This window comes from Enterococcus sp. DIV0436a (assembly GCF_051711605.1).
In the GTDB taxonomy this organism is placed as follows: Bacteria; Bacillota; Bacilli; order Lactobacillales; family Enterococcaceae; genus Enterococcus_B; species Enterococcus_B faecium.
On the sequence record NZ_JBIONA010000001.1, the window covers coordinates 2,022,843 to 2,138,185 of the forward strand.

Annotated in this window: 131 protein-coding genes, 2 tRNA genes, 3 pseudogenes and 1 other annotated feature (2 of these 137 cut by a window edge); of the genes and pseudogenes, 19 read left to right on the forward strand and 117 right to left on the reverse strand. The window is 37.2% G+C overall.

Annotated features, from left to right (window positions below; genetic code table 11):
- Both IGL15_RS09890 and IGL15_RS09895 read left to right on the forward strand, forming a co-directional pair.
- Positions 1-146: the final stretch of an aminopeptidase gene (locus IGL15_RS09890; protein WP_002286469.1), read on the forward strand. 1,087 nt of this gene lie to the left of the window's left edge; only the last 146 of its 1,233 coding nucleotides appear in the window; its start codon lies beyond the left edge, outside the window; its stop codon occupies positions 144-146.
- A gap of 382 nt (positions 147-528) precedes the next feature.
- A pseudogene (locus IGL15_RS09895) lies at positions 529-642 on the forward strand (tyrosine-type recombinase/integrase); the annotation flags it as partial.
- A gap of 45 nt (positions 643-687) precedes the next feature.
- Here IGL15_RS09895 and IGL15_RS09900 read toward each other — a convergent pair.
- Positions 688-761: transfer RNA gene (locus IGL15_RS09900), tRNA-Arg, on the reverse strand.
- A 153-nt stretch (positions 762-914) separates the two neighbouring features.
- On the opposite strand from IGL15_RS09900, the gene IGL15_RS09905 reads away from it, so the two are divergent.
- Complete coding sequence (locus IGL15_RS09905) at positions 915-1,079, forward strand: hypothetical protein (RefSeq protein ID WP_002286676.1); 165 nt, start codon at positions 915-917, stop codon at positions 1,077-1,079.
- A 70-nt stretch (positions 1,080-1,149) separates the two neighbouring features.
- On the opposite strand, the gene IGL15_RS09910 is transcribed toward IGL15_RS09905, so the two are convergent.
- The 11 genes from IGL15_RS09910 to sfsA form a co-directional block, all read right to left on the reverse strand.
- Entirely contained in the window at positions 1,150-2,331 is a 1,182-nt protein-coding gene (locus tag IGL15_RS09910; RefSeq protein WP_104765413.1) for a GNAT family N-acetyltransferase, read from the reverse strand.
- 122 nt (positions 2,332-2,453) lie between these two features.
- Entirely contained in the window at positions 2,454-2,867 is a 414-nt protein-coding gene (locus tag IGL15_RS09915) for a DUF3284 domain-containing protein (RefSeq protein WP_002286592.1), read from the reverse strand.
- Entirely contained in the window at positions 2,867-3,049 is a 183-nt protein-coding gene (locus IGL15_RS09920) for a DUF3188 domain-containing protein (RefSeq protein ID WP_002286596.1), read from the reverse strand. Before IGL15_RS09920 ends, IGL15_RS09915 begins: the two co-directional genes overlap by 1 nt.
- A 30-nt stretch (positions 3,050-3,079) precedes the next feature.
- Positions 3,080-3,301, reverse strand: a complete 222-nt coding sequence (locus IGL15_RS09925) for a hypothetical protein (RefSeq protein WP_002286598.1) — start codon at positions 3,299-3,301, stop codon at positions 3,080-3,082.
- Between the two features lie 67 nt (positions 3,302-3,368).
- Entirely contained in the window at positions 3,369-4,829 is a 1,461-nt protein-coding gene (locus tag IGL15_RS09930) for a PTS sugar transporter subunit IIC (RefSeq protein ID WP_002286601.1), read from the reverse strand.
- A gap of 107 nt (positions 4,830-4,936) precedes the next feature.
- A complete protein-coding gene (locus IGL15_RS09935; RefSeq protein WP_002286604.1) occupies positions 4,937-5,257 on the reverse strand; it encodes a PTS lactose/cellobiose transporter subunit IIA in 321 nt (106 codons plus the stop codon).
- A gap of 29 nt (positions 5,258-5,286) precedes the next feature.
- Positions 5,287-5,604 carry a PTS sugar transporter subunit IIB gene (locus IGL15_RS09940; RefSeq protein WP_002286606.1) on the reverse strand — a complete coding sequence of 106 codons (318 nt, stop codon included), beginning with the start codon at positions 5,602-5,604 and terminating at the stop codon, positions 5,287-5,289.
- A 151-nt stretch (positions 5,605-5,755) separates the two neighbouring features.
- The gene (locus IGL15_RS09945; protein ID WP_002326050.1) at positions 5,756-8,458 is read right to left on the reverse strand and encodes a sigma 54-interacting transcriptional regulator; all 2,703 of its coding nucleotides are present in this window, start codon (positions 8,456-8,458) and stop codon (positions 5,756-5,758) included.
- Between the two features lie 62 nt (positions 8,459-8,520).
- Complete coding sequence (locus IGL15_RS09950) at positions 8,521-9,798, reverse strand: DEAD/DEAH box helicase (RefSeq protein ID WP_104765412.1); 1,278 nt, start codon at positions 9,796-9,798, stop codon at positions 8,521-8,523.
- Complete coding sequence (locus IGL15_RS09955; protein ID WP_002286612.1) at positions 9,798-10,811, reverse strand: Gfo/Idh/MocA family protein; 1,014 nt, start codon at positions 10,809-10,811, stop codon at positions 9,798-9,800. Before IGL15_RS09955 ends, IGL15_RS09950 begins: the two co-directional genes overlap by 1 nt.
- A 15-nt stretch (positions 10,812-10,826) precedes the next feature.
- Complete coding sequence (gene sfsA, locus IGL15_RS09960) at positions 10,827-11,555, reverse strand: DNA/RNA nuclease SfsA (protein WP_104765411.1); 729 nt, start codon at positions 11,553-11,555, stop codon at positions 10,827-10,829.
- Between the two features lie 164 nt (positions 11,556-11,719).
- On the opposite strand from sfsA, the gene IGL15_RS09965 reads away from it, so the two are divergent.
- The 3 genes from IGL15_RS09965 (at position 11,720) to zwf (ending at position 14,431) form a co-directional block, all read left to right on the forward strand.
- Positions 11,720-12,061, forward strand: coding sequence for a DUF4828 domain-containing protein (locus IGL15_RS09965; RefSeq protein ID WP_002294538.1), 342 nt, complete (start codon positions 11,720-11,722; stop codon positions 12,059-12,061).
- Positions 12,062-12,242: 181 nt separating this feature from the next.
- Entirely contained in the window at positions 12,243-12,890 is a 648-nt protein-coding gene (locus IGL15_RS09970) for a metal-dependent transcriptional regulator (protein WP_002286616.1), read from the forward strand.
- Between the two features lie 14 nt (positions 12,891-12,904).
- Positions 12,905-14,431 carry a glucose-6-phosphate dehydrogenase gene (zwf, locus tag IGL15_RS09975; protein WP_002286618.1) on the forward strand — a complete coding sequence of 509 codons (1,527 nt, stop codon included), beginning with the start codon at positions 12,905-12,907 and terminating at the stop codon, positions 14,429-14,431.
- Between the two features lie 48 nt (positions 14,432-14,479).
- Here zwf and ileS read toward each other — a convergent pair whose 3' ends face one another.
- The 17 genes from ileS to IGL15_RS10060 form a co-directional block, all read right to left on the reverse strand.
- Positions 14,480-17,278 carry an isoleucine--tRNA ligase gene (gene ileS / locus IGL15_RS09980; RefSeq protein WP_104765410.1) on the reverse strand — a complete coding sequence of 933 codons (2,799 nt, stop codon included), beginning with the start codon at positions 17,276-17,278 and terminating at the stop codon, positions 14,480-14,482.
- A 261-nt stretch (positions 17,279-17,539) separates the two neighbouring features.
- The gene (locus IGL15_RS09985; RefSeq protein WP_002286622.1) at positions 17,540-18,247 is read right to left on the reverse strand and encodes a DivIVA domain-containing protein; all 708 of its coding nucleotides are present in this window, start codon (positions 18,245-18,247) and stop codon (positions 17,540-17,542) included.
- Positions 18,248-18,267: 20 nt separating this feature from the next.
- Positions 18,268-19,050 (reverse strand): RNA-binding protein, encoded by a 783-nt coding sequence (locus tag IGL15_RS09990; RefSeq protein WP_002286624.1) that lies wholly within the window; start codon positions 19,048-19,050, stop codon positions 18,268-18,270.
- Positions 19,051-19,098: 48 nt separating this feature from the next.
- A complete protein-coding gene (locus IGL15_RS09995) occupies positions 19,099-19,377 on the reverse strand; it encodes a YggT family protein (protein ID WP_033582058.1) in 279 nt (92 codons plus the stop codon).
- A gap of 23 nt (positions 19,378-19,400) precedes the next feature.
- A complete protein-coding gene (locus IGL15_RS10000; RefSeq protein WP_002286627.1) occupies positions 19,401-20,000 on the reverse strand; it encodes a cell division protein SepF in 600 nt (199 codons plus the stop codon).
- 13 nt (positions 20,001-20,013) lie between these two features.
- Positions 20,014-20,691, reverse strand: a complete 678-nt coding sequence (locus IGL15_RS10005) for a YggS family pyridoxal phosphate-dependent enzyme (protein ID WP_002324421.1) — start codon at positions 20,689-20,691, stop codon at positions 20,014-20,016.
- Between the two features lie 16 nt (positions 20,692-20,707).
- Positions 20,708-21,949: a cell division protein FtsZ gene (gene ftsZ / locus IGL15_RS10010; protein WP_002286629.1), complete on the reverse strand. Its 1,242-nt coding sequence runs from the start codon at positions 21,947-21,949 to the stop codon at positions 20,708-20,710.
- A 22-nt stretch (positions 21,950-21,971) separates the two neighbouring features.
- Positions 21,972-23,297, reverse strand: coding sequence for a cell division protein FtsA (gene ftsA, locus IGL15_RS10015; protein ID WP_002286631.1), 1,326 nt, complete (start codon positions 23,295-23,297; stop codon positions 21,972-21,974).
- A 155-nt stretch (positions 23,298-23,452) separates the two neighbouring features.
- Complete coding sequence (locus IGL15_RS10020; RefSeq protein WP_073981140.1) at positions 23,453-24,673, reverse strand: cell division protein FtsQ/DivIB; 1,221 nt, start codon at positions 24,671-24,673, stop codon at positions 23,453-23,455.
- 14 nt (positions 24,674-24,687) lie between these two features.
- Positions 24,688-25,776 carry an undecaprenyldiphospho-muramoylpentapeptide beta-N-acetylglucosaminyltransferase gene (gene murG, locus IGL15_RS10025; RefSeq protein WP_086324890.1) on the reverse strand — a complete coding sequence of 363 codons (1,089 nt, stop codon included), beginning with the start codon at positions 25,774-25,776 and terminating at the stop codon, positions 24,688-24,690.
- A gap of 25 nt (positions 25,777-25,801) precedes the next feature.
- Positions 25,802-27,163 (reverse strand): UDP-N-acetylmuramoyl-L-alanine--D-glutamate ligase, encoded by a 1,362-nt coding sequence (gene murD / locus IGL15_RS10030; protein WP_002325464.1) that lies wholly within the window; start codon positions 27,161-27,163, stop codon positions 25,802-25,804.
- Positions 27,164-27,176: 13 nt separating this feature from the next.
- Positions 27,177-28,139, reverse strand: coding sequence for a phospho-N-acetylmuramoyl-pentapeptide-transferase (gene mraY / locus IGL15_RS10035; protein WP_002286639.1), 963 nt, complete (start codon positions 28,137-28,139; stop codon positions 27,177-27,179).
- Between the two features lie 25 nt (positions 28,140-28,164).
- Complete coding sequence (locus IGL15_RS10040) at positions 28,165-30,357, reverse strand: penicillin-binding transpeptidase domain-containing protein (protein ID WP_002286640.1); 2,193 nt, start codon at positions 30,355-30,357, stop codon at positions 28,165-28,167.
- A complete protein-coding gene (gene ftsL / locus IGL15_RS10045; RefSeq protein ID WP_002294542.1) occupies positions 30,358-30,759 on the reverse strand; it encodes a cell division protein FtsL in 402 nt (133 codons plus the stop codon). It abuts the gene before it with no gap.
- Between the two features lie 4 nt (positions 30,760-30,763).
- Entirely contained in the window at positions 30,764-31,723 is a 960-nt protein-coding gene (rsmH, locus tag IGL15_RS10050; RefSeq protein WP_002286642.1) for a 16S rRNA (cytosine(1402)-N(4))-methyltransferase RsmH, read from the reverse strand.
- A 20-nt stretch (positions 31,724-31,743) separates the two neighbouring features.
- A complete protein-coding gene (gene mraZ, locus IGL15_RS10055) occupies positions 31,744-32,175 on the reverse strand; it encodes a division/cell wall cluster transcriptional repressor MraZ (RefSeq protein ID WP_049142243.1) in 432 nt (143 codons plus the stop codon).
- 169 nt (positions 32,176-32,344) lie between these two features.
- Complete coding sequence (locus tag IGL15_RS10060) at positions 32,345-32,713, reverse strand: DUF3397 domain-containing protein (protein ID WP_002286647.1); 369 nt, start codon at positions 32,711-32,713, stop codon at positions 32,345-32,347.
- A gap of 170 nt (positions 32,714-32,883) precedes the next feature.
- On the opposite strand from IGL15_RS10060, the gene IGL15_RS10065 reads away from it, so the two are divergent.
- Positions 32,884-33,840, forward strand: a complete 957-nt coding sequence (locus IGL15_RS10065; protein WP_002286649.1) for a magnesium transporter CorA family protein — start codon at positions 32,884-32,886, stop codon at positions 33,838-33,840.
- Positions 33,841-33,912: 72 nt separating this feature from the next.
- Positions 33,913-34,029 carry a DUF4044 domain-containing protein gene (locus tag IGL15_RS10070; protein WP_002291876.1) on the forward strand — a complete coding sequence of 39 codons (117 nt, stop codon included), beginning with the start codon at positions 33,913-33,915 and terminating at the stop codon, positions 34,027-34,029.
- Between the two features lie 54 nt (positions 34,030-34,083).
- Here IGL15_RS10070 and recN read toward each other — a convergent pair whose 3' ends face one another.
- The 17 genes from recN to IGL15_RS10155 form a co-directional block, all read right to left on the reverse strand.
- Entirely contained in the window at positions 34,084-35,766 is a 1,683-nt protein-coding gene (gene recN, locus IGL15_RS10075) for a DNA repair protein RecN (protein ID WP_002286651.1), read from the reverse strand.
- 17 nt (positions 35,767-35,783) lie between these two features.
- Positions 35,784-36,233 carry an arginine repressor gene (locus IGL15_RS10080; protein ID WP_002286653.1) on the reverse strand — a complete coding sequence of 150 codons (450 nt, stop codon included), beginning with the start codon at positions 36,231-36,233 and terminating at the stop codon, positions 35,784-35,786.
- Positions 36,234-36,339: 106 nt separating this feature from the next.
- A complete protein-coding gene (locus IGL15_RS10085; protein ID WP_002286655.1) occupies positions 36,340-37,158 on the reverse strand; it encodes a TlyA family RNA methyltransferase in 819 nt (272 codons plus the stop codon).
- Between the two features lie 8 nt (positions 37,159-37,166).
- Positions 37,167-38,057 carry a polyprenyl synthetase family protein gene (locus IGL15_RS10090; RefSeq protein WP_010728499.1) on the reverse strand — a complete coding sequence of 297 codons (891 nt, stop codon included), beginning with the start codon at positions 38,055-38,057 and terminating at the stop codon, positions 37,167-37,169.
- Between the two features lies 1 nt (position 38,058).
- On the reverse strand, positions 38,059-38,283 hold the full coding sequence (locus IGL15_RS10095) for an exodeoxyribonuclease VII small subunit (RefSeq protein ID WP_002286657.1): 225 nt from the start codon (positions 38,281-38,283) through the stop codon (positions 38,059-38,061).
- Between the two features lie 4 nt (positions 38,284-38,287).
- Complete coding sequence (gene xseA, locus IGL15_RS10100; RefSeq protein ID WP_002301369.1) at positions 38,288-39,625, reverse strand: exodeoxyribonuclease VII large subunit; 1,338 nt, start codon at positions 39,623-39,625, stop codon at positions 38,288-38,290.
- On the reverse strand, positions 39,626-40,480 hold the full coding sequence (locus IGL15_RS10105) for a bifunctional methylenetetrahydrofolate dehydrogenase/methenyltetrahydrofolate cyclohydrolase (protein ID WP_010728500.1): 855 nt from the start codon (positions 40,478-40,480) through the stop codon (positions 39,626-39,628).
- A 96-nt stretch (positions 40,481-40,576) separates the two neighbouring features.
- Positions 40,577-41,026 carry a transcription antitermination factor NusB gene (gene nusB, locus IGL15_RS10110; protein WP_002286662.1) on the reverse strand — a complete coding sequence of 150 codons (450 nt, stop codon included), beginning with the start codon at positions 41,024-41,026 and terminating at the stop codon, positions 40,577-40,579.
- The gene (locus IGL15_RS10115; protein WP_002286664.1) at positions 41,019-41,444 is read right to left on the reverse strand and encodes an Asp23/Gls24 family envelope stress response protein; all 426 of its coding nucleotides are present in this window, start codon (positions 41,442-41,444) and stop codon (positions 41,019-41,021) included. Before IGL15_RS10115 ends, nusB begins: the two co-directional genes overlap by 8 nt.
- A 246-nt stretch (positions 41,445-41,690) precedes the next feature.
- Entirely contained in the window at positions 41,691-42,755 is a 1,065-nt protein-coding gene (locus IGL15_RS10120) for a M24 family metallopeptidase (protein ID WP_010728501.1), read from the reverse strand.
- Positions 42,756-42,926: 171 nt separating this feature from the next.
- A complete protein-coding gene (locus IGL15_RS10125; RefSeq protein WP_002286666.1) occupies positions 42,927-43,172 on the reverse strand; it encodes a GlsB/YeaQ/YmgE family stress response membrane protein in 246 nt (81 codons plus the stop codon).
- Between the two features lie 138 nt (positions 43,173-43,310).
- The gene (locus IGL15_RS10130) at positions 43,311-43,685 is read right to left on the reverse strand and encodes a DUF956 family protein (RefSeq protein ID WP_002286668.1); all 375 of its coding nucleotides are present in this window, start codon (positions 43,683-43,685) and stop codon (positions 43,311-43,313) included.
- Positions 43,686-43,767: 82 nt separating this feature from the next.
- The gene (locus tag IGL15_RS10135) at positions 43,768-44,682 is read right to left on the reverse strand and encodes a PTS system mannose/fructose/sorbose family transporter subunit IID (RefSeq protein ID WP_002298010.1); all 915 of its coding nucleotides are present in this window, start codon (positions 44,680-44,682) and stop codon (positions 43,768-43,770) included.
- A 20-nt stretch (positions 44,683-44,702) separates the two neighbouring features.
- Positions 44,703-45,506: a PTS mannose/fructose/sorbose transporter subunit IIC gene (locus tag IGL15_RS10140; RefSeq protein WP_002294546.1), complete on the reverse strand. Its 804-nt coding sequence runs from the start codon at positions 45,504-45,506 to the stop codon at positions 44,703-44,705.
- Positions 45,507-45,538: 32 nt separating this feature from the next.
- Positions 45,539-46,528: a mannose/fructose/sorbose PTS transporter subunit IIB gene (locus IGL15_RS10145; RefSeq protein ID WP_002289456.1), complete on the reverse strand. Its 990-nt coding sequence runs from the start codon at positions 46,526-46,528 to the stop codon at positions 45,539-45,541.
- A 102-nt stretch (positions 46,529-46,630) separates the two neighbouring features.
- Positions 46,631-47,122, reverse strand: a complete 492-nt coding sequence (locus IGL15_RS10150) for a mannose/fructose/sorbose PTS transporter subunit IIB (RefSeq protein ID WP_002289455.1) — start codon at positions 47,120-47,122, stop codon at positions 46,631-46,633.
- A gap of 190 nt (positions 47,123-47,312) precedes the next feature.
- Positions 47,313-50,120, reverse strand: coding sequence for a sigma 54-interacting transcriptional regulator (locus IGL15_RS10155; protein WP_029744269.1), 2,808 nt, complete (start codon positions 50,118-50,120; stop codon positions 47,313-47,315).
- A gap of 680 nt (positions 50,121-50,800) precedes the next feature.
- Between IGL15_RS10155 and IGL15_RS10160 the strand changes: the two genes are divergently transcribed.
- Together IGL15_RS10160 and IGL15_RS10165 are read left to right on the forward strand one after the other, a co-directional pair.
- The gene (locus tag IGL15_RS10160) at positions 50,801-51,445 is read left to right on the forward strand and encodes an SHOCT domain-containing protein (RefSeq protein WP_016631324.1); all 645 of its coding nucleotides are present in this window, start codon (positions 50,801-50,803) and stop codon (positions 51,443-51,445) included.
- A 94-nt stretch (positions 51,446-51,539) separates the two neighbouring features.
- Positions 51,540-51,843: pseudogene (locus IGL15_RS10165) on the forward strand (DUF5960 family protein).
- A 34-nt stretch (positions 51,844-51,877) separates the two neighbouring features.
- On the opposite strand, the gene IGL15_RS10170 reads toward IGL15_RS10165, so the two are convergent.
- The 50 genes from IGL15_RS10170 to IGL15_RS10415 all read right to left on the reverse strand — a co-directional run bounded on the left by IGL15_RS10170 (position 51,878) and on the right by IGL15_RS10415 (position 87,269).
- On the reverse strand, positions 51,878-52,249 hold the full coding sequence (locus tag IGL15_RS10170; protein ID WP_002286473.1) for a hypothetical protein: 372 nt from the start codon (positions 52,247-52,249) through the stop codon (positions 51,878-51,880).
- A gap of 1 nt (position 52,250) precedes the next feature.
- The gene (locus tag IGL15_RS10175; RefSeq protein ID WP_002296902.1) at positions 52,251-52,652 is read right to left on the reverse strand and encodes a hypothetical protein; all 402 of its coding nucleotides are present in this window, start codon (positions 52,650-52,652) and stop codon (positions 52,251-52,253) included.
- 13 nt (positions 52,653-52,665) lie between these two features.
- Positions 52,666-53,073, reverse strand: coding sequence for a DUF6941 family protein (locus IGL15_RS10180; RefSeq protein ID WP_002302104.1), 408 nt, complete (start codon positions 53,071-53,073; stop codon positions 52,666-52,668).
- 301 nt (positions 53,074-53,374) lie between these two features.
- Positions 53,375-54,391, reverse strand: coding sequence for a peptidoglycan recognition protein family protein (locus IGL15_RS10185; RefSeq protein ID WP_104761921.1), 1,017 nt, complete (start codon positions 54,389-54,391; stop codon positions 53,375-53,377).
- A gap of 11 nt (positions 54,392-54,402) precedes the next feature.
- Entirely contained in the window at positions 54,403-54,666 is a 264-nt protein-coding gene (locus IGL15_RS10190; RefSeq protein WP_002325376.1) for a holin, read from the reverse strand.
- 15 nt (positions 54,667-54,681) lie between these two features.
- Positions 54,682-54,909 (reverse strand): hemolysin XhlA family protein, encoded by a 228-nt coding sequence (locus tag IGL15_RS10195; RefSeq protein ID WP_063285921.1) that lies wholly within the window; start codon positions 54,907-54,909, stop codon positions 54,682-54,684.
- A 67-nt stretch (positions 54,910-54,976) separates the two neighbouring features.
- Positions 54,977-58,663, reverse strand: a complete 3,687-nt coding sequence (locus IGL15_RS10200; protein ID WP_105173266.1) for a BppU family phage baseplate upper protein — start codon at positions 58,661-58,663, stop codon at positions 54,977-54,979.
- A complete protein-coding gene (locus IGL15_RS10205; protein WP_105173265.1) occupies positions 58,663-59,421 on the reverse strand; it encodes a hypothetical protein in 759 nt (252 codons plus the stop codon). The genes IGL15_RS10200 and IGL15_RS10205 overlap by 1 nt, the downstream gene beginning before the upstream one ends.
- Positions 59,422-59,433: 12 nt before the next feature.
- Positions 59,434-61,173 carry a BppU family phage baseplate upper protein gene (locus tag IGL15_RS10210; protein WP_105173264.1) on the reverse strand — a complete coding sequence of 580 codons (1,740 nt, stop codon included), beginning with the start codon at positions 61,171-61,173 and terminating at the stop codon, positions 59,434-59,436.
- A gap of 12 nt (positions 61,174-61,185) precedes the next feature.
- A complete protein-coding gene (locus IGL15_RS10215; RefSeq protein WP_105173263.1) occupies positions 61,186-63,948 on the reverse strand; it encodes a phage tail spike protein in 2,763 nt (920 codons plus the stop codon).
- Positions 63,945-64,685 (reverse strand): tail protein, encoded by a 741-nt coding sequence (locus tag IGL15_RS10220; protein ID WP_002349898.1) that lies wholly within the window; start codon positions 64,683-64,685, stop codon positions 63,945-63,947. The genes IGL15_RS10215 and IGL15_RS10220 overlap by 4 nt, the downstream gene beginning before the upstream one ends.
- Positions 64,675-67,464: a phage tail protein gene (locus IGL15_RS10225; RefSeq protein ID WP_104770622.1), complete on the reverse strand. Its 2,790-nt coding sequence runs from the start codon at positions 67,462-67,464 to the stop codon at positions 64,675-64,677. The genes IGL15_RS10220 and IGL15_RS10225 overlap by 11 nt, the downstream gene beginning before the upstream one ends.
- Positions 67,465-67,705: 241 nt before the next feature.
- Positions 67,706-68,047 carry a phage tail assembly chaperone G gene (gene gpG, locus IGL15_RS10230; protein ID WP_104807054.1) on the reverse strand — a complete coding sequence of 114 codons (342 nt, stop codon included), beginning with the start codon at positions 68,045-68,047 and terminating at the stop codon, positions 67,706-67,708.
- Positions 68,047-68,655 (reverse strand): major tail protein, encoded by a 609-nt coding sequence (locus IGL15_RS10235; RefSeq protein ID WP_081202093.1) that lies wholly within the window; start codon positions 68,653-68,655, stop codon positions 68,047-68,049. Before IGL15_RS10235 ends, gpG begins: the two co-directional genes overlap by 1 nt.
- Positions 68,656-69,033: a phage tail terminator family protein gene (locus tag IGL15_RS10240; protein ID WP_081202091.1), complete on the reverse strand. Its 378-nt coding sequence runs from the start codon at positions 69,031-69,033 to the stop codon at positions 68,656-68,658.
- A gap of 1 nt (position 69,034) precedes the next feature.
- The gene (locus tag IGL15_RS10245) at positions 69,035-69,430 is read right to left on the reverse strand and encodes an HK97 gp10 family phage protein (protein ID WP_081202089.1); all 396 of its coding nucleotides are present in this window, start codon (positions 69,428-69,430) and stop codon (positions 69,035-69,037) included.
- Positions 69,423-69,794: a hypothetical protein gene (locus IGL15_RS10250; RefSeq protein ID WP_081202087.1), complete on the reverse strand. Its 372-nt coding sequence runs from the start codon at positions 69,792-69,794 to the stop codon at positions 69,423-69,425. The genes IGL15_RS10245 and IGL15_RS10250 overlap by 8 nt, the downstream gene beginning before the upstream one ends.
- The gene (locus IGL15_RS10255) at positions 69,794-70,135 is read right to left on the reverse strand and encodes a hypothetical protein (protein ID WP_002298050.1); all 342 of its coding nucleotides are present in this window, start codon (positions 70,133-70,135) and stop codon (positions 69,794-69,796) included. Before IGL15_RS10255 ends, IGL15_RS10250 begins: the two co-directional genes overlap by 1 nt.
- Positions 70,136-70,146: 11 nt before the next feature.
- On the reverse strand, positions 70,147-70,362 hold the full coding sequence (locus tag IGL15_RS10260; protein ID WP_002311614.1) for a hypothetical protein: 216 nt from the start codon (positions 70,360-70,362) through the stop codon (positions 70,147-70,149).
- Positions 70,363-70,384: 22 nt separating this feature from the next.
- Positions 70,385-71,275, reverse strand: a complete 891-nt coding sequence (locus IGL15_RS10265; RefSeq protein WP_002312521.1) for an SU10 major capsid protein — start codon at positions 71,273-71,275, stop codon at positions 70,385-70,387.
- Between the two features lie 14 nt (positions 71,276-71,289).
- Positions 71,290-71,913 (reverse strand): DUF4355 domain-containing protein, encoded by a 624-nt coding sequence (locus tag IGL15_RS10270; protein WP_179293594.1) that lies wholly within the window; start codon positions 71,911-71,913, stop codon positions 71,290-71,292.
- 126 nt (positions 71,914-72,039) lie between these two features.
- Entirely contained in the window at positions 72,040-72,357 is a 318-nt protein-coding gene (locus tag IGL15_RS10275; RefSeq protein WP_096637974.1) for a hypothetical protein, read from the reverse strand.
- A gap of 1 nt (position 72,358) precedes the next feature.
- Positions 72,359-73,411, reverse strand: coding sequence for a minor capsid protein (locus tag IGL15_RS10280; protein WP_179293592.1), 1,053 nt, complete (start codon positions 73,409-73,411; stop codon positions 72,359-72,361).
- Positions 73,329-74,858: a phage portal protein gene (locus tag IGL15_RS10285; RefSeq protein ID WP_096637975.1), complete on the reverse strand. Its 1,530-nt coding sequence runs from the start codon at positions 74,856-74,858 to the stop codon at positions 73,329-73,331. The genes IGL15_RS10280 and IGL15_RS10285 overlap by 83 nt, the downstream gene beginning before the upstream one ends.
- 11 nt (positions 74,859-74,869) lie before the next feature.
- Entirely contained in the window at positions 74,870-76,285 is a 1,416-nt protein-coding gene (locus IGL15_RS10290) for a phage terminase large subunit (RefSeq protein ID WP_002317767.1), read from the reverse strand.
- A complete protein-coding gene (gene terS / locus IGL15_RS10295; protein WP_240185691.1) occupies positions 76,278-76,961 on the reverse strand; it encodes a phage terminase small subunit in 684 nt (227 codons plus the stop codon). Before terS ends, IGL15_RS10290 begins: the two co-directional genes overlap by 8 nt.
- Positions 76,962-77,582: 621 nt before the next feature.
- Complete coding sequence (locus IGL15_RS10300; RefSeq protein WP_002318885.1) at positions 77,583-77,999, reverse strand: ArpU family phage packaging/lysis transcriptional regulator; 417 nt, start codon at positions 77,997-77,999, stop codon at positions 77,583-77,585.
- Between the two features lie 75 nt (positions 78,000-78,074).
- Entirely contained in the window at positions 78,075-78,371 is a 297-nt protein-coding gene (locus IGL15_RS10305) for a hypothetical protein (RefSeq protein WP_104878824.1), read from the reverse strand.
- Complete coding sequence (locus IGL15_RS10310; protein WP_129153434.1) at positions 78,368-78,571, reverse strand: toxin PIN; 204 nt, start codon at positions 78,569-78,571, stop codon at positions 78,368-78,370. Before IGL15_RS10310 ends, IGL15_RS10305 begins: the two co-directional genes overlap by 4 nt.
- A gap of 6 nt (positions 78,572-78,577) precedes the next feature.
- The gene (locus IGL15_RS10315; protein ID WP_002304474.1) at positions 78,578-78,808 is read right to left on the reverse strand and encodes a hypothetical protein; all 231 of its coding nucleotides are present in this window, start codon (positions 78,806-78,808) and stop codon (positions 78,578-78,580) included.
- The gene (locus IGL15_RS10320) at positions 78,805-78,999 is read right to left on the reverse strand and encodes a hypothetical protein (RefSeq protein ID WP_438767512.1); all 195 of its coding nucleotides are present in this window, start codon (positions 78,997-78,999) and stop codon (positions 78,805-78,807) included. The genes IGL15_RS10315 and IGL15_RS10320 overlap by 4 nt, the downstream gene beginning before the upstream one ends.
- Positions 78,990-79,187, reverse strand: a complete 198-nt coding sequence (locus IGL15_RS10325; RefSeq protein WP_438767515.1) for a hypothetical protein — start codon at positions 79,185-79,187, stop codon at positions 78,990-78,992. The genes IGL15_RS10320 and IGL15_RS10325 overlap by 10 nt, the downstream gene beginning before the upstream one ends.
- 1 nt (position 79,188) lies before the next feature.
- Positions 79,189-79,572: a YopX family protein gene (locus IGL15_RS10330; protein WP_438767517.1), complete on the reverse strand. Its 384-nt coding sequence runs from the start codon at positions 79,570-79,572 to the stop codon at positions 79,189-79,191.
- A complete protein-coding gene (locus tag IGL15_RS10335) occupies positions 79,569-79,880 on the reverse strand; it encodes a MazG-like family protein (RefSeq protein WP_104889539.1) in 312 nt (103 codons plus the stop codon). Before IGL15_RS10335 ends, IGL15_RS10330 begins: the two co-directional genes overlap by 4 nt.
- A gap of 176 nt (positions 79,881-80,056) precedes the next feature.
- Complete coding sequence (locus IGL15_RS10340) at positions 80,057-80,371, reverse strand: DUF1140 family protein (RefSeq protein WP_438767520.1); 315 nt, start codon at positions 80,369-80,371, stop codon at positions 80,057-80,059.
- Between the two features lie 17 nt (positions 80,372-80,388).
- Positions 80,389-80,892, reverse strand: a complete 504-nt coding sequence (locus IGL15_RS10345; protein WP_438767523.1) for a hypothetical protein — start codon at positions 80,890-80,892, stop codon at positions 80,389-80,391.
- A complete protein-coding gene (locus tag IGL15_RS10350; protein ID WP_123835977.1) occupies positions 80,892-81,182 on the reverse strand; it encodes a hypothetical protein in 291 nt (96 codons plus the stop codon). Before IGL15_RS10350 ends, IGL15_RS10345 begins: the two co-directional genes overlap by 1 nt.
- Complete coding sequence (locus IGL15_RS10355; RefSeq protein WP_438767525.1) at positions 81,176-81,487, reverse strand: hypothetical protein; 312 nt, start codon at positions 81,485-81,487, stop codon at positions 81,176-81,178. The genes IGL15_RS10350 and IGL15_RS10355 overlap by 7 nt, the downstream gene beginning before the upstream one ends.
- Positions 81,484-81,645, reverse strand: coding sequence for an antitoxin (locus IGL15_RS10360; RefSeq protein WP_002296606.1), 162 nt, complete (start codon positions 81,643-81,645; stop codon positions 81,484-81,486). Before IGL15_RS10360 ends, IGL15_RS10355 begins: the two co-directional genes overlap by 4 nt.
- A gap of 14 nt (positions 81,646-81,659) precedes the next feature.
- Complete coding sequence (locus tag IGL15_RS10365; protein ID WP_002321420.1) at positions 81,660-82,019, reverse strand: DUF1064 domain-containing protein; 360 nt, start codon at positions 82,017-82,019, stop codon at positions 81,660-81,662.
- The gene (locus IGL15_RS10370; protein WP_002323910.1) at positions 82,016-82,867 is read right to left on the reverse strand and encodes an ATP-binding protein; all 852 of its coding nucleotides are present in this window, start codon (positions 82,865-82,867) and stop codon (positions 82,016-82,018) included. Before IGL15_RS10370 ends, IGL15_RS10365 begins: the two co-directional genes overlap by 4 nt.
- Before the next feature lie 16 nt (positions 82,868-82,883).
- The gene (locus IGL15_RS10375; RefSeq protein ID WP_284612500.1) at positions 82,884-83,717 is read right to left on the reverse strand and encodes a phage replisome organizer N-terminal domain-containing protein; all 834 of its coding nucleotides are present in this window, start codon (positions 83,715-83,717) and stop codon (positions 82,884-82,886) included.
- Positions 83,718-83,723: 6 nt separating this feature from the next.
- Positions 83,724-84,410 carry a putative HNHc nuclease gene (locus IGL15_RS10380; RefSeq protein WP_002301524.1) on the reverse strand — a complete coding sequence of 229 codons (687 nt, stop codon included), beginning with the start codon at positions 84,408-84,410 and terminating at the stop codon, positions 83,724-83,726.
- A gap of 5 nt (positions 84,411-84,415) precedes the next feature.
- The gene (locus IGL15_RS10385) at positions 84,416-85,150 is read right to left on the reverse strand and encodes a DUF1071 domain-containing protein (RefSeq protein ID WP_002301525.1); all 735 of its coding nucleotides are present in this window, start codon (positions 85,148-85,150) and stop codon (positions 84,416-84,418) included.
- Positions 85,143-85,484, reverse strand: coding sequence for a hypothetical protein (locus IGL15_RS10390; protein ID WP_002301526.1), 342 nt, complete (start codon positions 85,482-85,484; stop codon positions 85,143-85,145). The genes IGL15_RS10385 and IGL15_RS10390 overlap by 8 nt, the downstream gene beginning before the upstream one ends.
- Before the next feature lie 58 nt (positions 85,485-85,542).
- Positions 85,543-85,671 carry a hypothetical protein gene (locus IGL15_RS10395; protein ID WP_002301527.1) on the reverse strand — a complete coding sequence of 43 codons (129 nt, stop codon included), beginning with the start codon at positions 85,669-85,671 and terminating at the stop codon, positions 85,543-85,545.
- A gap of 138 nt (positions 85,672-85,809) precedes the next feature.
- Entirely contained in the window at positions 85,810-85,998 is a 189-nt protein-coding gene (locus IGL15_RS10400) for a hypothetical protein (protein ID WP_113832130.1), read from the reverse strand.
- A gap of 20 nt (positions 85,999-86,018) precedes the next feature.
- Entirely contained in the window at positions 86,019-86,303 is a 285-nt protein-coding gene (locus IGL15_RS10405; protein ID WP_002332091.1) for a hypothetical protein, read from the reverse strand.
- Positions 86,281-86,493, reverse strand: a complete 213-nt coding sequence (locus tag IGL15_RS10410; protein ID WP_002301531.1) for a helix-turn-helix domain-containing protein — start codon at positions 86,491-86,493, stop codon at positions 86,281-86,283. Before IGL15_RS10410 ends, IGL15_RS10405 begins: the two co-directional genes overlap by 23 nt.
- A gap of 2 nt (positions 86,494-86,495) precedes the next feature.
- Positions 86,496-87,269, reverse strand: coding sequence for a phage antirepressor KilAC domain-containing protein (locus tag IGL15_RS10415; protein WP_113832131.1), 774 nt, complete (start codon positions 87,267-87,269; stop codon positions 86,496-86,498).
- 77 nt (positions 87,270-87,346) lie between these two features.
- Between IGL15_RS10415 and IGL15_RS10420 the strand changes: the two genes are divergently transcribed.
- The 5 genes from IGL15_RS10420 to IGL15_RS10440 all read left to right on the forward strand — a co-directional run bounded on the left by IGL15_RS10420 (position 87,347) and on the right by IGL15_RS10440 (position 90,685).
- The gene (locus IGL15_RS10420) at positions 87,347-87,763 is read left to right on the forward strand and encodes a hypothetical protein (RefSeq protein ID WP_077940702.1); all 417 of its coding nucleotides are present in this window, start codon (positions 87,347-87,349) and stop codon (positions 87,761-87,763) included.
- Between the two features lie 626 nt (positions 87,764-88,389).
- Entirely contained in the window at positions 88,390-88,737 is a 348-nt protein-coding gene (locus IGL15_RS10425; protein WP_010731227.1) for a helix-turn-helix domain-containing protein, read from the forward strand.
- A 27-nt stretch (positions 88,738-88,764) separates the two neighbouring features.
- Positions 88,765-89,160 (forward strand): ImmA/IrrE family metallo-endopeptidase, encoded by a 396-nt coding sequence (locus tag IGL15_RS10430; protein WP_029744310.1) that lies wholly within the window; start codon positions 88,765-88,767, stop codon positions 89,158-89,160.
- Positions 89,161-89,213: 53 nt separating this feature from the next.
- A complete protein-coding gene (locus IGL15_RS10435; protein ID WP_113832132.1) occupies positions 89,214-89,525 on the forward strand; it encodes a hypothetical protein in 312 nt (103 codons plus the stop codon).
- An 11-nt stretch (positions 89,526-89,536) separates the two neighbouring features.
- The gene (locus IGL15_RS10440; RefSeq protein ID WP_010721843.1) at positions 89,537-90,685 is read left to right on the forward strand and encodes a site-specific integrase; all 1,149 of its coding nucleotides are present in this window, start codon (positions 89,537-89,539) and stop codon (positions 90,683-90,685) included.
- A 92-nt stretch (positions 90,686-90,777) separates the two neighbouring features.
- Here IGL15_RS10440 and rpmA read toward each other — a convergent pair whose 3' ends face one another.
- From rpmA to rplU, 3 genes are read right to left on the reverse strand one after another with little or no spacing between them, the layout of a single operon-like run.
- On the reverse strand, positions 90,778-91,071 hold the full coding sequence (gene rpmA, locus IGL15_RS10445; RefSeq protein WP_002289452.1) for a 50S ribosomal protein L27: 294 nt from the start codon (positions 91,069-91,071) through the stop codon (positions 90,778-90,780).
- 12 nt (positions 91,072-91,083) lie between these two features.
- Positions 91,084-91,428, reverse strand: a complete 345-nt coding sequence (locus tag IGL15_RS10450; RefSeq protein WP_002289451.1) for a ribosomal-processing cysteine protease Prp — start codon at positions 91,426-91,428, stop codon at positions 91,084-91,086.
- Positions 91,429-91,454: 26 nt separating this feature from the next.
- Positions 91,455-91,763 (reverse strand): 50S ribosomal protein L21, encoded by a 309-nt coding sequence (gene rplU / locus IGL15_RS10455; protein ID WP_002289450.1) that lies wholly within the window; start codon positions 91,761-91,763, stop codon positions 91,455-91,457.
- A gap of 19 nt (positions 91,764-91,782) precedes the next feature.
- Positions 91,783-91,859, reverse strand: a sequence feature (ribosomal protein L21 leader region).
- A 185-nt stretch (positions 91,860-92,044) separates the two neighbouring features.
- Here rplU and IGL15_RS10460 point away from each other — a divergent pair.
- Positions 92,045-92,686, forward strand: a complete 642-nt coding sequence (locus tag IGL15_RS10460) for a uracil-DNA glycosylase (RefSeq protein ID WP_002391666.1) — start codon at positions 92,045-92,047, stop codon at positions 92,684-92,686.
- Positions 92,687-92,747: 61 nt separating this feature from the next.
- Here IGL15_RS10460 and IGL15_RS10465 read toward each other — a convergent pair whose 3' ends face one another.
- The 5 genes from IGL15_RS10465 to IGL15_RS10485 all read right to left on the reverse strand — a co-directional run bounded on the left by IGL15_RS10465 (position 92,748) and on the right by IGL15_RS10485 (position 96,731).
- Positions 92,748-94,379, reverse strand: coding sequence for a SulP family inorganic anion transporter (locus IGL15_RS10465; protein WP_104765211.1), 1,632 nt, complete (start codon positions 94,377-94,379; stop codon positions 92,748-92,750).
- 122 nt (positions 94,380-94,501) lie between these two features.
- Entirely contained in the window at positions 94,502-94,861 is a 360-nt protein-coding gene (locus tag IGL15_RS10470; protein WP_002317606.1) for a DUF1304 domain-containing protein, read from the reverse strand.
- A 158-nt stretch (positions 94,862-95,019) separates the two neighbouring features.
- Positions 95,020-95,093: transfer RNA gene (locus IGL15_RS10475), tRNA-Arg, on the reverse strand.
- 308 nt (positions 95,094-95,401) lie between these two features.
- Complete coding sequence (locus IGL15_RS10480) at positions 95,402-96,085, reverse strand: O-methyltransferase (protein WP_002288107.1); 684 nt, start codon at positions 96,083-96,085, stop codon at positions 95,402-95,404.
- Positions 96,086-96,212: 127 nt separating this feature from the next.
- Entirely contained in the window at positions 96,213-96,731 is a 519-nt protein-coding gene (locus tag IGL15_RS10485; protein ID WP_002299609.1) for a signal peptidase I, read from the reverse strand.
- 211 nt (positions 96,732-96,942) lie between these two features.
- On the opposite strand from IGL15_RS10485, the pseudogene IGL15_RS10490 reads away from it, so the two are divergent.
- Positions 96,943-98,787: pseudogene (locus IGL15_RS10490) on the forward strand (hypothetical protein).
- A 44-nt stretch (positions 98,788-98,831) separates the two neighbouring features.
- Here the strand turns inward: IGL15_RS10490 and IGL15_RS10495 are convergent.
- From IGL15_RS10495 to IGL15_RS10545, 11 genes are all read right to left on the reverse strand, one after another.
- A complete protein-coding gene (locus tag IGL15_RS10495; protein WP_002288102.1) occupies positions 98,832-99,836 on the reverse strand; it encodes a lipoate--protein ligase in 1,005 nt (334 codons plus the stop codon).
- A gap of 10 nt (positions 99,837-99,846) precedes the next feature.
- Positions 99,847-100,587, reverse strand: a complete 741-nt coding sequence (locus IGL15_RS10500) for an MBL fold metallo-hydrolase (RefSeq protein ID WP_002299607.1) — start codon at positions 100,585-100,587, stop codon at positions 99,847-99,849.
- Positions 100,588-100,656: 69 nt separating this feature from the next.
- Positions 100,657-101,460 (reverse strand): DUF975 family protein, encoded by an 804-nt coding sequence (locus IGL15_RS10505; RefSeq protein WP_002288098.1) that lies wholly within the window; start codon positions 101,458-101,460, stop codon positions 100,657-100,659.
- Positions 101,460-102,542, reverse strand: a complete 1,083-nt coding sequence (locus tag IGL15_RS10510) for a M42 family metallopeptidase (RefSeq protein ID WP_104765212.1) — start codon at positions 102,540-102,542, stop codon at positions 101,460-101,462. Before IGL15_RS10510 ends, IGL15_RS10505 begins: the two co-directional genes overlap by 1 nt.
- A 140-nt stretch (positions 102,543-102,682) precedes the next feature.
- Positions 102,683-103,951: a D-alanyl-lipoteichoic acid biosynthesis protein DltD gene (dltD, locus tag IGL15_RS10515; protein ID WP_002288094.1), complete on the reverse strand. Its 1,269-nt coding sequence runs from the start codon at positions 103,949-103,951 to the stop codon at positions 102,683-102,685.
- 2 nt (positions 103,952-103,953) lie between these two features.
- Complete coding sequence (gene dltC / locus IGL15_RS10520) at positions 103,954-104,187, reverse strand: D-alanine--poly(phosphoribitol) ligase subunit DltC (protein WP_002288092.1); 234 nt, start codon at positions 104,185-104,187, stop codon at positions 103,954-103,956.
- 44 nt (positions 104,188-104,231) lie between these two features.
- Positions 104,232-105,437, reverse strand: a complete 1,206-nt coding sequence (gene dltB, locus IGL15_RS10525; RefSeq protein WP_002288090.1) for a D-alanyl-lipoteichoic acid biosynthesis protein DltB — start codon at positions 105,435-105,437, stop codon at positions 104,232-104,234.
- Entirely contained in the window at positions 105,434-106,948 is a 1,515-nt protein-coding gene (dltA, locus tag IGL15_RS10530; RefSeq protein ID WP_002317605.1) for a D-alanine--poly(phosphoribitol) ligase subunit DltA, read from the reverse strand. The genes dltB and dltA overlap by 4 nt, the downstream gene beginning before the upstream one ends.
- Positions 106,949-106,958: 10 nt before the next feature.
- Complete coding sequence (locus IGL15_RS10535; protein WP_002288113.1) at positions 106,959-107,108, reverse strand: teichoic acid D-Ala incorporation-associated protein DltX; 150 nt, start codon at positions 107,106-107,108, stop codon at positions 106,959-106,961.
- 280 nt (positions 107,109-107,388) lie between these two features.
- The gene (locus IGL15_RS10540) at positions 107,389-109,431 is read right to left on the reverse strand and encodes an ABC transporter permease (RefSeq protein WP_104765213.1); all 2,043 of its coding nucleotides are present in this window, start codon (positions 109,429-109,431) and stop codon (positions 107,389-107,391) included.
- Entirely contained in the window at positions 109,421-110,188 is a 768-nt protein-coding gene (locus IGL15_RS10545; RefSeq protein ID WP_002304285.1) for an ABC transporter ATP-binding protein, read from the reverse strand. Before IGL15_RS10545 ends, IGL15_RS10540 begins: the two co-directional genes overlap by 11 nt.
- A gap of 325 nt (positions 110,189-110,513) precedes the next feature.
- Between IGL15_RS10545 and nrdD the strand changes: the two genes are divergently transcribed.
- Together nrdD and nrdG are read left to right on the forward strand one after the other, a co-directional pair.
- Entirely contained in the window at positions 110,514-112,703 is a 2,190-nt protein-coding gene (gene nrdD, locus IGL15_RS10550) for an anaerobic ribonucleoside-triphosphate reductase (RefSeq protein ID WP_002288083.1), read from the forward strand.
- 562 nt (positions 112,704-113,265) lie between these two features.
- Positions 113,266-113,868: an anaerobic ribonucleoside-triphosphate reductase activating protein gene (gene nrdG, locus IGL15_RS10555; protein WP_002288081.1), complete on the forward strand. Its 603-nt coding sequence runs from the start codon at positions 113,266-113,268 to the stop codon at positions 113,866-113,868.
- Positions 113,869-113,921: 53 nt separating this feature from the next.
- Here the strand turns inward: nrdG and dinB are convergent, their stop codons facing one another.
- Both dinB and rsmI read right to left on the reverse strand, forming a co-directional pair.
- Entirely contained in the window at positions 113,922-115,043 is a 1,122-nt protein-coding gene (gene dinB, locus IGL15_RS10560; protein WP_002294035.1) for a DNA polymerase IV, read from the reverse strand.
- A gap of 108 nt (positions 115,044-115,151) precedes the next feature.
- Positions 115,152-115,343, reverse strand: the final stretch of a protein-coding gene (gene rsmI, locus IGL15_RS10565; RefSeq protein WP_002298874.1) for a 16S rRNA (cytidine(1402)-2'-O)-methyltransferase. The gene runs 681 nt beyond the window's last position; only the last 192 of its 873 coding nucleotides appear in the window; the start codon falls outside the window, past its right edge — the gene reads right to left on this strand; it ends in the stop codon at positions 115,152-115,154.

Below are 115,343 nucleotides of genomic sequence, written 5' to 3' on the forward strand. Positions count from 1 at the left end.
TGTCCGATGAAGAATTAGCAGAAGCTGGATTGAATAGAAGTCAAACCCACGTAGATTTCATGGTAGGATCTGACAAGATGGATATCGACGGAATCCGTGAAGATGGCTCTACAGTACCGATTTTCCGAAATGGCGATTGGGCTTGAGTATACTTTCGCACACATGCAAAAAATAATATAAAGCATAGAATAAAGGATCTAAGCTATTGGCTTAGATCCTTTATTTCGCTAAACAACCCCACCGTTTTTTTATATGGTACTTTGAAAAGGAAAGTTGTAAGTATTAACCCATCAGCTATTACTAAAAATAATAAAAAGTCATCTCCAGTTCATTCCCATTGGCTTTACGTAAAGCTTCAAGTTATACCGCTAGAGTTAAGAACGATATATCTTTCGTTGGATAGGACTGGTATAAGCCAATCGAAATCGTTTAATTCGAATCTATTGAAGTATGAAAATCAACTACACCGTCGACCTAGTAAGTTTTTCTTTAGTAATCAATTTTTCCCTATTTTCTCTTCGACTGTTTATTGATGGACTAAGACATACGCATGCATCTATTTTACTTTATCAAGGAGTAAATATACTTAGCGTATCGAAACGTTTAGGACATAGCAGTTTAGAAACTACAATGTCTACTTATACAAAATAACCCCCTGTACCGCAAAGGATACAGGGGTTATTTGTACGTTCCTGACTGGAATTGAACCAGCGACCTATCGCTTAGGAGGCGATTGCTCTATCCTACTGAGCTACAGGAACAATTTCAATAAATCAATTGTAGCTTGTTTGTTTTTTACTTGCAAGCTTATCTGCTAAAAAAATCAGCTTATAAGTTAGGCAAAACGTTTCCACTAGTCCTTAACAGATGATAAACTAGAGGTAGAATGAAATAATGTAGGGAGGTTCTTTCCAATGAATGATAAGCCAAAAGAAAAAGTATACGCAGAACGCTTAGATTCATCTAAAAAAAATCGGGAAAAGATTACGAAAGAAGCAATCCAAGACCACAAAAAAGAAAACCCTAAAACAAAAGAAAACAAAAAATTCAAATTTACGAAAAAAGAGGATTTACTTTAACATTTTCCTTCAAATGCCAAATGAAAAACAAAAGGGTGGTGACAAAAATATTGTCATCACCCGTTTTTTATCAAAAATAGTCATTAAGAATTGGCTGTTGCTGTGGCAAGATTGAGCTTAACGTTTCTTCATATTCTTTTGTCACCTGTATTCTTTCTTGGAATACCAACTCTTCCACTTTACGATACCCTAATAATAGCTGCGTGATATGTTGGATACTTCCTCGAACGATTGGGAGTTTTGTTTGTTCTACTTTTGAGAGATGATTTTTTCCATTTTCGATTGTTACTTCCACGATTCCTTCATTCCATTTCGCATAATGATCTTCTTTTATTTGTAGGGCAAATGCAGCTTGTCTCTTTTTAAATGGATAATTTTCCAAAAACAAAGAAATATCTACGATCCTCGCCATCATATAAGGTGTGATCATTACAGAAGCAAATGGATTTTCTAATAGATAATTTTGATCATTACCGCCGTAGCCGCATGAATATTCAAATGTTTCAAAAGCACCATTGTGAGAACTTACGAAGCGAACAAGGCTGCAAAAAGCATCATGATCCAAAAATCCCCACTCCGCAATAATAAAGGAAGACGTTGCAAGCTGATAAACGATATATCCCGTTGCTTCCTCATTATCATCAAAATGCAAAGCAAACTGGTAATCGCCTTTTTGCTTGAATTTATACGTATACCACCAGTCTTCGCGCTTCAGACCAGCTCGTTGGTTTTCCGGCATCTGTTCATAAATTCTTCTGATTGCAGCTTTTGCATCTTCAAAATCCATACGCTTTATTTTTCCAGATTTTTTTTTGATAAACGGCACATCACGACTGTTTAGTTGATAACTGATTTTATCAAATGATTGTTCATAGCCATAGCGCCGATAGAAGGGATAGGAGAATGGCGCCAGATAAGATAAGCTTACTTTACGATCACGGCAATCTTCAAGGATCTTTTCCATGATCTGATTGATCCCGCCTTGTCCCCTTGCTTCTGGATAAGAAGCAACATAGCCAATGCCGGCCATTAGGTACTCTTGTCCGTAAAAATTCACTGGAAAAGGGGTCGCCATGACTTGACTTGTTAGCCGATCCTCCTCATCAAAAAATCCGTAATTCCAAGAATTCTCCGCAAGTGTACGAAAACGTTCTCGCCTTTCAGGTGTATCTGCCCCATTAAATGCATAAGTGGCTAAATCAAACATTTCCTCAATCGAAGATACACCTAGCTCTCTTACTTTGTTTGTCATTTTGCTGCCCCTTCCTACAAAAAAGCTAGTGAGGATTCGCAGGAAAGATCTATCTTCCTATGAAAAATTCCTTCTAGCTTACTTCATTTTTCAATAACTAAATAGTACCATGTTTCATTGATTTAATACGTTGCTTCGATCATATCTAGCATTTTTTTGAAACGTCTCCGTTTAAAATACATCAAGATTGTTCCTAAAAGCATATCATTCAACTTTTGAAGCATGCCATAAGACTCCATTTTTTCTGTGTAATGAACCTCACAGGTCGAATCGTCCAATGGTTTGATTTGATAATGAACGACGAATTCATTCTTCGTTGTCGATGTACGAAACTTATAAGACTGGTTTTCAATGACTTCTTCGATTTTTATGCGAGCCCGGTTATTTTGCGAGAATTGTTTGACGTACTCCAAATTTTTCAGCTGTTTTCTAGTTACTGATTTGCCGGTCGCTTTACGTACATCGAAAAGGACAGAGTCCATAACTTTATCGTAAAAAAACGATGCTGGAATATTTAATTTTTTCGTGATTTCCATTAGTTATTTTTCTCCTTTGCTTCTTCTCTTTTTTTCCCCTTCATGAAGAAATAGATTCCTAATCCTGTTAGAAAAAGACCTGTGACCATACTATACAAATCATACCTTTGCGAATGTGGATTCAAACTATACAACACGATCAAAGAACCAATACTACATAAAAATAAACCGTTTTTTATCATCTCAACCATCCTATCTTTTTAAACCATTTTCTAAACAGCTGTTGATTGAAAATAAAGGACTGTTCCCCAAGGCTGTGCTTTGATTAGTTCCTTTGCTTTTTTAGCCGCAACTTCCGGATCTTCTGCACTTGTTTCAAAGAACAGCTTGATTCCTTGTTTTTCTTTAAATGTAAAAGTCATTCCTTCTTCATTGTATCCTTCTAACAATTCTTTGATTTCATCTTGTTGCATTGCACTGGCAATTGTAATCATTTCAGTTCCTCCTCGAAAATTCATTATGAGGAACGAAACTTAAAGCGTCCCGCTCCTCACGTTCATCTTATTGTTGTTCGCCTGCGGCAGGGTCCATTTTGTTTGCAGAGATGACAAATGGTGCCCAAATCAAGAAAGTCACGACCATACATACTAATGTTACGATCGGTGCCCGCCAATCCGCTCCTGTTGCTAAGAATGACAATAAGAACGGCGGTACTACCCATGTGACTTGCTGCGATACCGGAGCGACTAGGCCAAGATAAGTAGCTGTCCATCCAATTGCTGTTGCTACTACTGGAGCAATCAAGAATGGGATAAACATGATTGCATTCAATACGATTGGCAGACCAAACATCACTGGTTCGTTGATATTGAAGATACCAGGCCCAATGGATAATTTAGCTACTGTTAGATAATCTGCACGTTTAGAGAAAATCAAGATAGCTATCAGTAAGACGATCGTTCCGCCTGATCCGCCAAACCATGCAAAAGCATCGAACGATCCGCGGACCCACATATAAGCTTTTCCATCTTCGATTGCATCTAACACGGCTGGTGTACCAGTTTTTCCGTTATAACCTTTTTGGAAAATATCAATATTGATTAGTTGTGCTTGTCCCCAGATTCCCTCTAGCACTGGTGCCAATACATTTGGTCCATGAATACCAAAGAACCAGAATACTTGAACAAATACTGTGACGATCAATACTGCTCCCAACCCTTGAGATAATCCTAGGAATGGTTCTGCAATATATTTTTGCACCAAATCAATGATCAGTTGCCCATCAGCTACACGACCTACGATATAATTGATAATAGCAATGACGTATAAAGCGATCGTCGCTGGTAAAATGGCTGCAAATGCTTTAGATACTGCTGGTGGTACTGAATCAGGCATTTTGATCGTAATGTTGGCAAGCATCAATTTACAAAAAATAATGACTGAAATAGCTCCCATGATCATAACTGTAAAATAAGCGTTTCCATTCAAATGATCTAGTTTTAGCCAACCCCATAATCCAACTGACAGTGTGCCATCTGCAATCGTTGCACCAATCTCAGAACTATTGATTGCATCTGCGACATTTGAAGGAACATTCACATCTAATGCTGCTGATAATGCTGGACCAAAGGAAATACCTTGAATCAAGGTAGCTAAACCAACGATCCCCCCAGCTAGATCATTTACTCCATAAGCTCGGGCAAGATTATACCCCCAAGAAAAGGCAAAGATCAATCCGGCGATTGCTAGTGTACCGTTCCAGACAAAACCATTGATTCCGATGATGACATTCAATACGGCAAAGATTCCTTTGTCTGCTGCTAAACTGTCAGCATAGGTACTGTTAAACTGTTGCGGTAAATCACGAATAATTGCATTGATCATTACAGCGACTGATCCCGCCATTGTTGCGGGCAGTGTGCCGATAAAAGCATCACGCAAAGCAACTAAATGTTTTTGCGCTCCGATTTTTGCGGCAACCGGCAGGATGTATTTCTCCATCCAACTTGATAGTCCGTTCATTTTTTACTTCCTCCTATAAGTTTTTTATATAAAGAGAGTTCTCCTTATAACAAAATAAAAAATCCGTTCAAAAATTTTTCTTCTTCCGTTCAAAAAAGAAGTTGTATTTATTCGCTGTATACGCGACGATAAAGTTCGATGATTTCTTTTGCTAAATCAGTAAACGCAATAGATGTCATTAAGTGATCTTGACTGTGAACAGTCAATAATGTCACTTGCATATGATTTCCTTGTGCTTCTTGTGTCAACATGTCTGTTTGTGCATGATGCGCTTGTATAAGTGATTCTTCTGCATCAGCGATTTTCCTATCCGCTAACTCAAAATCACCGATTTTAGCAGCCGCAATCGCTTCCATTGCATCGCTCTTTGCATTACCGCCAAACATGATTAACCCCATGATGGCTTCTAGATTTTGTTGATCTTCCACGTTGTTATACCCCCAACTGCATACTTGATTTATTTCATTAGATTTTCTGCTTGTGCAAGAACTTTTTCTCCGTTCATCATGCCATAGTCTTGCATATTGATGACATCTAATGGAATACCTTTAGGCGCAAGTTTTTGTTCAAATTGAGCTTTCATGAAACGTACTTGAGGACCTAATAATAATACATCGACATTCTTAGATTCTAAATTATTATCTGCATCTGAGGCAGAGACCGCAAAAATATCGGCTTCCATCCCTTTTTCTTCTGCTGCTTTTTGCATTTTTGTGACCAATAAACTCGTACTCATCCCTGCTGAACAAACTAACATGATTGTTTTTTTTGCCATTTTTAACACTCCTTTTATTTTTTTACACTTTTATATAACGCAAGAAGCATGCCAATAAAAAAAAGAGCCGAAATAGCGTTTTCATGCTTTTTAGCTCTTTTTTATAGTGCGCACACAGATGTTTAGTGTGTAAACAGTATGATTAGTGTGTTCATTTTTTTATTTTATTTTCAAGAAACATTTGTGTAAGAAATGCGATATCATCTTCTGGAATTTTTACCTGATATTTTCGTTCTAGTGCCATCAAGTTTGCCCGAACGATATCCATTTCCAAACGATAAATTTTTGAGAAAATAGACAGTTTCTCAAATTGCCGATGGCTTTCTTGTTTGATCAATCCGTCTAACATGAAGGCTAAATGGATAACGATTCCAGTATCTACTCCAGGTTCCACGATAATCGACAAATCGGTCTGGATCTGCTGAACTGTCTTTTGCAATGAACGGATCAGTTCATCAATAGAAAAGACATCGCTTAATGATCCAGCAAGTGAATCGACAATTTTAGCTGTCGGGATCTCATCATCAGCTATACGCTTTAAAATATTTAGTTTTTCATCATCAAAAACGTCATAGGCTGAAAAAAATGGGATATTTTGATAATCAACATCAACTGTTCCCGCAATTGCTTTGATCTCATATTCTTCCAATAAGGCATCGATGTGTTTTTTGAATGATTCACGTTCTAAAAACTGCATCTGGATCAGTTCTACCTTATTTTGATTAATCACTGGCATAATACGCTGATATAATTTGGCAGCTACTCCTTCACCAGTAAAGCATGTCACGATTACGGCTTTTTTACGCTGTAAAGTTTCAGACTTTTCCGCTTTGAACTGATCACGTACGATCGATTCAAAGGAAAGCTGGATATTTTGATAAATATCTTCTAAGCTTCTTCCAACACTTGCCATCCGTATCGCTTCTATCACAATCATGGTACTTGTCATCGTGATAGCTTTCGTCCGAATGCCAGTCTCTTCATAAATCAAATCACTGAAGGTGTTTAATGATCCCATATCTGTTAACAAGAGTAGGCCATTCGTCAAATGCTCTTGATAGTTTTTGACATATTGTAACACTTCTTCATACATTGTTTGAACTTCCATAACCAGTGGCATATTAAAAGCTTTCCCTACTTTTGTTCCTAATAGTTCTTGTGCCATCTCCAACATGCTTGAAGCAGTCTGTCTGCCGTGCATCAATACGAGAACATCTACTTTGTTTTCTTTAACAGGCTCACTTTCTCCTAGATTGATAGAAAGAAACATACTAATAAAGCCGATTTCATCAAAAGGAATCTCAACTTGTTCTTCTTCTTCAATGATCGTTGAAAGATCGATTGCTACCTGGAATTCCCTCTTAAAATTTTTTCGTACGTTATTCAAATCTGGATGGACGATCATATGACCTTCTCTCACACGATCCAATGTACTTTGCAAATGCAAAGCAAAAGCAAAACGAGCTTTTTCATTATAAATACGGTCTAACCGTTTTTCAGCCACATCATACAATTGATTGGTTAACCGCCAGATTTCATCTGGCAAAAGATCTTTGGGAATCGAACTTTTAGTCAATTCTTTGACATATGTCTGGAAATAAGCATCCACATCTTTTGAAATGAGGGTCTCTAGATCAATGTTCTCCACACCGGTTTCGGAAAGAGAAGTGACTTTTTCCTCAATATCGTTATAGACCTGCATGTTTCGTTCTGGATCTTGTGACCAGACAACATCAGCAAATCCTGGTTCAAATGTCAAATACTGACTTTTGCTGTCCATGAATCGGTCGAGACGTTCCGGTATTTCCTTGATTTTCAGTAATCCTTTTTGTACTTGAAGGGAAAGTTCTTCTTTTCGAATGATTAGCTTTTTCTCATGATGAGTACGGTAATGTAAAAAAGATTTTGCACAGACTAGTTTCAAGTCTCGTTTCACTTGACCGATATTTCCTTCCGCATCATAAAGCATGAAGGCAAGAATCGCTTCTTTTTCGATATCGATACGTTGATTCAAACGATTCGCTTCTTGTTTGATAAAAAGAGAGATGATTTCATAACGCTCATCCAGTGAACGTGAAGCAAGATTCGGCAAGGTGATTGCCATAGGAATCCGTCGATTGAACGTAGATAAGAAACTTTCTGAAGATTCAGTCGTCGCCCCAATGATCTGAACAGATGCTTCATGTACTTGTGCACTTTCTCCAAGCGGACGGTAAATACCTTTATCAATGAAAGTAAACAGCATTTCCTGCCCTTCCGGCGGTAAACGGTGGATCTCATCTAAAAACAATATACCGCCGTCTGCTTTGGCTATTAGACCGGGACTATCTTGAGCTGCTCCTGTGTAAGCCCCTTTTTTGATCCCAAAGATGTGTCCAAAGAGCAGTTGCGGATTTTGAGCATAATCCGCACAATTGAAAGAAACAAATGGCGCATCTGCAGAAAGCATCTCTGAATCGATTGCAAAATGATACATACATTCAGCAAACATCGACTTCCCTGTACCAGTTTCTCCAAAAATAATCGTATGCAACCCCCGCGGTGGATAAAGAATCGCAGCTTTTGCCTGCTGTATGCTGACTTTTAAAGAATCATTTTCTCCAACGAGTGTTTCAAAAGTCACTTGCGTAGAAGAGTCGACATGCACTTCATCAGATTTTGACTTTTCCGTTGGCAAAGAGTAAACGACTGGTCGGCCAGCGGTTTTTACAATATGATGGGCCTTGTATAGTTCACTTAAATATCGGCTTGCATTGCTTCGATCGATAGTTAAGCGCTCAGCTACATCACTTGCTGTCAATCCTTGTTGGTTTTCTGTCAATAGCTGCAAGATCTCTTCTTGACGTTCTTTCACATAACCCCTCCTCTGGCAACCAATTTTGTTCCCGTTTTCATAATCATAGCATAAAAAGGCGCTTATTTGCGCCTTGCTCCTTTATTTCTCTCTTTTTTTGATTTATTTTTAACTTTTTTTCTTATTTTTTCTTTGTTATATTCTGGGTTCTGCTCCTTTCCAGAAAAAGTTTTCGCATACTTTTTATTTACTGCAGGAGCTGCATCTTCTTTGGTTGGCTGCTCATTTTGCAGCTTACCTCCGTATAAAAAAATCTCTTCAAGTGTTATATTTGATGGACGTAAAAGCCGTTTTAAATCTCTTAGATTATTATCTTGTACGAGTGTAATTACTATTCCTTCATTACCCATTCGACCAGTTCTTCCCGAACGATGCAAATAAGCTTCTTCACTTAACGGAACTTCTGCATTCACTACATAAGGAAGACCTGTAATATCTAAACCTCTAGCCGCCACATCTGTGGTCAAAAGTGCTCTGACCATTTTCTTTTTGAATTGTTCTAGCGCTGCTTTTCGGAGTAGCTTGTTCTGATCAGAGGCCAGACTTCCTACCGGTACACCTCTATACAGCAATTTTTCTTCCATCACGCCTAATTCAGTCAGTTGATTAAAGAAAATCAGACCATGAAAATCTTCTATATGCGTGAGACGTCTCAAATAGTCATCTTTCTTTCGTATCGGTACACGTAAAAAGTAATGTCTCAGTCCTTTTCGAGAATCGTCCTCTGCTGTCACGTCAATTGTCTCAAACGTTTTCCCAGTGATTTTTTCAATGCTTTCAAGGGAACGATCTGCTGTCGCTGAAAAAAAGGCTAGCTGATACTCTGTTGGAGCTTGATGAAGAATTTGATCAATGATTTGGCTGTTCCCAGCGTCAAATAGCTGGTCTGCTTCATCAAATACCATTGTTTTCACTTGATGTGCTTTTATTTTTTTTGCTTTCATCAATTCCAATATTCTTCCTGGTGTACCAATCAAGATTTCTGGTTTTTTCTTCAACCCCTCAATCTGACGTTTGACGTTGGCTCCGCCCACCAAAGATTGGACTTTCAACTCTTTGTCTTTTCCCCATTCACGTGCAACATCTGCTACTTGAATAGCTAGTTCTTGAGAAGAAGCAAAAATGACCAACGCACTTGCTTCACCTGGTTCCACGTTTAGTAGTAGAGGCCAAAGATAAGCCAGTGTTTTACCTGAACCTGTAGGAGAAACCGCTACTATACTTTGTTTATTACTTAGTGGCTGAAAAACTGCTCGTTGAATAAGAGAAGGTGAGATAAACCCTTTATCCTCATATTTTTTCTGCCAATTTTCGGGAAATACTTGTACAAATTCGTTCATTAAAAATCTTCCTCATTATCTGCATCGAATTTGATGCCGCCATTTTTTCTTAAATCATAAATCACTTGGTTCACATTTCTAGCTAGCTCGATCCACTCTTCATACAACAATCCCCAAGCTGGATCTTTCGGATGAGCCATGACATTGGCAAAATCCTCTGCTTCATCTGCCATTGGATTTTCTGCAGCTGTTACCGCCAAATCAATGATTTCTTTATGCGCGCGATCATGAAATTGTGCTTGTTCAATTGCATTGACTCCATTCATCACTAGCGTTCCTGAGTCAAAATAAATCTCTGACGGTAAATAAGAATCACCGATTTTACCTGGCTGGATCGATACATCAAAATTCTCATAACGTAAGATCCCCCATCCAAGACCATCTACACCAGTAGAAATCTTTCTTGGGAAATAATGGACTTCTTTTGGCATTCCAAACCAAGCAACAGCTGCATATACAAGGTAAACACCTAAATCCATCAATGCACCACCTGAGAAATGAGTCGAGAAGATATTCGGTTCTTCTCCATCTAATACTTGGTCATAGCGCGAAGAATATTTCATATAGCTGAAATTTGCACCGATTATCTCGTCTTTTAATGGTAAGTAATCGGCAATCTTTTTAAAACCTGATTCATGGATATTTCTTGCTGCTTCAAAAAAATACACATTGTGTTCATTTGCCAAATGGATGATTTCATCCATTTCTTTTGGCGTCGAAAAAGCTGGCTTTTCAACTATCACATTTTTTCCTGCCAAAATTGCTTGCTTAGCTTGACTAAAGTGAAGACTATTCGGAGAAGCAATATAAATGGTGTCCATATGAGTAATATTGAAAAAAGTCTTCAAATCTGTTGCGAATTCGATATCCCCTTCATAATGAGAACCAAATTCCTGTGCTTTTTCCAAATGTCTAGAATATACCGCTGTCAATTCATATTTTTTTGTGCTTAAAGCTGCTTGGACAAATTGATGAGTAATCCAATTTGTTCCGATAATACCTAAGTTGATCATTATTTTACCTTCTTTCTATTGTATAGGATCTTCAAAAGGGATATCTACATCAAATGGAATGGCCTGCTTGACAGTTACCTCATCTGCCGATACTTGACAATTATAGGCGAGGATTTGAACTCCGCTTTGCTGCGCATGTCGAACCATATCAGCTAGTGCTGGTTGCATTTCTTCATGGATCGTTGCCAGATGAAGATGTTCGAATTGAGCAATAAACAAGACATAAGCGGCATAACCATCTTGTGCGGCATACGTTAATTCTCCTATATGTTTCAATCCTCTGAGTGTGGGCGCATCAGGAAAAGCACCAATCGCTTTATTTTCAAGTGTCATACCTTTGACTTCAACAAATGCTTTTTGTCCGACCACCGTCTCTAAATAAATATCAAATTTGGAGTGAAGATAAGTTACTTCACGCTTGTATACCGTAAATGGACCAGTTAATCCTGGTAAAAGGATCGTGCCGTCTAAAATACCATCAATTGCCAGCCGATTAGGCAATTGACTATCGATATTAAACCAGTCACCCTTCTTTTTTACAGCAATCAGATCATAGGCGGTTTTCCGTTTAGGTCCAGGAACAAATACAATAGCCACTTCAGCGCCTGGTATCAGGACCTCTTTTCCTCTACCTGTATTTTTGACATGCGCAATAATTATTTCTCCGTCTTTTTTCATACAATGTGCTATAAACCGATTCGGGCGGTCAATAAAAAAAGCTATTTCCACTTGCTGATACTTCAAATTATGTCACCTTTCTTCCTACTATGTATCCTATCATAATTTGTAGAAAAACAGTAAAAAAACCAGTCGAAAGTCTTAGAGAAATTTTAGCTTTTATTCGGTACAATGAAATAAAGAAGAAAGAATATGTCTATGCGATTATTTTCTCATAAAGGAGTGATTTGGTGATAAAAAAAATGATCTATTTTCTTGGTTCACTCATTACCGTTCTCTCAAGTTTTATTTACTTGAAAAAGAAAAAACAAGCGGAAAAGTCAGAAGGACTCTCAAAGTATCAAGGTACATGGTTCTTTAGTGATAGCCAGCAAAAACAACAATTACAGATTACATCTGATTACACGTTTTTGATCAACGGTCAGTCTCTTGGCACATCTGTGGTAGAAATAGATGAATATCGTTTAGTCGTACGTGATCAGTATGGTTTTTATCTTATCTTTTCTTATCCCGAACAAACTCTTTATGACGAATCTGCAGACACTTCATATAAGTTGTTATCTGAAAAATAGATCCTTCCCAATGTATATATATCCTTTATAAACGAAAGAATGAGTCTTCTCTATCATCTTTCGTTTTTTGTTGTAAAAACGTCTAAAAATCCTTTGTTTTTTATTTAGAAAAATAGTCAATTAACGTTTTTTTTGTTACACTTACTAATGATGGTTTTTTACCATGAAAGGATGATCGAATATGACACCAAATCGAGAAGATTATTTGAAAATCATTTTAGAACTAGGTGGAGATACAACGAAAGTCAACAATAAACAAATCGTATCTAGTCTAGATGTCTCAGCTGCATCTGTCAGTGAAATGATTTCTAAACTTGTGAAAGAAGAGCTTGTAGAACATTCCCCTTATCAAGGTGTACAATTGACTGCAAGCGGACTGCAAAAAGCTAGCAGTCTGATTCGCAAACATCGCTTATGGGAAGTTTTTTTAGTTGAACATTTAGACTATAGCTGGAATGAAGTCCATGATGATGCTGAAGTATTGGAACATGTGACTTCGGAACATCTTGCAGATCATTTAGAAAACTATTTGAATCATCCTGAACATTGTCCTCATGGAGGATCGATTCCTAAAAAAGAGGAAGTTGTCCATGAAGAACGCCGACAAACATTGGAGTCCTATCCTGTCGGTACAAAAGTGCGTATCGCACGAGTGCTTGATGAAAAAGAATTGTTGGATTACTTAGTCACTATTGACCTGAATATCAACGAAGAATATGAGATCGTTGACATCGCAGCTTATGAAGGACCGATCACTATCCAAAATGATAGAAAGAAAATCCCCGTCAGCTTCAAGGCGGCCAGCACGATTTTTGTCGATAAAATATAAAGGAGTGTATCCACATGTCTAATGAAAAAAATGTATTGTTTACGATATTCGGCGGTACAGGTGACCTAGCCCAGCGTAAATTGTACCCGTCTTTGTTCCGCCTTTACAGAAAAGGAAATTTAGGCGAGCATTTTGCTGTAATCGGAACCGCTCGCCGTCCCTGGAGCGATGAGCACTACCGTGAAGTTGTCAAAGAAACAATCCGTGCATTGAATCCTTCAGATGAAGAAGCAACTACCTTTGCAAGCCATTTTTACTATCAATCCCATGATGTAAATGATTCAACGCATTATCAGACATTAAAAGAATTGTCTGACCGATTAGATGGACACTATCAATTAAACGGTAATCGTGTCTATTATTTGGCTATGGCACCTCAATTTTTTGGAACGATCGTTTCTCATTTGAAATCACAAAATATTATGACAAAAAATGGCTTCAATCGTTTGATCATAGAAAAACCGTTCGGTTCTGATTACCAGTCTGCTTTTGAATTGAACCAGCAAATCAGAGAAGTATTCCCAGAACAAGATATTTTTAGGATTGATCATTATTTAGGAAAAGAAATGATCCAAAATATCTCAGCTATCCGTTTTGCCAATAATATTTTTGAGGCTCAATGGAACAATCGCTATATCGACAATATCCAAATTACTTTTGGCGAAAACCTCGGTGTAGAAGATCGCGGGGGCTACTACGATCATAGTGGCGCACTTAAAGACATGGTGCAAAATCATATTTTACAGGTTGTAGCATTACTTGCAATGGAACCGCCAGTAGCATTTTCCGAAAAAGAAATCCGTACAGAAAAGATCAAAGCATTGAAAGCTATCCGCATTTATAACGAAGAAGAAGTGTTAGAAAACTTCGTTCGCGGGCAATATGCTCAAGGTGAATTGGATGGTGTACAATTCAAGGGCTATCGCGAAGAAGACAAAGTGGATGCTCAATCAGAGACTGAAACATTCGTCGCAGGCAAATTCACTATCGATAACTTCCGTTGGTCAGGTGTTCCTTTCTATGTACGTACAGGCAAACGTTTGACTGAAAAAGGGACTCGGATCAACATCGTATTCAAACAAGTTCCTGTTAATGTATTCAAAACATCTGTCGATGAACCATGTGACGATACGACACTTCCACCTAATGTTCTAACGATCTATATTCAGCCAACTGAAGGATTTTCTTTATCCTTGAATGGGAAAGAAGTAGGGCAAGGATTTGAAACGGAACCAATCAAATTGGAATTTAGAAATAGTGCAGAAATGGTTGAAAATAGCCCAGAAGCTTACGAAAAATTACTATTAGATGCGTTGAATGGTGATGGAACGAACTTCTCTCATTGGGAAGAAGTCGCTCAATCTTGGCATATCGTGGATGTCATTCGAAAAGCTTGGGACCAAACACAACCGGATTTTCCCAACTACAAAGCTGGATCAATGGGACCTAAAGCAGCTTTCGAACTACTTGAAAAAGACGGATTCGAATGGATCTGGCAACCAGATAACTGGTATCGTGAACGTGGAAAATTAAACGATTGATAACAAAAGGGGGTGTGACAAAGAACATGTCACACCCCCTTTTCCCTTTTACTTTTCTTCGAATCCTTCAGCTACAGCTTCAGGATAGAAGTCTTCAACGATTTTTGCACAACGACCGCATAGATGAGGAAGTTTTTCGTCTACTCCTACATCTTTACGAACTTGGCGACAGCGATCGCAAGTTTCCCCGTCTGCTTTTTCCACTGTAATAGCAACATCATCAAATACCATAGCGTTATCTGGCACTTGTTCATCTGCTGCCATAACTTCAAAGTAGTCTGATGAAACGATCAATAATTGTGCAATATCTGCATCCAAAGCTTTTAACATTTCACGAACTTGTTGTTTTGGATAAACAGTTAGTTTTGCTTCCAAAGATTTACCAATCAATTTGCTGTTTCTTGCTTCTTCCAATGCTTTTAAGACATTATCACGGAAGTCCATGAAAGCAGTCCAGGTATCCATCAATTCTTCTTGGTTTGCAAACTCTTCATAACCAGGAAACTCGCTTAACTGAACGTACTCCTCTTCTTCTTTCAGGAATGACCAGATTTCTTCTGCTGTATGCGGAATGATAGGAGTCAATAATTTTGTCAAAGCTACAGCTGTTTGATAGAAAACAGTTTGCATGCAACGACGTTGATAATCATCTTCTGCTTCAATATAAACTACATCTTTAGCAAAATCCAGGTAGAATGACGATAGATCAACCGTCAAGAAGTTCATAACTGTACGATAAATATGCATGAAGTTATATTTGTCGTACCCTTCTTCTCGGATTTCTTTGATTACTTGGTTCAATCGAACGGTCATATATTTGTCTACAGAACGTAAATCATTGTACGAAACAGTATCTTTTTTAGGATCGAAATCTTCTGTATTCGCTAATAAGAAACGCATCGTATTTCTGATTTTACGATATACTTCTGCCACTTGACTTAAGATATCCATAGAAACACGAACATCTGCTTCATAATCTACACTAGATACCCATAAGCGAAGGATATCTGCACCAAATTGTTTGATCACTTTTTCTGGTGCAATGATGTTTCCTAAAGATTTACTCATCTTACGGCCTTCACCATCTAAAGCAAATCCTTGAGAAATAACTGATTTGTATGGTGCTACACCATTGATAGCCACACTAGTCGTGATACTTGAGTTGAACCAGCCACGATATTGGTCTGATCCTTCTAAGTACATATCTGCTGGGAATGATAATTCTGGTCGTTGACGTAAAACAGCTTCATGAGAAGAACCAGAATCAAACCAGACATCCATGATATCTTTTTCTTTTGTAAATTCGCCATTAGGAGAACCTGGGTGGGTAAATCCTTCAGGAAGAAGTTCTTTCGCTTCTTTTTCAAACCAGATAATTGATCCATGTTCAGCAAATAATTTTGCCACATGTTCGATTGTTTCTGGTGTGATGATTGCTTCTCCATTTTCAGCATAGAAAATCGGAAGTGGTACTCCCCATGCACGCTGACGGGAAATTACCCAATCGCCGCGGTCACGGATCATATTATACAAACGTGTTTTACCCCATGGGATAACCCACTCTACTTTTTCTACTTCATCCAAAATATTCTGACGGAATTTATCGATAGATGCAAACCATTGTGGAGTTGCCCGATAGATCACAGGCTTTTTCGTCCGCCAATCGTGAGGATAACTATGAGTAAAGAAATCTAGCTTCAGCAAAGCTCCTTTTTCTTTTAATAGATCAGTGATCATAGGATTTGCTTTGTCATAAAAGATTCCTTCAAATCCAGGTGCTTCTTCTGTAAACAATCCTTTTGAGTCTACAGGTGACACTACAGATAGTTTATATTTGCTACCAGCGATATAGTCATCTTCCCCATGTCCTGGAGCAGTATGGACTAATCCAGTACCAGCGTCTAAAGTAACATGATCGCCTAAAATCACAAGTGATTCACGTTCATAGAATGGATGACTTGCAGTCATATATTCCATTTCTTGTCCAGCAAATTCTTTTAGAACTGTTACATTTTCCCAACCGATTTCTGATTGGACTGTTTCTAGCAAATCTTTCGCTACGACAAACTTACGGCCATCGGCTTCCACCAATACATACGTAAATTTTGGATTTACAGCAATACCTTGGTTTGCTGGCAATGTCCATGGTGTTGTCGTCCAAATGACAAAAGCTGTATCTTCATCAAGAATATCTTTGCCGTCTTTGACATTGAAAGCTACAAAAATAGATGGAGATTTTACATCTTTATATTCAATTTCAGCTTCCGCTAAAGAAGACTCACTTGACGGAGACCAGTAAATTGGTTTCAATCCTTTGTAAATATAGCCTTTTTCAGCCATTTTACCAAATACGCGTACTTGTGCAGCTTCATAAGAAGGATCTAATGTAATATAAGGATGTTCCCAATCTCCTGCAACTCCTAGGCGTTTGAAATCTGCTCGTTGCTTATCTACTTGGGAAAGTGCATATTCACGACATTTTTCCAAGTATTCTGCCATGGACATTTCTTTACGTTTCACGCCTTTATTAGCCAATACTTGTTCAATCGGCAATCCATGTGTATCCCATCCTGGAACATATGGTGCACGATAGCCAGACATTGATTTTGAACGAATGATAATGTCTTTACTGATTTTATTCAATGAATGTCCTAAATGGATATTACCATTGGCATATGGAGGTCCATCATGAAGAACAAAGCTAGGTTTTCCTTCGTTCAACTCTTGTCTTTTTTGGTAGATTCGATTTTCTTCCCATTCTTTTTGCCACTCGCCTTCTCGGTTTGGCAAATTACCACGCATAGGGAATTTTGTTTTTCCTAATTGCAAGGTTTCTTTCATTTTCATTCAACCATACACTCCTTTATTTGTTTTCCGGACACAAAAAAGCATGTTCAGCCGCAAGGGACGAACATGCCGTGGTACCACCCAAATTTAGTTGCATCTATCTAGTGCAAACTCTCTGTGACCAATAACGAGGTCAGCCGCTGCTTCTTACTCTAATTTCGGAAAAGCAGGTCTCAAGTAGAGGATCTTTCACCATGCAGTGTCTTACCGAACTTCCACTCTCATCGGCTCGCTTTAAGAATAACAAAGTGCTTTTCTGTTCTACTCGTTTTCATTTTCACCAGGCACGATCGAGATATCAATAGCCTGTGTATCAAATGCCGTCATAGGTGCTTCTATGACTCCTGTGTCTGAGTTTACATCAGTATCATTTTCATTGTCAAGCTGTTTTGCTAAAACTTCTTTGATCACTTCATGGCTGTCAGTCACGTAGCTGGAGAATGGTTGTAAAATTTCATCCCATTCCGGACTTTTCACTTGTTCTAATTGAGACTCAAGCATCAAGCTGATACGTTGATGGAATACTCGTGTTTTTTTCTTAAGATCTTCAGTTTCTGTCGCAAGCTGTCTTGCTTTTTCTGTTGCATCTGTCAAGATTTTTCTTGCTTTTTCTTCTGCATCAGTTGTTAATTGATGTGCACGTTTTTCAGCGTTCGCAACTAACTCATCTGCTTTGTTTTGTGCAGAAGTAACGATCACTTCGGATTCCTTGCTTGCACTTGTTTTTACTTTATCAGCCGTATCTTGAGCTACGATGATTGATTGGTTCAAAGCATCTTTTAATTCATTGAAGTACTCAAGTTTTTCTTCAGAATGTTTGACTGCTTTTTCTAATTCTCGATTTCTTTGAGTCAATTCCTCATAGTCACGAACAACTAAATCTAAGAAATCATCTACTTCGTCTTGATTATATCCCCGCATTTTTGTCGGGAATGTCTTATTTTGGATATCTAATGGAGTTAAAGCCATGAGTAAACCACCTTTTTATTTTATTTACGTAATACACCGAACAGTACCCTGTACTTTTCTTTTTTCGTCTTCCCCTCAAGTTCTTGGATCTGGACTCTGCCATAACCTCTGACTGAAATAATATCTAATAGTTCAAGTACAAAATCAGGTCTTGTATTTTCTGTCCAGTTCACTTTTACTTTACCAGCTTCGATCAGCTGCTTGGACCGCTGTCTGGAAATATTATAAATCTCAGAGATCACACTGTCTAGTCGCATGGAACTAACTGTTCCTCTTTCTTGTGTCCAGCTATCTTTCGGCATAATCATTTCTGTGTATTTGATTGGTTCCAAGCGTACAGCAACCTTTCCAATCTTTGTTACTTGTGCAGCAACAAAATGATCCACCTCATTTGCAATAAATACTTGCCAGCGATCACCGTCCGAGATGATATCGCCAAAGTAAGAGCGTTTGATCCCCGTTCCCACTAAAGTTCCAAGGATTTTCCCATGACTTAGGCTGGCAAATTTGCTAGGATAATGGATTTCATACAATGCTGTTTCAAAATCTTCCTCTACAGGTTCGTAATAATCGGGGAAAATCAAACATCTTTTTCTTTCTGCCTGTTCATATCCGCCATAAAACATGAAACGCAAATCACTGCTTTGTCGAATCAGTGTTTCTAAAATATAGGATTGTCTTGGGTCAAGAAATTCGGTCAGATAGGGTGCATATTGTCCTTGAACTTGTTCAATCCAATCGCCTACCGAATCGATAAATGTACGTTCATCTGCCCGAAAGTGCTGGTATACATTTGCATCCAAAATTTTCCCCTCCTATCTATTCTGAGAATAAAGATTTTGTTGCTTCAATCAATAAACTAAATGGACAGTTATCCATATAACGATCTGTGCTAAACCTTGTACGGCTAAGTTCAAGATCAGGATTGCCCCTAAAATTGTGAAATCCAAGGGTCCAATCCTCAAAGGCAGACGATCGAACAAACTGATATACGGTTCGCAGATCTTAGCTAATAATCGTCCTAGCCCTGATTGATACCCGCCTGGAAACCAAGAGAGCAATGCATATACCATCAAGATAATGCTATAGAAATAGGCTGCCCGTTGAAGTAAATGAAGTAATAGTGCAATAGTATAAATCGTAGTTCCTCCTCTTACAGATCAAACAAATTCGCATCTGCAAAAGATTGAGCGGTTGAACTGTCAATCTCCATCCCAGTCGGTGTACAAAGAAAAATCTCATCTCCAACACGTTTGATATCTCCATCTAGTGCATAAACTGTTCCTGTTAGAAAATCAACGATTCTTCTCGCTTGTTTTTCTTCTACTAAATGAAAATTCACTAAGGTTGCTTCTCCAGCAATGATTCGTTTAGCAATCGCCATAGCTTCAGAATAAGCTCTTGGTTCCATTACAGTGATTTTTCCAGCAAGATTTGCTTTAGGTTGTGTAGAGGTTCTTGAAGCTGTTCTTTCTTTCGCTACAGTTTTTGTAGGTGATTGATGTAGTTCAATTACTTTTTTCTTTTCAGCCGGCTGAATACTTTCATGCGTTACAGGACGTGAAGTCGCCGTTTTTTGTTTTTCATGAGTATTCGCAGCAGATACAGAATGAGTTGATTGATTCTGTGTTGTATTTTTTTTAGTTGGCTGTACAGCCTTTTTTGTTGTTTCAGGATAATCTTGGTATTCGTACTCTTCCTCATCAGCTAATCCGAAAAAATTAGCAATTGCTCCTCTGTTTAAAAGCGGCATTTTTGTTCCTCCTTTATTCGTCTTTGAATAGCGCTGTTCCTACACGGATAAATGTTGCACCTTCTTCAATCGCAATTTGAAAGTCTTGACTCATCCCCATACTTAATTCACTACATGGTGCATGGGCATAACCTTTTGCTTGAACAAGATCACGCAATTCTTTCAGCGTACCAAACACTTTATGGATTTGCTCATCAGAAGCTTCTTTAGGCGCCATAGTCATTAACCCAACAACCTTGATTTTTGTGCAGGCAGCTAAAGATTCCACAAACGGTAAAAGCTCATCTGGTGAAATTCCATGTTTTGATTCCTCACCAGAAACATTTACTTCAATAAAACAGGATAATTCTTTCTCTAACCGCTTCTGGATTTCTTCTGCTAATCTTAAACTGTCCAACGCATGAAAGTAATCAATTTCATTTACAATCAATTTTACCTTTCTGCGCTGTAAATTACCAATTAAATGCCACTTTATTTCAGGAAAATCAAATAAATCTTGTTTCTTTTGTAATAGTTTATCTACTCGGTTTTCTGCACAATTCATAACGCCAGCTCTAACCAATTCTTCAGCTTGAGCGGATTCAACAGATTTTGTTACAGCTACTAATGTAACTTCTTTCGGATCACGATGAACAAGAGCACACGAATCCTGAATTTCTTGCTTGATTTTCTGCAAGTTGTCAGCAATCATGTGCTCTTCCTCTCCTTTATTTTTTACGACGGAAAAACGGTGGCGTATTTAATTCATCATCGCCATGAGATTTTGTTTCTTCGCGGTTGAATGTATCAAATTCTTTTTTTTCGATATTGTCAAAATTGGAATCATCAACTCTAGGACGAACATTTTGTTCACGTCTGATATCCCAATCGCCAAAACTGTTTTCTTCTTCTGAAGAAGTTGGTTTAGCTTGATCCATATCTAATACAGTCTTTTGAGCAGGTGATTGCATTTGTGCTTGTCTAGCTGGTCGGCTAGACTTGCGTTCCTTTTTTGATTCATCGATACCTGTTGCGATGACCGTCACACGGATTTCATCGCCCATTTCTTCATTGATAGATGTACCTAGAATGATATTTACATCGCCAGTTGCTGCATTTGCTACGATATCTGAAGCATCTTGTGCTTCGAACAATGTCATATCCAAACCGCCTGTGATGTTAAGAAGTACTTGTTCAGCTCCATCAATAGATGTTTCAAGCAATGGAGAGGAGATTGCTTTTTTCGTTGCTTCTACTACGCGATCTTCTCCACTAGCCACACCGATCCCCATCAATGCTGTACCTTGGTTTTCCATCACTGTTTTCACGTCAGCAAAGTCAAGGTTAACGTAACCTGGCGCTGTGATCAAATCAGAGATACCTTGTACACCTTGTCGTAAAACATTATCTGCTTCACGGAAAGCTTCAAGCATCGGTGTCTTTTTATCTACAACTTCTAATAAACGGTTATTTGAGATAATTAATAATGTATCCACATTTTCTTTCAAACGAGCGATACCTTCTGCAGCAAAACGGCCACGTTTCGGTCCTTCAAAAGTGAATGGACGTGTCACGACACCAACAGTCAATGCGCCCAATTCTTTCGCGATACCTGCAACGATTGGTGCAGCACCTGTACCGGTTCCTCCACCCATTCCTGCAGTGATGAAAATCATATCTGCACCGTCTAAAGCTTCGCGTAAGGATTGTTCACTTTCTTCTGCCGCTTTTTGTCCAACTTCTGGCTGAGAACCAGCACCTAAACCACGAGTATATTTGGGGCCTAATTGGATAACTGTTTCAGCTTTTGAATTTTTTAATGCTTGCACGTCTGTGTTGGCTGTAATGAATTCAACACCTTTAACGTTTTCTTCAATCATTCGGTTTACAGCATTTCCACCGCCACCACCGACTCCGATGACTTTGATTACTGCGCCGTCATTGATATTATTATCAATTGAGAATTCCATATCTTATTCCTCCCAGGATGAATTAATCAAAAATATTTGTAAAGAAACCCTTGATTTTATTTTTTACATTTTCTCCGGACTCTTTTGGTTCCGGCTCATCGTAGATTGTTTCTTCAGGTGCTTCATAGCTCTCATATGTGTTTGTTGTTTCTTGTTCAACTACCATTTGACGAGCTGCTGAGGTTTCACCCGTAACAGCAATTTTTGCCAATTGATACACTTCACTCAAGTTTGCTGAATAATCCACGATACTTATTACATTTGTAAATACCGGGTTTCTCAGCCCCATGTGATTTGGAACATACAATTTTACATTTACGCCGAAGATTTCTTGTGCCAAGTCCACAACACCAGGAAGACTAGCAGCTCCGCCTGTCAATACGACGCCACCTGGCAACTCTAATGCTTCGATTTGGTCCAATGCATCTTTTGCTTTGTTGAAAATCTGTTCCATTCGAGCTGAAATAATTTCTGACAAGTAGCGTTCATCGACTTTCACTGGTTCTGACTGACCAATCACATCTACTGGAAATTCTTCATCTGGTGATGTCCGTTCTGGGTATGCATCACCGTAGTTTATTTTCAACGCTTCTGCATTGTTAAATGACGTATTTAATACAATAGAGATATCTTTAGTGACAAATTCGCCACCTTCTTGGTCAAGATTGGTAAACTTCAATTGCTTATCATGCATAACAGCCGTTGTTGTTTGGCCGCCACCCATATCAATGACGATCGTACCAAAATCTTTTTCTCCGTCAGAAAGAATTGATTCAGTCAGCGCTAAAGGAGTAATCACCATTTCATTGACGATTAATCCGGCATTTTCCACGCATTTACGTATGTTATGGATGATCGTTTTAGGTCCTGTAAACAACAGACCGTACATTTCTAATCTTACGCCGATCATTCCACGAGGATCTTTGATTCCCTCGAACCCATCGACAGTAAAATCTTGTGGCAATATTGACACGATTTGACGTTCAGGAGGTATTGAACGAACAAGGGCAGCTGAAGCCACATTTCTGACATCTTCATCGGTGATTTCCTTTGAATCTCCGTTAACTGCAATCATTCCCTGGCAATTTTCTACTTCAAGCATGTTTGCTGGCAAACCGACACTTACGCCTTTGATCTGGATACCTGCTTTTTCTTCTGCTTGTCGTACTGCTCGTTGTATCGCTTGGACCGTTTTATCGATATCAACGATAATGCCTCGGTTAATCCCTTCTGATTTTGCGTTTCCTACTCCAATAATATTCATTTGGCTGTCGATATATTCAGCCACGACAACTTTAACAGATGTCGTTCCAATATCAAGGCCTACATACATTCCTGTTTTTGCCATGAATGGGATTCCCTCCTACTTACTATTCCATATACAAGCGAACAACTAGCGTCCGTTTTAAAATATACTTATTAATAGATATATTCACTGCTTCCAATTCTACCATAAATTACTGGTTTTTAGAAAGTACATTCTTACTTTTTAAAGTTGTTTTATCAATTTTCATTTAAACTTGACGGAGTTGTACTTGGATTATCTTCTATTTGACTTGTTTCACTTGAATCATTTGAATCAGATGATCCGTTTGTGTTAGACGATCCAGGTGTTTGTGCTTCTTGCGTTTCTGCCTCTTCACTTGATTCGTTTGTTTGATCCGCATTTTCTTCACTTTCAGTTGTTTCTTCCGATTGGCCCGATTCTTCCGTTTCTTGAGTGCTACCGTAAGGATGCGAGAAGATACCAACTTCCATGTCGATCACACCTTTTTCATCCATATCTTTGGCTACTTGCGAATAATATTTCATTTGGTTCGCAAGATTATTGATATTTACAATAACTTGATTGCCGTCATTCATATTCAATTGGATCAGATTTTTATTGCTTGCTCTTGGCGTGTACTTGATTTCAGAAATTGCTTTTTGTAATTCTGATGATAACTGATTGTATTGCTTTGTTAGTTCTTTGATTTTTGCAGAGTCTTTGAACTCTTCCAAGATAGGGAGATTTTTTGTAGGATTTGCTACTTTTTCATCTAATACTGTTCCATTTTCAATCACTGGATAGTATTGATTGTTTTTTGCGATCAAAGCAATCTCTTTATATTCTGTTACATCCAAATCGAATTCATTCATTCCTTTGAAATGTATATTTGCTGTTTCGATTCTTGGCTGTGCTTTTTTAAGGCGATCGATATAAGTAGATCGATGAAAATACTGTCCCCAAACATTTTCTCCTAATGACAATTTTGTATCAGAGATGATTTCTTGGCTGTTGACTGTCTTATTGCCTGATACTGCAACTGCTTGTAATTTGCTATAAGGAGAAACATAATAGATCAAAAAAATCAGCGGTATACCCAATACAGTGATGATCAAAGCTAACCGACGAAATAGTACTTTGTGCCGTTGACTTTTTAAATTGGGCAGCCGGTTCAAAAAAGAACCGTTATATGGCCCACCGTTTTTCTTTTGCTTGATCTCTTCAAAAAATTCGATTTTTTTCTCGGACTGGCTTTCTTCTTGCTGTTCCTCTTGAACCGTTTTTTCTTCTTCAGAATCTGAAAGGGGTGTATCTAATGTTATGTCTTCTTTTTTTGGCTCTTGGTTTTTCATCTCTTGTTCTGCCAGATATTTTCGGTTAGCCTTTTGCCAAGGAGTCAAATTGTTTTCATCAGAAGACGGATGAGACAATTTTTTTGGTTCTTTTTTCTTACTCACTAAGACCACCGCCTTTATTTTTTGATTATTTGTTTTACTAAGTCATAAAGACGTTTTGAAGCATCAGGGATTCCTTGTTCTTTAGAAGCTCGGCACATTTGCTTTTGCAATTCTTCATCACCTATGATTTCATTGATTGTCTGACTTAGTGATTCACCTGTTAGTTCATTATCTGCAATCATTTTTGCTGCTCCTGCGTGAACAAGACTCATTGCATTTTTAGTCTGATGATCATTCGTAACATATGGGCTGGGAACCAACACTGCCGGTAACCCCAGAGCTGTGAATTCTGCGATCGAAGTTGCACCAGCACGCCCCACCAGCAGATCACTGGAAGCCATGACCTCTGCCATATTTTTGATATAAGGCTGGACACTAATATTTTGTATTTCAGGATTTATTTTATTTAGGATCTCTTCATAATATCTATCTCCTGAAGCATACAAAACTTGGTAAGAAGAAGGAATATATTCACTTAAAAAAACTGATACTGCTTGATTGATTTTAAGTGCTCCTTGACTACCGCCAAAAATCAAGACTGTTTTCTTTTCTGGATCCAAACCAAATGTTTTCAAAATATCTGATTTTTTAGTATCTGCTACTTCTTGTGCTCGAGGATTACCTACAAGAACTGCTTTGTTTTCAGGAAAAAAGGAAGCCGCATCTTTAAATGAAAGAGCGATCCGATCCACATATCGGCTTAAAAATTTATTGGTAACACCTGGTACACTGTTTTGTTCATGGATAATTGTTGGAATACCCATTTTGGCTGCAGCGTACACTACCGCTCCGGAAACATATCCTCCAGTACCGATAACGATATCTGGTTGAAAATCACTGAGGATTTTTTTTGCTTGACGGATACTCTTAAGAAACAATCGGACCGTCTTGATGTTATGCATGGAAATTTTTCGTTTAAATCCTTGAATCTCCAAGGTATGGAAAGGCATTCCTGTATCAGGGACGATTTTGTTTTCTAGACCTCGTTTTGCTCCCACATACATGAATTCAGCATTCGGTTCTTGAGTCTTTACATAATTGACAAAGGCAAGAGCTGGATAAATATGTCCCCCTGTTCCTCCGCCTGTAACCAAAATTTTCATTTTTTATCGCTCGCTTCTACTTTTTCTATTTTAATCGGTTCACAGCTTCCATGAATCTGTTTCCTCTAGTTTCAAAATTTGGGTATTGATCCCAGCTGGCATTCGCTGGTGATAATAAAACTACATCACCATCTGTACTGTTTTCTAATGCTAAAGGAACTGCTTGTTCTACAGAATCGGCTGTTACTATTGTCTCGATGCCTGCTTTTTTTCCAGCATCCATCAACTTTTCTTTTGTTTGGCCAAATACGACCATTGCTTTGATTCCTTTTAATGAAGGAATTAATTCATCAAATGTATTTCCTCTGTCTAATCCGCCAGCCAATAACACGACCTTAGACGTTTCAAATCCACTTAGAGCCATTTTAGTCGCTAAAATATTGGTTGCTTTTGAATCATTATAAAATTTTCTGCCTTGGATTTCTCCTACATATTGCGTACGATGTGGTACGCCATGGAATAAATTCAACGTTTCTCGTATAGCTTCATTTGATATACCATACAATTTTGCTACAGAAATAGCAGCTAGTGCATTTTCTACATTATGCTTACCTGGTACGCCAAGTTCAGATATTTCCATTATTTTTTCTTTTTTATAGTATATTGAGTAATCGTCAGCATACACACCGTCTTCCAACACTTCTTTTGTCGAGAAAGGCAGTACGCGTGCTTTTGTTCTTTGCGCTAATTCTTGTAGTTCTGACTGATTCCAGTTAAGGATCAGATAATCTTTTTCTGTCATGTTTTTTTGAAGGTTCCATTTAGCTTTGACATATTCTTTTCTTGTACCATGATAATCAATATGTGCTTCATAGATATTGGTAATCACCGCTATATGAGGGCGGAAATCTGTGATTCCCATGAGTTGAAAACTAGATAACTCCATCACGATTTTATCTTCTGGTTTCGCTTCTTGCGCGACACCACTTGCTGGATACCCAATATTTCCTGCTAAACGTGCAATTCCTTGATCTGCTCCTGCATTCAGTAGTAGTCCTGTCATCGTTGTTGTCGTTGTTTTTCCGTTCGTTCCTGTAATCCCAATAATTGGGCATTCCGCTACTTCGTAAGCTAGCTCAACTTCCGTAATTACCGGAATACCCATTTCTTGGGCTTTTGCTACTAAAGGATGACTGTAGGGAATCCCTGGATTTTTGACCATCAATGAAAATTCTTCATCCAACAATTCGATTGGATGACTGCCTGTTATTACTTTTATCCCTAAAGAAAGCAGCTCTTGTGCTTCCGGATTTTCGTCAAAAGGTTTTCCATCATTAACGGTGACAAGTGCGCCCAATTCATGTAATAATTTGGCCGCACTTACTCCGCTTTTTGCGAGTCCTAAGACAAGCACTTTCTTATTTTCATATGTTGATATTTTTTTCATTTCCCGTCATCTCCTACCAAACGATCCATAATGTGATCAACGAAGTCACAATGCTGATCAACCAAAAAACTGTATCAATCTTCCACTCCGACCATCCGCACATTTCAAAGTGATGATGAATTGGAGACATTTTAAAAATTCGTTTTCCTGTAAGCTTAAAGGAAGTAACTTGAAGCATCACACTTGCTGTTTCCATAACATAGATCAAACCAATCAAAAGCAATGTCCATTCTTGGTTTAGCATTATAGAAATTGCCGCTAAAAGTCCGCCCAACGCTAATGAACCGACATCTCCCATAAAAATCTTGGCAGGTTTTCTGTTGTAGACGAAGAAACCCAGTAAACCTCCTAAAACACTTAAGCAAATGATTAATACATCATACTGATGCTGATGCCAAGCAATTAGACCGTAAGCTGCAAAAGAGATACTTCCTAAGCCAGCAACTAATCCATCGATGCCATCTGTCAGGTTTACCGCATTTGAAAATCCAACAAGCCAGAAGAGAGCGAAAATACCATAAATGATTCCTAAAGGTAGATCTAGTCCGAAGAAATTCAATACACCTGGATAACCTTCAGAACGGTAAACAAGATAAAAGATGATTCCCCCTAGAATCTGTCCAATCAATTTCTGCTTCGAGTTCAGTCCCATGTTTCTTTTCTTGAATATTTTTATAAAATCATCAAGAAAGCCGATTACTCCGTATAACGCTAATACAAAAAGCAAGATGAAAAGAGTAGGAGTTAGCTGTTTTTGCCAAGCTCCAACCCAAATTCCTGTCAAAATAGAGCCGATCAGAAACACTAAGCCGCCCATTGTAGGAGTTCCGGCTTTGCTATTGTGCCACTTTGGTCCCTCCTCACGAATCGCCTGACCTTGCTTTTTCATTTGAAAGTAACCAATAAATAGCGGCATTGCGGCAATTGTCATTGCACAACTGCTGACAATGGGAATCAATGCTTGTGTCCATTCCATGCTCTTTTCTCTCCTATTTCTCTTCTTATTCTTCTAAAGTAAAACTAAGTTTGTCTTCAGTGATTTTTTCATATGGAGCAAGTTCTTGTTTGACACAATAACCATCTCCATCAAAACTAACTTCAATACCAAGGATTTTCCCCAGCTTCATGATATCTGCTTTTGACCATCCTGTTACGTCAGGCATCAGCTTATCACCACCAGTGTATAGGATCAGTTTTTCTCCAGAGATCAACTGATCACCGTTGGCAGTAGATTGTTTTTGTACTTTTTTACCATTACCGATCACTACAGGTTGCAGTCCACTTTTTTGAGCATCAGCTGCTGCAACGTCCGCTTCAAGATTACGATAATCGGCTACGGATACTTTTTCTGTTTTTGTTTCTGTATCTGAATCTTCTTCAGTTTCTTTAAAATCCATTGCCCGTTTCATCAATGGATTTGCGATTTTAGCCAAGGCCATTCGATCATATGTCTTAGGGTGTTTCATTGTTAGATACAAGACATAGTCTGGATCTTCAGAAGGAACCATCTCCACAATCGAATACAGGTAGGCTGTATCTCCTGTTTGATATCCCCCTGTATCAGAAGCGATTTGGGCTGTTCCGGTTTTTGCCGATACATTGTATCCAGGTACACTATATACACCATAAGCACTACCGTAGTTTTCGCTTTCGACAACATCTCTCATATATTCACGGACTTTTTCTGTTGTTTCTTTTGAAAAAGGTTGCCCTAGAACTTCTGTTTGAGTTGTTCGCTCTTCTCCAGTTTGGGGATCCACCACTTTGCTGATATATCGAGGTTGAATCATTGTACCGTTATTCGCAATAGAAGTGAAAGCTTTCATCATTTGGAAATTCGTCACACCTACCGCTTGTCCATAAGCACTCATTGCTCGGTCGACAATATTTGATGTAGGTAAAGCACCGTTTACTTCATCATCTAATCCAGAATGAGTACTTTGTCCAAATCCCAGTTTTTGTAAATAGTTATACCATCGTCCGCCTAATCGCTGTTCCAGTATGACCATCCCGACGTTACTTGACCATGAAAGAGCTTGACGCATGGTCAGCACACCTTTTTCACCAAAGTCATGGTCATTGATCGTAGCATCTTCTACTTGGATTTTTCCAGATTGGAAGGTTTCATTCTCGTTGAATTCTCCTTCTTCGATAGCAGCTGCAGTAGTGAAAACTTTCATGGTTGATCCTGGTTCATAACTATCTTGTACCAAGAAATTACGCCAGATAGCATCTTTTCCAGTCAATCCTTCCATTGTTTCAGGATTGAAAGTAGGTCGTTGTCCCATTGCCAAGATTTCTCCGGTTTTTGCTTTCATCAGGACTGCTGTCAATTCTTCTGGCTGATATTCTTCATTTACTTGATCCATCAGTGTTTCTAAATAACTTTGTAGTCTGCTGTCTAAAGTCGTGTAGATATCTTGTCCGTCGACAGCTTTTTCTTCTTCTGCCACTGTACCTGGCAGAGGATTTTGAAAATTATCTTTTTGATAAATAATCTTACCATCTTTACCGCTCAAGATATCATTGTAAGCAGACTCCAAACCTAGTTTACCAACTAAGCCATTCTCATCTTTGTCTGGAACTGCGTATCCAATAAAATGAGAAGAAAAGACGCCATTTGGATACATCCGAGCCTGATGGTCGACAAAGTAAAGACCAGCGACACCTTCTTTTTTCATGTCCGCTTCGATGTTTTGCTTGGTTTCTTGGGAGATATTTTTCCCATAGCTACCAAATTCAACTTGATACAGCTCTTTTTTTGCGCCGTCTTCTAAAATATTCAGTGCATCTTTTTTGTCTATAGAAAGATTCTTATGCAGGATTTCTGCTATTTTATCAAAATTCTTTTCTTCAACATACAGTTTTTTATCCCCAGAGGTATATGTTTTTGAGAGTATCGCTTTAATTGAATAAGAGGAGGCATCTTCTGCGAGCGCCACACCGTTACGATCATAAATCGTTCCTCTTTTTGCTTTTACTACTTCACTTCCTTGGTACAACTGTTTTGTTTTTTCAGCTAATGAGGTACCAGCAACATGACCTCCAATAACGATATACGAGAAACGGACGGCAAATAAAAAGAACAATCCAATACTCGTAGCAAATAAAATGATACCTACTTTTTTGCGATTGTTCATCGGATTTAGATTTTTCTTTTCCATAAACCGCCGAATTTTATTTTTAAGACTCATTTACTTCACTTTCCTTAAATTGTCGTCATTAATAGACAATCCTTTTTCTTCTGCGATTTGTTTAATCCGTTCAGTACGAGAAAGTTCGTTTTTTTCTTGTTCTAAACTCGTTTTTTCTTGCTTTTTATCATTGATTTCTGTTTGTATTGACGTGATTTCTTTTTCAGCTCCGCTGATATTTGTGCGCAGCATAACTGTTAAAACACATAAAGCAACAATAGCAATCGCCACGCTTGCCACAGCAATTTTTTCCAAAGCAGAAATCTGCTTTAATCGTTTTGCCGGTGATTGTGGAAGAATGATTTCTTGATTCGAAGAAGAATCAGGCATTTGTTGTTCCGGCTGATCCACCAATTCAGGTAAATCATATTCGTAATCTTGCATTTTCTTTAATTCTGCCATCATTCTACTCCTCTTTCATTCTTATTTTTTCTGCAATACGTAACTTTGCACTGCGTGATCGATTGTTTTCTGTTAGCTCTTCCTCTGAAGGAAGGATTGGTTTACGAGTAATGACTTTCAGTTCTGGTTGGAATTCGTCAGGTATGACAGGAAGTCCCGGTGGTAGATCTTGTACCGTACTATATTCTTTAAACATACTTTTGACAATTCTGTCTTCCAATGAATGGAATGTGATTACGCTGATTCTTCCATTGACTTTCAATAACCGGATTGCCTGTTCTAAAGAGGCCTCTTCGGCACCGAGTTCGTCATTTACTGCAATCCGCACAGCTTGAAAAATTCTTTTTGCAGGATGCCCGCCTTTTCTTCTTGCGGGAGCTGGGATGACTTGTTTAATGATTTCGACAAGCTCACCAGTTGTTTGGATTGGTTTTGTTTTTCGTACTCGTTCGATTTCACGAGCAATTTGTTTGGAAAATTTCTCCTCGCCATAGCGGAAGAAAATCTTTACTAATTCATGGTAGGAATATTCATTAATTACGTGATAAGCGGATAAAGGAGCTGACTGATCCATGCGCATATCCAACGGTGCATCTTGATGATAACTAAATCCACGTTCTGCTTCATCTAGCTGAGGAGAGGAAACCCCTAGATCATACAAAATGCCGTCTACCTTATCTACATGTTCACTCAAGCGTTCTTCTAATTCTCTGAAATTCGCTTTGATAAATGTGACCATACCTTGTTCGACATAAGAAGCTAAACGCAGCTTGGCGTGATCGATTGCTTTTTGATCTTGGTCAAACGCATACAGATGCCCTTTAGAACTTAGTTGGCTTAATAAATATTCACTATGTCCGGCACCGCCGAGTGTACAGTCTACATAAACGCCATCCGGTTTGATGTTCAATCCATCTACCGTTTCTTTCAACATGACTGTATAGTGTTGAAATGTTTCAGTCATTAGTCAGCCTCTTCCTATTCTTATAGTCCGAAATCAATCATACTTTCAGCAATTTCGTCAAAGTTATCTTCTGCTGCTGCAGAAAAATCTTGCCATCGTGTCTCATCCCAAATTTCAATTCGGTTAGATACACCGATGACTACGCAACCTTTTGTCAAAGCTGCATAATTTCTTAACGTGCTGGGTATATTGATTCGTCCTTGTTTATCAAGTTCGCATTCAGTGGCAGCCGAATAGAAGAATCGCACAAAAGTACGTGCGTCTTTTTTAGCCAACGGCATTTCGTTCAGTTTAGCTTCCAGATTTTCCCATTCGCTCATCGGATAGCCGAAAAGACAGCCATCCAATCCGCGTGTCAGAACAAACTTTTCGCCAAGTTCTTCACGAAGTTTTGAGGGCACGATTAAACGTCCTTTTGCATCAATATTATGTTGGAATTCACCCATCAACATTGAAAGCCCCCCATTCCTCCACTAACTAAAATTAGTCTACCACAATCCCCCACTTTCTACCACCTTTTCTGGGAAATCCGGGAACAACTTTTTTTATTCATAAACATTTTTTTTAAAATCAAGCTGCAAAAAGCCTTTTAAAAGACTTTTTACAGCTTTTCTATTTTTTTCATAGGTAAGAAAGTATGTTCACAATGATCAAGACAGCGTACAAGACGATTGTCAACAGAAAAACCAAACGCCAAGTCATCTTGAAATAACGCGGATAAATAATTTCTTCATAATAATATGCTTGGAAAACAGCAATACAAATTCCCATTAGCAAAACAGAAATAAAGAAAAACGGTAAGATAGAAATTGTCCCTGTATTTCTAGACAATGCATGCATACCGCCCCACAAAAAAGGAATCGCCAAATCAGGGGCTTTTATTTTAAAACGACGATTTAACGAAAATAATTTTACAAGAAATTGGCAACCAAACAAAACGATTACCGGGTAAATATACCAAAACAAGATAAGTGGTGTGAATGTGCCCATGAACGTAAACTCCTTTTTTATCGTTGCTTCAAGTATACTGTATATACTTTACACAACTGTTTCATTTTATTTAAATTTATGCAGTTATATTCTATATCTTACAAACACATTCCATGTATTCCAATTCCCTATCCGTTATAATAAAAGAAACAGGCAACAGGAGGAAAATCATGATCAAATATTTTACATTAGATAATGAGAAACTGCGTAATACCGGAAAGGAAACTGACCAAACGATCTGGTATTGTGTAGAACGTCCTAATCAAGAAGAGATTCATCAGCTGACACATCAATTTGAAATTCCGTCAGATTACATCACTTCCATATTGGACGATGCAGAAAATTCCCGTACAGAAGAATTCAATCAATCAAAGTTGACAAAGCCAGCGTTATTATTGTTACAATATCCTTTTGCTAAAACAAGTCCTAGCGGTTATTTTCAAGTGGATACATACCCGCTCTCTATTATTTTGACGCCCAAAAAGAAGCTTATCACAATTACGAATCATGAACCACTGTTTTTAAAGAAAGTCTTTAGCCAGACCTTTCCAAAAAGTGATATTTCGCCTAATCTCAATATCTTCTTTCAATTCATTTGGCAGGTCACACTCTCTTACAACAGTTATTTAGCTACGCTTCAATCTCAATGCGATACTTTGGAAGCCAAACTTCAAGTATCCACTGAAAACAAACAACTTTATCAAATCATGGATATCCAAAAAAGCCTCGTTTATTTCAGAGAAGCGACTTCTGCTAATTTAGATGCATTGAAAGAACTAGCGCAAAATAAACTTTTCCAAGAAAATCATGCTTTGAAAAATCATTTACGTGATGTATTGGTGGAAACAGAGCAGGCAATGACTACTTCTCGCATTCAATTAAAACTAGTAGAACAAATGAATCAGACTTTTTCAGCAATCGTATCGAATAATCTGAATAATATTATGAAAATTTTAACTTCTTTAACGATTATTTTAACTATACCGACAATCGTCGGCAGTATCTATGGAATGAACATTAAGTTACCTATTGCTGAAAGGGATGATGCCTTTATATGGCTAGTTCTATTAACATTATTTATTTGTATCGTAACTACCTATTATTTAAAAAAAGGGAAGTTTTTATAAAAAAGCCCTCTTGTGGAAATGGAAAAAAGATTGTACACTTGAATCAACTAATTAATGACGAGGTTGAAAACAATGCGTGAAAAAAAACAAACAAGTACTTTTGCTAAAGTAACAAAATTTGTCATTTGGACAATGCTGATTTTAACGATTGGATCTGTTGTATTGACTGCTGTAATGAGTGTCATGTAAAAATAAAATATAGCTATCAGCTGCTGAAAAGGACCTGAACCACTGCGAGGTGGCTCAGGTCCTTTTTGCGAGTTTCAATAGTTCTTTTGCATGTTCGAGTGTGAGTTTTGTAATCTCACTTCCAGCCAGCATACGTGCAATTTCTTCTTCTCTTTCTTTTGTTTTCAACTCTGAAACAGAAGTTTGCGTACGTCCATCAATCACTGCTTTCACAATATAATATTGATAGTCGGCGACTGCAGCAACTTGAGGCAGATGAGTGATGCACAAAACTTGAGAGTATTTCGATATTTGAGAAATTTTATCTGCGATGGCTTGTGCAACTCTTCCGCTCACACCTGTATCCACTTCATCAAAAATAATACTTGTCACACCTTGCTCAGAAGAAAAAATAGTTTTCAAAGCAAGCAACATCCGAGACAGTTCGCCACCAGAAGCGACTTTCACCAAAGGCTTCAGTGGCTCTCCTGGATTGGTCGTAATGTAAAATTCGATTTGGTCAAATCCATCATGATTCAATTGTCTATTTTCTTCTTTTAAGAAACGTACCTCAAACTCAGTGTTTTCCATATACAGACTTTTCAATTCATGCAGAATGGATTTTTCCAATTCTTTTGCGATTTTTTTACGCGCTTCATGAAGATCTGCGGCTTGTTGCTGAAGTAGAAGCTCTTTTTGCTCTAGTTCCTCTTTCATTTTGTCCAATTGACCTTCTGAAAAATCAGAAGAAGCTAGCTCTTCGGTGATTTCGTCATAGTAAGCCAATATTGACTCAATGGATTCGCCGTATTTACGTTTCAACTGTCGGATTAATTCTAAACGTTGCGTCACTTCTTCTAAACGACTCTCATCTAACTCCAATAAATCAATCTGACGACTCATATCGCCGATTGCATCTTGCAGCAAATAGTAAGCACTTTGGATATTTTCATAAATTGCTTCATACTCCACATCTAGATGGGCGATCCCTTGCAGTTCTGAAACGGCCAAGCCAACACCATCTACACTGTTTTGTTCATTATTCGTCAGTGCTCCGTAACCTGCAGCTAATCCATCAGCAATTTTTTGATAATTGCTAAGTTTTTCTCTTTCTTCTTTTAATTTCTCTTCTTCTCCGACTTGCAAATCAGCAGCAGCTATTTCTTCTTGCTGGAAATGGAGCATATCTATTCTCTGAACATAGGATTTTTCATTTTGCTGCACTTTTCGTACCCTTTTTTCCAGCTCACGATAAGAGATATATTCTTGCTGATAACTCTTTTTCTTCTGTTGGAAAGCTACATCTCCAAAACGATCCAATAAAGCAAGATGTGATTCAGGCTGGAGCAGTTCCTGATGTTCGTTTTGTCCTTGGATATCTACTAAATAACTGCCGATTCTTCTTAAATTAGCTAATGTGATGATATGACCATTCACTCGACAAACATTTTTTCCAGTTAAGGACATATCCCGTCGAACAATCAGATTGTCCTCATCTGTTTCGATCCCTAATTCAACCATCAGTTCAGAGAATCCTTCTTGTTTTGGTAGTTCAAACAACCCTTCAAGCACACATTTTTCTGCTCCTTGACGTATATAATCGCTTGAACCTCTTCCTCCTGCTAACAGACCTAAAGCATCGATAATAATGGATTTACCCGCACCAGTCTCTCCGGTCAGCGCGGTCATTCCTTCGTGAAAAGAAAGCCGCAATTCCGGAATAATCGCAAAGTTAGTAATACTGATTTCTTGTAGCATCACATTCGCTCCTCAACTTAAAGGTAATGCAGGAAGTCTTTCTTCAATAAAACTGCCTGGTCTTCAGTTCGTGTAATCATCAAAACATTATCGTCATCATTGATAATCGAAAATAATTCTTTCTTGTAACGTTTATCAATCAAATTTGCTGCTGCCGAAGCATTTCCCGGCAATGTTTTCAAAATAACAAATTTTTCCATTTGGTCAACTGCCACGAAAGCGTCTTTTAATAGTTTTTCCAATTTAGTATTTACATCTTCGTTTGTTTCAGCTGGTATGCTATAACGGTAGCCGCCATCTGAAGCCGGTACCTTGATCAGTTTCAGTTCCTTTATATCTCTGGAAATCGTAGCTTGAGTAACAGATATTCCTTTGCTTTTCAGGATTTCAACAAATTCTTCCTGCTTTCGGATATCTTGCTCACTCAACAATCGAGTAATCAAACGATGCCGATCTTTTTTTCTCATTACGTCTTCGCTCCTTAGCATATTCTTCTTAATCAATGATAGCTTATTTCCTTGGTATAATAAAGAAGAATCCGCATACTTCTCACTTGATTTTCACAGTTACAATTTATTTATGGTCAAACTGTTCGTGTGCATTTGAAACCACTTCTGCCATATTAATAGCTGAATTGATTGTTCCGCTTTCGGGTACTTTCCTCAAGTGAGCCAAGAACTCGATATTTCCTTCTCCCCCCGTGATCGGAGAATAACTTAATTCCAGCACATCATATCCACCTTGTGCCGCAAATGACAAAATGTCTTCTAAAACTTTTTGATGGGTCTGAGGGTCACGAACAATTCCGTTTTTCCCTACAGCTTCTCTGCCTGCTTCGAATTGGGGTTTGATTAAGGCAATCACTTCTCCCTCTTCTTTTAAAATAGCATGTAATGGAGGCAGCATCAGTTTTAGTGAAATAAAAGAAACATCGATAACAGCAACTTCTGGAATTCCTAAGGTAAAGTCTTCGGGTTTTGCATAACGAAAATTCACTCTTTCCATTACGACGACTCTAGGATCTTGTCTTATTTTCCAAGCTAGCTGATTGTAGCCAACGTCTAAAGCATAACTCATTTTTGCGCCATTTTGCAAAGCTGCATCAGTAAATCCGCCAGTGGAAGCACCAATATCTAACAATGTTTTTCCTTCAACAGATAGATCAAATGCTTTGAGTGCTTTTTCTAATTTTAATCCACCCCGAGAAACATAAGGAAGTTTTTTACCTTTGACTCTTAATTCACTACTCACTGGAATTTTTTCTCCCGGTTTATCAAACCGCTCGTTTTTTTCGTTGTAAATCAAACCAGCCATAACTGAACGTTTGGCTTGTTCTCTTGTTTCAAATAATCCTTGTTTGACCGCTAATACATCTACGCGTTCTTTTTCCATTCTTTCCCTCATTTCTCCACATCAAATTGCTTGATCATCTGGCGCATCAGCCCGCCATCAAAAGAAAAAACGTCCTCTTCTAATTTGTCTATGATCTTGTTGGCGGATAACAGCTCAATCTCCAACGCCTCACGTGTCTTTTCTAGGCCTAATAAACGCGGGTAAGTATTTTTTTCCATACGTTCATCTTTACCAGCTGTTTTCCCTAATGTTTTCGTTGTACCAATCACATCGAGTAGATCATCTCTTATCTGAAAAGCTAAACCTAAATGTTCGGCTAATCGTTGAAGTAGCAATAAGATTTCTTCAGGTTGCTTCGCTAATATGCCACCAGCCAGCAAGGCATAACGAATCAAATGCCCTGTCTTTCTTTCATGAATAAATGCTAATTCTTCTAAAGAAAGCTTTTTCGATTCGCCCTCGATATCTGCAGCTTGCCCAGCAACCATACCTTGTGATCCCGCACAAACAGCTAATTGCTGAAGCAGCAGAAGCTTAGGAGAATTACCTAAGTGTGCCATACTGATTAGCTGGAATGCTCCTGTAAGCAAACCATCTCCGGCCAATATAGCTAATGCTTCGCCGAATACTTTATGATTGGTAGGTTTTCCTCTACGAAGATCATCATTGTCCATCGCAGGCAAATCATCGTGGATCAAGGAATACGTATGCACCATTTCTAAAGCAGCTGCTACTTGATAGACGGGAACATCAATAGGCTCATCAAAGGAAGCAACGGCCGTTAAAAGTAATAAGGGACGTATTCTTTTCCCGCCTGCTTTCACTGAATAACTCATCGCATCATAGAGTCCACTATCCGTTGTATGCTCATCTAAAAAAGACAAGATTTCTTTTTCTACAGCAGGTAGATGAATAGCTGAAAAGTCAGTTAATCTCATCTCAGCTTTCCTCGTTTCCGTCAAAATCAACTTCTTCATTTGATTCTGTCATCATTTTCGTCAAGGTCTCTTCTGCTTTAGCTAATGTATCTTGGCAATGTTTGCTTAATTCCATTCCTCGTTTAAACGAATCTAGAGCTGATTCTAATGGAACGTCTCCTTGTTCTAACTGCATGACAATTTTTTCTAATTCTTGCAGTGACTCTTCAAAAGTTGGATTTTCCATATTTTTATTCTCCTTTGTCTATCTCTTGTACTTGTCCTTTAACGATTCCATCTTGATAATGGATCGTCAGCAAATCCCCTTGATGAATCTCGGAGACACTTTTTACTACTTGATCATTTAACGTCGTATAGCTGTAGCCTCTTCCCATGATTTTCAATGGACTCAACAAATCAAGAGATTGAACAGCTTGAGCAAAACGCTGCTGCTGTTGTTTCATATATTGTTGGATTTTCTCTTCTAAGCGTTTTTCTAGATAAGCAGTTTCTTGGCGAGCTGCTTTAACTCGATAAAGCGGAGCCACTTGTTCCAATTGGTGGCTTAATGCGATCGTTTGTTTTTCTTTCGCATGATAAATTTGCTGTGTAGCTTGATATAATCGCTGTTTCAACTGGTCTAATTTGATGGTCTGACCTTCATACAATCTTTCAGGCTGCCGAAATACATAGGAACGTCGAGCACGCTCGAACCGTTCTTGTTTGCGCTGGATCTGGCGTACAAACGCCTGCTGCAATCTAGCTTGCCGTTCTTGAATGCGCATCAACTCTTCTGACAAAACAGGAACAGCTAATTCTGCAGCTGCTGTTGGAGTGGCAGCCCGAACATCTGCTACTAAATCAGCGATCGTGGTATCTGTTTCATGTCCTACAGATGAAATCACCGGCGTATTAGCTTGATAAATCGCCCGAGCAACCCGCTCTTCATTAAACGGCCATAAATCCTCAATCGAACCACCCCCACGACCGATGATCATTGTATCGAAATTGCCCATCTCTTCTACTCTCTGGATATTCCTGACAACATTGTCCGCTGCTTGGTTTCCTTGTACAACTGTTGGGAACAAAACCAATTGGACAATTGGATATCTTCTTTTCACCGTCGTGATGATATCGCGGATAACCGCTCCGCTTGGACTGGTAAGGACCGCGATTCGCTTTGGGAAACGTGGCAGCATTTTTTTAGGCCCTTGAAAAAGGCCTTCCTTCATCAGCTTTTCTTTTCGTTCTTCCAATTCTTGATATAAAGCACCTATTCCATCAGGCTCCATGTGCTCTACATAGATTTGATAAGAACCTCCCGCTTCATATAATGAAATACGCCCAACAACAAGGACTTTCATTCCCTCTTTTGGCTGGAAGCGTAATTTTTGGAATGCTCCTTTGAACATAATAGCAGATATTTTTGCATGGTCATCTTTTAAGCTGAAATATTGATGGGCATTGGCGCGTAAACGGAAATTCGAGATTTCGCCTGTTAAATATACGCGTTCTAAATAAGGATCGGCATCAAATTTACGTTTCAAATACCTCGTTAATGTAGTGACAGTTAAATATTCTTGTGCCATCTATTCACCTGCTCCAAAAGCTTCGGCAGATTTTACGGTTTGATACATCAGCATCGTGATGGTCATTGGCCCTACGCCCTTTGGCACAGGGGTGATCCAGCCTGCAACAGGCTCCACTTCATCAAATTTCACATCACCGATCAGCTTACCGTTAGTATCACGGTTCATCCCTACATCGATCACTACAGCACCTGGTTTTACGAATTCTTTTGTGACAAAATGTCCACGTCCTATCGCTACGACTAAGATATCTGCTTCTTGTGCTAGTTCAGCCAGATTTTCGGTTTTAGAGTGAGCCACAGTAACAGTTGCATCTGCCATCAAGAGTAGCTGAGCCATCGGTTTACCGACGATATTGCTTCGTCCGATAACTACTGCTCGTTTACCCGCCGGATCGATAGAATAAGCTTCAAACATTTTCATGATGCCGTATGGAGTACAAGGAATCTTGTCCGGTTTCCCCGCAAGGAGTCTGCCTAAATTCATCGGATGAAAGCCGTCTACGTCTTTTTCAGGGCGGATAGCTAACAGGATCTTTTCTTCATCTATATGCTTTGGCAATGGTAATTGGACCAATATACCATGAAAACTAGGATCTTGATTGTATTTTTCAATTTCTGCAAGTAGTTCGTCTTCAGAAATCGTCTCAGGATAACGCTCTACCAATGAATGGATTCCGATTTCTTTTGCTACACGTTCTTTATTTCTTACATAGATTTGGCTGGCTGGATTTTCCCCTACCAATAAAACGACTAATCCGGGATGGATACCATTATCTTTCAATTTTTGGATTTTTTCAGCAATCTCTGCCTGCATTTTTTCAGCTAATTCTTTTCCGTTAATCAATTCTGCCATCTAACCACTCCCAGATATTTTTTGTGTTTTCATTCTACCATAGAATTTTCCCGATTTATAACAGGTTTATGATGATTCATAGAAAAAAGCTAGGACTTACGCCCCAGCTTCTAATTCTTTCAATACATTGGATAAAACACCGTTGACGAATTTACGTGAACGGTCATCACTAAATGTTTTTGCCAACTCGATTGCTTCATTTAAAGCAACAGCCGCTGGTACATCTGTCACATAAGTCATTTCAAAAATCGCGATACGCAAGATCACCAAATCCATTTTTGAGATCCGATTGATGTGCCAATTGTTTTTCAAATGTTTTTCAATCACTTTATCCAATTCATCTTTTTTTGCACAGACACCGCCAACTAGCGTATCAAGATAAACAGGAACAAACTCTGATTCATCTTCGTTGATCATGTCGCGGTGGTCTAATTCGATTGCGTTGAAAATCGCATCTTCTTTTGTTAGGTCTGCATTGAAGTCTAATGGAAATAAAGCCTGCAATGCCATTTCCCGAATCTCGTGTCTTGATAATTCTTTATTCATTCTCTTCCTCTTCGTCTTCAAAAAGTTCTTCGATTGTTGGTTGTTCTAATTTTTCAGGAACAACAGCTACTACATGGATATTGACTTCAGATAAATCGATATCCGTCATGAAAAGGACTTGCTGGCTGACCCGTTCCTGCATTTCCATTGCTACTTTAGGAACTGAAACACCATATTCTAGATAACAGTAAAGATCTACTTTCAAGCCATCTTCCTCGTTTGCTAAGTAAACACCTTTTCCGTGAGCTGCACGTCCTAATAATTCAGTGACATTGCTGGCAAAAGTTCCGCGCATTCCGTATACGCCTTCTACTTTAGAAGCTGCAATCCCGATAATTACTTCGATGACTTCAGGAGCGATCACGATCTCTCCTAAATCTTGGTTTGCGTTTAAAATCAAATTTTTTTCATCTGCCATTTATTTATTCCTCCCTTTGCCTAAGCACGAGATACATCCGAATTCTCTATGATGCGGCTATAGTGATCACGTGGTAAGAAAACTGCTGCCGATCAGCTGCAAACTGCTATGAATTGGAGAAAACACCCAACTTTATTATCTCTTACAGCTTAAAAGTTCTTCTATAGTGTATCATTAAATCGAGTGATTTTCTATAACAAAGTCTGTGAACACTGATTTTTACGCTTACTTCTTCTATTGATGAAACTATAAGATGATCAATTCTTTTGGTGAACGAGTCAACACACGATTTCCATCTTCTGTGATCAACAAGTCATCCTCAATACGTACTCCACCGATTCCTGGTAAGTAGATCCCTGGTTCATCAGTGATCACATTTCCTGGTACAAATTGCTTTTCTGCACGAGAAGAAACGTTTGGTCCTTCGTGGATCTCTAAACCGATCCCATGTCCTGTAGAATGTCCAAATGCTTCCCCGTAACCATGTTTTGAAATATAATCTCTAGCAACTGCGTCTAATTGGACACCAGTCATTCCTGGTTTTGCAGCATCAATAACTGCTAATTGAGCATCTAAGACTATTTGATAAATTTCTTTTAATTTTTCCCCAGGATCACCAATAGCGAATGTACGTGTCATATCGGAAACGTACCCTTCGTAATAGCAGCCAAAGTCCAATGTGATCAAGTCGCCTTGTTCGATGATTTTTTTGCTTGCTACACCATGCGGCATAGCCGAACGCAATCCGCTAGCAACGATCGTATCAAAAGAAACACCTGAAGCGCCAAGAGAACGCATATAAAAGTCTAGTTGATTTGCGACTTCAATCTCAGTCATGCCCGGTTGGATCATTTTCAGGATGTGATCATATGCCATATCCGCAATATGACATGCTTTTTCGATAATAGCGATTTCTTCTTCATCTTTCACTTCTCTGAGTTCTTCGATCATCTGTGAAACAGGTACTAATTCCGCATCGATGATTTCTTCTAAAACCGAATATTCTAAAAATGAGACTGTTGTTTCCTCAAAAGCTAATGAGTGCAGTTCTTCTTTGCTTACTAAGTTTGCTACCTCATCAAAAATAGGTCCGACATTTTTAATAATTTCAAACCCTTGAGCCTGCGCTGTCGCCTGCTCGGTATAACGAAAATCAGTAATAAAAAATGCTTTTTCCAAAGTAATAACAGCTAATCCTGTCGTACCTGTAAAGTTCGTTAAGTAACGAAGATTGTACGGACTGGTAACCAAAAATGAATCCAAATTTTCTTCTTGCATTTTTTTGCGCAATTTTTCTACACGTAGCATCATAATGAAACTCCCTCTTTCTTTGCACGCTTTTTTCCATTATAGCAAACTTTTCTTCGTACACGACAGTTAAATAAAAATTTCCGGAAAACTTCTTTTTATTTTAAATAAATAAAGCCAAAAAGGAGTCACAGTCTCGCTGCAACTCCTTTTAGTTTACTATTTTGTAAAAACTTATGATCGTTTTCCAAAGAAAAATGAGACAACTGCTACCAAAATCACTGCGCCTAAAATAGATGGAATAAGTGCCATACCTGCAGCTTTTGGTCCCCATTCGCCGAAAATCGCTTGTCCAATACTTGAACCGACTAGTCCAGCAATGATATTCGTTACACAGCCCATCGAATTTCCTTTACTGGTGATCGCACCTGCAATTGCTCCGATCACGGCTCCAACAATCAATGTCCATAACCAACTCATAATATAACCTTCTTCTTTGCTAATCAATTTTAGCATATGGGATTTAAAGGGGACAAATAATTGGTTTTGCTATTTCATATTTTCTTCTGCAAAGTAAAAAAATAAAGAAAACCTCCTCTTAGAAGTTTTCTTTATTTTTTACTTGCGTTTAAACATACTACGAATACCACGTTTCACTACATCAAAGAAACTCAATGATTGTACCATTCTATCTTCATCTACATATTCTCTGATCGCACGAAGCACTTTTTTAGGTTCTTTGGAAGAAAATGTGTATGTACCATTTTTTTTCGTTTGAATGGCATATCGAGGAATCCATTTTCCCTTTAGCATGACTGATGCTAGTACATAATCCACTTCTTCCCATGGAATTTGGATATATTTGCGTCTATCTCGCGCATGGTAAAACTCAAAACCATTATCACCTATCATGATTTGCCCGTAATCTGTCAGACCCGTAAACGAAGTAGCATCAATTACCAAGTCTACTTTTGTATTGATTGATTGAACCATTTTCTCCCTCCAGATATTTGTTTATGAACAGTATACTATATAAAAAAAGCTCGGGACAACGCCCGAGCTATATTTTTATGGATTATAAAAGTCCGATGACGTGTCCAACAACACCGACTACGAATAAACCAAGGATGATAACGATTGGAGAAACCTTTTTCTTAAGCAACCACATACATAACAATGTTAATCCTAATGCAGCTAAACCAGGAATCAATTGGTCTAAGTTGTCTTGTAATGTTGTTACCTTTTCAGGAGAAAGGGCTAAGCCATTATTAACTTGTTCAAATGCACTCTTGATTCCTTCACCACCTGAAGGCAATTTATCCCATTCGATGTAAGCACCTTTATCTAATTTTACAGTTGATACAACTGGTAAGAATTTGATTGATACCCATCTTTGTACCAGGGCAGCTAATACGAACATCCCTAAAATTGAAGCACCTTTTGTTACGTCTTGTAACAATCCGCCAGAAAGGTCATCAGTAATTTTAGAACCAGCTCTGTAGCCAAATTCTTGTGTATACCACATGAATGCCCAACGAATAATGTTCCAACCTAAGAAGAAGATGATTGGTCCAAGGATATTTCCTCCCATAGCTAATGAAGCACCTAGTGCACCTAGCATTGGACGTACTGTAAACCAGAACACTGGATCACCAACACCAGCTAAAGGACCCATCATACCTACTTTAACCCCTTGAATCGCTACATCATCAACAGGCGCACCATTCGCACGTTCTTCTTCCAGTGCCAATGTAACCCCTAAAATTGGAGAAGCAATGTATGGGTGTGTATTAAAGAATTCCAAGTGACGTTTTAATGCTGCAGAACGTTCTTCTTTTGTTTTGTATAATTTTTTGATTGCTGGAATCATAGAAAATGCCCAGCCACCGTTTTGCATACGTTCGTAGTTCCATGAACCTTGAATGAAGGTAGAGCGCCACGCAACAGCTAAACGATCTTTTTTTGATAATTTGATTTTTTCTTCTGCCATTTTATTTTCCTCCTTCAAGATTAATAGTCATTCAAAATGTCGCCTAAAGGGTCACCAGAGTTGCTTCCGCCTCCATTATTTGATGAACCACCCATTTTAGAAAGGTTCAAGTAAATAAGAGCTAATGCAACACCTAAAGCACCTAGAGCAATCAATGTTAATTGAGAAATTGCAGCTACAACGAAACCAATAACGAAGAATGGCCATACTTCTTTTGTAGCCATCATGTTGATTACCAAAGCGTAACCTACAGCTACGACCATTCCCCCACCGATAGCCATACCATCTGTTAACCATGCTGGCATTGATTCAAGGAATGATTGCACAGTTTGTGCTGGGATAAATAGCAACGCTGCTGCTGGGACCGCGATACGAACCCCTTGTAAACATACAGCAATGATGTGCCACATTTCAACCTTACGGATGTTTCCTTCTTCAGCAGCCGCATCCATCAAATGAACGATTGGAACAGCGATTGTACGTACGATCATTGTTAAGAACAACCCTGCAACAGCCAAAGGAACGGCAATCGCGATCGCAGAAGGAACACCTTTAACACCTTGTCCACCTAAAACTAAAATAATTGCTGATGCTACTGATGCTAATGCAGCATCTGGTGCTACAGCGGCACCGATATTTGCCCAACCTAAAGCGATCATCTGAAGCGTACCGCCAAGTACGATACCAGCTTCGAGGTTACCGGTAACTAAACCGATCAATGTACATGCCACTAGTGGTTGATGAAATTGAAATTCATCAAGAATACCTTCCATACCAGCTAGAAAGGCAACTAATACGACTAAAATTATTGAAATAATAGACATGATAAGCCTCCTATAAATTTTAATATTATTTATTACGCTTTTGCTAATTCAGCTTTTGCTTTTTTCAAAATATCATCCATGTTATCGCGTGAATCATTAGGTACTTTACGTACATCGAATTTCACACCTTTTTGTTCAAGCTTCTCAAACGCTTCAACGTCTTCTTGTCCCATAGACAATACTTTACTTACAACGACTTTACCAACCGAATGCGCCATTGACCCAACATTTAATTCTTTGATGTCTACGCCACCTTCAACAGCTGTCAATACGTCTTCAGGATTTTCAAATAAAAGCAATGCTTTGGTATTTCCAAAACGAGGGTCTTTTGCTACTTCGATCATTTTGCTAATAGGAATAACATTTGCTTTTACACCTGGAGGAGCAGCTTGTTCGATTAGTCTCTTACGCAGATCATCCTTTGATACTGCATCTGAAACAACGATAATACGGTTTGGTTGCACTGCTTTTGTCCAAGCTGTCGCAACTTGTCCATGTAACAGACGTGAGTCAACACGTGCTAATACATATTTGATTTTCCCATCTCCGACCACAGTTCCTTCTGGAAGTGCTCCTTTAGGTTGTGCGTCTTCAACTGCTGCTTTCGGTGCTTCTGCCGGTTCTAATTCTTCCGGTTTTACTTTTACACCGTCTTTTGCTGTTTCAATGATGTGTGCTGCAATTTCATGAGCAGATTCCATTGAAAAGCGTGATGCGTAGGCTTCAATCAACATTGGTAAATTCAAACCGCTGACGATTGCCCATTTATCTTTGTGCTCTTCGAATAATGTGTTTGATTGATTGAACGGTGTTCCGCCCCATAAATCAACTAAGAATAACACTTCGTCTTGATTATCAAAAGAAGCAACCGCTTCTTCCAATTTGGCTCTCAAGTCATCTGGACCTTCACTTGGTTTCAAAATCACGGCTTTGACGTTTTCTTGTTCGCCAAAGATCATTGAACCGGATTGTAAGATTCCTTCAGCAAATTGTCCATGACTTGCTAGGATAATCCCTACCATATTTATACCTCCTATTTACTTTTGTTGTAACAAATTCAAAAATATTAATAATTGCTAACCATTACAACAGAATTATTTGACCTTTTCCAACAACCATTCTTGCTACACCTTTTTGATTTTCGCTAGTAGTTCCATCAAAAGGATTTTCCTGTCAGCAGGTACTTTTCGAATCTCTAACTCCACTTCTTGACTGTTCAAGTAACGAAAGGAATCAATATCTTGTTGATTTACTGAAACAAAATTGGTAATCATTGATTTGCCTTCAGTAAAACTCATACCGCCGATATTCAACGACTTCAACTGTACACCGCAGCGGACAACCGCTTCAACATCTTGGGGATTGGTGAATAAAAGCATCACTTTTGCTCGTGATAATAATCCACTATGATAGATTTGAATCATTTTCTGCACGGTTATTACATTTGCTGTGATCCCCGGCGGTGCAGCTTCTTTTAGTAGAAACTTTCTCAATTTATCTTGAGCGACTACATCGCTGATCACAATGATACGTTCAACACCTGTTTGCTTCGACCAAACTGTTGCGACTTGCCCGTGGATTAAACGATCATCTATACGTGCCAATCGAATATCCATCTGCAAAACTCCTTCTTCCTCACTACTTCACAGAAACCCCTATCATTTCTGTGTGAACAACCACCTCCTAGCACACACTACTATAAGCAAAAAGCGTGCCAACTTTTTTACGATACACTAATTGAATTTAAAGGATTCTTAACCAATACACAAAAACGATACACTATAAAAGTGTATCGTTTTTGTGTATTCATGGCACAGTGTATTCTTTTTTATCTAACTGATTATGGACTAGACGTAGCAGATAATACATTTCTTCTATCGGCACTTTTACTTTTATCTGATCTTCCAACAGAACAACTGAGGCTGCCAATTGGCTATAAAGAGGATCATTCGTTGTATTTGTCAATTCGTTTTCTTCCACAGTCAATGGTTCATTCCGAATAATACGTTCGATCATTCCTGCTGTGTGCATCACTAGGTTGATTTTGAATCCATATTCTTCATCGCCGATTCCCATCGTCTGAGAGATTTGTGTAGAAAATTGCCACATTGGATCGATTAACTTACTACCATTAATAAAGATGAAGTTATCAGAGATAAACTCAACACACGTATTTTTAGCTGACTCTTCATCTAGGGAGATGAATTCAGTTTCCTCCAATTCTGATTCCATCAGCAACTGATCCAAAATGACTTCGATATTTTGATCAATAAAACGTTCTAAAGGAATAAATGGGGCTTGGATATTCAAATCAGTAATCCCAGTAGTAGCTATGATCTGATATTCTTTTTGGATAACTGGCAGTTCTTCTTTCACTTCCACAATCGACAAAGCTAGAACTTCTAATTCTGTTTCTTGACGCTTGTTTACCGCTCGTTCGATCAATTCTTTGATTCTTTGTGCTGTACCTTCGCCAGATGCGCAGATAGCCAAAACAGCTTTTTTCTTATGAATAGGTTTTGCTTCCTGAACAGATTCTACAGAAGATATTTCTGCGTAACCTCGAAAATTTTTCAATGATTCATGCAACATATCTAGATCTGTCCCTAATACTGAGACCTTTCGTACAGTTTCCAAAACTAGAGAAGTTGTTACCATATCAACAGTACGTACTGGAATCCCAGTGTCTCTTTGAATTTGCGAATTAAACGACGCAAGGGAACCCATATCTACTAAGAGTATGACCCCGCTTCCTTCATCTACTTCTTGTACATTGCGTTCAATTCGGTCCAATGCTGTTTTCGGATCCATATCCAAAGGCATGTCTACTGCTCGTACGTTCTCAGCATCTAACAACTGTTGGACAACTTGGACCATACTGCTTGCTGTGCTGTTTCCGTGAGCTGCAACGACTACACCGATTCTGCCACTTGCTTGATTTGCCCGTAACGAGACGAGTAGAACGGTCAAGTAATAGTCTTCACTTTCTGGAATCTCCACTTGAAAATACGTTTCGATATAACTACGCACTTCTTTCGCAACAGCATATTCATCTGGAAAATCAAAAGCCATCTCACGGATGTTATCATTCGTATGCCGTTCTTCTCCTAAGTTGATTTTTTTCAAAAAAGAACTGATATGCAAGCTCATAGCATAAATAAAGTTTTGCTGAAACTCATATGGTAAAGATCTTTTGACCATTACATAAATCTGATTGGTCACTTCTATGATTTTCGGATCTACAAATTCTGCTAATTTGCTGTCTGCATTAAAAGAAAAACCATGGTCTTTATAGAAAGACTTCAGATGGATGTTGATATCTGTAGAAATGAAATGATTGATTGCTTCTTGATCCAAACCATCCGACTTCAGTAAAGCTGCTTTATCTCCGATGATATCATATAGATTATAAGGTAACTCATAGGAGTCCGATTGGATTTTCATGATCGTATCATTTGGTGCTACAGTTATCTTTGGCTCCAATATTTTAGAAAGCTCTGCCATTGCACTGCGGTTGCTTGCTAATTGAATCAATCCGCTACGAATCCCTTCTGTCAAATCATCGATTGTGATCGAGATTTCGGGTGATTGCATATGATTTAGAAATCCTCGTGCACATACTAACTGGATATTTGACTTCAATTGTCCTATATTTCCATAGGTCACACTGCCAATCAATGCTTTTGCTACATCTTCTGTCAAAGAAATCTTTCGCTGCGTGCGGTTTGCTTCGTGGGCAATCATGATTTTTACTAAATCGACTTTCTCATTTGCAGGACGTTTTTCAAAAGCCGGAAGTTTGATATTGATCGGGATACGCCGAACAAAAGTTTCTAATAGAGAAGAACCTGGGTCTTCTGTGGTCGCACCTACGATCCGTACATTTGCTTCATGGGATTTCGTTGTTTCCCCAAGACGACTGTAAGTTCCATGATCCATAAAGTAAAAGATCATTTCTTGACCTTCAGGCGGCAACCGGTGAATCTCATCCAAAAACAGCATACCGCCATCCGCTTGATCGATAATCCCCATTTTTTCTTCATCTGCGCCTGTAAAAGCACCTTTTGCGTACCCAAATAAATGACTCATCAAAAGCTCAGGATTATTGGCATAATCAGCACAATTGAAAACAATCAGTTCCGTTTCCTCATCTATTACATGATGCGCTTTTGCAAAATGATACATCGCGTGTGCAAAATAAGTCTTTCCTGATCCGGTAGGTCCTGTAATCAAACAATTTAATCCTCTTGGCGGATACAAAATCGCAGCTTTTGCCTGTTCCACTGAATTTTTCATGCTGCCGTTAGCTCCAATGATTTTTGCAAAGATATCCTTAGTATCTATTTGGAGTGTATTTTTTTCTTCAGAGACCGGCGTTTCTTTGTAACTGACTACATGTTTTGTAACTGGCTTTACGTGCGTAACAAGTGTTTGATATATGTAACGTACTGGTCGTCCGTCTGTCTTTATCAGTTTCCCTTCGCGCACTAGCTGATTCAGATCTTTACTGCTATTTGTTCGCTGAATCCCTAACACTTCAGCAATTTCCTGTGTTGTTACTCCTTGATCATATTCTGCCTTTGTTAAATGAGCGGTTTTTTCTTTGACATACATATAAATTCGGTCAATGCGTTTTGCCAATGGTATCGCTCCTTTTCTATAGACTGTTGTACTTAGGCTTCAAAACATAATACTATGTATTTATTTCTGTTTCGTCAACTATTTACCTGATTTTGTTTTGTTGATAACACGCGGATAGATAGAAATGTTCAATTTAAAAGAACGAAAAATCCCGATACGATTTTTATAATGGAAACAAGAAAAAGAACACTGTTTACCATATAATTATTTCACTGATAGCAAACAATATAGCTTCCATCAATTGAAAACGATAGTTATCAAAACATTCTGATTCCAAATTGGCAAAAAAATATTAAGTGTAAAAAGACAAAGTAAACTTCGTAGCCTCCACTACAACTTTTATTTTTATAAACAAAAAAAGGCTGTGACAAAAGTCTTGTCACAACCTCTTTAATCACAAGATTCAATTAAGCTTCTTGAGCTACTGGATAAACAGACACTTCAAATATACCTTTTTCTGGTATATTCTGAACAATGCTGGCAGCTTGAGATCACTAGATTTCTAATATTATCTATAATGTGCAATTTCCTATTATTTCTCAAAAGTATGGTCAAAGTATGGTCATTTTTTATGTCAAATTTTCATAACTTCTTTTATATAATATTTTCCTCTGATATGATAAGAATGTGAATATTATATAGAAGGAAGGTTCATGTATATGGGGTTATTCGGTAACAAAGAAAAAAAACTAGCTAAGAAAAAAGAAAAAGAAATAAAGAAGGCTGAACAAGCAAAAATTTTTAACTATTTTAAAGATAATAGTAACTTGATCATTGAAGATTTCTACTTTGATGATATCCATAAAAAAGCTTTTATAAAGAAGTCTATATTAAAAAATAGAGAGCAGTGTGTATTCAACTATAATGACTTAATCAGTTATACACCGATTTTTGAAGGATCAAAAATAAAAAAACATCATGGAATAACTAGAGCAGTTGTTGGTGGTGTACTAGCAGGTCCTATTGGAGCTTTAGTTGGCGCCGGTACTGGTGGCAAAGAATTTGAATCTGTAAAACAATTAGGTGTTATGGTTCATCTTGCTGATAACTCATCAGTTAAATATTTAATCATTAACAGCGAAACTAAACTAGATTCTATTGTAGGAAGAGCCTCTATGGATATATATAATAAACTTGTTGCGAAATTAGAATGGATAGTAAAAGAAAAAGAAGGAGTTCCGACTAACACCTCAGAAAGTCAAGCAGATGAAATAAGAAAATATAAAGAACTATTGGATGATGGAATCATTACAGAAGAAGAATTTAATAAAAAGAAACAAGAATTATTAGAAATATAATATCAATCAAAAAGATGAGCATTTAATTTAGCTCATCTTTTTCTATTTACAATGCAAACGTTTGTTCGTATACTCTTTTTGAGGTGAACTTTATATGTTGATGGAAGGAAAAACACAATTATGGTTTAAATTTGACCCTTCGAATAGATTTATCAAAGATTTTTATAAGGTGTGGGATTCAGAAGTTTTCTTTTTAGCAATCGAAGATAGCTTATTAATCAATCTCTACTATTCTAATAAGAACTACTTTAAAATTCCTGCTGCGAAAACTAGAATGAAGAAAGACGTATATTTTTTTGTTTGATATCGTGACTGACGTGCCAGACGCTCGAAGCAATCATCGGCGTTATGACTATATAAAGTATACTTTCGTTGATCCAGAAAGGTATAAAGATTAAATAAAAAATAACAAACAAACTCGCTTGAAATTCATTAGGTGAGTTTGTTTATTATTTTTTCTGCTTCTCGATTCATCAGCGCCATATCTGTTTTCGTAATGGTTTCATTAGGAATATAGTCAGCACATTTTCTTTTCTCTAACATTCTATACCCACTATTATGTATTCCTAAGGTATTCAATTCCTTAACTGTTGAAAACAAATTCCAAACGGTTTGGTGGCTTCCTTTTCCGCTACTTCCATTATAAATAATATCATAATTTTCTTTCAAATACTCATCAGATTTTTTAAAAGCACTGTAGTATGCTCTTGAAACAGCAGTTCTTCTATAAGATTCTTTAGAATTATATTTATCATCTGATTCAATTTGTTTGGAAATAGATAAATATTCATTAAAGTCAAACATTTTATTCCCCCAAAGTTGCTACTACAGATTTCCCCATATATTTATAGTCAGATAATACATTATCGAGAGTATCCAAAACATCGTAATCTGAGGAAAACAATTCAGATGTTGTTTTGATAACAAAGAAATACAAGTTTAAATCTTCATCATATTTTATATTGATTTCAGCTTTTCTTTTTAAAACCGTATTTATCACATCAAAAATTTTGCCATCATTACTTGAAATTGTGTTAATCTCATTTTTTGTAGTAATTACAAGTTGATTATCATTTTTAGTTTTCGGAGTAGAACTTGCATCCACAACAACTGGAGATGCTAGAATTACCGATGCGCAAGCAAAAATCGCAGCAAAATTTATTAAGCTACCACTCCGATGTGTATTTGATGGTACTATATCAAGCATCCGTATCGTCTCCTTAATTTTTTTCCACTGGTTTGTTGACCTTGATATCAAAGATTTGCCTTCCAATCTCAGTTCCATTAAATTTAACAACAGCATAATGCTCTCCTGCTTCTTCAACCAAGACATTTCTGGCGTTTATATTAAAGTTTATATCGTTAACTTGAGGAGGCAAGTTTACCGATACTTCACCCGTAGAAAAAATTTGTTTTTCATTCTTGTTTAAAACTTCAATTTCTACTATTTTTATCTTTTCTGTATCCTCTATCTCAGACACCACAGCTGTTACAGAAAATGATAAAGCAGTAGGAATTAAAGGCGCATTAATAGAAAGAGCTGGATTAATTACTTTATTAATAACATTAGTGCCAAATTGCTGACTTTCTACATCTTCTGAAATTATTAATTGTACTCTATAAGACATTGATTTCTCCTAATTTTTACATTTATTTAATAAATTTATGTTTCACTTTTGCTAGTCAATTTAGTTTAACAATAGTAACAAAGCTTTGTCAACGGAAATATTAGCTAATTTTGTAAGCATATTTATAAGTATATTTGTAAGCATATCTGACATTTAATCAGTAGTAAAAGTGCCTCTATATAAGGAACAAACTGTTTTTTTACTATCTAAATTCGTATACAGTTTTATTAACAAATTAGCTAACAATATTAGCAACTATATCGAAAACTATATGTACTACCCCTCATCGAGGGGCTATTTTTTATCGTTGTGGAATATTTAAATACCAACGTTTATCATGAAAATCTTGTGCTCCGCCTTTAGTGTTCCCTTCTGGATCATTCGTTGCACGCATCATGACATAGACTTTCTTATTAGGAAAATTACGCATATTGAAAGATACATGATAACCAACATTTCCAGAAGTATTATAAGTTTGATTTACATCTGGTCTATATATTCCATCAGCTTTTACTCGTGCTAGCTCTTTTCCAGTATTGTAATCCATAATGAAGATATACTCGTATTTATAGTTAGCGATGTGCCAACCAGCCACATGTAAGTTTGCGTTTTCGATTTCTCCGAACTGATCAATGTGGGCGTAGTTCGTTCCATCTGTCAAGGTAGGATTTGCCGCACCTGCTCTAGTTGGATCAATGACTGGTTTATCATCTGAAGTTGTCGGATTTTCATCGGTAAATCCATGAGCTAAATCATAAGCAAGCTTTTCTTTGCTAACTCCCATTTGCGATAAGTAACCATATGGATCGGTGTGATTCCCCCAAACATAATTTGTTACCCACAAATGAGAAATGATTCCTTTTGTAAATAAAGAAGTTCCTTGATCAAGAGTCAATGGAATTCCATATTTTTTTGCACTATCTCTTGTATATTCAATGTAAGCTCGATAGTTTTTCTCAAACAATGCTTTATCATATGTGCGCTGTAATTCAATCTGTACAGGCGCATAAGGGTTGGCGTTACCAGCACCCCACGAAACATATCCTTGCTCACCCACACGGTAAACAATCCCACCGTCACCAATAACATCTGTAGTATAAGGATTACTTCCGTTATAATTATTTTTCATGTTGGCGGCTACGTTTCTTGCAGGTGCATCTATCCCAGTTTCATGTAAAATAATTTTGTTTGGGATTGCTAATCTTGAATCCCCTTGATTTGGAGCTAGATTATATTCATCGTTAATAGTATAGGCAAATGCGTTTACTGGCAACAAAAAAAGAGCCACAACGGCTCCTACAAAAATTTTCTTTTTCATGTTTTTTCCTCCTACTTTTTTAATTTAGTTTGTGTATAAATACCACTTGCAATGCCTCCAGCAACAATTCCAGATAGTGCTAATTGCTGCCATGATCCCAGCTCGGGATATGTCACTGCCAAAACAACTGCAAACAAAACCCCCACAAGACAAGCAGCTGGTGCTAACCATTGTGAGGGAATTAGTTTTGGCTTCTTCATTACTTCAACTAAAATCATTACTATTGGACTTATGATTACGCCCGTTCCAATAATTTCATTAATTGCTTTTTCCATAATCTCACCTCCTTTCTAAATTTTGAACAGTACTTTCACAATATAAGCAATGAAAAGCCCAGCTACGGATCGCCATAACCAAGTTTGGTTATCTTGCATTTTTTTAATATCCTGCTGATTAGTTTCAGAAATATTCAATGCTTTTAAAGCTGCATCCTTCACTTCTCGAAGTCCGTCTGTATTTGCTTCGATTTTGGCTAGTCGCTGAAGAATTTCTCGGATCAATTGTTCATCTTTTTCCATGTTTTAGCACTCACTCCTTTTTCATTACAAAATAAAAACATACTCGTTTGAGTATGCTTCTTCGTCCTTAAATTTCTTCAATTGTCCCAAACAACATTTTGACTTCTTGAATCTTATCAGATGAACCTATTTCAACTTTGAACTCCAACGTGTCACCGGTATTCAATTCCGCTATATATTTCAGCGGAGTGTTATTTTGAAATTTCAGTGTAGCTGTTGCGCCTGTGCTATCTCTGAACCCACCAACTGCCGCGCACGCTTCTTCGTCCGCTTTTTCACCGTTTTTGTACGGTTTGACATAAATATAACCTGTTTTGTCGTTACCGCGCATTTTAATAGAGAAATCGAATAACAGTTTACATTGTTTCGTAGCTGTGAATACTCCGCCGTTCAGCGTTACTGCACGCGTGCCTTGAAAGCCCATCGAAGTTCCAAATGTAATTGTCGTTTGGTTTATTGTATCCACTCCAAGTGATGTACCTTTACTGAAATACTCTTTGTAGCGGTCTAGCTCTTTCGTTTTAGCTACTGCTGCTAAATAGGTAGCGTCCGTTTTAGCGACTACATAGTCACTTGGTTTGTCACTTAACGTGTATTCTAGGTTCACGTAGTCGATGATAACTTTAGGTTGTGGTAACGAATCGCTTACGGTGCTGCCACGCAACCAATACAAGATCGTTCCGTCGTCGTTGATACGTCTAGCGCAAGCATAGTTGTTGCTACTGTAAAACTCGGCCTGTGCAAACTCGGTTATTTCTCCGATGTCTTTCGTTTGACGTGTGTCGATTGCGTCTACGTTTGACAATGAACTTCCGATTTGAATATTGCCGTTCGTGCCTTCTCCGCGTGCCCATACATTGAATTTCAACTCTTGTATTTTTGCTTTTAGAACATCAACTTTTTGTTTCGTTGTTGTTAGTCCTTTGAATAGGTGCGGATGTTCTTTTTCGATTGCGGTTACTAAGTCAAATTTGTACTTGGCTTGTCCGACATAACCAGTTGTCGCTTCTGGTCTAAGTATACTTGCTAGTCCGTCGCCTTCGTTTTGTGTTTTGTTGTACATGTCGGCGTCTGCTTCGTATGTGATTTCGCTCATGTTCGTAGCTTGCGCGCTAGTGGATTTCAAATATACTGCGTGCGGACAAAGATCGTTATTGCCACGTGTTTTAAATTTGAAGTCCATTACACCTTTAATCGTTGCGGAATCATCCGACAAGATTTGTGTGAGATTGTCTTTCGTTACGTCTCTTTCGATTGGTGTTAGGAAGTCGTCAGAACTTAGATTTAATGTGTAATCTAGGCGTGCGTAGTCGACTTCTTGCTTGACTGTTACATTTGTTTCGCTCGCTTGGATTGTCCGAGTTCTTGCGCGGAAAATGATAGAACCGTCGTCTTGTACACGTGCGCGCGTGTATAAGTTTTGTACTAGTTGATCGTACACTTTTTCAGTTACGGCGCTTTCGTTGTAACTTCCTTTTTTCACTTCTGCGCCCCACACGTCGCCTTGCGCCACACTGATATAACATTCGCTGTTTGTGTTTTTAGAGTGAATTGTTAACACAGCACTCTCAATATAGTTACGGATTTTCATTACTTTCTCGCCTTGCGTTAGGCAGTCGTCAAAGAAAGAAGGAAAGTCTTTTGTAATTTGTGATATTAAATCGAACTTGAATGCCATCGTTCCGGTTTGTCCTGCTGTGTTTGTGGCTGTTCCAAGTACATTTCCATCTAACGATTTTACTCTATCGTAAGAAGCTTGCGAACATTCGTAGGCGACGAAACATTTGCTTGGTGCTTGGTTTGCATGTTCGTACGCAATAGCATAATTCGCGCATTTATGTGGATTTGGATGTACTTTCTGCGCTACTTTACCCGCGAAGTCTGCCATACCACCGGCAACAATTGGCTTATTTGCTAGATAGCCCGGCAAGTCCGTTTCTTTCATTACGTCCGCCGCTGTTACCTCGGCTAGAATTTGATCCGCGGTACTTTGTACGGTGTTTAGTCGTCCGTCGATTATGTTTGCTTTGCCTTCTAGTGTTGCGGTACGTTGCTCGACGTTTTCTAGTGCGTCTTGAATGCCGTCAACGTCTACCAGTTCGGTATAGTTCCATACGTATTTAGTAGGGTCGTTGCTGTCTAAGATTCCTAGTCCTTTGTAGGTTGGCACGTCGATTGGCGTACTTGCTTCGCCTTTTTCGATTTTTAACCACTCAACTTCACATTGTCCAATGCTACCTTGTGGTGTTTGATAAATACTAAAAATGTTAGTTACACCAGCTTTTATATGAGCGTCCGTCACTGTAAAAGTGATCTTCCACAGATTAGGCACTCCCTCTACGGGTTTAAAATCGCCGATACCTATACTACCATTAAGCAGATAGCCGGAAAATTTTTGTGTTGATGGTTTTGTGCCTTTTAATGTAGCTGTGTATTTTTTACCTGCTTGATAGTTTTTGACGTTGTTGCCTAGATAAACGTTATATGAGCTAGTTCGGATAGGGAAAACTTTTTTCGGATCGGCAATGTTCTCATTAGGATATTCGCGACACATGTTATAAGGTTCTGCCAATAAGTTTGGTTGGAATGGCGTTGCTTGGTCGCTTGTGGAATTTACTCTTTCGATTTTGATGTTGTAGCCGATTTGTATTCTACCTGTAACAGGCGTATTTACCCATAACTGCGCGTACGGCGCAGGGTTGCCGTCTGGGAAATCCTCGGGCACTTTAAATGCGACCTTCATTGTTTGCCATTTGTTGCGGCACGCTTCGGTCGGATTAATTTTTTTAATCCCTTTTATTTCGCCATTAACAAATGTTTTATAAGCTTCAAACGAAACAAATTTAAAGTCTCCGGAAAAATCTTGACTAACAAACACAGGCACAGAAAGCAAATAGGTTGCGCCTTTTTCTAAACGTGGCACGTTTGGAATATAAACATTGCGAGACGTTCCTGCAGCGGAAGGATCGTTGCAATCTATAGCGAAATAAGGCCCGCCATCTTTCACATAAGCAGGCGGCTTTGTAAACGCCGTACTTGCTCCGCTTAGTTTGGAAAAATCTAAATTAAGCGTTAAGTTAGGACGCCCGCTGTAGTCGTAACCTTCGAAGTCTAATGTATCGATATACATTTCGCGCAGTCTTTCTAGTTGCCCGATTTCTGCTTCTAGTCCGTCAATACGATCCATTGCGCCGTCAACTGCTTTGTTTGCGTCTTTTGCCGCTTGTTGCAAGTTTTTAATTTCGGTGTCTAGTCCTTCGATTACTTTGTTCGCTTCTAAGCTTGCCGCTGCTAGCAATTGTTTGAAATCTTCGATGAAATAATCTGCTTTGTCTTGCGCTAGTCCGTCGATTGCTGAACGTTTCATACGGAAAGTAAAACCTAGGTTGTCGCTTGTCGATCCGTCTGGATACTCGATATAGACATAGGCTTCTACCATGCCGTTATAAGCTTTCATCGCTTCCGGCAAGATATACGCGACGTGTCCATTCAAGAAACTTTCAGTGATGAGGTTTTTCGTGATGAAAGGGATTGGCTCTTTCTTGATTGTTCCATCTACTTCGTCATAGATAAGCATCAATAAGCGCAAGTTAGCGCCTAGCAAGTCTGCCGGTGTGCCGTCCTGTTGCATGACGTTAAACTCTAGTGCTATTTGGTTATCGTATGATTTAAACACAAGGCCTGTTGCTTGTAAATCGAAGTCTTTCGGTTGTGTAGGTACTTTGATAGGCCCTTTTTTAATGATATGTGCCATTATTTCACGCCCTCTATTCTAATGATTTGAATTTCCGCATTTGTGTTTTTGTAGTAGTTCATTTTTTCAGTGATCGCTACTTGCGCAGAACGCACAATTTTATAGCGTGTATCCGTCACGCGTTCTAGTTTCAATTCGTACAATTCTAGGCCGCCTGCGTCGTCGTATAGGTTGCTAAACATGACAACCGGAGAAGTCACGTTGTTTGCCTCGTACACCTGACCGCCCCAACCTTGAATGTGAATGCGGATAGAAGTGTAGTGTTTCATGCTATCGTTTAAGTCGATCGTTGTACCTACGCCGTGTTTTTCACCTTTGAATAGTTCGAAGGTTGTCACGACTTTTCGGAAGCCCGGACTGTTATATCCGTTATCATCGTTATGCGTGCGCGCGATGTAGATGTTTCCGCCGTAACCGTCCGAAGCCCAAATCAACTTACGCTCATTATGTTCTTGCATGACACCTAGTAACATGATCGAACCATCGCCGAACATTGTTATCTGCCCGTTTTTGTACCATTGATTAGTGGTAGCGTAAAAGCCCGGTGGAACGTCGTATACGTTAGTATACTTCCAGCCTAGCTCATTATCCTTCAAAGCAATACCACGCGCGTTCATTGCGATTTCAGGAGTACAAAAACCGGCATTTAACGGTGTAGCGTCCACGTGTGCTTGCTGTGGTGTGCCGTCGAAATGAATTTCTAATTGTTGTAAAATCCATTTGACAGATTCTTGCAATTTTTCAACTTCTTTTTCCACTGATTAAACCTCCTAATACGTGAAATTGCGGTTAGTGTAATGCCCCACACCTTGTACTTTAATCGTACGTTTTGCCGTATCAATTTGTACGTTTGCGAACCCCGCTTCATTCGCTGTGTTGTATTCCTCTTCGGAAGGAAAGGCTTTTGTTCCTACAATGATTGGCGTTGTACCTAGATATTTCACTGTTTCATAGTGCCAGTGCCCCGCAAAGATTGCCGCAACTGTTCCGCGTCCTTTTGTTGCGAAGTTGTAAGTCTTTTGTCCCATAGGACTCGGGTTGTAACCGTTCATTGTATTGTAATCAATAGTTACGCTTGCTCCTTGTTTGAAGCCGTCTAGTAAGGTTCCTAGTTTCGTCACGTTTGCTACGTCATTTTCTCTTTCCATAGGCACGTGGCACACGATAACAACGTGATAGCTTCTGTCAAGTTGTTCTAACCATTGTCCAAAGGCATGCAATTGGTTTTGCCCTAGTTTTCCATGAGGAAACTCAGCACCGTTGTAATATCCAGAAAACTCGATGAATTTTCCTTGTGAGTTCGTATGATCTTCGAAGTCATCGGTATCGATACGGTAAATCGCAACTTTTTTGTTAGGGAACAAATTAGGGCCGTAACGGCTATCATATGCTACGGCAATATCCGATCCTGTCAACGAATCGAGCCGTGAACGTCCGTCGTTTGCGTATGGGATTTTACCTGTTTCGTGGTTACCACGGCAAAGAATGATCGGAACTTCTGCGCCTGCTGTCGCTACGCTAGCAAAGCGTTTCAACACGTGTAAGTTCTTCGCGCGTCTTTCTTGTTCGGTATAAGGATAAATACCCGACGCTGTTCCTCCACTGTATCCATCAATATTATCCCCGCCGTATACCATCGCGTCCGTAAAGGTTTCTAGCGTTCTAAATTGCCCGACGATATTCCAGCGGCGTTCCATCTTGTCTTTTTGGTCAAAGTGATCGGCAAATTGTTGGTGTGAATCGACATGAATATCTGTCATGAATCCCATGTTAAACTTAGTTTTGTCTGCTTGCGCGATCACTGTATCTAAGTTAGTAGGACGAACCCAGTTATAAGCGCCTCTGTCGTAGAAAAGTTTGTCTCTTTTGATTGGCACTTGTTCTGCACCTTTAGGAACATTGAATGTTTTATTTTGAATGTCGTCTAAGCGAGCGGCTAAACTGTCATAATCTCCTTTTGCTTCATTCAAAATGTTAATGATCGTACCACCTGGATCGATATTTTCCAGTATTTCACGATTATCTTCTAACCACTGCTCCCAGTCACTTTTTCCCTGGTTCATGTAATCTTTGAATTTTCTTAGTAATTCCTCAAAAGTCCACACGTAGCCAGAATCCCGTAACTGACTTCTAGATAGTCCAGAAATAACCCGATAAGTAAAATCCTGCGTGCTAAATTGTTCACTCCAAGTACCATCACCGTTAAGTGAGCGGAAACTGAAATGTGCAGTGTTTTCACCACCCCATTGCCAGTCAGGCTCACTTAACGTATAGACAAGCCTTGCTTGTGATGGACTATATTCTTGTACTTTTTGTTCCACAGGTTGGTTTTCACTAAATTTTGTTGTGTTAACAAAAAAAGGCACTAGACCATCAAATGTTTTCAACATTCCATGTTCTACTACCTCTACAACGAGCTTTTGAGTTAAAACGTCTCCTTGCCGAACTTGAATCATGCCCACATAATTATAGGGTTCTGTTGTACTTAATATAAAGTTCCATTTCGCCATTAAATCTCCTCCCTATTTTGGCGGTATGACAATAGAAGAAATTGCACTTGCACTATAATACTGACGATCTAACTTTCCACAAATCATACCTAACTCTGTATTTTGTTCATAAGTTTGCATACGACCATTAGCTAAGCCTCGGATCACGCCAGTATGCCCATAAGTTCCATCTGCAAACCATGAACCCACTTGTCCACCTCTTGCCCAATTAATAATTGCGCCAACTACTAATTGATCATATCTAGGATTTTGAATCACTTTCCAACCAACAGCAGACCAATCATAGGCAATACCAATATCAGATGCTGCAGAAGTATTTCCTATCACATGAGTTAAACCATATTTTGTTCCAGCACCCATGCCACAACCACCCAGATATCCTGAATATTCTGCAGACAAGCCATAACACTGACCATTACCAATTCGTTGTCCAATCAAAGACTCTAAATGTTTTAGTCCTGCTTCTCCAGTAGCTCCTCCTGGTTTTAAATTTTTAAACTTGTTATACCAGTTCACTGCATAATCTTGTCGTTCAGGATGTGTTGCTGCCGGACGTTCATAGTTCCGTTCAAAAGCGTATGCTGCTTGTCTTGGATCAGTACAAGCCTTAAATCCATCAAACGTCATAGGTTCTACCACACCCATCCATTGCCCGTTTGTAAATGTCCAAATAAGCAATCGAACTTGTGCATCTAAGCTCGTTATTGGTTCTTTAATCCCCGCAGCATTAAATAAATTTTGAACATATACTTTTCCATCCCATGTGGCTGGTCCAACAAGAGGATATGCAGAACCATCCCACTGTACAATTCCGTAAGCAGGTCCTCCAATCTGTACAGTATCAGGATCAAAAGTTCCTCCTGTCTCTTGTTGAATATTCCCCAAGATTCCGCATGCAGATTGTTTTGTAAATCCGTTATTACACAAGATATCGTAAATTCGCCATGCTCTTTTTTCTGCATCTGTTTTTAATTCACTAGGATATCCACCAGTAGATTCTCCGCCTCCAGATGGACCACCATTCTGTCCTGGTATTACTTCTTCTCCCTTAACAGTAAGCTTGCCTTGTACATCTAAGTCTCCAAAATAAATTGCTTTACCATTTCCTAATAAAACTAATCCTTTACCGACTTTAGGAGAAATCAAAATATATTTGCCGTCTCCATTTGTACGAATAACTAAAGAATTATCTTCAATAGGTGTGGGAGTAGAAGCTCCAGGAAAAGGATTACCAGCAGAATCAGTTGTTCCAATCGTTCCAATTGAACTATTAGAATTCCAAAACTCCATTCCTTTTTTAGTTAACTCCATTATTTTCTTTTTGTTATTCCAAATTTGAAGTAGTCCATTAACTAATTTCAATACATCTCCAGTCTTGTTAAAAGAATTTTGAAAGATATCTGCTTTGATTAATCCAGTTTGTATAAAATTGGCATTAAATATACTATCTAATGTCCAAGCTGAATTAAAAGGCCCCCGCCATCCTTTCTTAGAAAAAGCAATCCCATTTTTATTCATTCTTAGTACTTCTCTTGCCTTTTCTAAATCTGGATTATCCATAATAAAGATGTTGGAAGGTTTTTCTTTTGGCCATAAAACTACATATCCTCCTGCACTGCCTTGACCTGTAATCATTGAAGAAACATAATCATTAAAATCACTCATATAATTATTCGTTGCATAATCTTTTAATTTATCCTGAATAGTTACAGCTTGTTGCTGATAAAAAGCAACTTGAATGTCTCCTGCTTCTAATTTCAAAGTTTTTTCAGATAAAGAATCGTATTGTAGTCCACTAACCTTTGATTCAAGATAAATATTATATTTTTTATGATATATTTTAAATGTATCAAACAGACCATAATTTCTAATCTTCGCAAATTCTTTCGCTTCTTCACTATCAGTCAACTTATCAAATTCAACCGTAATAGAAACTTTAGGCTTATCACAGCCAGGATTGATCGTTTTAAAGTAATTTTTAGCTATTTTATTTAAGCTCTTAATGTCTTTTACTCCTTGTTCTTCTGTAAACTGAACATGTTCTGTATAGACATCAGGATAGTTATTAATATAGGCACTATCTACTGGCGAACCATAAATTCGATTAGTCGTACCTACCTCACTTTGAGGATCAGCATATGGAATAATTCTTGTTTTTATACCTGTCCAATCTAATTTGACCTTCAAACCAGACATATCTTTTCCATACCGAATCGTTCCAACATTATTGCGACCTCTTCGCTTTAACAAAGAAAGCTTAAATGGTTCACGTTTAATTTCTCCGCCCCAATATTGAAGCAATGATCCTTGTTCACCAGCAATACAATTTAAAACATTTCTCGCTTCAAAGATTGTGCTAGAAACAGCCGTAATATCAGAATAAAGTCGTATGTCAGATTTTTTATCCATTTTGGTTTCAATAATTGATATCGCTTCTTGACCAGTTTTAGAGTCCACTTCCGCAAGAGTGACTACCCGTCTTCCAAGTCGATTTGTACGACTCTGAGCATAAATAGTTACTGTATTTAAAAAAGTATCTATATCTTTATCATCAATAAAAAAGATATGATACTCTTCTTGATCGTTTGGCTTTGCTTTTATTTGATAGTCATTTTCAAAATATTCATCAAATCTAGTTCCTAAAGGATAATCCAACTCTAATTCATATTTTCCATTAGCTACTTCATATATTTCACATCTTGTACAATCCTTTAAAATTCCTAAGCCATTCGTTGAGAAATCTGTTTCAGTAGGACTATATATTCTTGGTTTCATACTTTTCTCCACCACCTAGGCATTATTTCAAATGAATGAATATTTTTCGTCCATTTAATTTCATTTTTTCCAGGATATAAAAATGGAAAATCTAAAAATAAAGTGACCTGATCCTGATGTTCTAAATTACCATCTAATTTTCGATAAGCCTCTTCTAATTTAGAATCTATAAATAATTCTCTGTCCAACGATTTCAAATCATATTTATCCTTATTAATATAAAAAGAAGCATCTCCAGAACCACTCAATTTAATAAGCGGTTTTGAAGAATACTTCTCTGGGTTATAAATTTCAAAAGTTTCTGTTTGTCGAATAGTAAATCTACCATTGTAATTTTCCTTAAATGGTCGAATACTCACTGTAAATTCAAAAGGGACAATATTTCCTGTTTTTCTTGTTCCTTTAAATTCAGGTCCTTCTATTACTACAGCTTGATAAATATATTGTTCATCATAGTAAAGAATAAAATCACTATAAGACGACATATCTAACCATTCAGTGATTCGATCTTCCCACTCCTGCACCATATCAATTGAAGGTGCTTTATAGTAACACTCAATCTTTCTAGTCACATTTTTGTAATAGCCTTTATCAATAATGATAGAATCATTTCCTTCTCGCTCTCTCAATTCAATTACTCGACTAGCTGAAACAGAAGCAGGCCTGTTTTGAATATACACATTAAATTCAGAAGAATAATGTTGATTAATAAAAAATTGTCCTCTCTTAAGTTGCATATAATGTTCCTCCTACTGCACCAGCATCTCGTTTCATTTGTCTTGTCAATTCTGTTTTAATTTTTGTAGTAATCTTTCGAACCATTGAATCAGGTAAATCTCCATAAACATTTAAATGTAAATGAATTTCTTTTGTTTCACTAGCAGATATATTTTGCTTTGTTTGTGTAATTGGTAGGTGACTTATTCCATTTACTACAGGTTGAACAGACGGTGTTTTTACTAAATTTGTCATGGTTTGATCTAACTTACTTTGCTCTTTATCAATACCAACGATAATACCTTGAACAATATTTTTACCAACCATATCACGCATCCATCTTGATGGAGAATGAATATCTAAAGCTCCTTTAATCCAATTTTTGATATTACCTGCAATACCTTTGATAGTATCTTTCAAAGCATTCCACTTTTCTTTTACACCATTTATAAGTCCATCAATGATGTTCTTACCGATTTCAAATAAATTGACTTCCCTTAACGAATTAAAGATTTCTTTTACCCGATTAATAGTATTTGAAACACCATTTTTTAGATTTGTCCATGCATTTTCAGCAGAATTAACAATTCCAGTAATAATATTCCAGAAAGAGTCCTTAATGTTATTCCATGTATTGATCATGGTATTTTTTATAGAAATCCACGTATTGTATGCCGTATCTTTAATATTTTTCCAAGTATCTTTGAAAAACTGTTTAATATTATTCCAAGTAGTAATGGCATTATATTTTAAATCGATCCAAGTTTGAATAATAGAAAACTTCAATTCAATCCATTTCTGAATTGCAAAATATTTTATATCAATCCAAAGATTAATAAAAAAATACTTTATGTTTAACCAAATCGATTTAGCTTGATTTACCACTTCATTCCAAATATTTATCAATGTAAGCTTGAACCCTGTCCAAATATTGAGTGCAGCAAAATAAATATTTGTAAAATAACTTACAAATATATTCTTTATAGATTCCCAAATATTTATGGCACTTTCTTTAATATTATTCCAAACAGCAATCATATTATTTTTTGTTTCTTCCCATCCACCAGAAATCATGGAGGTAATAAACAAAACCGGCGTAAGTATAACATTTTTTAAAATCTCAAAGACGTTTTTACCAATCTCAACTAAATTATTCCATAAGGTCTCTAGATAAAAAGTAACATGTAAAAATGCATTCTTTATACCTGTAATCAATGGACCAGCAACTGACATAATAGAACCTTTAATTTCATTCCATTTTTCTCTGGCTGAATCTTTTATACTTTGCCAAGTATCAGAAAACCATTTCTTCATATTAGACCATGCATTTTTTACACTATCGACTGCATTTCTTGAAGTCTCTACTGTTTTATCAAATAAACCTGTGGCCCCATCCTTAATACCTTTCCAGGTGTTAGAAAACCATTCCTTTGTTCCTGACCAAGCATCTTTGACACCCTCAACTGCATTTGATGCCATTTCTTTAGCAGAATTCCAAGTATCAATTCCCCAGTCCTTTATATTTTTTAATACACCAATTACGGAATCTTTCACATCATTCCAAATAGATATAACCTTGTTTCTAAACTCTTCATTGGTTGCCATAAAGTAACCGAAAACAGCTATTGCACCAACGACTGCACCAATAATTAAAACAAATGGATTAGCAGCAGCTATTGCCCCCATAATCTTTAATGAATTTCCAACGCCAATTATGGCATTCTTAAAATTATTGAAGCTTTTTATTATTGCTGGTATACCTTTAAGTTGAAACATTAACGCTCCAAAAGCGGTAGCTGCAGGAACAAGAAAGGGCATCATGAATTTCAAAGCAGAACCAAATTTTTGAATTTCGTTAAATAAATTACTTAAAAATGATACTGCTGTAGGAATATTTGCAGCAATTACTTTTAAGAACGATTCCATTGAACTGCCCACTTTATCAATAATTCCCTTAAATCCACCTAAATCTGAATCTACTAATGCTTTATTTAATCCTTCTATTACTTCACCAACGCCACGTGTAACGGCTGTTTTTGCATTTTGTATAGAGGTTTTAATTCCCTTAGTAGAATCTTTAGCGATTTGACTTAATGATTTAAGTCCTCCGCCACCTTTGGTATCCATTTCTATTAATTGATTTTGGAATTCTTCAACAGAAATCTTACCTTGAGATAAACCTTCTTTCAGATCTCCCATTGTAATTCCCATCTTTTTAGCAATGGCAGAAAGAGTAGGTCCAAGTTGAGCGTTGATCATTGAGTTCCAAGTTTGTGCGTCTACTTTTCCGTTTGAGAAACTTTGAGATAATTGAATAACAGCTTCATTAACTTGATCAGTTGAACCACCGAAACCAAGAATTCCATCATTTAAAGCTTTAAATATTTGAGTTGAACGAGTTAAATCACCTGTAGAAGAAGCAAGAAGTTGAACATGACTTATCGCATCATTCAAAGCAGTAGGAAGTCCTTGAATACCTTGAGATAAAAGCCCATTCTTTCCGATATTCTTCATAATTTCTGAATTACTAAATCCCATATTTTGGAAATTTCGTAGAGCGTTATTCATCGTATCTACTCGATCAACCGCTCCACTTATGGAACCCTTGATTAGATCAAAGCCAGCTCCTACGATTCTAGTTACTCCGCTAGCTAGAAAACTTCCAGCAAATATTTTCCAAATACTACCTAATGAACTGCCACTATTTCTACTTTTTCTTTCGATTGTTTCATCAAAAGAGTTCAACTTTTTGACAGCATTATTCATACCGGCAGTAAAACCAGATTCATCTAGTATCATCTTCAGAATTAGGTCATCGTTATTCAAAGTATCACCTCCTAAAATTGGGTGAAATTATCGTAGTACTCAACATCCTCATGCTCTTTTACTGCATCTCGAAAAGCAAAAAGACGCATTAACTCGTCAAAGTCAGTACGTTCAATTTCTGGTAACGTCCAACCTGCTTCGAGTAATTGCGTCTTTAAATCTAATTCTCGATAAGTAATCGAATGTTTAAAAAAAGGATATTTGAGAGCTTCGCTTACTTTTTTTTCGTTTCTGTATAAGTTTCATCAAAGCCTGCAGTAACAGATTTTAATAACTTACCTGTCAACGAAGCAATTTCTCGAGCATCGATCCCTTGACGATAATCTTCACCAGTAAACTGTCCTTCAAACAAAGTATCTGCAATAAATGAATAAGCTCGACTTAATGCTTCTGATACTGATTTTCCATCTACAGCATTTTGCATTCCCTCCATTACTTCTGCTGCTTCTTCTACGACTGGGCCTGGTAGAAATTCAGCAGATTTAAATTGTACTTGCTCATATTTACCTTCTTCATCTTTTTTCGTTAATTTAATCGTTGTTTGATATTTTGACATTATTCTGTACCTCCTGAAAGTTCTGCTTCTTCAATTGGAATTGCTACTTTTGTAAACCAATTTTCGATCATTGCTTTATCCACGCCTTCATCATCTTCATCAACTGAATACATATATCCAAGTCCTGGTACATCTACAAATGAACCCTTCCAAGTTGGATGAGTAAAACTTACTTTACTTCCTTCAATCGTTGATGTTTCATCTGAATCTAGAGCAAACTGTCCTTTATAAAAGACCGTATAACGGTATTTCCCATTCGATTTTTTACGTCTATATGCAAACGCACCATCTTGCGCAATATCTTCTCCAGAACGCAAGGCACCACCTTTAACAATTTTCCCTCCAGTAATTGTAGATAAAACTTTATGAGTATATCCATTTGCTTCCAGTTCAACTTCTGCACCACCAAAAGCTGTAAATTGATCTTGAACCACTGAATCCCCATAATCTTGTGTGGTTTCATAATTAGCTGTTGGTTTGATACTTACTGCTGTTCCCATTGTCAACGCAGTATCGTATACCGGAAAATTCCCTGTCTCATCTTTCAAAGGAAACCAAGTAGGTTTTTCGACAGAAATAATTCCGGTTTTACTTCTTTTTTCTCCCATTTATTTTTCACTCCATTCAATATATTGTGGAAATTCTAATGTAAAACGAATATGTTGAACACCATCTGTTTCATCAGGTAAATAGGCTTTTGGAAATAATATTTGCTCATCGATTGTAATCGTATTAAAAAAAGTCCCACAACGTGAGACTAATTCATTAATTAAATTTCTATTAGGTTTATTATCAATCAATGCAATATCAATTAAGAAAGAAACATTTTGAATATCAATTCCTACATTTTCAGTTCCAGATTCCATTACTGATAAAACGAAATAAAAATCTTTAGTTGACTGCATAACTGAATCAAGATATATTGTCCCATCAGGATAGATTTCTTTTAATTTGCTACTGATTGCAGCAATGATTTTATCTTTCATGTTACTTTCCTTTCTTAACGATTTTTATTGCCATTTGTTTAAATCTTCGAGGAATATAAGACATATTTGCAAGATTCGTTGCACGAGTTAACATGAATTTCCCTTTGACAAAGCCACCATTTTTAGTCCTACGACCTTCTTCTACATATTTAAAATAATGTTCATTGTTTATAACTGCTCCAACAATTCGACCGCTTGATAGTTTTCTAGCTTTTACTACACGATATCCTCGCCTTAAATTACCTGATTTTACAGGAGTTAATGGTTTAGCTAAACTAACGACTTTATTCATTGAATCGTTAACGAAGGATATTCCTTCTTTTTGAGCAATTACAGTCATATTTTTAAAATTCTCAATGATCTTTTCTGCATTTGATTCATATTTGAGATTACCCATTTTTCTCACTTCCTATCAAATTCACTTCACAATGACTAGGATAGTAAAAAGGCTTAGTAGCAAATAGAGAAAAAATTAAGCCACTGGCCTTTTGAGTTATTGTTATTCGATCTCCTTTTTTTAGTTTAATCTTAGGATGAACAAATAATTTATATGTGTCAGTTGAAACATTTACCATCTCTCCACCTTCTATGACTGCTAGTCCATCGATTTGACCTTGTGAAAGAGCGCAAGAAATAGGATTATCATATACTTTTTTGTAATCTTGAATAGTAATATTTGTATTAGAATCTTCAATGTCCGTCAGTCTTTCAATAATACAACTATCTTCATAAGTAGTTTCTAAAATATCTGCTTCATTCATTAAAAAAACTCCAATCCTCCACAACCAATAACTCTTCGTATCAAATCACCATAGCCTAGAAGTAACTCACTAACATCATTTGTTGTTGAAGCATAACTAATCGTTGTATCGCCACGTCTAACTGAAGATACTGTTTTTTCTGATTCATTTTTTATTATTTTATACAACACTTCACTAATCACGCTTTTTAACTTTTCCCATGAAATATCATTTTTACAAGTGTTGTATGATTCAATTTCTAGCAAAATTATTTCTAATAAATTAGTTATGCGTTCTTCACTCAAATCTGGAAAATCTTCTTTTGTAGACTCAATGATTTCCGTTTTTAGCGATTCATCCATCAGATCACTTCCTAAATTTCATTAACATCAATTGCATCTTCCAAAATTGCAATTGCTTCTTTATCATCTATAGAAATGATAAATTCGTTATTTGAATCTGCTGTGATAAATCTACGAGTTTTAGGATGAACAAACCCAACAAAATTTTTAGTTTTACCTACTCTATATTTCACGACTTCATCTTTTTTAGTTTCATCTTTTTTTACCACTGTAATTCCTCCTATCAAAAAAGGGAGTACTAACTCCCTTTTATTCAGACTTTAAATTTAAAATTGCCCCAGAGTTTGAAGCATTGTATTCAAGAGAGTATTCACCTACAAGACCGATACGTCTAGAATCCGTTGTTTTTGCAAGTTCTTCTGCTCTCCATTCACGTAATGGACGTAGTTTCACATAATTAGTATCGATTGCGGCAATTGTTCCTTTTGGCAATGATGGTTCTAGTAGAGCAATACCTGTACCGTAATTAGACACGATATTTCCAATTTGCAATCCAAAAGTTACTCTTTCCCCGAACTGAACAATTTTTGTTGATTTTCCATCTAACTCATCAGTCATTAACTCCTGCATATCTGGAGAAATCAAGCATAGTTTTTCTCCCATATAACCTTTTTCATACATCAATTTAAATAAAGTATCGATATCTTTTCTTGTTACTGCACCCGCAGTGGCTGTTTCTGCCTTATTTGCTGAATTGATCAAGTTCAAAATCCCATTCATTCGACGACCTTTAGAACCATTTTCATCAGCTTTTACACCAGTAATCAATTTTCGGTTCAAATCAATTTTCATTTCCATACCACGTAGTGCTACTTGGTTAGTTAATTCATTTCCGACTCCATTCACATTAATAGCATCTAATGTACCAGATACAGAGGTTGATTTTCTAAAAATTTCAGTATAGTTGTTAAACCAAGTTCGACCTGATTCAGCATCTGGATATTCTCCGCCCTCAAGTTTTTCAGAAGAATCATCGTTGTTGATATCATATTCACGCCATTTAATTTCTGTCGAGTTTGCTGGCTCAGTTTTTCCAGCACCAAGTAAATAGCTTAAAAAAGGTGTATTTGGTACTTGCATAGCATTAATCGCTGGTGAAATATCCAAATACTCTAAATTATTTAAAGATGTTTTTTTCATAATTTTTCACTCTCCTAGTTAAATTGTTGAAGAATTTGTCCTAATTGTTCTTCTGGATTTGTAAATGTTTCATTGTTCTGCTGAACTTGGTTATTCAATTGTTGAGTTCCACCAAATGCAGACTTCATTTGTAGTTCTTTTAATGCATCTGCATGTTTCTCATTAATTGCATTCAAAACACTTGTAAAACCTTCAACAGCATTCTTAGTGAAATCTGTATCCGAACTAACAAGATTATTTAGCATAAATTGAGAAATAGATTCTTTTAACTCTCCATCTAGTTCTAATCCAGCAATTTGTTCTGCAACAAATGCTTTATTATCACTTGTCACACGCAACGCTTTTTCTGCTTCAAATTCAGCTTGTAGTTTTTCCAGTTGAATTTGCTCAGGTGACTTGTTTTTCTTAGATTCCTCATATTCCTTGATGGTATCCTGTTTAATTTTATCTAAGTTATTTTGTTTCCAAGCTTCCAATTGTTTGTCGGCAACACTTTGAGATTGTGACTGAATAAATTTTTGAGCTTCTTCATTGGATTCCACAAAAGATTTGAAGTCATCAAAAGAAAACTTTTGATCGTCACCTTCGGCAAAGTATTGCAAATTCATTGGCATTAATGATTTGTGTTTCATGCTCATTCTCCTTTCGCCCCACGATTCGTTTTCACGCCCCGCATTGCTTTGAGTTTTAATAATTGCGCCCCACCATTCAACCAAGCCCAGTATTGCGCTAGTTTAACGTCATTTCGGACAAAATAAAAAAGCCTAATTACTAGACTTTCCTTTTTTGTAGTCAGTTCTAACAACAATACATCCCATCTTTTCATACCAATCAACTGTTTCTTTGAAATTTGGTAATGAATGAGATAATAATTGAATCGTTAAATTAACGGTATTCTTATCAACTGGAGTATTATCTTGATAATTAACAGTTTGATCGCCAATAACCACGTAGGCATAATTGCCATTCCAATTATCTCTCAAGCCATTAGGATGGTTCTCAGACTCAATAGCTGTTTTGTAGGCTTCTGCAATATCAGCATTTACATTAATTGTTAGTACTGCTTCAAAAAAATCTTTCATTCTACTTCCTCCGTTTCAAATTAATTCCAAAAGAATCATGTGCAAACTCATCTAATAAATCGCCAAATAAACGGTCATATTCTTCATCAATATCCTTTCCTAATTTTGGTAAATTAGGAACATCCGTACATCTACAACGACTATGGAAAGGTGCTCGATTTTCACCTATGACAGCATCTTTCAGTTTATAGGGATTCTTACTTGCCTTTCCTCCACAAATCCGGCAAACTCTCTCATCTTTTGCAGTCAATACGTTGTATTCCTCAATACCTGTTTCTAAATATGATTTTTCAATACCATCTTGTGCAAATTTTGCATACTCCGTTCGAACGAGATTTTCTATCGCTTTGTTATACTTTGATTCTTCTAACTTAAACATGTCACAAATTTCTGAGTCTAATCTCATGGTGTTTAATGCGTGTATAACGCCTTCTCCACTAGCAACACTTTTTACAATAGCATTAGAGAGTTTCTGTTCAAGCGATGAAATATTTCCCCAAAGTCTTCTTGAAAATGTCTTTCCTGACCATGGATAGTTCAAATAATGTTTAATTTCATTTTCTGGTAAATAATTTGGTATATCAACGTTTAAAAGTTGAACAAAAACATTAGCATTAGAAGAATATGTTCTTTGAAGAATTTCCTCTAAGCGATCAGAAAAATATTGATTCACATCTGCATCCATCGCATATTCTGCAAGAATTTTAAATACATCTGATCGTATTTGTAATAAGCGATTGACTTTTGCATAGTCAAATGGTGGAAAAAATTCATCGATAAACTCTTTGTATTTTGCATCATACATTTTTAATGACTTATAATTTTTTTCCACATATTCACGATATTTTTTCTGATTACTTGTACTATAAAACTCCATCATTTCTGGATAAGTGATATTGTGTAAGTCAGCTTGTGATAATAGTTTTGCTTGTATCTCTTTTAATGCTTCTGGAAATACACTAGATAACTTTTTAAGTGTTTGGTTTTCTAATTTGAGCCTTGCTTGATCCTCCAGTTCTCGACGTTTGGTCCAATACTTCGTTTCTATCATCATTATTGTCACCTCCGCCAAAATTGTATTCACTATCTGGATAAGCATTTCCACTTTCTAATTCCATCATCTCATTTTCATAATCAACATCTGTCACAAATGGTATTTGGCTTTGAATTGTTCGCTTAGATACATAAGGTGCTAGCTTAGGCAAAGCTTCAGCTAAATAGCTCAAATCAGTTGGTAAAGATCTAGAAAAAGTGAAAATAATTTTTTCTGGTTCAATGTCTACTTTGTCATTAAATTTAAGAAAAGCTGCAATTGTTTCTGCACACTCTTTCAGTCCTTCCCTGAAATATTGTTCTTTAGTGTTTGTTTTTGCTTCTAAACTAATGATCTGCCATTTACGTGCTTCTCCAGAACTATTTGATTTAAACACCTCATCATTAAAATCGATTGCTTTACAAATGGTATAGAATTGTTTTTTTAATAAATCCATATGATATTCATTGAAATCTTTTGCTAAATTTTTTGTGACATATTCCGCTTTTGCCGCAGGGTCTTTTAAGTTGATGATCCCTAGCTGATTCATCATTTCTTTAGCAGTGTCTTTGCTCATTGTCGTACCAGTAACAAGCATGTACGCAAGCTTAAATTGTTCGATTTCGTTTTGTTGATCAGACAAAGCACGATCAATTGCATCTCCAATTTCCTCGGCTACTTCAAAATCACAATAACGATTCGTATTATTTTTAAATTCGGATAAATTAATCACTTCTAAAGGATTTTTTGTTTCATCGATTTTTTTGAATGTTCCGTTAGTAATAAAATCTAAGTCACTATAACAAGCATATGTCGTAATTTCATTTCTAGTTATAACTTTCATTTCTTGGAAAAACTTTTTCTGATAAGAGTCATACTTTTCTTTAATATAGATTCCAGCATTTCCATATCTTTCAGCTCTCCAAGGTTCAATATTGCTTGCTCTTAACTCCCAACCGTGATCTCCTTCCACAGGCTCTAACAATCGGAAAGCTACTCCACAAGCTCCTTGAAAAGTTGCAGTTTCAGAATCAAGCATTGCGAATCTCATGGAATCAAGATTGCTTGTTAATTTGTTAAAAGCTTCTGGAACTGTTGGAAGTTCTATATCATTTTTTAAGAATTTATCTTTTAATCTTTGAATGAGTGTTCTTTTTTGTTCCGATACATCGTAATCCCATTTGATAGGTATACCAGTAAAATGATTGACTGCTTGGTCTACGACAATTGAATACATACCAGCATGAAGTTTATTATTAACTTTTACAATATCAGTGTTAGGCTTTGGTCTATTGTCTATTTCATTCTTTTCGCTAGTATAAGCTAGATATTTTCTTTCGCGATCAGCAAAAAATGGTTTCATATCTTCTATAAAACCATTCGGATCAAACATTCCATCTTCAATTTGTGTTGCATATTTAACACGTAGCTTCTTATATCTCTCTAAAGATAATACTGTACTAATCAAAAACTCACCTCCTAAAATTGAATAAATTGATAGTGACTTGGTGGCTCATAAAACGCTAAAGCCAGTGCGTCAGCAATATCGGGACTACCAATATTTCGCTTTTTCATATCATCTTTACTTTCTAAACGTATACGACTTCTACTTGTCATTTTGAATTTGCGAGTACTTAATTCTTTGATTAACGAACTATCAGAAGGCAATTCAATAACAGGCTGTTCTCCGTTAAGATTTGCTGTCATATTTTCTTCTAACATTTCCTTGATGTTTCCCCATAGTTGAGTACCTAAATTATCGTAAAAATCGTCTTCTGATGTTGAACCGTTATTCACTCCAAACACCTCAAAAGGATAATGCTTGTCTTCTATAAGTTCTTCTAGGCGGTCGGTTACACCACCTCCGACACCAGTGTCATCGACTTTAATCATCACTTTATCAATACTCGGATATTGACTCATTAGATTCTTGGCCATGTTGATGACATATCCTGTTGTTTCCATGGTGCTACGTTTTGAATACTTCTCATACTCCAATGCTCTGGTAGCAATTCTAGGAAAGAGAATCGTAGAATCATCACCATATCGAGCTACGTCAACGCCAATATGAGCAACCGTTGTTTTATTGACTAAAGAATCACTAATTTGTTTTTCTGTAGCCAATTCAACCGTTTCAAGACTGATAAATGAATCCAACGCACCTTTGGGAAATTCTCCAAAAATACGAACACGAGCAACATCACTTTCTTTTCCATATTTTTTAAGAATCATTTCTATATTGTCTTTGTTTGTACGTTTACTATCATAGCTTGATACTTTATGAACTCTGTATTTATCACGGTCTGAATTGTGGGAATCGTAAAAGACCCCTTCAATATTATTGGGGTTTCCACACATCAACAGCTTATTATCAAAACCTGATAGCGTACCAAGAATAGCTTCCATAATTGGATCAGACACACCAGAAGCTTCATCTACCACAATCAACATATGGTCCTCGTGAAAACCTTGCATATTTTCTGGTTTAGTCGCTGTTCTAGCCGTAGCAAACCAACGTTCTGAATCACCAACCATATAAATTTTAGTCTTTGTCCACTTCAATAAGTTCTTGATCAAGCTATCATTTAACCATTTAGCTACCTCTGCCCAAAGTACATCGTAAAGTTGCTTCATTGTCGGAGCTGTTGCTATTACTTTAGCGTAGGGTCGACACGTTAAGAACCAAAGTATTGCTCCTGCTTCTAATGCTGTTTTTCCAACTCCTTGACCAGAACGAACAGAAACCTTTGAAAATTCAGCTAAATCATTTAAAACATTTTCTTGCCATTCATCAGGATTCAAATGCAAAATATCTTGACAAAAAGCTACTGGTTTATCATAGTAATAATCAATGGCAGCACCAATATCAGCAAAAGGAATAAATTCATTATTCATTTTCTTTCACCGCCCGTTTATTTGCTGCATTTAAAACTGCTTGCTTCCATTCTTCCACTTCCTCGCCAGAATTATTACCGCCAATGTCAGCTTCTGCTTTTAATTTAATAATTTGTGCATCTATCAATTCTAATTTTTTCCGTCTCTCGTCTTTCTCATCAGCAATAGTCACAAATTGCTTTATAAGATTAGACAGCGTACTCATCGCTCTTGACTGTGCATTGAGGAAGTTTGCTTGTTTGTCCCATGCATATTGAATAGCATATTCTTCTGAGCTACCAGAATCACTTGAGGACCATTTTGAAACCTCTTTTGATAAGCTATCATCATAAGCCACATACATAATTTTTTGTGCTCTAATAATAGCTGTATACTGAATCATGATGTTATTCCAGATAATATCTTCTGGTTTAGAGGTTGCAACCTCATTCATAATTTCAAGCGTTTCAGAGGGTAACCAATTAGCAAAAAGCCCATGTTTTACAGCATTTTTATTTCTATCCGGCGCTCCTTTATTGTTAGGTATGGTTGCGTCCTTGGTTGCAAACTTTTCTTGCGACCAATAACGAGATTTCCATGACTTTACCGTACTAACTGATACACCGTATTTATCGGCTATTTCCCTGTATTTCAAGCCTTTTTCATAATCTTTTTTGGCTAATTCGTATTTTTTCACATGTGACACCACCTCGCTTTTTGCAACATTTGTTTTGTAAATTCAAAAATAAAAAGACCACTCAAAGAGTGATCTAATATGTAATGCACAGGCAGGGACGTTTCCGATCCTGTGCTTGAGTCATTTGACGATTCATTTGTACCGAATCCCAAAACTCAATCTAACCCAACCAATTATGTAATAGCAACCTACACCGATTCCATCGATTACTATCGACCTCGCCTTGCTCGTGTACTTTGAGCGCCCATTTCCAACCCTCAGTTACTAAAATCACTGGCAAGGAATCGAACATTGCATGGTCAAATCATAAAACGTTAAGGCTATCCCTCGACGTATTGACCTTATTTTTAAGCGTCTACCCTTTCCGCCACAGTGACATAATAACAATAGACAACAACGGATGATAGATAATAAGAACAATTTAGAAGGAGTTAAAATTCACATCCTTATTCTTAATATTTCCGCTGCTGTCTATCGAAGCTTAATTGTGAAACAATAATAAAACGATGTTCCTTTTATTATTATTTTGTCTTAGACCTATCACTAATCTTTCGACACTATCATAATATCACGTTAAACTGCTCAAAAACCCTACACTATCCCTACAAAAACCCTACAAAATCAACGATACTGAACTAACACGCCTTTTTTGTATGCTTCTGCAAATTCGATCAACGCAATGGATTTCAGCTTCTCTACATTCTTCTCTCCGTATCCTCGTATCAATTGACCTATTTCATAATTAGAGTGCTTATTTACGTCACAGAAGCTGTAGTAGAGTATCTGACGGCTAATCAGACTAAGCGCCATCAAAGCCGCTAGAATCGCATCTCTTTCCGCTTCTATATCCATCATCTGAATAATCGCGTCTTCTGCCTTATTGCCGTGCTTCGGTGCCTTCGGCATATCCGTTATAATCGGCGACTTAATATCTATCAAAGAGCGACCTGCCATCCGCTCCAAACGCCGAAAGTTCTTCAGCACATCTCTCGCATTACATCTTGTCTGTTTGAAATCTACCTCTCGTAACAATTGCATCAAGTCAAACCGCTCCTTTATGTGATATAATAAATGTGTTGGATTTATTGAATCAGTCGGAGCGATCCGGCTTTTTTATTTGTCATTGATTAGTTCAATATCCACCAATCTCGCCACTGCTAAATTCTCTTTGCTTTTCGCTAACCGCTTGTCACATTCCATCGTGTTTTCAATGCGAATGATTGCTGAGTGATTATAGACGTGTTCTACATATCCACGAAATGGATAGATGAATCCTTCTGCTTCGCAGCGAACCATGTCACCGACTTTGAATTTTGGTTTCTTACGTTTTTTAGGATTCTTTGTCGGCATATCTAGCATCAAACCGCCGATACCATGACTACTAGCGTAAAATCCGTCTTTTAGTTTCATCTCATTTCCTCCCATTTACGATCATCATTTAATATCGAAATTCCAAACTTACGAATAGTCTCACTCGCATCAGCAACACACTGACTTACTACTTTATATGCTTCTTCTACTGAAACTCCGTATTCTTTTTCAAACTTTGCCTTTAGTACATTCAGTTCCTGTTTTCTTAGTTTTGTTATTCTGCGGTGTCTGGTGTTCATTGTCAATCAACTCCCTAATCTGAAAGTGTTGTCTATACTTGATCTAAATTCTTTTAAGTGGTTCTCTACCACAGAATCAGTCACGTTAAAACGATCAATTAATACTGGAGCTGCCATATCTTTCAAATAACTTTGTCTGATGACTAATTCAGTGCCATCAGGAAGTTCTATGTTAACCTCCCGACCATTGATAATTGCTTGAATGCCCGCTTCACTTAGTGGTATTTCGTATTTCATTCCTCTTCCTCCAACACGATAACTAGCTCATCAGTATCTTCGCAACGTATTTCAAAAATATCTCTATGTGAAAAACGTCCAAAAACCTCTTCACGAGAATAATTAATGCACTCACCTTGATTAGCTGTACGAACCCAAAAAGCCGTTCCAGAACCAACCACATCTAGTAGATTTTTTACTGTTATATCCATCGCTGTTCCTCCAATCTAATTGCCGGTCCACAAGCAACCTCATTATTAAATCTATCAATATTCGTTTCCACACAATCAAGATGATCTTCTTTAACCTCTTGATTCATTTCGTAAGAATGACCTGACCAAGTGTTAAAGGAATCAAGCCAACCTTGTTCCTCGTTGTCAGTGGTAATGATGTATTTCATCTTATTCCTCCAATAACTCGCTATTCTCGTATATATTTCCGATGACTTCTTCTCTACCAGTCCACGCATAGCCATTACTTAATCCTGAAAGATACCACGCCGGCATTCCTCCAAAAAATGTTCCTCCATATTCCTCTAACCAAATTACTTCATGAGGACAACCTCTAGTACATCTGATGATATCGCCTTGGTAGACATCCACACCATTCTTGTCTTTCAGTCCTGTTGATTGCATGAGTTCAATTTGGTCAGTCACATCAATGGTGCTTTCCACTAACCCAATGTCCCCAGCGTAAATTTTTCCGCTTCTCAAATCTAAAACCAAATCACCATAATCAATAAATGACTGAGTTTTCTTATTCCATGCCCTGTACTTCAGTATCATTTGCTGTCCTCCAAATCACTCGACTTCACGAATACACCATCTACCATTTTCCCTGTGCGTCCTTTGATTTCGTTGTATGCCATTTCTAAACACTCTTGTACGTTTGTCCCTTTTTGCATAGAAAGGATAATCAGCGTGACGATAACGTCTCCTACGCTATCTTTAAATAGCTCATCATTACTTCTTGCCATTGCTGAAGCGATTTCTCCGAATTCCTCAGCTACTTTCAAAAATTGTGCTTTTGGATCTGCCTGGTTTAATCCCTTATCTTTTGCCCACTGCTCTACTTTTGTGATTAGTTCGTCCATTATTCATTCTCCTTTATATATTTAAGTTGGATAATACAACTTGTAACAAATGAAGCTAATGTTAAAATTGTGCCGATCGGTGTTAAAAAACCGCTTTTTATCGTATTAATTAATATAGCTACAAATATCGTTATATAGAATAAAAAGTGAATTGACGCTAACATTAAATTAAACATCTAGTCCTCCTCGAAATACTCATTCAGTATCTCTCTATACTTTTCTACAAATTTGAAACGATCTTGATGAAGTTTCTTGCTCCAATTTGTTTGCCGATCCAGCTCACGCATCTGCTCAAAGCCTTTTTGAATCTCTTTGTAATAAAATTCGATGTTTGCAGTGGCTTTCCAATGCCGAGCAGTCCGAACTCCTAATCCTGTTTCAGCCATTTTCAATTTAACTAATTCAGCTTGTTTTTTTGCTTTTTTATCTTTCTGAATTTTCACCATGATTTTTTTGAGGATAATATCACTGTATTGCGTAATGAGATCCATTATCTTTCCTCCTGTAATTAATCACTTACATAAAGCGAAAGATACTCTTTGTAATCCATTAGTTCTAGTTCCTCACTGTTTTTCTCTGGCTCTCCTCTAAGCCCTACATATAGTTGACCATCTATAAAATGTGTGCCACTCACATTGTTAATACCGTAATGCGTATGCAATTCAAGCTTATAGTTTGCTCTTACTGTGTTAAAATCCTCTAATGAATCACCTAGTAAGTCTTTTAAAACCTTTAAAGTTGGGCTTTTCTTTTTAAAAATTCGATAGCCTTGAATTTCTTTTTTCGTCAATTCAGCTTCATACTCTTCTTCAACTGAACTCTCTACTCTTATTCCCATACACGATCTTGACCATATTCCTAAAACGCCATCACCAAAGTGTGGAAATTCTGTTATTACACGTTTGATTTCTTCACTTATTACTTTTCCTTGTTTTTCTTTTTCAACGTATAGACGATTCAAATTAGAATATTCCTTAACTCTATATACTGGTTCATTTAAAACGCTCGCCATTATTTCTCCCCCTCAATCTCACATGCCTGTTCAAACTGTCTAGTGATGTTTTCTAACGCTTTTTTGTACTCGATAATACTTTTTATCGTTCTTTCTTCACTTAACACGTAATCGCGTTGTATCGCCTTTAAACACGATGAGACAGTTTGGAAGTATCCAATATCTGCTCGTGATTCTTCTTTTGCTTCGGTGTAGCGAATGTTTCCTTCCTCATCTCGTCTTACCTTCGATAAGACAATATTTCTAGAATCACTGGTAATTCGATAATCTTCGATTTTCATGTCTAGCATTTTTTCTCCTCCACATACTTAAACTGTCGTCCTTTTGAATCAATCCATAAGCTCCTAGCTCTATCCCAGATAATATTTTTGCTCAGACCAGTAATTTCAGATAACTGTTCAGCAGTACCTGTTACTAGAATTCGATCACCATGCCAGATTGCAATTTTTCTCGGCGTTTTCCGTTTAGGCTTTTCAGCCCACATTGATTTACCAAGCTTTTGGACTTCTGCAACTATTTCTTTGTCTTCTTGCCAATTCTCAGAATGTGTCAGTTCAATGATTCGTTTCATTGCTGCTTTCTTATCCACGCTCATTCCTCCAATCGATGGATTTCCCTTCTTAAATTCTCTATGTGCAAATCAATTGCCTTTCTCGCCGTTTCATTGACCATCACTGCCTTTGTTCGTTCCAGATCGTCAATCTCACGCTGAAGGCTTCGAATTCGCATTTGAATCACTTCTTCTGTTGTCATGATGGACCACCTCGTTAAAAACGCTCTTCCTTGAACGTATTCCGATATTTTTTGGCTAATATCAACGGCACTTGATATTGATGACAGAACAACTTTGCCTTGATCTTAAAGTCTTTTGTCTGCATTCCTTTGACATCTACGACTTTGACAAGTTTGCCGTTTTTATAAAATGTGAAGTCAGGAATATACTCGATCTTGCGATACTTCTTTCCGTCTAGTTCAAATTTCGGCATCAGCTCAAATCTTTCCTGAAGTTTTACTTTCCAGCCGTTCGCTTCAGCTTGCCACAAGGCTAGATCGTAATACTCTGCTTCCGCGATAGAATCAAACTTGATACCTCGATGAACAGTTTTTTTATTACGGTATTTATTCATGCGATACTACCTTTCACTGGTTTTATGCGCTTGTCTGCTGTTTGTTGGAATTTCAGCGCATAACCTTCTGAATTCTTAAATATCCTAGAAACAATTCTTTCGCCGTAGGCTTCTCTTAGTTCAGGACCAGATAAGTTTGTTGTGATGATCGTTGCCTTGTTCTGTCTGGCTTCTAAGAGCGTGTTTAACGTGTTGTTTGTAAACTGCCTACTATTCGATACCCCGCTACCTAATTCAGCTCCAATATCGTCAAAAACCACCAAATCAGTTGTTTTGATATCGGCTATAAGCGATCCTTCAATTTCTTTTCTCAGTTCAGCATTGTTATAAGAAAACTTTATTTGCTCTAATAACTCTTGATAGCTTATAAAAAGTATTTTCTTGTCATAATTTGAGCGCTCAAGTATTTCCCAAGCTGTCGCCATTGATAAGTGGCTTTTTCCGCTTCCTGATTTCCCTGATAGAATGAAATGTGAAGGATGATTCAGTAGGACATCATTTACATAGCTTTTAGCTCTTTCTAAAGCAATTTTCGTTTCTTGGTCCACTACGTGATAATTCTCCATTTTGCATTTAAACAAAGTTTTATCTGTTAAAACCGAACCATTTTGAAAAAAACTCAAAGCTCGTGCTTTTAAGCTGTCGTTATATATCCTTTCGGTCTGTATATCCTCTTTCACACGTAACGCTTTATAACCACAACTCATGCATGTTGGTTTACAACGTTCTGAACCATCCTTATTTTTAGCTCGCCAACTATACAAAGGTTCGCTACATTCTGGACATTTTCCGCTTTGCACTAATACTCTTCTTATTAGTTTCTCCATAGCATTTGCTAGGCTTTCCATGTGATGCATCTCCTTTTTAAATTGGCAAGTCGTCATATTCACTAGGATTGCTGTACTGTAGTTTTTGACTTTGCTTTTTATGATTCTTCTTGTCTGCTTTGATTTCGAATTTGAGCTTCTCAAATTTTTCTCTCAATTTCTTAGCACTTCTAATATTTCCAAACCAAAATTCATTTGTAGGTAGCCAATTGATCACATACTCAATCGCTTCTATAGACGCTTTATCTTTTTCTTCCATCAACCTGATTGTGTCTGCCCATTTTTCGATATCTACTTTATTCATTTCTTTTGGAAAATCTTCAGTTAAATTACTTTGCAACTTTTTAGCAAGGCGTAAGTGTTCGTCAGAATACTTACCTCTCTTTTCTTCTTTATCTATATCTATATCTTTCTCTATCTCTATCTCTAACTCTGGTGTAGTTTTGTCTGGACATTTGTCCGAAACTTGTCCTCCAGTTATTAAATTCCGTTTTGCCTCTTCTATTTTCTTTCTGTATTCTCTTTTTCTATCTGCTTCAGTTGAGGATTTTCCAATGAAACTTTGTATATCAGACATATAAATTGCTCCGTTATCTAATACGTCAATAAGCTGCAAATCACGGAAAATTTGTACCGCTTTTTCTACGACTCCTACAGAATGTCTTGTAATAGTTGCGAGCATTGTAGAGTTAAATGGAATCCTGTCATTAAACATCAACTTACCTTCGTGTTTTAGACTTCTTAAATAAAGTTTGAGAAGAATATTAGAATAAATATAGCCATCTGGCATACTTTCTAAGAGAACCATCTCGTCACTATCGAAAAAATTCTCTTTTAGTTTTAAATAGTAGTAGCGTTTGTTGTCAGACAATATTTTTTACCCTCCTATTCTAAGTTTCTTAATTGTTTCCTGGTTTAACTTGATCCCTTTGATTTGATACTTATTTTTGAAATTAATCACACCTATTTTGTGCTTCTCCGTGTGATGGATTCTGCAGAGTGCTGCAAATGTGTACTCTGAATGATCAACTTCTTTGCGCTTTCGTCTTCCTAGCGCTTTGTCAAAGTGATCGATGTCAGCTCCTGTTTTGCCACAGATGCAGCAGACTCTTTTTGTGATGCATTTGTAGAAGTAATACTCTTGATTCGCTGGTAAAATCTCATAGCCTTCTTTGAAAGGAATATGATGTTCAAAGATGAAATCTAAGATAATATTTGCTAAGACGTTGGCATCACTCACAGTTGTATTAGATTCATCTTTTAGGCTTATTTTGCGCCCTGTGACACCTTCGAAACGGAAGTAGAAGAATTCCTTCCAGAAGTCCGTTGGCATGCCTGTATCGATAAAAATATCGCCTATCAGCGCATAGATGAAGTTTCGTTGCTGTGCGGTGAACCGACGTGGATCAATAAAACGAATTTCAATGATTCGATCGCCATCATAGCCGTCATACATCGTTTTCAGCCGTTCGATATTTACTTCTTCGTTGATTGTTGCACCAATGTCGTTACCTTTAAATTTCTTTAGTACCGCCGAGTATGAATCTATTAGTGGTTTAAACACTCATATCACTTCTCTTTTGTTTCTTCTCTGTACTGATCTTCAAGCCAATTAACGCCTCGTTTTAGAATGCCCAAGTCTCTCTTGGTCCATTTACTGTCATCAGCGGTTATAGAAGCCGCATCAGTCAATGCAACAATTGCTTCATCAATCGATTTTTCGTACTTGTTAGCAACCAGTTGTAAAGCATCTAAGAATAGCTTTTTGCTTCTTTGAGTAGCTGGTTCAAGCATCGAAACATCTTCTGGCATATCTTCGCCAGCAAATATATATAGCCCTAGCCCAAACATCGCTAGATTTTTTACAAGACAGCGCATGATTGTTTTATTGATATCAAACATCGTTGCTGCTTCAACTCGCTTTTCGATTTTTCCAACAATCTCTTTTTTCTTCGTTTCGTTATTCCACTGATAATCATTGACTTCGTAGGTATATGGCTCATCTTTCATTGCCTTGTTTGCACCATCCATGACTGGTAACCACATGTCACGCTTTACTCCGTTGACTGTGATACTGGTAAAAACCATATAGCCTGTTTTTTCATCAAAGAGGTATGGACGATGCGTTTCTGGATCACGATAGATTTCGTAGTCTACTTCTTCGCAGATTTTGCTAACTTCTGCCCATGCCCATGCCCAGGACAGATAAGTTAGTTTGTTTCTTTTTTCAACAACATCATTGACGGTTATCTTGTACAGACTATTGAATAATTTGTTATCGTTGCGTTTCATTCCTTCACTCATCAAATTCTGCCTCCATTTCAGCAATGTATTTCTTACCTGGTCCGTAATAAGAGATATCAATCAAGTTATCTCTGTCGTACTCTTCTAGCGCATCAATCAAGCCATCTTCGATGACATAGATATACTCAGGTTTTTTGGACTTCCTCGATAAATGGATAAGATAGACATGATCCCAAATACTCACAAAATTTCCCAAGTCATCTTGATCACATGCTAGTTCTTCATCCGTCAAGAGATTTCGTCTGATTTTTCGATTATTTGTTTCCTTGATATTCGATTTGCCCCAACTAGGATCAGTCAAATATTGATCTAGAGTGGAAAGTTCATTTTCCATATGTTAAAATCTCCTTAGTTATGATTTTTTGAGTGACTCATTGCTTTGGTCGGCGGAGTCACTTTTTTATTTGTTGCCATGCTTTTTGCTTTTCGATATGTTGCTTGCTTAAAATAATAGGACGGCTATTTGCCCACCAATTATCAGCAATCACTTTACCGATTTTTAGCGCTTCTTCTCGTGCCATAGTTGCTCCTTTCTTTTGAATCAAGCAGATTGATTAAAACCATCAATGCTGCGAACAAACTTCCCCCGATAATACTTTGGTGTGCTACTATCACTAATAGCCCTAGGATGAATCCTATAAAAAGTGTGTCTGTCTTCTTCATAATCTAATCTCCCTATTTTTTATTTCTAGCATTCTCAAATCCTCAAGTTCAGAAGCGATTAGTTCAGCTTGTCTATCTGATAGCTCATCGGCTTTTCTAAGCGCTTCACGATCATCTTGTAATTGTTTCCTGTGTTGTTTAATCAAACGGAGAATTTGATGTTCTTGTTGCAATGTGTAGGACATAAAATCATTCTCCTTTGCCTTTAGAACTCAAAGTTTTCTTTCAAAAATCTTTGGAGTTCCGATCGTTCAATTCTGATGTCTAACTTGCTCCACTGCTGTGTTTTTAAGCCTAGGTTTATCCAATGTGTTAATTTGTCATCACCAATTCCTAAAACTTTTCTTACCTCTGATTTGTTTGGATATGGAGGAAGCTCTACTGATTTGTTCATAAGGTGCAATCGTTCGTCCAATGAATTAAGCACAGCATTCGTAATTTGTGTAGTTAATTCTGAAACTACTAAATTATCTGGAATTGTTATTTGCATGCTTTTTCTCCTTTTCTAATTCTGCTAGTACTGCCTCAATTGGCTTGATTTGTTTATCTGGTTTTCTACGCCCGTTCATAATATCCGACATATAGGCTGTTGAAATATCAAGCTTTTCAGCTAACCAAGCTTGACTCTTGTTATGCGTAGCTAGCGCCACACGCACTTTTAAAATGAAGTCCTGCGACATAACTATCTCTCCTCTAATAGATCAATTTCTGGAATATATCCTTCTTTTTTTAGCGACTCATAAATGAACAAACGTCCTTTTTGAGTCCATTTTGTATTCATCACAACTTTTGTTCCACCATCAGATTTCGGAATCTCAGTTGTATGAGATTTTGTATATCCTTGTCTCATATGTTTCTTGCATAATAACCATTGGTTGCCTACTTTTTTCTGAATACCTAGTTTATGAAGTAGTTTGTTCATCTGTTGTGGAGACATCCCATAATCTGCTGCAATCTGACTAATTGTTACTGAATCTGTAGAAGATAATATGCTATCTAAATATGAGATTTTGGGTTCGTATTCTGCAATCTTTTGTTCTGCGATTAGTCTTCCAGTACGTTCTTCTTTCAATTTAGTTGCTAATTGAATGATTGTATCTGGATTAAGCAAAGCTTCTTCTACTTTTTCTGGAGTTAGATAACCTCCATGTTTTCTAATTGCTGGCAACACTTCACTTGTTACCCAACGTTTGAATTTTTTAGCATTAGTTAACCTGGATTTGAGTATTAAGCTATAAAGACCCGATTCGTTAATCAAAACAACTGCTGTTCCATTGACGGTGAACGAATCGTTCTGCGTCTTATCCTCCAAGTCCACATGATCTCGAATAGCTTTTTGCGGATTCGAATATCCTAGAATGTCTGCTATGTCTTTTCCTACAAAAAATGGTTCATCATCGATTGTCATTGTTCGTACTTCATGTTGTTCAAAGTTAAAAATTTGTGGTGTGTTCATTTTGCTCATTCCTTTCTTTGGTATAATTTTCTTATCAGTAAGTGGTCTACTGAAATAATGAATAAGGTGGTGAAAAAATGAAATTTGATTCAACCATGACTTTTGCACTAATAATTTCTATCACTTCTTTGGTTTCTCCGATTATCGTAGCGGTGATCAATAATAAGCACTTAACGAAAATCAAAGAAATGGAAATCAATCAAGAAAATTTTAAAAACATAAGTCTCCATAAACGAGAACTGTTCGAAAGGTTTCTTTATCTAATTGGAGAATTTTCTTATGAAAATACACAAACAGAAATAACAGAGTTATTGACTAGCTATTACTTGATCCTGCCCTATATCCCAAAAGAAAAAACTGTTTATTTCAGGACATTTGCTAATCAAATTGCTAAACAAGATTTTGAAACTGATCATTCAGTATTCGCAAACTTACTACACGATGAAATTATCCCAACTATTAAAACTGAACTTGATAAAGTGCAAATAAAGTAAAAATAATTGCTACAAATACCATGTACATCACGTAGTTTTTAACACTATCTTTTGTAATTCGTTTCATGATATAAGCAAAACATGGCAATAGTAACCAGATCACAAAAATATACATGAAGCTTGATATTAATTTGGACATATCTTCACTCCTTTCTTATAACGATTTAAAAATAATCAAAACTCTGCTATTACATTCGTTTCAGATCCTAACGCCAAACTAATTTTTCAATAATTTGATCGCTTACCTGTTGCTCCTTGCTACTACCAATAGCCTGGAGCAATTTTTTACTTCTTCTGGCGTTGCTTCTATTGTGATTTCATATGTTTACCTCCTCAATTTTTTGTAAGCTAATAAAATTAGCTAATTTTTGTTGACTTTTTTTAAAACTAGATTTAAAATTAAATCACAGTTAAATAAGCACAGAATTACCTTGTAAATTAGCATTCTAAGTTTGCCGACCTCGAATTTGTTTATTTTATAAGGTGTCTTTCTTATTGCTTGTTAGCTTATTAAATTAGCTTACGAATACAGTATATTAAAACTAGTTTTAATTGTCAAGCCAAAAAAAGCATTTTTTTAGTTCTAGTTTTAATGCTCTTCGTTAGCGAAACGGAGGAAACTTGATATGACAGCTTTTGACAGGCTTAAATCACTTTGTGATAGTCAAGGCATTTCAGTAAATGATTTAGAAGAAAAGCTAGAAATTGGTAAAAATTCACTTTATTCTTGGAAAAAGAATATACCCAAAGGAACTAATTTAATAAAAGTTGCTGACTATTTTAATGTCTCAACTGATTATTTGTTAGGTCGTACAGATGATCCTAACGCAGGAGTTGCACCAGAGAAAAGAAAACTAACTGTTGAAGAAGCTTTAGCATCTGTAATGAGCAGTGACGGAAAACCACTCACCGATAATGATAGGCAGATACTTACCGAATTAATAGAAGCGTATATTGAAAAAAAATATAAGTAGGTGAGTCGGTTGGACAGTCAAATTGAAATGATGCTTAATGAGCTAGGTGTCAAGGTAGAAGAGCGTGAAAACCTTGATGCCGATGGCCATTATGTTGCTTGTATGAATACCATAGTAATAAAAGCTAATTTATCTAAGTATAGAAGACAAAGAACCTTATTACATGAATTAGGACACGCTTCGAAACATCATGATAATTATTTTTTATATAACTTAGCGTTCTCTCTACATTCAAAAATGGAATATGAAGCTGATCGCTTTATGATTGAAAATTTATTAGATAGCTATATTGCAAAATCTGAATTGGAACCACACAACATCAATTACATGAAATTTATCGAAGATAATAATTTAAGTGTTCGCTTCGAACCGCTTGTGAAAGAATTATTAAAAGCTCGCATCTATTGTTATGTAGCTCTCTAATATTTTTTTAAACAAAAAAAGAACATATGTTCAAAAAAGAAAGGTGAACTAAAATGATATATCCAGAATTCAAAGAATGGTTAGAAAAAAACACAACCGGATACGAAACATTTATCATCAAAGCTACTAATTATCAAATTGAAAAAAACAAAAATAGACCCCCAAAAAAACGCTGGGATGATAAGAAAATAGATAAAGCTGTATTAGAAATGTGGAAACAAGTCGTGACTAACTTGTATCAAACAATTCGTAAAGAAAAAGGAGTTCCATTAATTAACGGGAAGGAAATATGGCTTGAATTTATAGAGGAACAAGGACTGATCGAATTTTTCAATGATAGCATGGCAGAATTAGAATTTGAATAGGGGTAATATTGATGGCAATGATAAAACAATATAAAAAGAAAAATGGCGAAAAAGCATGGTACTTTAAAACTTATCTCGGTATTGATCCGCTAACTGGAAAGAAAAAATATACTACTAAACGAGGATTTAGAACACAAAAAGAAGCAAAAACAGCACTTTCTAGGTTAGAACTAGAATTACAAAAAACAGGAATGCCCACAAGTACAAATACTACTTTCAAAGAAGCAGCAGAATTATGGCTAGAAAGCTACAAAAAAACTGTAAAAGAAAGTTCATATTCAAGGACTAAAATAATCTTTAATAAACATATATATCCCAAATTTGGAAATATTAAGCTTTCTAAAATTAATACGGCATATTGTCAAAAGGTAGTAAATGATTGGAGTGAAAAAGGAACTTCAAAGCAGTACCCTCTTTTCATAAACTATATGAATAAAGTTTTTAAGTATGCTATAAATATTGGTCTAACATCTGATAATCCAACATTAAATTTACTTATTCCAAAGCCACAAATTAAAACAGAAAAGAAATTAAAATTATATACAAAAGAACAGTTGGAATTATTTCTAAATGAAGTATCTCAAGAACAGAATCCATATTTAAAAAACAGAGACTATACGCTCTTTAGACTATTAGCATTCAGCGGATGTAGAATCGGCGAAATATTAGCACTCACTTGGGACAATATTAATTTTAAAACAAATGAAATGGCCATTAAAAAAACTGTAGCTCGTTCAGATAAATATTATATATCTGAAACTCCTAAAACCAAAAAATCAAATCGAATAATTTATTTAGATGAAAAAACTATAAAGCAACTAAAATTTTGGAAGCTCGAACAAAGAAAGTACTTATTTCAATTAGGATTTACTAAAGCTAATTATTTGTTTACCAATGACGAAAATAATTTCACAATTAATCAGTCAGTGGCAGAAAGATACAATATATATCGTGAGCGTGCCGGCTTACCTTATATCGGTCTGCATGGTTTTAGACATACACATGCATCAATGCTATATGAGGCAGGCGCAGATCACAAAGAAGTCCAAGAAAGAATGGGCCACGCAAATATAAAAACTACTATGGACACATATACACACATTACTAACAGCAAAAAAGAAGAAACAACACAAAAACTAACAAATTATATTAACTTCTAAGAAAGTATGGTCAAAAGTATGGTCAAAAAAAATCCCATAATTTACAAAAAAGCTCCATCCCTTGCCACACAAGAGATAGAGCAGTTTATTTATTAAGCTTCTTGAGCTACTGGATAAACAGACACTTGTTTTTTGTTACGGCCTTTACGTTCGAAACGTACTACGCCATCAACTTTTGCAAATAAAGTGTCGTCTCCACCGATACCCACGTTTACACCTGGATAGATTTTTGTACCGCGTTGACGGTAAAGAATTGATCCACCTGTAACTGTTTGTCCATCAGCACGTTTAGCACCTAGACGTTTTGATTCTGAGTCACGGCCGTTAGATGTAGAACCGCCACCTTTTTTGTGGGCAAATAATTGTAGATTCATAGATAACAACATGGTCTGCACCTCCTATTTATCATTAATTGTTTTAATTTGGATATATTCTGAGTTTTCAGCTTCTATCGATTGTAATCCTAATAAAAGATTTTCTAATAGAATCTCAGCAATATTGTTTTGTTCTTGTGTCATTCCTGAAGTGACTTCGGTATAAAGATAACCGCCTTCTTCTTCATTCATTTCAACAATCGGCTCAAAACCGGCTAATGAGGCAATCCCGTTGACAGTGCTGATCGCTAACGCAGAAACACCTGCACAAACGATATCACTTCCATAAGGACCAGCATCAGCATGCCCGGTCAAAGTGAATGAAACGATCTGACCTGCGTCATTTCGCTTAAATGTTCCTTTGATCATATATAGGCCTTCTTTCTCAAACGCTATTAAGCGTTGATCGCGTCGATAACCACTTTTGTATATGGTTGACGATGACCTTGTTTACGGTGTGAATGTTTTTTAGGTTTGTATTTGAAAGTAACGACTTTCTTTTGTTTGCCGTGTTTTTCAACAGTACCTTCAACAGTTGCACCTGCAACAGTTGGAGCGCCTACTTTTGTAGATTCGCCGCCTACTAAGATAACTTCGTCAAAAACAACTTTTTCTCCTGCTTCAACGTCAAGTTTTTCAACATAGATTGCTTGTCCCACTTCAACTTTTACTTGTTTACCACCAGTTTTAATAATTGCGTACATGCTATAAAGCACCTCCTTCTGATATACTTAGACTCGCCATCCGAAGTGACAGCATATGCTGTGCTTATTACTTGTTCTGAGCGGTTGTAGCTGTGGAGTCCACAATTACAACAGTACTAGCTTACCAGAACAGCAATCGTTAGTCAACTAAATTTAAAATCAAAAAGTAAAACAAAAATTCAAGCAATACTTCTGCTTTTCTATCCTCACAGTTCTACCAAATAAAATAGTCGCATTGTGTTTCTTTTATTCTTATAATAAAAGAAAAAGGAGGAGCATAAATGGAATACCCAAAAGAACTGATACAAGAAGCTTCTTTAAGAATGAACGGCCGTCCTGTAGAAGGATTTATCGCTGGGCAGGGACCTCTTCATCCTAAACTGATGCTCGTGGGAGAAGCCCCAGGGAAAACAGAGATTGATACGCATGTTCCTTTTAGCGGTCAAGCTGGAAAAGAATTGATGCAGGCACTTTCTTCAACTGGCTTAACACGAGAAGAGGTGTATATCACCAGTGCTGTAAGGAGCCGCCCGTATCGCGTGACTCATCGGATCAATAAACGAACAAAACAGCAAGAAATTGTTTATCCTAATCGAACGCCAACCAAAGCAGAAGTTTTAGCCCACGCGCCGATTCTTGACTATGAGATCAAGCAGGTTCAACCTCAATTGATTGCAACATTAGGAAATATCGGACTGCAGCGTTTACTTGGCAAAGAATATACGGTTACCAAAAATCATGGTCAACTCTATGCAGGGCCTGTCTTACAATTAACAGAACAAAAGGATGCCTACGAATGGTCAGAAAAAAACTATCGAATTCTTCCACTTTTTCATCCAGCAGCTATTTTCTACAATCGCTCCCTTGTACCTGTTATCCATCAAGACTGGCAAGTACTAGCTTCACTTTTACAGCAAGATTAAAAAGAACAGACAAGACCATAAAATCTTCAGTTTACAGTCTTGTCTGTTCTTTTTCATTGTTTTAATGGCTAATTGCAGTATATTTCGCATGTAAAGCTGTCAACGCATGAGCAACTGTTTGATGTTGATGCGTGAATGTATGTTCCCACAAGTGAGAAAGTTGTTTTTCTACTTCTGGCTGCAAGGAAGTATAGATAATCGTTTGTCCTCTTTGCTCTGCTTTTTCTTGAAATTCATCAAAAACTGCACGTGCCGTCAAATCAATACTTGGTACGCCTCGCATGGAGAAAATGACACCATCGTGATGATTTAGTTCTTCCAATTTATTTTTGAGTTTTTCTGAAGACATAAAAAACAGTGGACCACTAATATACACTACTGTCCAGTTATTCAGCTTTTCCGTTTCTGGCAGCCCCATTCTTTGCCAATCGATCGTTTCTAATGAAATCGTGATAGCAGCGCTTTTGACAACAAAAAATACACAGCCGCCGATCACCCCGATCACGATAGCAATACTTAAATCAAAGATAACTGTACAAATCATCGTAAGGATAAACAATAGAACTGCTGACCAATATTTATTAGTAAATAGCTCCTTGATCGTTTCCCATTCATTCATACGCCAAGCCGTCACGATCAAAACACCTGCAAGTGCTGGCATTGGAATCTGTGACATCACTGGCGCAAAAACAAGCATGGAGAGCAGTAAGACAACTGCATGTATCATACCAGCTAATCTAGTTTGTGCACCAGATTTGATGGCCACGCTTGTACGGGCGATGGCCGCAGTAGCAGGAATCCCGCCAAAGAAAGGAAGCAACAGATTTCCAATTCCTTGCGCCATTAATTCTTGATTGCTATCTAAGGGCTTATTTGCCATTCGGCCAGCCGAAGCACCACATAGCAAGCTTTCAATCATTCCTAATAAAGCAATGCTAATAGCTGGAACTGCCACTTGTTGCAAGGCAGAAAAGCTAAAATCTCCCATATTCAAACGATTACTACTGATCAATGTTTGTGGAATCTTACCCACAGTTGCTACTGGTAAATGGAACAATAGCATAACTGCTGTTGCCAAAATGATAGCCAGCAGCGAACTAGGCATTCGTTTCGCCCATTTTTTTGGATAGATAAACATCCCTAAAATGACTAGCCCTCCCATGATCAAAGAGGCTGTGTTTATCGGAAATCCTATCGTTTGATAACTACTTAGTTTTTCAATAATGTTTGTACCTTCCGAGTGAACACCAAATAAATTATCGATCTGACCTAATGCAATAATGATAGCAATACCTGAAGTAAACCCCGTAATTACGGGTGCTGGGATAAAAGAAGTCAGTGTTCCTAATCGGAAAAGTCCTGCTGCAAGTAAAAATAGACCCGCTAAAAAAGTAGCAAGCAATACACCTTGCATTCCCTTTGTTGCCGCAATAGACATCAAGATAGCTGCCATCGCACCTGTCGGACCTGATATTTGATAAAAACCGCCTGATAAACCGCCAATAACGATACCGGCAATGATAGCCGTAATCAAACCTGCGGCCGCATCAGCTCCGCTTGACACCCCAAAAGCCAAGGCTAAAGGCAATGCTACGGCAGCTACTGTGATCCCAGCCAAAAGATCTTTCTGAAATCTTGAAAGATCATAACCTGAAAATTCTTTTTTTAGTGAGGAAACATAATTTTTGAACACCTATCTAACTCCTTTTTCATGAAATTTTCTAAAATACCATTCATTAGAATATCATATTTCATGAGATAAAGTAATATTTTTCACAAAGTTTCCTGTTAGATAAATTCTTATTTTTTCTATATTTATAAGAAAATAGAAAGCAATGCCAACAGAGCTAGCCCACCTTGTTTGAGTAAAATCCAACGATCGCTAGCCAAACTGCCATATAATGCAACAAAAAAAATAGATATTAATAGCATACTTGTGATTTCTTTAGATGCGGAAGAAAGATAAGCTCCATAAAGTAGTCCCACTCCTAATAGTCCATTGTACACTCCTTGATTCTTAAACAATGTTTGAACAGATTTTCTGCTTAACTCTTCTTTACTCATTTTAAAAACCCTACTTGTCGTGTCAGAATCAGTTCTCACCGTTTCGATATACATGATATAAAAAAATTCAATTGCAACTAGAGTCACTAAAATTTTCGATAGTATCGTCATATCTTCTTCCTCTTTTCTGATGAATTTTATTTTTTTGCTCCTTATAATTGTACTCGATAAGGATGTTTTTTTATTTTATTTGCCTTTGAAAACAAACAATATTGGCACAAAAAACAAAGAAAAACCGTTAGAAACCTCAGTTTCTAACGGTTTTTTAGCGTCACAGGAGGGATTCGAACCCCCGACCGTCCGCTTAGAAGGCGGATGCTCTATCCAGCTGAGCTACTATGACAAGAATCAGCGGAACATCAATAATTATAGATAATTAAATTGCTTCTGTCAATACGAAATAGTTATTTAATTAGCAAATAATGAATTATTTTGGCCCAACTACTAAATCAATTTTTTAAAACGAGACATTCTCCTTCAGCTGTTCTAAGGTTATCAATGGAAAACAGGAGCTACATTGACTTCATGCTACTCCTGTTTATTTAGATTTCCTGTATCCTTTAATTGACTTACAAATATAGAAGCTTTTACATCAAGTTCGAATTGAGCCCTCGATTCAATCGATTATCTACAGGCTGCCATAATCATGTATCACAACTCGATTGTTTCTGATTCCTTTGTCATTAAGATCACACCATCACCTAATGGCAAGATTGTCGATGTCAAATCGGGATGATCCATCACAACACGAAGAAATTCATTTAATTTACGATGGATAGCTCGTTTGCCACGGGGAATCTCTTCATCTGGGAGCAAGATCGTTCCTCCTTGGAAGATGTCATCTACCATCAAAACGCCACCTTTTCTTAACAAACGTAAGCATTCAGGTAAAAATTCAATATATTTTGATTTTGCACTATCCATAAAAATAAAGTCATACGGACCAGACAACTCCGGCAAGATATCTGCTGCTTGACCTTCAAGCAAAGTCACTTTATCTGTCAGTCCTAGACGTTCATAGTTTTTTTTAGCTTTCTCGATCATGACATCGAAACGATCAATTGTCGTAACATGAGCGTTTTCTCCGATTGTCGTGGCCATGACACTTGATGAAAAACCGATAGCTGCTCCGATCTCCAAGATTCGTTCAGGCTGAAGCTGTCCAAGTAAAAATTTCAAAAATACAACTGTTTCATGGGGAATAACTGGTACTTCTGCTACATGAGCTTCTTCTTCCAGTTTGCCTAGCTCACCCGGTAATTTTTTTTGCTGGGTACGCATAAAATCCAATAGTTCTTCTTTGACTACAGGACGATGCATCATTTCATTGCGCATACTACTCCTCCTCTTCACACATTATACGAACAACTGACTAAATCTACAAGCTGCATGAGTGTTTTCTCGTGTTTCATGTTCAGAAGAGTCGTTGGATCTCTGGAATACATTTATGTTTTTAACATTCTTACAAAAATTTCTGTGTTCGTCTCCGCTTCTTTTTCAACTCTACAAAGGTATTCCATGCTGTGATTCCTGTTAGGCAAAAAGCAATCGTAAAGAATAACCCCTGAATCCATGCAAATGCCGTTTTTGAAAGGACTAGTCCAATATATGGAATCTGAAAGATGGGACTACCGATAATATTTCTCTTTTTTACTACTCCAGGCTCAATATAAGTCTTTGTATCAGCTTTTGTATAAAAATCTTCGTGGTTGTTTTCAACGGCTATTACGCGACGCGTCGAGATTTTTTTTCCTGAATTTTCATAATATGTAATAATATCTCCGACTAAAATCTCATTTGTATTTTTCGGTCGTACATATATCAGATTTCCTTGTGCATAATATGGACTCATTTCTTTGTCCTCAATAATATAAGGAGTCAAACCAAAAATTCGGGGAACCAAGACGACGAGAAGAATAAGAATTAAAAATATAATCAACGTTATAGAACTTATAAAAGTTATTTTTTTGTAATCAGGCATCGTTTTCAACTTCTTTCTTTATTCAATCCTTCTTAATCATATAATAACGATAAATTTTTTTCAAATTATAGCTGTAAAAATGTTTCCCTTTAATAATTACATGTTTCTAATTCTATTTCCTCATCTTTATCTCATTTTTTATTATAAACAATTGACGTTAGTTTAAAAAACGTTTACCCTAACATTACAAGTTTTAGAAAGGAATACCTTTATGGCTTTTTTTAATAACATATATAATAAAAAAGAATCTTTTTATTTACGTATAAAGTGGAGCATAATCATTATATTATCATTGTTATTTTTAACGGGAATTGCTTATTTCTTTTATTTTATTTTTTCTCCTGCGGACAGCAATCAAATGAAAGAAATAAAAGATTCGTGGGTTTTCTATACAAAAGATGATCCTGATTTTAAGTTTGACAGCAAGTAAACTCGTACGATTCCTACCGTGGATAAAGACGAAACATTCATTATGGAAACGACACTTGAAAAACCGTTGGACGAAGCAAATTTACTAATCAAAGGAAACCATCAATGGATTACTGTATATCTAGGCGAAAAGATTTTATACCAACGGAAAGATTATCAGGAAGAAAGCAATCCCGGACTCTCATTGGCTGTGATAGATTTACCAGCAAATTATATCGGAAAAAAATTGACTCTTACAGTCTCATCTCCTTATCAGAACTATGCTGGACTGCCACCGAAAGTTTATCTAGGAACAACTGGACCATTGATTAGTTTTATTTATTCACAATCAGTGCCGCAAGTATTGACGATGATAATCGCTGTTTTTATCGCTATAGGGACCTTTTTCTATACGATCTACTTGATGTATAAACAAAAACGTCTTGAATACTCACTTATTCTCTTAAGTTGCTTTGCTTTGGCATTAGGATTTGAAGCTGTATCAGAAGATATTTTAAGTGGTATTCTTTTTGAACCATTCGTTCATTCTTTTTTATCTCATTTATTTATTATCTTAACGTCAGCTTTCATCATCTGCTACTATTGGAGCCGAATGTTTTACTATAAAAAATGGTACGGAATTTTTTGTACGTTCCAACTTTTGATTTTTATCGGCGTTCTGCTTTATGCAACTTTTACTCCTGCAGAACTTCCTGAATTAATGCCGATTGCTAATATTGCTAGTGTTATAAGCACTTTAGTCACTTCACTTGCATGCATTGGCGAAGCATATAAGAATAACCGTTTTTATGTAGCTTGTACACCTTGGATCGTCTTGGTAGCCATTATCCATTGCTTGATTTACATCCAAACGGCATTAGGTATCTATCAAACAACGATCAATTGGTCTACGATTTTATATATTATCATTCTAATCGTTATTATCAGCTACAATCTAATCGATCACATCTTAAATACCAACAAAGATCGGAGACAAGTAGATTTCTTAAAAATCAAAAATGATTTGTTGGAGCAACATTATGAGCAGCTTCGACAGCATATCCAAGAAGTAAATACACTTCGCCTGGAATTTGTCCAAGAGATGGAGAATCTGCAAGATTTAATGCATACGGACCAAACAAAAGCTAAAAACTATGTGGAAAAGATATTAGAAGAAGCAAAAAATTTCGAAATGCTGTGTTCTTTTTGCAACCACCAGGTGACAAATCTTATCTTAGCGCGTTACCAGAAGTTAGCTGCCAAACGGAATATTCAGATAACCTTCCAAGCAGATCTTCCCGAAAAACTTCCTATCAACGATGACGATCTGGCTCAACTTTTGATCCACGCTTTAGAGCATTCCTTTAGAGAAACTCATGCCATCGAAAATTCACTGTATCGAAAAATTTATTTGTCGATACACGAACAAGAGGAACATTTCGTCATTTGTTGCGAACATAGTGCACATTACGATACAAACCTATTTAGTCGAGGCATCACAGAAGAATTAGATGATCAGGAACGTTTTGACTTAATGATGATGAAAGACGTAGCGGATCGTTACACAGGAACACTAACGCAGGAAAAAGATACTTTCATTGATCAGATCACTGTTCAACTCTCTCGAAATTACCCGAATCCTGTATAAAAAATAGCGGAATCCATATATGTGGATTCCGCTATTTTTTATTTTCAATAAAGTAAGGTAAGCAATTCTTCTGGTTCTATCGCACCAAAATATTTCTTCACATCAATTTGGCTGACTATTTTTGATAGAGATGCTTTATCATATTTCTGTCCAACCAATTTTTTTTCCACGTCAGAGATATCTCCTAGTCCGAAGAAATCGCCAAAGATTTTTGCTTCTTTGATCATTCCTTCTGAGACATTCAAATGGACTTCAATCGAACCGATAGAAAAACGTTTTTGGCGAGAGAAATTGAAATCTGGAGACTTCCCGTAATTCCAATCCCAATTTCGATAATATTCCTCAGAGATTCGATTGATTTTTTTCCAATCTTCATCAGTCAATTCGTACGTTTTTACTTCTTCTACTGACTCTACGCCGAAAATTTTCAACAAGATTTCTTGACGAAATTCTTCTGTTGTCATTTTTTGCTTTTCTTCTGGAAGAAATGGTTTGATATTCGTTACACGAGAACGGATCGATTTGATTCCTTTTGATTCGATTTTGTCTTTTTTTACTTTTAATGCATTGACTACTTCATTGATATCAGAGTCGAACATAATTGTTCCATGAGCAAACATCCGACCGTTGGTAGCATACATCGCGTTGCCAGAAAATTTCATGCCATCAATGACTAGATCATTTCGGCCTTTCAATTCCGCCCCAGCAACACCCAATTCATGAAGTGCTTGGATGATTGGCTGTGTTACTTTCGCAAAGTCACGGAATGAATCCCCATCATCAGGCATGATAAAACTAAAGTTCAGGTTTCCAAAATCATGGTAGACAGCTCCGCCTCCACTTAAGCGACGGACAACATGAATGCCATTTTCTTCCACATAATCTCGATTGATTTCTTCAAGCGTATTTTGATTTCTGCCGATGATGATTGAAGGTTCATTGATATAAAAGAGCAAAATAGGTTCATCTAAAGGCATTTCTTGCAGCAAATATTGTTCAATTGCTAAATTGATTCTTGGGTCGTGGTTTTCATTTGGTACAAAAATCATGTTCTTCCTCCTAAATGTTAAACACTTTGTCAACTGCAGCAAGTTCTACATCAATCCCTTTGCCTGCTGCCTTTTGCGCTTCATTTTTCAATTGTTCTAAATCACCAAACTGAGGTAGGTGTGTAAGTACAAGTTTCTTTACGTTAGCTGATTTCGCAAGTTCTCCAGCTTCTTTTGAAGTGAAATGGGCATGATGATGTTCATTTCCTTCAAAAAGATAGGTATCTGCTAGAAACAAATCAGCATCTTTCGCAAAATCAGCGAAACTTTCCAAATAACCTGAATCACCTGTAAATACGAATACTTTCCCCGTTGTTTCTTCTACGATACGCATGGCGTAACATACTACTGGATGGATTGTTTCCATAAAAGTAATCAGAAAAGGACCAATTTTTAATTCTTCAGCTTCAAAATAAGGATGTCCTTTTGAGACATTTTCCATCGTCAATTCTTCAAAGTGAATGGAATCTTTTGTGTGTCCATAAATTGAAAGCAATGTCTCCGGATTTCTCTTAGGATGAAGTTGCCAGTAATACTGTAATACACCAAGGTCAGCAATATGATCATGATGATAATGGCTAAGGATCACAGCATCTAGATCAAGTGGATCAAGGTGTTCTTGTAATTTGATCAGCGTAGCACTACCTGCATCGATCAACAAATTGAACCCGTCAGATTGAAGCAAATAACCTGTTGTCCCTTGATTTTTATAAGGATACGCTCCTAAGCATCCTAAAACAGTTAATTTCATCGTACATTCCCCCTCAAAGATTTATCCTACCACAAAAGTTATTTTTTTGATGAATAAACTGCTTACATGCTAAGTAAAATAGGCGTCTGGACCTCCTTTTTCAATCCGTGCTTGTTCATAAAATTCTGCAACTGACACATTCACATAAACAATGACCCACAAAAGACCGATGAACAAAGCGATTGCTCCTAGCAAATACCAGCCGATAAAAGACAGCTGCAACAAAATATACGTACCAATTCTATCTTTCAATAAAAACCAGCCATATTTCAAACATTGAATAACCGACAAATCAGGATAGTCGAACTTTGTCCATGCAGCAAATTGGAATAAACCGCCAACAATACTCATGATGAGTGCTGAAACAAAAATCATCCCTATCATCGATAAAACAAAGCTGATATCAAGAAAATCTTCTGGCATGACACCCGTAGGTACCGCATTTGAACTGAAAAGCAGCTGCATATAAGTACTCACTCCGCTGATTAAAAACATGGGCAGAAAGATTAAACTGTTGAGTAGCCAGTTGATGACTGAATTGATCAAATTGATGCCAAGTATCGAACCAAAATACTTTCTTTGGAAAACTGAAAATAAAAGGTTACTTTTTGGTCTGCCACCCCGTACAACTACTAGCGCAATGTAAAACAATGCATAGTTGAATGCGAATAAAAGTAAATTATCGACTAGAAAACTCAATAAGTGCTGCTGCATGCTTTCTTCCGGAAAAGGACTGAAACCGTCAAAAAAGTTCTGGATGACGCTCGTAAATATTATAGATAAGAAAACAAGCCAAGTATTGATTCCCCATTGATTTTCCAAAGAAACTCGTGCTTTTTTCCGATATTCAGAAATAGGTATTCTATTATTCATTATTCATAACTCCGAATTTTTTCAACTGTTTCACTATCAAGCCGTTTCACTAATTCTGTGACTAGTTTCACTGTATTCAAATAATCATCTTCATGAATCACTGATGTATGGGAATGCAGATAACGAACAGGAACGGTAATGGCTACAGACGGAACACCATCTCTTGTCAAATGCATTTGTCCTGCATCAGTTCCTCCGCCAGAAATCACTGTATATTGGAATGGAATATCCATTTCCTCTGCTACATCAATAACAAAATTCAATATTTTTTTATGCGGGATCATAGATGCATCAAAAATCAAAATCTGTGGGCCTTTTCCTAAAATCGAATCTGCTTCTTTTGGTGTCATTCCTGGAGTGTCTCCTGCTGTACCAGTATCTAAAGCAAAAGCAATATCGGGATTTACAAGGTGTGTACTTGTTCGAGCACCTCGCAAGCCTACTTCTTCTTGCACATCGCTTCCTGCGAATAAAACATTTGGGTGTGCTTCTTTAGATAGATTCTCTAATACTCGCAGAGAAACAGCTGTCCCGATACGATTATCCCATGCTTTTGCCAGTAAATATTTACTGCCATTCATTCGTTTGTATTCAATATATGGAGTGACCATATCTCCAGGACGTATGCCCCACTCTTTGGCTTCTTCTTGGCTTGATGCGCCAATATCAATGAACATATCCTTTATTTCATAAGGTTTATTTCTTACTTGAGGTGTTAAAACATGTGGTGGTTTGGAACCAATCACACCGTGGACGATTTTCCCTTCACGTGTTTTGATTTCAACTTGCTGAGCAAGCATGACTTGCCCCCACCAACCTCCAAGAGTTTGGAATTCCAAGAATCCTTTTTCGGTTATTTTTGTTACCATAAAACCAACTTCGTCCATATGTCCAGAAATAAAGACCTTGGGGCCTCCGCCAGCACCATGTTTGGCAATCACACTGCCTAAACCGTCATAAAAAATATCATCAGCGAATGGTTTGGCATATTCTCTGAATACTTCTCTTACCTCTTCTTCATTTCCAGGTACTCCTTTTGCAGAAGTTAAATCAATAAGTAGCTGTTCTTCTTTTGTATCCAAATGTTTTCCCCCATTTCTATATTCATATTGTGATTATACCATTGCTTATGATTTTTGTTCAGGCAAACTTGGTATTTTTATCTTTTATTCAGAATATTCAAAAATAAAGAAAACAAGCGAGCAACACTCGCCTGTTTTCTTTATTTTAATTGTAGTTTATCTGGTATTTGATGTTGCCAAGATTTGCTAAAAAAAGCATCGTCAAGATGATACTTACTAGCAGTAATATGATTTTCTTCTAAAAACGGTCTGATCTGTTGATCTGCAGCCAACCAGCCTTTCCAGCCTAGATGGATCGTGTCTTCCATAAAATAGTTGGTACCCGCTTGATTGACAAAATCAGCTATTCGATTGAATCCTTGGCTATTTAATTGAAATTTGATCTTTTTGGCAAATCCTTGTAACATTTCTTGAGATAGTCCGGTATAATCGCTCCATTTCTCGTTAACCGGTGGGATGATGAACAATACTTCGTTATGGTTTTTTGCTAATTGATCCAAGACCAGCTGAAAATCAGAAAATTCTGGCGAAAAACGATAATCCCAATTTTTTTGTGACTGTTTGAGCTCTGGCTCGTGGGCTCGGATACGATGCGTATAAAAATCGTTTTTCAACCCGAATGGATTATTCGTCGTTTCTCGTTCTCCAATTTGATTTGCTAAAATGGATAATTCTGTTTCTTGGTATTGTTTTGGTAATCGTTTTGACTCATGATCGATTTTTTGCTGTCGATCTTTCAACCCAATATTGCTGAATACTTCATCCTCTCTCTTCAGCATGTTCCATTGGCTGCGCAGCTGATTCAAAGATTCAGGTAAAGGTAGCTTCCCTTTTTTGATCGTTTGCAGAATCGCCGTCAACGTATCATTCTCTTTTACTTTTGAGAAAGTTAATAATCTTCTAGCTAAATAGCGATCAGCAGGCGTTACTTTCTTCATTGAAAACAACCAGTCGTATGTTTGAAGTTCAGAATAATACGTATTAAAGTAATCAGTTTTTACACCATTTTTAACGAACCACTGAGGAGAAATAATAAAGACGACTTTCTTGTTTTTCATAGCATCTCCTGCAGAACGCATCATCATATATTGGCTTAACGATTGTGTCCCGGGTGCTCCCAGCAAAAATGGACGATAGTTTCGCTGGTATTTTTCTGCCAGAACAGACGGATGAAATGGACTGATTCTGCTTAATTCACTTGAGCCAAAAAAAGGAATATATTGTTTTTCAGATAATGCATAATTTTTTATCGCATCTCCTTTCAACACGTTCACTGACATGGAAGAAGAGGCACGTCTAATCGTTTCTGGATTAGAGATATCTACTTGATAGGAGGAGGTAAAAAACACAAACAGTAAGCCAACAGCTAAAACAACCGGGCCGAAAATAGCAAAAAGTTTCTTTTTCATACTCAACCCTTCAATGCAGTTGCTTGTTGAATGATTTTATTCGGTGTGCTCCAATCCTCTCGCTCGAATTCAGATACAGGGACTTGGATATCCAGCTCTCCGTCTAGCTCGACTAATAATTGAACAGATGCTAAAGAATCAAGCAACCCTTCATCAAATAGATCAATATCACGATTTTTTCTTACTTCATCTGTTCCTGTTATTTCTTCTAAGATTGATAAAATTTGTTCTTCCATTTTCCTTTTCTCCTTTGTTATATAAATTAATATGTCACTATTCGTTAGCTAAAAAAAAGTTTATCTAAAAATCCTGAAAAAATCAGGAAGCTAAAACATACTGCTTGAAATGTCAAAAATACGGCTAAGCCATGCGTAAATTTGTTAGAAGGCAACTGCTCTTTATGCTTCTTCTTAAATCGGATCCATGCATCTGTCAGACAGATCAGACAAGCATGATACAGTCCATATACGATGTAGTACCACGTCAATCCATGCCATATACCCATTAGAAGAAACAAAGCAAAATAACCGATATTTGACATTACGATCTTGCTTTTAAAAAATTTTTTCTTCATCATGAAGAACATCAATCGCATATATACATAATCACGGAACCAAAAGGACAGCGTCATATGCCAACGATTCCAGAATTCTTTGATATTCCATGATAAAAAAGGTTTATTGAAATTGATTGGTGTCTGATATCCCATCATGTAGCTTGTACCGACTGCAAATAAGCTATAGCCAGCAAAATCAAAAAACAAATACATACTGTACACGTACATATAACCTACTAATGCCCATGAAATACCACCATGCTGTAAGGCAATGCGTCCCACTACAGGAAGCAGTACTTGACCAAAATAATAACCGATAATGAATTTATATAAAAAACCGACAAAAATATTTTGGACGCCTTTTCCCAAAAGATCAACATATTTATCACGAACAGGCGGATGGAGCTGATCTTTTTCAAATCTCCTATAGCGATCGATTGGTCCAGAAGAGATTGTTGGAAAGAACAGCAGAAACTGGATATAACGAAATGGCTTATATGTTTTGATCATGCCATCTCTTATTTCCATGATCATTTGTACAGATTTAAAGGTTAAATAAGAGATTCCTAAAAAACCAAGTAACGATGCTTTTCCATGTTCAAAAAAAGGAGTCACTTTCGTTAAAAACAGTGGAATTATCGCTAAAATAACGGCGGCAAAAAACCATCCTGTCTGATTTTTCCTTTGCCGATAAACAAAATAGCCCCATACAAGTATCGTCTGCCACAAAACATACCCAATCAGCGCCGCTCCCTGTTGCCAATAATTACCTCCAAAGCTGACAAATAAAAAGAAAAGTGTCACTGCTGATTGATAAACTGGTAATCTTTTTTCCCATATCAATAAAGATAGAACGATCGGTACAAGCGCAATGGCTAAAAGAAAAAAATAAAACGGCTCTGCATAAGGGATCATATGAGGTAACATCATTCAGGATTCACCTCAGCTGTTAATTTTTTTCGATCGATTTTTCCATTAACTGTCTGAGGCAGCAGATCGACATAATGGAACTTCTGAGGAATCATATAATCCATCACAACTTCTAGTAATTGTTCTTTGATAGATTTAGTCAACTGAAAATCCGGCTGTTTCGTTTTGTCTTCTAATACGACAAAAGCAACCAGCTGCTGTACTTTTGTTCCTTGGTATTTTGGTACGACGACAGCTTGTTTGATTCGGTTGTCTTGGAGCAGATAATGTTCGATATCCCCGAGTTCAATCCGGTATCCATGTAATTTGACCTGCTGATCCATACGTCCTTCATAAAATAAAAGCCCATCTTCATCTAGTCTACCTGCATCCCCTGTATGGTAACTTGCTAAGTCATTTTGACAAAAGAACGCAGCAGCTGTCTTTTCGGGATTGTTCAGGTAACCTTTTGATACGCTTGGTCCTGCAATAATGATTTCACCCGTTTCTCCTTTTGAAACAGGTTTGCCTTCTTGGACAATAGAAACTTTCGTGTCTTTTTTTACGTAGCCAATCGGTAGTCGGTCATAACTATCTAGTACATGCTGGTCAATCTGAATACTTGAAATAGCTACAGTTGCTTCTGTTGGACCGTAAGTATTATATATCCGTGCATTTGGGAATCGATCAAGTAGACTTTCTGCAGTTTTTTTCGTCAATTCTTCTCCGCAAAATAAAAACATGTCCAATTCCGGCACATTTTCTCCATTGAATGTAGGTTCCATCAAGCAAATATCCATAAATGATGGAGTAGAAACCCATACATTCAACTTCAAGGCTGGCAATGTCGCGAATAATTGACGAAAGTCTTGAACAACTGCTTTATTTAACGGCTTCAGCATTCCGCCAGAAACTAATGCAGGATAAATAGAAAATACCGATAAATCAAAAGAAAATGGCGCTTGGGCTAAGAAATGCATACCAGGCTTGATCCCAAAGTCTTCCATCGTCCATTGAACAAAGCTGACTAGATTATCATGACTGATTTGTACGCCTTTTGGTTCTCCAGTAGTACCAGAAGTAAAAATAATATAAAAATTTTCTGTACCTTTTACGCTATTTCTGGGATAAAATCCTACTGGTATCTTCTTGATTTCTTGAAATTCTTTTTTTGTTATGACAGGAACCGAAGGAATATCTTCTATCCAGTCCCCGATACTGATGACCATAGATGGTTTAGCCACCCGAAAGATCGACAGGATACGCTCCTTGGGTGTATGCTCTTCAATCGGCAAATAGGCATGGCCAGATTTGACAACCCCTAGAAATGAGACAATCATTTCAAACTCCAAATTGCCAAAAACGACAATTGGTCCATCACCTTCTACCTTTTTTTCTAAATAATAAGCAAGTGCGTCTGATGCTTGTTTCAATTCACCAAAAGTATGCGTCTCATCCGCCTGATAAGCAACTCGATCAGGTTCATTTATTCCCCAATCATCGATTGCTTCAATAATCGTTTTGATTTCCATACTCTTCCTCCTAAAATTCGTTATAGATAAAAGTTCCTCCTTGAATATTTTTATAGTGATACAGATAAATCAGGAACAGCAGTACTGCACTATAAAAAATTGTTCGAATGATGAATTTTCCCCAATAATTCAATTTTGGATTAGAGCGCCATTTGTTCATTGGATTCCCTCCTCATATAACCTCACACAAAGTGTAACTAATTTTGACAAAAAGAAACATGTGTCTAGCTTACAGAAACCGTTTTTTTACTAACAGTTTTGTCACATAGCTTTTATAAAAATAGCACATCAAATCACTGCTTTTTTCTTTATAATTTCTCGTACTTTTAAAAAATATAAAAAATAAAGAGGTTGTGACAAAAATCGTGTCACAACCTCTTATTCCAAATAAATGGTATTCAAAATTTAGTTCTATTTATTATCTTGTCTTATTCCGTATATCATTCCTCGATAATCCGACAATATAACTGACTCGTAATGACATAAAGCAAAAGATAGATAAGGATCAATAAGCCACTCACAAGATAAGCCAACCAGTAATCGGCAGTTTTTATATACTGAGTGAAGACATTGATTGCAAATACTGCGTGAGTGATCCCTAATATCATGGGTGGAAAGAAGGTAAGTGCGTTTTGCTCGAAGATCATCCGTCTGATCCTTCTTTGTGGAATCCCCAGCTTAGTCAATAGGTGATAGTTTTCTTTTTCTTCCTCTGCTTCTGATAATTGCCGGACTGTCAAAATACTACCAGTAGCAATAATCACGATCATCCCGACAAATAGTGTGACAAAAATATTGATACCGATTCGCCGATTGACTGCACGCAATTTCGAATAGCTAGAAGAGAAATTCAAACGAGAGCTTTCTTGGCTAAATTGTGCTTCCTTCATTTGGTCATCCGGAAGTTTCTTTGTGCTAATTTCTCCTTGTAGACTTCCATTTACGATATCATAAGAATAATAAACAGCATTGAGCCACTTTATCGACAGGTCATTGCTCAGTCGTTCATCTATTTTTTCATTATTTCCACCTGATACATCTACATTGACTACTTGATAATCCACACCTTTTGCTTTTTCAAAAACGGTATCATCTACAATCAGTACAGGACTTAGATATACCATTGTTTCGTCACCTAATACACTTGGAAGCATTTGTTGAATCTTCAATTCTTGATTATCTGGCAGTCCAATACTAGATCCATATAATGAAATATTCCGAAAAAGAGTTTGCATTTGATCAAGCAAAACAGTATGACCAGGTGATTTCAAAGAAATGTTCGGCAAATCTGGATTAACTTTTCTGAAGGCTTGATATTGTGTTTCCGTGATCAGATTAGCAGTTTGAAACATAGGTTCTTCGAGATTTTGACTATAGATACTCCCAATGACTTTATAATGCAAGGTGATTTCTTTAGTTATCTTCTGCCCTTCCTCTGCTAGAATCGGCTTGATTTTTTTCTCTGTCTCAACATCAAACTGATAGTCCATCGGGGAGGAAACTTTCTCCTGGTAGGATAAAATAGTAGAGATACTAGCCGTGCCGCCAATTGTCATTAAAGAAATTCCGAGAATGACTGTAATCAGAGAATTTGTACGCCAACTTTTGAGCAAATGAACTTGCGTGTTACCCATTATCAAAAAATTGATACCATAGTAATAAATCTTCCATTTACTCAATATGATCAAAAATAACCGAAATGTATAACAGAAAAACAAATAAGTACCGACCACACAAACGAAAAAAATTAAAAAAGGAAAAAAGAAAACTAATGTATCAAGATAATGATAACTGATCATCCATGAAGTGATTTCCCTAAAATGACTAGCTCCAAAATATCCGCTCGTTAAAAGCAGTAACCCGATGACTGCGAGTAATCGGTGCCTTGTCCTGAAGCGCATTGTTGAACTATCTGCTTGTTCTTTTTCTCCAAAACTTCGAATCATTGGATAGCGCCATATTTTCCATATTGAATATACAGATACTGCTAAAAGGATGATGAAAAAAGCAAATAAAGTATCTACTACTGATGGAATGGAGATAAAAAATGGACTAGTAAGATCCATATCCATCATTCGAACCAAAATCATTGAAAAGAGTTTGGAAAAAATAATACCGAGTAATATCCCAGAAATGCAGGCGAACAATCCAATTATCATGATTTCTAACACATATATACCTGATATCTGCAGTTTATTCATACCAAAAAGCTGATAGATGCCTATTTCCTTTTGCCTTCTATTCAAGAAAAATCGGTTGGCACTGAATACGAAAAAAAGCAAAACAACAGTAATGATAAATCCGCCAAAACTCAATCCACCATCTATCGAAGTATCTTGACTTGCTCTTCTGACTAAAGATTGATCGTAGGTCATTGCGCTGAAGGAATAATAGATCATTACGGATAAAGTCAAACTGAAAAAATAAACAAGATAGCCTCGTGACTGCCGAAAAAAACTTTTAACGGCTAGTTTATACAGCATTCATTTTTCCTCCTCCGCCAATCGTCGCCTGCATGTCTATTACTTTCTCAAAGAACTCTCTTCTTGTCCCTCTTCTGACAACTTCAGAAAAAATCACACCATCTTTAATAAATAAAATTCTATCGCAGTAGCTTGCTGTATATGGATCATGGGTGACTAACAGTATCGTTGCTTTTTCTTTTTGATTCATGGTCTTCAAGTAGTTCAACAATTCTGTAGCCGACTTCGAGTCCAAAGAGCCAGTTGGTTCATCTGCAAAAATCACTTGTGGCTGAACAACAAGTGCTCTAGCAGCTGCAATTCGTTGTCTCTGTCCGACAGAAAGTTCATCGGGATACCGTTTGAGCAGTTCTTCTATATTCAACAATTGAGCTACATGTCTTACTCTCTTTTCCATTTCCTCTTTAGTCATCCGTTCAACTGCTAGGGGCAATAGGATATTGTCTTTTGCATTTAGGGTATCGATCAAATTGAACTCTTGAAAAATGAATCCTAGTTTTTTTCGACGAAAGTCACTGAGCTCACTATTTTTCATTTTTGTGATTTCTTTTCCTTGGATCGAGACACTGCCCATCGTAGGCAAATTGATCGTGGACAAGATATTCATCAGCGTTGTCTTTCCTGCACCACTTGGGCCCATAATCCCAACAAACTCGCCTTCTTCTACTGTGAATGAGATATTATCTAAGGCTTTGACGGGAGAAAGTTTGCTGCCGTAGCTTTTACTTAGATGTTTCACTTCGATCATCTTTTCCAATTCTTCTCCTCCTCTTTCATTTTTCATTTCTATTTATTTGCATAGTAGCATATCTACGAATAATTTGCTCTTATGTTTTTGTCACTTTTACTTGGACTGAATAAAAAATTTTATTCAATTATTTTATTCAGCAAAATTAAATATGCAAAAAACAAATCCACCAGCTACAAGTTTTCACCTTTTTTCACAATAAAATATACACTACATATAGTATAGAAATCCAATTATACAGCACATTGAATACTATATATAGCCGATATTTAGTTGCTCCTTCCCAGATTTTGTTTTATGATAGACAAGAACAATTTAGCAGGAGTTGAAGATAATGAAAGTAAATTATGAAGAAAAAACTGTCGTTACTCAGCAGCCAGAGACATCCCAGATGAAAGTCATCAAACGCGATGGCCGCCATGTTGATTTCGATGAACAAAAGATCAATGAAGCACTGATCAAAGCAGAAAAGAAAATTCACGGCTCATTATCACCACTTACTTATGAAAAAATTCAAATGATTGCAGACTTGGTTGTCCAAGAAATCAAAAGCCGGTTTGCTGAAAATGTCAAAATTTATGAGATTCAAAACATCGTGGAACATATATTACTAGAAAAAAACGAATATGAATTAGCAGAAGAGTACATCAATTATCGTACCAAACGAGATTTTGCTCGCAGTAAAGCAACAGATATCAACTTTTCGATTGAAAAGCTAATCAACAAGGACCAAACTGTCGTGAACGAAAACGCAAATAAAGACAGTAATGTTTTCAATACACAGCGAGATCTGACAGCCGGGATCGTTGGAAAATCAATCGGACTGAAAATGTTGCCACCACATATAGCAAATGCGCATCAAAAAGGCGATATCCATTACCATGATTTGGATTATCATCCTTATACACCGATGACGAATTGCTGCTTGATTGATTTCAAAGGCATGCTGAACAATGGTTTCAAAATCGGCAATGCCGAAGTCGAATCGCCAAAATCTATCCAGACCGCCACAGCACAAATCTCACAGATTATTGCCAATGTAGCGTCAAGTCAATATGGTGGCTGTTCTGCCGACCGAACAGATGAATTGCTTGCTCCTTTTGCAGAATTGAACTATAAAAAACATCTAAAAGACGCGGAAGAATGGATCGATTCGCCAGAACGCCAAAAAGAATATGCAAAAGCAAAAACCAAAAAAGATATCTTCGATGCTATGCAAAGTTTGGAATATGAAATCAATACCTTATTTACTTCAAATGGACAAACTCCTTTCACTTCATTAGGATTTGGACTAGGAGAAAACTGGTTTGAAAGAGAAATTCAAAAAGCAATTTTACAGATTCGAATCAATGGATTAGGGAGTGAAAAGCGGACAGCTATCTTCCCTAAACTGATCTTCACTTTGAAAAAAGGTGTGAACTTAAACCCTGAAGATCCTAATTACGACATCAAACAACTAGCATTGGAATGTGCAACGAAAAGAATGTATCCTGATATTCTGAATTACGATAAAATCGTTGAATTAACTGGAAGTTTCAAAGTACCTATGGGCTGTCGTTCATTCTTGCAAGGGTGGAAAGACGAAAATGGTCAAGAAGTAAATGTCGGACGAATGAATTTAGGTGTTGTTACATTGAATTTGCCAAGAATCGCGATCGAATCAAAAGGAGATCAGAATAAATTCTGGCAGTTACTGTCTGACCGCTTAGAAATCATGAAAGATGCTCTTCTCTATCGTGTAGAACGTTGTAAAGAAGCCATTCCTGCAAATGCACCAATTTTATATATGTATGGTGCTTTCGGGAAACGTCTTTCACGTACCGATTCTGTCAATGAATTATTCAAAAACCGTCGAGCTACTGTATCGTTAGGCTACATTGGATTATATGAAGTTGCTTCAGCTTTCTTCGGTGGCGAATGGGAAACAAACCCAGAAGCAAAAGCTTTCACACTTGATATCGTCAAAGAATTAAAAGCTAATGCAGATGCATGGGGGGATGAATATGGTTATCATTTCAGTGTCTATTCAACTCCAAGTGAAAGTCTAACTGACCGTTTCTGCCGTTTGGATACAGAAAAATTCGGCATCATCGAAAATATCACAGATAAAGAATATTATACAAACAGTTTCCACTATGATGTGCGTAAAAACCCAACGCCATTTGAAAAATTGGAATTTGAGAAGGATTATCCAAAATATTGTTCAGGTGGATTCATCCACTACTGTGAATACCCTATGCTCCAACAAAATCCGAAAGCTTTAGAAGCTGTATGGGATTTTGCATATGACAAAATCGGGTATCTTGGTACGAATACGCCAATCGATCATTGCTATCAATGTGGTTTCGAAGGTGATTTCAAACCGACAGAACGAGGATTCGAATGTCCAGAATGTGGAAATCATGATCCAAAAACATGTGATGTAGTCAAACGTACTTGTGGCTATTTAGGAAATCCGCAAGCTCGTCCGATGGTACATGGCCGCCATAAAGAAATTTCCTCACGTGTGAAACACATGAAATGAGGTTGTGAAAAAGCTGTCCTGCATCAAGTAATAAGAATAGCTAAACAAAAATAGCTCCTCATATTTTTCGTTTAGTTGGGCTTATTACCGCAGATGCAAGCTTTTGAACACCGTTTAGTGGAGAGGTTGTGAAAAAGCTGTTCTGCATCAAGTAATAAGAACAGCTAAACAAAAATAGCTCCTCATATTTTTCGTTTAGTTGGGCTTATTACCGCAGATGCAAGCTTTTGAACACCGTTTAGTGGAGAGGTTGTGAAAAAGCTGTCCTGCATCAAGTAATAAGAACAGCTAAACAAAAATAGCTCCTCATATTTTTCGTTTAGTTGGGCTTATTACTGCAGATGCAAGCTTTTGAACACCGTTTATTCAGAATAAGAGGCTATGACAAGTCTTTTTTCACCACCCTCTTTCGATGGCTTTGTATCTTTGAACGCCCTCTATCAAGATAAGAACAAGCTTTCTTGAACAATGGATTTAGGTCAGTTTGTTCTTATTTATGTGGTCGAGTAGATTTTATCTTCAATAGCTATATCTTTGAACCTTAAATGAAAGAAGTTTTTTTATGAGAAATCCAAAACCAAAAGAATGGTTAGCAAAAGACTACAGCCAAAACTATATTGCTGACTACAAACCGTTTAATTTTGTCGATGGTGAAGGTGTCCGCAACAGTCTTTACGTTAGTGGCTGCTTATTTGCCTGCGAAGGCTGCTTCAACAAAGCTGCACAAAATTTCCGATATGGCAAACCATTCACACCTGAATTAGAAGAACAAATCATCGCTGACTTGCGCAACGATTACGTGCAAGGATTAACTTTACTTGGTGGCGAACCTTTTTTGAATACAGATGTTTGTCTGCAAGTCGTACGACGTATCCGAAAAGAGTTCGGTACGACAAAAGATATCTGGTCATGGACAGGCTATACCTTTGATGAATTGCTACAAGATTCAGAAGATAAATTAGAACTCCTTTCGCAAATCGATATCCTTGTTGACGGACGCTTTGAATTAAGCAAACGTGACCTAAAACTACAATTTCGCGGAAGTAGCAACCAGCGGATCATTGACGTCCAAAAATCTTTAGAATCCAATCAAGTTGTGATTTGGGAAAAATGTACGGATGCAACAGAAACCTATGAACAAATCAAAAAGCAAGACTTAATATAAAAACAGCTTTGGGAGAGAAAACGGATTTCCGGTTTCAACTCTCAAAGCTGTTTTTATATTTCTTGATTTTCCCATAATGGAAGGACGATGTTTTCATAAGTCATCGGGTCCAGATTCGTCAAAGTAATCCCTAACAATCGGATCCCTTTTTCTACTCCCAAGATTTCCTCCCATATAAGGCTTGCTTGATAAAAGAGTGCTTCTTTTTTATAGATATATTCTGGCAATGTCACTCTTTTGGTCACAGTAGAATAGTCCGTGTACCTGACCTTCAAAACTACTGTTTTCCCATGTTTTTGGACTCTTCTCAGTGCTTCTTCTACTTTTTCAGCTAGTTGGCGCAACTGAGTCAGCACTGCTTCTTCCGTTTGCAACGGCTGCCCATAAGTATGCTCTTTTCCCACAGATTTTCGCTCTCTTGTAACGTTTACTGGAGAATCATGGATTCCTCTGACTTTACGATAAAGAGAATAGCCCATTTTTCCAAAATTTCGAATCAACATCATTTCTGTGCATTCATATAGGTCTTTTCCTGTATAAATCCCTAGCTCATGCATTCTAGGTACAGTTTTCTTCCCTACCCCATGAAATTTTTCAATTGGCAAAGCTTTTAAAAATGGCACAGCGTCTTGAGGGGCAACTACCGTGATTCCTCTAGGTTTTTGATAGTCTGATGCTAATTTGGCCAAAAACTTATTGTAACTTACTCCCGCAGAACATGTTAGCTGGACACTCTCCCAAATATCTGCTTGGATCATTCGGGCGATTTTGATGGCTGACTTGCAATTGATTTTATTTTCGGTCACATCAAGATACGCTTCATCGATACTAACTGGTTCCACAATATCTGTATAACGATAGAATACTTCCCGTACTTGTTTGGAAATATCGCTGTATTTATGATGGTCGCCAGGCTTAAAGATGGCTTGCGGACAAAGCTCATACGCTTTTTGTGCACTCATTGCTGAATGAATTCCGAATTTTCTTGCTTCATAATTTGCTGTAGTCACTACTCCACGCCCACCAGTGTCACTGGGGTGTCTGGCAATTACTAATGGATGTCCGCGAAACTCAGGATGATCTCGTTCTTCAACCGAAGCGAAAAAAGCATCCATATCAATATGAATGATTTTTCTTGATGTATCATTATGTAAAGGAAATTGCAGCTCCATCATCCTCACCTCTTATTTATTATACAGGAACATTCGTTCGCGTTCAAGAGATTTGAAAAGTTAGTAGCTGATTTCCTCATTAGTCTTTCATTATAGACAACTTATACTATCTCAGTCTAATTCATGGTACTGACGGTAGACTTCTTGTTTTTTCAGCCCATTTTTCAGCGCTACTGCTTTGATAGCAGCATTTGGTTTTTCGCCTGAAGCGATCTTTGCTTCTACTTGTTCCTTTAACGTTCCCAACTCTTCATCAACTTCCGTCACTGGCGTTTCGAACAAATTCCCTTCTACAAGCAGACA

Excerpts from the sequence above, each read along its gene's own strand:
- IGL15_RS10235 (WP_081202093.1), bottom strand. The coding sequence starts at position 68,655 with ATGGGAGAAAAAAGAAGTAAAACCGGAATTATTTCTGTCGAAAAACCT.
- dltD (WP_002288094.1), bottom strand. The coding sequence starts at position 103,951 with ATGAAAAAGAAACTTTTTGCTATTTTCGGCCCGGTTGTTTTAGCTGTT.
- IGL15_RS10250 (WP_081202087.1), bottom strand. The coding sequence starts at position 69,794 with ATGAATGAAGCAGATATTTTAGAAACTACTTATGAAGATAGTTGTATT.
- IGL15_RS10430 (WP_029744310.1), top strand. The coding sequence starts at position 88,765 with ATGATGCTTAATGAGCTAGGTGTCAAGGTAGAAGAGCGTGAAAACCTT.
- IGL15_RS10065 (WP_002286649.1), top strand. The coding sequence starts at position 32,884 with ATGATCAAATATTTTACATTAGATAATGAGAAACTGCGTAATACCGGA.
- rsmH (WP_002286642.1), bottom strand. The coding sequence starts at position 31,723 with ATGACTGAAACATTTCAACACTATACAGTCATGTTGAAAGAAACGGTA.
- dltA (WP_002317605.1), bottom strand. The coding sequence starts at position 106,948 with ATGGAAATCAAAACGATTATTGAAGCAATCGATGATTGGGGAATAAAT.
- IGL15_RS10540 (WP_104765213.1), bottom strand. The coding sequence starts at position 109,431 with ATGCTGTATAAACTAGCCGTTAAAAGTTTTTTTCGGCAGTCACGAGGC.
- IGL15_RS10410 (WP_002301531.1), bottom strand. The coding sequence starts at position 86,493 with ATGTCGCAGGACTTCATTTTAAAAGTGCGTGTGGCGCTAGCTACGCAT.
- dltB (WP_002288090.1), bottom strand. The coding sequence starts at position 105,437 with ATGATGTTACCTCATATGATCCCTTATGCAGAGCCGTTTTATTTTTTT.
- IGL15_RS10115 (WP_002286664.1), bottom strand. The coding sequence starts at position 41,444 with ATGGCAGATGAAAAAAATTTGATTTTAAACGCAAACCAAGATTTAGGA.
- IGL15_RS10185 (WP_104761921.1), bottom strand. The coding sequence starts at position 54,391 with ATGAAAAAGAAAATTTTTGTAGGAGCCGTTGTGGCTCTTTTTTTGTTG.
- recN (WP_002286651.1), bottom strand. The coding sequence starts at position 35,766 with ATGCTACAAGAAATCAGTATTACTAACTTTGCGATTATTCCGGAATTG.
- IGL15_RS10335 (WP_104889539.1), bottom strand. The coding sequence starts at position 79,880 with ATGGACGAACTAATCACAAAAGTAGAGCAGTGGGCAAAAGATAAGGGA.
- IGL15_RS10140 (WP_002294546.1), bottom strand. The coding sequence starts at position 45,506 with ATGTCTATTATTTCAATAATTTTAGTCGTATTAGTTGCCTTTCTAGCT.
- IGL15_RS10450 (WP_002289451.1), bottom strand. The coding sequence starts at position 91,428 with ATGATCAAAGGAACATTTAAGCGAAATGACGCAGGTCAGATCGTTTCA.
- rplU (WP_002289450.1), bottom strand. The coding sequence starts at position 91,763 with ATGTACGCAATTATTAAAACTGGTGGTAAACAAGTAAAAGTTGAAGTG.
- IGL15_RS10300 (WP_002318885.1), bottom strand. The coding sequence starts at position 77,999 with ATGCAATTGTTACGAGAGGTAGATTTCAAACAGACAAGATGTAATGCG.
- IGL15_RS09950 (WP_104765412.1), bottom strand. The coding sequence starts at position 9,798 with ATGAACGAATTTGTACAAGTATTTCCCGAAAATTGGCAGAAAAAATAT.
- IGL15_RS10385 (WP_002301525.1), bottom strand. The coding sequence starts at position 85,150 with ATGAGTGAAGGAATGAAACGCAACGATAACAAATTATTCAATAGTCTG.
- IGL15_RS09930 (WP_002286601.1), bottom strand. The coding sequence starts at position 4,829 with ATGAACGGACTATCAAGTTGGATGGAGAAATACATCCTGCCGGTTGCC.
- IGL15_RS10480 (WP_002288107.1), bottom strand. The coding sequence starts at position 96,085 with ATGCGCAATGAAATGATGCATCGTCCTGTAGTCAAAGAAGAACTATTG.
- IGL15_RS10505 (WP_002288098.1), bottom strand. The coding sequence starts at position 101,460 with ATGAATAATAGAATACCTATTTCTGAATATCGGAAAAAAGCACGAGTT.
- IGL15_RS09915 (WP_002286592.1), bottom strand. The coding sequence starts at position 2,867 with ATGGAAATCACGAAAAAATTAAATATTCCAGCATCGTTTTTTTACGAT.
- IGL15_RS10125 (WP_002286666.1), bottom strand. The coding sequence starts at position 43,172 with ATGAGTTGGTTATGGACATTGATTGTTGGAGCCGTGATCGGAGCAATT.
- IGL15_RS10275 (WP_096637974.1), bottom strand. The coding sequence starts at position 72,357 with ATGAAAGATTTTTTTGAAGCAGTACTAACAATTAATGTAAATGCTGAT.
- IGL15_RS10265 (WP_002312521.1), bottom strand. The coding sequence starts at position 71,275 with ATGAAAAAAACATCTTTAAATAATTTAGAGTATTTGGATATTTCACCA.
- IGL15_RS09955 (WP_002286612.1), bottom strand. The coding sequence starts at position 10,811 with ATGATCAACTTAGGTATTATCGGAACAAATTGGATTACTCATCAATTT.
- IGL15_RS10535 (WP_002288113.1), bottom strand. The coding sequence starts at position 107,108 with ATGAACAAATGGCGCTCTAATCCAAAATTGAATTATTGGGGAAAATTC.
- IGL15_RS10190 (WP_002325376.1), bottom strand. The coding sequence starts at position 54,666 with ATGGAAAAAGCAATTAATGAAATTATTGGAACGGGCGTAATCATAAGT.
- IGL15_RS10360 (WP_002296606.1), bottom strand. The coding sequence starts at position 81,645 with ATGACAACAGAAGAAGTGATTCAAATGCGAATTCGAAGCCTTCAGCGT.
- IGL15_RS10215 (WP_105173263.1), bottom strand. The coding sequence starts at position 63,948 with ATGAAACCAAGAATATATAGTCCTACTGAAACAGATTTCTCAACGAAT.
- IGL15_RS10070 (WP_002291876.1), top strand. The coding sequence starts at position 33,913 with ATGCGTGAAAAAAAACAAACAAGTACTTTTGCTAAAGTAACAAAATTT.
- IGL15_RS09910 (WP_104765413.1), bottom strand. The coding sequence starts at position 2,331 with ATGACAAACAAAGTAAGAGAGCTAGGTGTATCTTCGATTGAGGAAATG.
- IGL15_RS09925 (WP_002286598.1), bottom strand. The coding sequence starts at position 3,301 with ATGATTACAATTGCCAGTGCAATGCAACAAGATGAAATCAAAGAATTG.
- murG (WP_086324890.1), bottom strand. The coding sequence starts at position 25,776 with ATGAAAATTTTGGTTACAGGCGGAGGAACAGGGGGACATATTTATCCA.
- IGL15_RS10330 (WP_438767517.1), bottom strand. The coding sequence starts at position 79,572 with ATGATACTGAAGTACAGGGCATGGAATAAGAAAACTCAGTCATTTATT.
- IGL15_RS09905 (WP_002286676.1), top strand. The coding sequence starts at position 915 with ATGAATGATAAGCCAAAAGAAAAAGTATACGCAGAACGCTTAGATTCA.
- gpG (WP_104807054.1), bottom strand. The coding sequence starts at position 68,047 with ATGTCAAAATATCAAACAACGATTAAATTAACGAAAAAAGATGAAGAA.
- IGL15_RS10415 (WP_113832131.1), bottom strand. The coding sequence starts at position 87,269 with ATGAACACACCACAAATTTTTAACTTTGAACAACATGAAGTACGAACA.
- mraZ (WP_049142243.1), bottom strand. The coding sequence starts at position 32,175 with ATGTTGATGGGTGAATTCCAACATAATATTGATGCAAAAGGACGTTTA.
- IGL15_RS10340 (WP_438767520.1), bottom strand. The coding sequence starts at position 80,371 with ATGGATCTCATTACGCAATACAGTGATATTATCCTCAAAAAAATCATG.
- IGL15_RS10290 (WP_002317767.1), bottom strand. The coding sequence starts at position 76,285 with ATGAATAATGAATTTATTCCTTTTGCTGATATTGGTGCTGCCATTGAT.
- ileS (WP_104765410.1), bottom strand. The coding sequence starts at position 17,278 with ATGAAAATGAAAGAAACCTTGCAATTAGGAAAAACAAAATTCCCTATG.
- nrdD (WP_002288083.1), top strand. The coding sequence starts at position 110,514 with ATGAAAGTAAATTATGAAGAAAAAACTGTCGTTACTCAGCAGCCAGAG.
- ftsA (WP_002286631.1), bottom strand. The coding sequence starts at position 23,297 with ATGGCAAAAACAGGAATGTATGTAGGCCTTGATATTGGAACGACATCT.
- IGL15_RS10005 (WP_002324421.1), bottom strand. The coding sequence starts at position 20,691 with ATGATTGCTGACAACTTGCAGAAAATCAAGCAAGAAATTCAGGATTCG.
- IGL15_RS10240 (WP_081202091.1), bottom strand. The coding sequence starts at position 69,033 with ATGAAAGATAAAATCATTGCTGCAATCAGTAGCAAATTAAAAGAAATC.
- dinB (WP_002294035.1), bottom strand. The coding sequence starts at position 115,043 with ATGATGGAGCTGCAATTTCCTTTACATAATGATACATCAAGAAAAATC.
- IGL15_RS10485 (WP_002299609.1), bottom strand. The coding sequence starts at position 96,731 with ATGCCTGATTACAAAAAAATAACTTTTATAAGTTCTATAACGTTGATT.
- nusB (WP_002286662.1), bottom strand. The coding sequence starts at position 41,026 with ATGAATAAAGAATTATCAAGACACGAGATTCGGGAAATGGCATTGCAG.
- IGL15_RS10180 (WP_002302104.1), bottom strand. The coding sequence starts at position 53,073 with ATGTCTTATAGAGTACAATTAATAATTTCAGAAGATGTAGAAAGTCAG.
- IGL15_RS10210 (WP_105173264.1), bottom strand. The coding sequence starts at position 61,173 with ATGGCGAAATGGAACTTTATATTAAGTACAACAGAACCCTATAATTAT.
- IGL15_RS10405 (WP_002332091.1), bottom strand. The coding sequence starts at position 86,303 with ATGCAAATAACAATTCCAGATAATTTAGTAGTTTCAGAATTAACTACA.
- nrdG (WP_002288081.1), top strand. The coding sequence starts at position 113,266 with ATGAGAAATCCAAAACCAAAAGAATGGTTAGCAAAAGACTACAGCCAA.
- IGL15_RS09940 (WP_002286606.1), bottom strand. The coding sequence starts at position 5,604 with ATGGCAAAAAAAACAATCATGTTAGTTTGTTCAGCAGGGATGAGTACG.
- IGL15_RS10390 (WP_002301526.1), bottom strand. The coding sequence starts at position 85,484 with ATGGAAAATGAACTTTCCACTCTAGATCAATATTTGACTGATCCTAGT.
- zwf (WP_002286618.1), top strand. The coding sequence starts at position 12,905 with ATGTCTAATGAAAAAAATGTATTGTTTACGATATTCGGCGGTACAGGT.
- IGL15_RS10105 (WP_010728500.1), bottom strand. The coding sequence starts at position 40,480 with ATGGCAGAATTGATTAACGGAAAAGAATTAGCTGAAAAAATGCAGGCA.
- IGL15_RS10425 (WP_010731227.1), top strand. The coding sequence starts at position 88,390 with ATGACAGCTTTTGACAGGCTTAAATCACTTTGTGATAGTCAAGGCATT.
- IGL15_RS10195 (WP_063285921.1), bottom strand. The coding sequence starts at position 54,909 with ATGGAAAAAGATGAACAATTGATCCGAGAAATTCTTCAGCGACTAGCC.
- IGL15_RS10225 (WP_104770622.1), bottom strand. The coding sequence starts at position 67,464 with ATGATACTAGATGAATCTGGTTTTACTGCCGGTATGAATAATGCTGTC.
- IGL15_RS10155 (WP_029744269.1), bottom strand. The coding sequence starts at position 50,120 with ATGTATGTCAAAGAAAAAACCGCTCATTTAACAAAGGCAGAATATGAT.
- dltC (WP_002288092.1), bottom strand. The coding sequence starts at position 104,187 with ATGGAAGAACAAATTTTATCAATCTTAGAAGAAATAACAGGAACAGAT.
- IGL15_RS10325 (WP_438767515.1), bottom strand. The coding sequence starts at position 79,187 with ATGAAATACATCATTACCACTGACAACGAGGAACAAGGTTGGCTTGAT.
- IGL15_RS10135 (WP_002298010.1), bottom strand. The coding sequence starts at position 44,682 with ATGGCAGAAGAAAAAATCAAATTATCAAAAAAAGATCGTTTAGCTGTT.
- xseA (WP_002301369.1), bottom strand. The coding sequence starts at position 39,625 with ATGGCACAAGAATATTTAACTGTCACTACATTAACGAGGTATTTGAAA.
- IGL15_RS10320 (WP_438767512.1), bottom strand. The coding sequence starts at position 78,999 with ATGGATATAACAGTAAAAAATCTACTAGATGTGGTTGGTTCTGGAACG.
- IGL15_RS10255 (WP_002298050.1), bottom strand. The coding sequence starts at position 70,135 with ATGGATGAATCGCTAAAAACGGAAATCATTGAGTCTACAAAAGAAGAT.
- IGL15_RS09985 (WP_002286622.1), bottom strand. The coding sequence starts at position 18,247 with ATGGCTTTAACTCCATTAGATATCCAAAATAAGACATTCCCGACAAAA.
- mraY (WP_002286639.1), bottom strand. The coding sequence starts at position 28,139 with ATGGAATGGACACAAGCATTGATTCCCATTGTCAGCAGTTGTGCAATG.
- IGL15_RS10310 (WP_129153434.1), bottom strand. The coding sequence starts at position 78,571 with ATGAACACCAGACACCGCAGAATAACAAAACTAAGAAAACAGGAACTG.
- IGL15_RS10120 (WP_010728501.1), bottom strand. The coding sequence starts at position 42,755 with ATGATGCTACGTGTAGAAAAATTGCGCAAAAAAATGCAAGAAGAAAAT.
- ftsL (WP_002294542.1), bottom strand. The coding sequence starts at position 30,759 with ATGGCAGAATTAAAGAAAATGCAAGATTACGAATATGATTTACCTGAA.
- IGL15_RS10370 (WP_002323910.1), bottom strand. The coding sequence starts at position 82,867 with ATGGAAAGCCTAGCAAATGCTATGGAGAAACTAATAAGAAGAGTATTA.
- IGL15_RS10315 (WP_002304474.1), bottom strand. The coding sequence starts at position 78,808 with ATGAAATACGAAATACCACTAAGTGAAGCGGGCATTCAAGCAATTATC.
- IGL15_RS10345 (WP_438767523.1), bottom strand. The coding sequence starts at position 80,892 with ATGGCGAGCGTTTTAAATGAACCAGTATATAGAGTTAAGGAATATTCT.
- IGL15_RS10170 (WP_002286473.1), bottom strand. The coding sequence starts at position 52,249 with ATGTTTGACTTTAATGAATATTTATCTATTTCCAAACAAATTGAATCA.
- IGL15_RS10280 (WP_179293592.1), bottom strand. The coding sequence starts at position 73,411 with ATGATGATAGAAACGAAGTATTGGACCAAACGTCGAGAACTGGAGGAT.
- IGL15_RS10460 (WP_002391666.1), top strand. The coding sequence starts at position 92,045 with ATGGAATACCCAAAAGAACTGATACAAGAAGCTTCTTTAAGAATGAAC.
- IGL15_RS10435 (WP_113832132.1), top strand. The coding sequence starts at position 89,214 with ATGATATATCCAGAATTCAAAGAATGGTTAGAAAAAAACACAACCGGA.
- IGL15_RS10350 (WP_123835977.1), bottom strand. The coding sequence starts at position 81,182 with ATGCTAGACATGAAAATCGAAGATTATCGAATTACCAGTGATTCTAGA.
- IGL15_RS10355 (WP_438767525.1), bottom strand. The coding sequence starts at position 81,487 with ATGAGCGTGGATAAGAAAGCAGCAATGAAACGAATCATTGAACTGACA.
- IGL15_RS10090 (WP_010728499.1), bottom strand. The coding sequence starts at position 38,057 with ATGAGATTAACTGACTTTTCAGCTATTCATCTACCTGCTGTAGAAAAA.
- ftsZ (WP_002286629.1), bottom strand. The coding sequence starts at position 21,949 with ATGGAATTCTCAATTGATAATAATATCAATGACGGCGCAGTAATCAAA.
- IGL15_RS10470 (WP_002317606.1), bottom strand. The coding sequence starts at position 94,861 with ATGACGATACTATCGAAAATTTTAGTGACTCTAGTTGCAATTGAATTT.
- IGL15_RS10305 (WP_104878824.1), bottom strand. The coding sequence starts at position 78,371 with ATGAAACTAAAAGACGGATTTTACGCTAGTAGTCATGGTATCGGCGGT.
- IGL15_RS10270 (WP_179293594.1), bottom strand. The coding sequence starts at position 71,913 with ATGAGCATGAAACACAAATCATTAATGCCAATGAATTTGCAATACTTT.
- IGL15_RS10160 (WP_016631324.1), top strand. The coding sequence starts at position 50,801 with ATGTATATGGGGTTATTCGGTAACAAAGAAAAAAAACTAGCTAAGAAA.
- IGL15_RS10145 (WP_002289456.1), bottom strand. The coding sequence starts at position 46,528 with ATGGTAGGGATTATCCTAGCAAGTCATGGACAATTTGCTGAAGGAATC.
- IGL15_RS10395 (WP_002301527.1), bottom strand. The coding sequence starts at position 85,671 with ATGGCACGAGAAGAAGCGCTAAAAATCGGTAAAGTGATTGCTGATAAT.
- IGL15_RS10420 (WP_077940702.1), top strand. The coding sequence starts at position 87,347 with ATGAAATTTGATTCAACCATGACTTTTGCACTAATAATTTCTATCACT.
- IGL15_RS10400 (WP_113832130.1), bottom strand. The coding sequence starts at position 85,998 with ATGTCCTACACATTGCAACAAGAACATCAAATTCTCCGTTTGATTAAA.
- IGL15_RS10500 (WP_002299607.1), bottom strand. The coding sequence starts at position 100,587 with ATGAAATTAACTGTTTTAGGATGCTTAGGAGCGTATCCTTATAAAAAT.
- IGL15_RS10040 (WP_002286640.1), bottom strand. The coding sequence starts at position 30,357 with ATGAGTCTTAAAAATAAAATTCGGCGGTTTATGGAAAAGAAAAATCTA.
- IGL15_RS10175 (WP_002296902.1), bottom strand. The coding sequence starts at position 52,652 with ATGCTTGATATAGTACCATCAAATACACATCGGAGTGGTAGCTTAATA.
- IGL15_RS10245 (WP_081202089.1), bottom strand. The coding sequence starts at position 69,430 with ATGGGTAATCTCAAATATGAATCAAATGCAGAAAAGATCATTGAGAAT.
- IGL15_RS10000 (WP_002286627.1), bottom strand. The coding sequence starts at position 20,000 with ATGCCGCTTTTAAACAGAGGAGCAATTGCTAATTTTTTCGGATTAGCT.
- IGL15_RS09970 (WP_002286616.1), top strand. The coding sequence starts at position 12,243 with ATGACACCAAATCGAGAAGATTATTTGAAAATCATTTTAGAACTAGGT.
- IGL15_RS09920 (WP_002286596.1), bottom strand. The coding sequence starts at position 3,049 with ATGATAAAAAACGGTTTATTTTTATGTAGTATTGGTTCTTTGATCGTG.
- IGL15_RS10495 (WP_002288102.1), bottom strand. The coding sequence starts at position 99,836 with ATGATTTTTGTACCAAATGAAAACCACGACCCAAGAATCAATTTAGCA.
- murD (WP_002325464.1), bottom strand. The coding sequence starts at position 27,163 with ATGAAAAAAATATCAACATATGAAAATAAGAAAGTGCTTGTCTTAGGA.
- IGL15_RS10085 (WP_002286655.1), bottom strand. The coding sequence starts at position 37,158 with ATGGAAAAAGAACGCGTAGATGTATTAGCGGTCAAACAAGGATTATTT.
- IGL15_RS10440 (WP_010721843.1), top strand. The coding sequence starts at position 89,537 with ATGGCAATGATAAAACAATATAAAAAGAAAAATGGCGAAAAAGCATGG.
- IGL15_RS10220 (WP_002349898.1), bottom strand. The coding sequence starts at position 64,685 with ATGCAACTTAAGAGAGGACAATTTTTTATTAATCAACATTATTCTTCT.
- IGL15_RS10200 (WP_105173266.1), bottom strand. The coding sequence starts at position 58,663 with ATGGCACATATCATTAAAAAAGGGCCTATCAAAGTACCTACACAACCG.
- IGL15_RS10130 (WP_002286668.1), bottom strand. The coding sequence starts at position 43,685 with ATGGTTCAATCAATCAATACAAAAGTAGACTTGGTAATTGATGCTACT.
- IGL15_RS10060 (WP_002286647.1), bottom strand. The coding sequence starts at position 32,713 with ATGGGCACATTCACACCACTTATCTTGTTTTGGTATATTTACCCGGTA.
- IGL15_RS10095 (WP_002286657.1), bottom strand. The coding sequence starts at position 38,283 with ATGGAAAATCCAACTTTTGAAGAGTCACTGCAAGAATTAGAAAAAATT.
- IGL15_RS10080 (WP_002286653.1), bottom strand. The coding sequence starts at position 36,233 with ATGAGAAAAAAAGATCGGCATCGTTTGATTACTCGATTGTTGAGTGAG.
- IGL15_RS10150 (WP_002289455.1), bottom strand. The coding sequence starts at position 47,122 with ATGGATATTCGATTGGCACGTATAGATGATCGTTTAATCCACGGGCAA.
- IGL15_RS10365 (WP_002321420.1), bottom strand. The coding sequence starts at position 82,019 with ATGAATAAATACCGTAATAAAAAAACTGTTCATCGAGGTATCAAGTTT.
- rpmA (WP_002289452.1), bottom strand. The coding sequence starts at position 91,071 with ATGTTGTTATCTATGAATCTACAATTATTTGCCCACAAAAAAGGTGGC.